Origin of the sequence: Brenneria goodwinii, from assembly GCF_002291445.1 — a bacterium.
Lineage (GTDB): Bacteria > Pseudomonadota > Gammaproteobacteria > Enterobacterales > Enterobacteriaceae > Brenneria > Brenneria goodwinii.
Map to the genome: position 1 here is coordinate 691,930 of NZ_CP014137.1, position 115,343 is coordinate 807,272.

The 115,343-nt window shown below is 53.2% G+C and carries 102 protein-coding genes (2 of these 102 only partly in view); 66 read left to right on the top strand and 36 right to left on the bottom strand.

Features of this window, described 5'->3' with window-relative positions:
* The 7 genes from cvpA to hisP form a co-directional block, all read left to right on the top strand.
* Positions 1 to 259, top strand: the 3' portion of a protein-coding gene (gene cvpA / locus ACN28R_RS03115; RefSeq protein WP_048638078.1) for a colicin V production protein. It extends 233 nt beyond the left edge of the window; only the last 259 of its 492 coding nucleotides appear in the window; the start codon falls outside the window, past its left edge; its stop codon occupies positions 257 to 259.
* A gap of 30 nt (positions 260 to 289) precedes the next feature.
* A complete protein-coding gene (gene purF / locus ACN28R_RS03120; RefSeq protein ID WP_048638079.1) occupies positions 290 to 1,807 on the top strand; it encodes an amidophosphoribosyltransferase in 1,518 nt (505 codons plus the stop codon).
* 201 nt (positions 1,808 to 2,008) lie between these two features.
* Positions 2,009 to 2,578, top strand: coding sequence for a UbiX family flavin prenyltransferase (locus ACN28R_RS03125; protein WP_048638080.1), 570 nt, complete (start codon positions 2,009 to 2,011; stop codon positions 2,576 to 2,578).
* Positions 2,579 to 2,999: 421 nt separating this feature from the next.
* The gene (gene hisJ, locus ACN28R_RS03130) at positions 3,000 to 3,779 is read left to right on the top strand and encodes a histidine ABC transporter substrate-binding protein HisJ (RefSeq protein ID WP_048638081.1); all 780 of its coding nucleotides are present in this window, start codon (positions 3,000 to 3,002) and stop codon (positions 3,777 to 3,779) included.
* Positions 3,780 to 3,962: 183 nt separating this feature from the next.
* Positions 3,963 to 4,652 carry a histidine ABC transporter permease HisQ gene (hisQ, locus tag ACN28R_RS03135; protein ID WP_048638082.1) on the top strand — a complete coding sequence of 230 codons (690 nt, stop codon included), beginning with the start codon at positions 3,963 to 3,965 and terminating at the stop codon, positions 4,650 to 4,652.
* Complete coding sequence (locus ACN28R_RS03140; protein WP_048638083.1) at positions 4,645 to 5,361, top strand: ABC transporter permease; 717 nt, start codon at positions 4,645 to 4,647, stop codon at positions 5,359 to 5,361. Before hisQ ends, ACN28R_RS03140 begins: the two co-directional genes overlap by 8 nt.
* A gap of 15 nt (positions 5,362 to 5,376) precedes the next feature.
* On the top strand, positions 5,377 to 6,150 hold the full coding sequence (hisP, locus tag ACN28R_RS03145; RefSeq protein WP_048638084.1) for a histidine ABC transporter ATP-binding protein HisP: 774 nt from the start codon (positions 5,377 to 5,379) through the stop codon (positions 6,148 to 6,150).
* A gap of 149 nt (positions 6,151 to 6,299) precedes the next feature.
* Here hisP and ACN28R_RS03150 read toward each other — a convergent pair whose 3' ends face one another.
* Positions 6,300 to 7,205: a TIGR01777 family oxidoreductase gene (locus ACN28R_RS03150; RefSeq protein ID WP_095833558.1), complete on the bottom strand. Its 906-nt coding sequence runs from the start codon at positions 7,203 to 7,205 to the stop codon at positions 6,300 to 6,302.
* Between the two features lie 143 nt (positions 7,206 to 7,348).
* Positions 7,349 to 7,750: a dihydroneopterin triphosphate 2'-epimerase gene (gene folX, locus ACN28R_RS03155; RefSeq protein WP_095833559.1), complete on the bottom strand. Its 402-nt coding sequence runs from the start codon at positions 7,748 to 7,750 to the stop codon at positions 7,349 to 7,351.
* A 439-nt stretch (positions 7,751 to 8,189) separates the two neighbouring features.
* Between folX and eat the strand changes: the two genes are divergently transcribed.
* The 5 genes from eat (at position 8,190) to yfcD (ending at position 13,292) form a co-directional block, all read left to right on the top strand.
* Positions 8,190 to 9,575, top strand: a complete 1,386-nt coding sequence (gene eat / locus ACN28R_RS03160) for an ethanolamine permease (RefSeq protein WP_095833560.1) — start codon at positions 8,190 to 8,192, stop codon at positions 9,573 to 9,575.
* A gap of 175 nt (positions 9,576 to 9,750) precedes the next feature.
* Entirely contained in the window at positions 9,751 to 11,142 is a 1,392-nt protein-coding gene (locus ACN28R_RS03165; protein WP_095833561.1) for an ethanolamine ammonia-lyase subunit EutB, read from the top strand.
* Positions 11,139 to 11,936: an ethanolamine ammonia-lyase subunit EutC gene (eutC, locus tag ACN28R_RS03170; RefSeq protein ID WP_048638089.1), complete on the top strand. Its 798-nt coding sequence runs from the start codon at positions 11,139 to 11,141 to the stop codon at positions 11,934 to 11,936. The genes ACN28R_RS03165 and eutC overlap by 4 nt, the downstream gene beginning before the upstream one ends.
* 122 nt (positions 11,937 to 12,058) lie before the next feature.
* Entirely contained in the window at positions 12,059 to 12,610 is a 552-nt protein-coding gene (gene yfcE / locus ACN28R_RS03175) for a phosphodiesterase (protein ID WP_048638090.1), read from the top strand.
* A gap of 76 nt (positions 12,611 to 12,686) precedes the next feature.
* Entirely contained in the window at positions 12,687 to 13,292 is a 606-nt protein-coding gene (gene yfcD / locus ACN28R_RS03180) for an NUDIX hydrolase YfcD (RefSeq protein ID WP_048638091.1), read from the top strand.
* Positions 13,293 to 13,468: 176 nt separating this feature from the next.
* On the opposite strand, the gene ACN28R_RS03185 is transcribed toward yfcD, so the two are convergent.
* Genes ACN28R_RS03185 through ACN28R_RS03195 form a run of 3 tightly spaced genes read right to left on the bottom strand, consistent with a single transcriptional unit; the run spans position 13,469 to position 15,491 of the window.
* Entirely contained in the window at positions 13,469 to 14,725 is a 1,257-nt protein-coding gene (locus tag ACN28R_RS03185; protein WP_048638092.1) for a PTS ascorbate transporter subunit IIC, read from the bottom strand.
* A 12-nt stretch (positions 14,726 to 14,737) separates the two neighbouring features.
* A complete protein-coding gene (locus tag ACN28R_RS03190) occupies positions 14,738 to 15,025 on the bottom strand; it encodes a PTS sugar transporter subunit IIB (protein ID WP_048638093.1) in 288 nt (95 codons plus the stop codon).
* A gap of 22 nt (positions 15,026 to 15,047) precedes the next feature.
* Complete coding sequence (locus ACN28R_RS03195) at positions 15,048 to 15,491, bottom strand: PTS sugar transporter subunit IIA (RefSeq protein ID WP_048638094.1); 444 nt, start codon at positions 15,489 to 15,491, stop codon at positions 15,048 to 15,050.
* Positions 15,492 to 15,732: 241 nt separating this feature from the next.
* Between ACN28R_RS03195 and ACN28R_RS03200 the strand changes: the two genes are divergently transcribed.
* Complete coding sequence (locus ACN28R_RS03200; protein ID WP_048638095.1) at positions 15,733 to 16,755, top strand: LacI family DNA-binding transcriptional regulator; 1,023 nt, start codon at positions 15,733 to 15,735, stop codon at positions 16,753 to 16,755.
* Positions 16,756 to 16,907: 152 nt separating this feature from the next.
* On the opposite strand, the gene pta is transcribed toward ACN28R_RS03200, so the two are convergent.
* Entirely contained in the window at positions 16,908 to 19,049 is a 2,142-nt protein-coding gene (pta, locus tag ACN28R_RS03205; protein ID WP_095833562.1) for a phosphate acetyltransferase, read from the bottom strand.
* A 77-nt stretch (positions 19,050 to 19,126) separates the two neighbouring features.
* Positions 19,127 to 20,329, bottom strand: coding sequence for an acetate kinase (gene ackA, locus ACN28R_RS03210; protein WP_048638097.1), 1,203 nt, complete (start codon positions 20,327 to 20,329; stop codon positions 19,127 to 19,129).
* 428 nt (positions 20,330 to 20,757) lie between these two features.
* On the opposite strand from ackA, the gene yfbV reads away from it, so the two are divergent.
* The 4 genes from yfbV to ACN28R_RS03230 all read left to right on the top strand — a co-directional run bounded on the left by yfbV (position 20,758) and on the right by ACN28R_RS03230 (position 24,566).
* Positions 20,758 to 21,213, top strand: a complete 456-nt coding sequence (gene yfbV / locus ACN28R_RS03215) for a terminus macrodomain insulation protein YfbV (protein ID WP_048638098.1) — start codon at positions 20,758 to 20,760, stop codon at positions 21,211 to 21,213.
* Positions 21,214 to 21,372: 159 nt separating this feature from the next.
* Complete coding sequence (locus ACN28R_RS03220; RefSeq protein WP_095833563.1) at positions 21,373 to 21,867, top strand: YfbU family protein; 495 nt, start codon at positions 21,373 to 21,375, stop codon at positions 21,865 to 21,867.
* A gap of 21 nt (positions 21,868 to 21,888) precedes the next feature.
* Positions 21,889 to 22,554: a sugar phosphatase gene (locus ACN28R_RS03225; protein ID WP_095833564.1), complete on the top strand. Its 666-nt coding sequence runs from the start codon at positions 21,889 to 21,891 to the stop codon at positions 22,552 to 22,554.
* 179 nt (positions 22,555 to 22,733) lie between these two features.
* The gene (locus tag ACN28R_RS03230) at positions 22,734 to 24,566 is read left to right on the top strand and encodes an SLC13 family permease (protein WP_095833565.1); all 1,833 of its coding nucleotides are present in this window, start codon (positions 22,734 to 22,736) and stop codon (positions 24,564 to 24,566) included.
* A gap of 30 nt (positions 24,567 to 24,596) precedes the next feature.
* Here the strand turns inward: ACN28R_RS03230 and yfbR are convergent, their stop codons facing one another.
* A complete protein-coding gene (gene yfbR, locus ACN28R_RS03235; protein WP_048638102.1) occupies positions 24,597 to 25,196 on the bottom strand; it encodes a 5'-deoxynucleotidase in 600 nt (199 codons plus the stop codon).
* A gap of 110 nt (positions 25,197 to 25,306) precedes the next feature.
* Positions 25,307 to 26,521: a pyridoxal phosphate-dependent aminotransferase gene (locus ACN28R_RS03240; RefSeq protein ID WP_048638103.1), complete on the bottom strand. Its 1,215-nt coding sequence runs from the start codon at positions 26,519 to 26,521 to the stop codon at positions 25,307 to 25,309.
* A 495-nt stretch (positions 26,522 to 27,016) separates the two neighbouring features.
* Between ACN28R_RS03240 and lrhA the strand changes: the two genes are divergently transcribed.
* From lrhA to elaB, 15 genes are all read left to right on the top strand, one after another.
* The gene (gene lrhA, locus ACN28R_RS03245) at positions 27,017 to 27,928 is read left to right on the top strand and encodes a transcriptional regulator LrhA (protein WP_048639855.1); all 912 of its coding nucleotides are present in this window, start codon (positions 27,017 to 27,019) and stop codon (positions 27,926 to 27,928) included.
* A 671-nt stretch (positions 27,929 to 28,599) separates the two neighbouring features.
* On the top strand, positions 28,600 to 29,040 hold the full coding sequence (locus ACN28R_RS03250) for an NADH-quinone oxidoreductase subunit A (RefSeq protein ID WP_048638104.1): 441 nt from the start codon (positions 28,600 to 28,602) through the stop codon (positions 29,038 to 29,040).
* Positions 29,041 to 29,056: 16 nt separating this feature from the next.
* Positions 29,057 to 29,731, top strand: a complete 675-nt coding sequence (locus tag ACN28R_RS03255; RefSeq protein ID WP_048638105.1) for a NuoB/complex I 20 kDa subunit family protein — start codon at positions 29,057 to 29,059, stop codon at positions 29,729 to 29,731.
* A gap of 98 nt (positions 29,732 to 29,829) precedes the next feature.
* Positions 29,830 to 31,629 carry an NADH-quinone oxidoreductase subunit C/D gene (gene nuoC / locus ACN28R_RS03260; RefSeq protein ID WP_048638106.1) on the top strand — a complete coding sequence of 600 codons (1,800 nt, stop codon included), beginning with the start codon at positions 29,830 to 29,832 and terminating at the stop codon, positions 31,627 to 31,629.
* 2 nt (positions 31,630 to 31,631) lie between these two features.
* On the top strand, positions 31,632 to 32,180 hold the full coding sequence (gene nuoE, locus ACN28R_RS03265) for an NADH-quinone oxidoreductase subunit NuoE (protein WP_048638107.1): 549 nt from the start codon (positions 31,632 to 31,634) through the stop codon (positions 32,178 to 32,180).
* Positions 32,177 to 33,526, top strand: a complete 1,350-nt coding sequence (gene nuoF / locus ACN28R_RS03270; RefSeq protein ID WP_048638108.1) for an NADH-quinone oxidoreductase subunit NuoF — start codon at positions 32,177 to 32,179, stop codon at positions 33,524 to 33,526. The genes nuoE and nuoF overlap by 4 nt, the downstream gene beginning before the upstream one ends.
* A 127-nt stretch (positions 33,527 to 33,653) precedes the next feature.
* A complete protein-coding gene (gene nuoG, locus ACN28R_RS03275) occupies positions 33,654 to 36,380 on the top strand; it encodes an NADH-quinone oxidoreductase subunit NuoG (RefSeq protein WP_095835712.1) in 2,727 nt (908 codons plus the stop codon).
* Positions 36,377 to 37,354, top strand: a complete 978-nt coding sequence (gene nuoH, locus ACN28R_RS03280) for an NADH-quinone oxidoreductase subunit NuoH (protein WP_095833566.1) — start codon at positions 36,377 to 36,379, stop codon at positions 37,352 to 37,354. Before nuoG ends, nuoH begins: the two co-directional genes overlap by 4 nt.
* A gap of 14 nt (positions 37,355 to 37,368) precedes the next feature.
* Positions 37,369 to 37,911 (top strand): NADH-quinone oxidoreductase subunit NuoI, encoded by a 543-nt coding sequence (gene nuoI / locus ACN28R_RS03285; RefSeq protein ID WP_095833567.1) that lies wholly within the window; start codon positions 37,369 to 37,371, stop codon positions 37,909 to 37,911.
* Positions 37,912 to 37,920: 9 nt separating this feature from the next.
* The gene (gene nuoJ / locus ACN28R_RS03290) at positions 37,921 to 38,481 is read left to right on the top strand and encodes an NADH-quinone oxidoreductase subunit J (protein ID WP_095833568.1); all 561 of its coding nucleotides are present in this window, start codon (positions 37,921 to 37,923) and stop codon (positions 38,479 to 38,481) included.
* Complete coding sequence (gene nuoK, locus ACN28R_RS03295; protein ID WP_048638113.1) at positions 38,478 to 38,780, top strand: NADH-quinone oxidoreductase subunit NuoK; 303 nt, start codon at positions 38,478 to 38,480, stop codon at positions 38,778 to 38,780. Before nuoJ ends, nuoK begins: the two co-directional genes overlap by 4 nt.
* Entirely contained in the window at positions 38,777 to 40,624 is a 1,848-nt protein-coding gene (gene nuoL, locus ACN28R_RS03300; protein WP_095833569.1) for an NADH-quinone oxidoreductase subunit L, read from the top strand. The genes nuoK and nuoL overlap by 4 nt, the downstream gene beginning before the upstream one ends.
* A gap of 98 nt (positions 40,625 to 40,722) precedes the next feature.
* Positions 40,723 to 42,258 (top strand): NADH-quinone oxidoreductase subunit M, encoded by a 1,536-nt coding sequence (gene nuoM, locus ACN28R_RS03305; RefSeq protein WP_048638115.1) that lies wholly within the window; start codon positions 40,723 to 40,725, stop codon positions 42,256 to 42,258.
* A 6-nt stretch (positions 42,259 to 42,264) separates the two neighbouring features.
* Positions 42,265 to 43,725, top strand: coding sequence for an NADH-quinone oxidoreductase subunit NuoN (gene nuoN, locus ACN28R_RS03310; RefSeq protein WP_095833570.1), 1,461 nt, complete (start codon positions 42,265 to 42,267; stop codon positions 43,723 to 43,725).
* A 213-nt stretch (positions 43,726 to 43,938) separates the two neighbouring features.
* The gene (gene elaB, locus ACN28R_RS03315; protein WP_048638117.1) at positions 43,939 to 44,250 is read left to right on the top strand and encodes a stress response protein ElaB; all 312 of its coding nucleotides are present in this window, start codon (positions 43,939 to 43,941) and stop codon (positions 44,248 to 44,250) included.
* Positions 44,251 to 44,389: 139 nt separating this feature from the next.
* Here elaB and ACN28R_RS03320 read toward each other — a convergent pair whose 3' ends face one another.
* Together ACN28R_RS03320 and ACN28R_RS03325 are read right to left on the bottom strand one after the other, a co-directional pair.
* Positions 44,390 to 44,920 (bottom strand): GNAT family N-acetyltransferase, encoded by a 531-nt coding sequence (locus ACN28R_RS03320; RefSeq protein ID WP_095833571.1) that lies wholly within the window; start codon positions 44,918 to 44,920, stop codon positions 44,390 to 44,392.
* A 48-nt stretch (positions 44,921 to 44,968) separates the two neighbouring features.
* Positions 44,969 to 45,856, bottom strand: coding sequence for a PhzF family phenazine biosynthesis protein (locus tag ACN28R_RS03325; RefSeq protein WP_095833572.1), 888 nt, complete (start codon positions 45,854 to 45,856; stop codon positions 44,969 to 44,971).
* A gap of 354 nt (positions 45,857 to 46,210) precedes the next feature.
* Between ACN28R_RS03325 and ACN28R_RS03330 the strand changes: the two genes are divergently transcribed.
* From ACN28R_RS03330 to ACN28R_RS03405, 16 genes are all read left to right on the top strand, one after another.
* Positions 46,211 to 47,803 (top strand): ABC-F family ATPase, encoded by a 1,593-nt coding sequence (locus ACN28R_RS03330; RefSeq protein ID WP_072065854.1) that lies wholly within the window; start codon positions 46,211 to 46,213, stop codon positions 47,801 to 47,803.
* A gap of 616 nt (positions 47,804 to 48,419) precedes the next feature.
* A complete protein-coding gene (hybO, locus tag ACN28R_RS03335; protein WP_072065855.1) occupies positions 48,420 to 49,568 on the top strand; it encodes a hydrogenase 2 small subunit in 1,149 nt (382 codons plus the stop codon).
* 3 nt (positions 49,569 to 49,571) lie between these two features.
* Positions 49,572 to 50,606, top strand: a complete 1,035-nt coding sequence (gene hybA, locus ACN28R_RS03340) for a hydrogenase 2 operon protein HybA (protein ID WP_048638120.1) — start codon at positions 49,572 to 49,574, stop codon at positions 50,604 to 50,606.
* Complete coding sequence (hybB, locus tag ACN28R_RS03345) at positions 50,593 to 51,792, top strand: Ni/Fe-hydrogenase cytochrome b subunit (RefSeq protein WP_048638121.1); 1,200 nt, start codon at positions 50,593 to 50,595, stop codon at positions 51,790 to 51,792. The genes hybA and hybB overlap by 14 nt, the downstream gene beginning before the upstream one ends.
* Positions 51,770 to 53,476, top strand: coding sequence for a hydrogenase 2 large subunit (gene hybC / locus ACN28R_RS03350; RefSeq protein ID WP_048638122.1), 1,707 nt, complete (start codon positions 51,770 to 51,772; stop codon positions 53,474 to 53,476). The genes hybB and hybC overlap by 23 nt, the downstream gene beginning before the upstream one ends.
* Positions 53,476 to 53,976, top strand: a complete 501-nt coding sequence (locus ACN28R_RS03355; protein ID WP_048638123.1) for a HyaD/HybD family hydrogenase maturation endopeptidase — start codon at positions 53,476 to 53,478, stop codon at positions 53,974 to 53,976. The genes hybC and ACN28R_RS03355 overlap by 1 nt, the downstream gene beginning before the upstream one ends.
* 28 nt (positions 53,977 to 54,004) lie before the next feature.
* On the top strand, positions 54,005 to 54,517 hold the full coding sequence (gene hybE / locus ACN28R_RS03360) for a hydrogenase-2 assembly chaperone (protein ID WP_095835713.1): 513 nt from the start codon (positions 54,005 to 54,007) through the stop codon (positions 54,515 to 54,517).
* Complete coding sequence (gene hypA / locus ACN28R_RS03365) at positions 54,510 to 54,851, top strand: hydrogenase maturation nickel metallochaperone HypA (RefSeq protein WP_095833573.1); 342 nt, start codon at positions 54,510 to 54,512, stop codon at positions 54,849 to 54,851. Before hybE ends, hypA begins: the two co-directional genes overlap by 8 nt.
* A 39-nt stretch (positions 54,852 to 54,890) precedes the next feature.
* Positions 54,891 to 55,952, top strand: a complete 1,062-nt coding sequence (gene hypB / locus ACN28R_RS03370) for a hydrogenase nickel incorporation protein HypB (protein ID WP_095833574.1) — start codon at positions 54,891 to 54,893, stop codon at positions 55,950 to 55,952.
* Complete coding sequence (gene hybG / locus ACN28R_RS03375; protein ID WP_095833575.1) at positions 55,943 to 56,230, top strand: hydrogenase maturation factor HybG; 288 nt, start codon at positions 55,943 to 55,945, stop codon at positions 56,228 to 56,230. The genes hypB and hybG overlap by 10 nt, the downstream gene beginning before the upstream one ends.
* Positions 56,217 to 57,332 carry a hydrogenase formation protein HypD gene (hypD, locus tag ACN28R_RS03380; protein ID WP_048638127.1) on the top strand — a complete coding sequence of 372 codons (1,116 nt, stop codon included), beginning with the start codon at positions 56,217 to 56,219 and terminating at the stop codon, positions 57,330 to 57,332. Before hybG ends, hypD begins: the two co-directional genes overlap by 14 nt.
* A 42-nt stretch (positions 57,333 to 57,374) precedes the next feature.
* Positions 57,375 to 58,391, top strand: a complete 1,017-nt coding sequence (hypE, locus tag ACN28R_RS03385; protein WP_269467070.1) for a hydrogenase expression/formation protein HypE — start codon at positions 57,375 to 57,377, stop codon at positions 58,389 to 58,391.
* A 175-nt stretch (positions 58,392 to 58,566) separates the two neighbouring features.
* A complete protein-coding gene (gene hypF, locus ACN28R_RS03390; RefSeq protein WP_095835714.1) occupies positions 58,567 to 60,888 on the top strand; it encodes a carbamoyltransferase HypF in 2,322 nt (773 codons plus the stop codon).
* A gap of 379 nt (positions 60,889 to 61,267) precedes the next feature.
* Positions 61,268 to 62,581 carry a heme anaerobic degradation radical SAM methyltransferase ChuW/HutW gene (hutW, locus tag ACN28R_RS03395; RefSeq protein ID WP_095833578.1) on the top strand — a complete coding sequence of 438 codons (1,314 nt, stop codon included), beginning with the start codon at positions 61,268 to 61,270 and terminating at the stop codon, positions 62,579 to 62,581.
* 14 nt (positions 62,582 to 62,595) lie between these two features.
* The gene (gene hutX / locus ACN28R_RS03400) at positions 62,596 to 63,090 is read left to right on the top strand and encodes a heme utilization cystosolic carrier protein HutX (protein ID WP_095833579.1); all 495 of its coding nucleotides are present in this window, start codon (positions 62,596 to 62,598) and stop codon (positions 63,088 to 63,090) included.
* Positions 63,087 to 63,716, top strand: a complete 630-nt coding sequence (locus tag ACN28R_RS03405; protein ID WP_095833580.1) for an NAD(P)H-binding protein — start codon at positions 63,087 to 63,089, stop codon at positions 63,714 to 63,716. Before hutX ends, ACN28R_RS03405 begins: the two co-directional genes overlap by 4 nt.
* Positions 63,717 to 64,030: 314 nt before the next feature.
* On the opposite strand, the gene ACN28R_RS03410 is transcribed toward ACN28R_RS03405, so the two are convergent.
* Positions 64,031 to 64,456, bottom strand: coding sequence for a DUF2778 domain-containing protein (locus tag ACN28R_RS03410; protein ID WP_236840177.1), 426 nt, complete (start codon positions 64,454 to 64,456; stop codon positions 64,031 to 64,033).
* Positions 64,457 to 64,500: 44 nt separating this feature from the next.
* Positions 64,501 to 64,980 carry an Hcp family type VI secretion system effector gene (locus ACN28R_RS03415; protein ID WP_048638141.1) on the bottom strand — a complete coding sequence of 160 codons (480 nt, stop codon included), beginning with the start codon at positions 64,978 to 64,980 and terminating at the stop codon, positions 64,501 to 64,503.
* A gap of 304 nt (positions 64,981 to 65,284) precedes the next feature.
* On the opposite strand from ACN28R_RS03415, the gene ACN28R_RS03420 reads away from it, so the two are divergent.
* The 5 genes from ACN28R_RS03420 to fdhE all read left to right on the top strand — a co-directional run bounded on the left by ACN28R_RS03420 (position 65,285) and on the right by fdhE (position 72,069).
* Positions 65,285 to 66,010 (top strand): glutamine amidotransferase, encoded by a 726-nt coding sequence (locus ACN28R_RS03420; protein ID WP_095833582.1) that lies wholly within the window; start codon positions 65,285 to 65,287, stop codon positions 66,008 to 66,010.
* A 533-nt stretch (positions 66,011 to 66,543) separates the two neighbouring features.
* The gene (gene fdnG, locus ACN28R_RS03425; RefSeq protein ID WP_072065857.1) at positions 66,544 to 69,591 is read left to right on the top strand and encodes a formate dehydrogenase-N subunit alpha; all 3,048 of its coding nucleotides are present in this window, start codon (positions 66,544 to 66,546) and stop codon (positions 69,589 to 69,591) included.
* 12 nt (positions 69,592 to 69,603) lie between these two features.
* A complete protein-coding gene (fdxH, locus tag ACN28R_RS03430; protein WP_095833584.1) occupies positions 69,604 to 70,521 on the top strand; it encodes a formate dehydrogenase subunit beta in 918 nt (305 codons plus the stop codon).
* On the top strand, positions 70,508 to 71,143 hold the full coding sequence (gene fdoI / locus ACN28R_RS03435; RefSeq protein ID WP_048638145.1) for a formate dehydrogenase cytochrome b556 subunit: 636 nt from the start codon (positions 70,508 to 70,510) through the stop codon (positions 71,141 to 71,143). The genes fdxH and fdoI overlap by 14 nt, the downstream gene beginning before the upstream one ends.
* Complete coding sequence (gene fdhE, locus ACN28R_RS03440; protein ID WP_095833585.1) at positions 71,143 to 72,069, top strand: formate dehydrogenase accessory protein FdhE; 927 nt, start codon at positions 71,143 to 71,145, stop codon at positions 72,067 to 72,069. Before fdoI ends, fdhE begins: the two co-directional genes overlap by 1 nt.
* Before the next feature lie 552 nt (positions 72,070 to 72,621).
* Here the strand turns inward: fdhE and ACN28R_RS03445 are convergent.
* Together ACN28R_RS03445 and ACN28R_RS03450 are read right to left on the bottom strand one after the other, a co-directional pair.
* The gene (locus tag ACN28R_RS03445) at positions 72,622 to 73,809 is read right to left on the bottom strand and encodes a multidrug effflux MFS transporter (RefSeq protein WP_095833587.1); all 1,188 of its coding nucleotides are present in this window, start codon (positions 73,807 to 73,809) and stop codon (positions 72,622 to 72,624) included.
* Positions 73,802 to 74,407 carry a TetR/AcrR family transcriptional regulator gene (locus ACN28R_RS03450; protein WP_095833588.1) on the bottom strand — a complete coding sequence of 202 codons (606 nt, stop codon included), beginning with the start codon at positions 74,405 to 74,407 and terminating at the stop codon, positions 73,802 to 73,804. The genes ACN28R_RS03445 and ACN28R_RS03450 overlap by 8 nt, the downstream gene beginning before the upstream one ends.
* 125 nt (positions 74,408 to 74,532) lie before the next feature.
* On the opposite strand from ACN28R_RS03450, the gene ACN28R_RS03455 reads away from it, so the two are divergent.
* Genes ACN28R_RS03455 through ACN28R_RS03465 form a run of 3 tightly spaced genes read left to right on the top strand, consistent with a single transcriptional unit; the run spans position 74,533 to position 80,248 of the window.
* Positions 74,533 to 75,684 carry an efflux RND transporter periplasmic adaptor subunit gene (locus tag ACN28R_RS03455; protein WP_095833589.1) on the top strand — a complete coding sequence of 384 codons (1,152 nt, stop codon included), beginning with the start codon at positions 74,533 to 74,535 and terminating at the stop codon, positions 75,682 to 75,684.
* Positions 75,684 to 78,836, top strand: a complete 3,153-nt coding sequence (locus ACN28R_RS03460) for an efflux RND transporter permease subunit (protein ID WP_095833590.1) — start codon at positions 75,684 to 75,686, stop codon at positions 78,834 to 78,836. Before ACN28R_RS03455 ends, ACN28R_RS03460 begins: the two co-directional genes overlap by 1 nt.
* Positions 78,836 to 80,248: an efflux transporter outer membrane subunit gene (locus ACN28R_RS03465; RefSeq protein ID WP_048638151.1), complete on the top strand. Its 1,413-nt coding sequence runs from the start codon at positions 78,836 to 78,838 to the stop codon at positions 80,246 to 80,248. The genes ACN28R_RS03460 and ACN28R_RS03465 overlap by 1 nt, the downstream gene beginning before the upstream one ends.
* Positions 80,249 to 80,323: 75 nt before the next feature.
* Here ACN28R_RS03465 and ACN28R_RS03470 read toward each other — a convergent pair whose 3' ends face one another.
* From ACN28R_RS03470 to ACN28R_RS03495, 6 genes are all read right to left on the bottom strand, one after another.
* Positions 80,324 to 80,656 (bottom strand): DUF202 domain-containing protein, encoded by a 333-nt coding sequence (locus ACN28R_RS03470; protein WP_375153879.1) that lies wholly within the window; start codon positions 80,654 to 80,656, stop codon positions 80,324 to 80,326.
* Positions 80,649 to 81,017, bottom strand: coding sequence for a YidH family protein (locus ACN28R_RS03475; protein WP_095833591.1), 369 nt, complete (start codon positions 81,015 to 81,017; stop codon positions 80,649 to 80,651). Before ACN28R_RS03475 ends, ACN28R_RS03470 begins: the two co-directional genes overlap by 8 nt.
* A gap of 49 nt (positions 81,018 to 81,066) precedes the next feature.
* Entirely contained in the window at positions 81,067 to 81,702 is a 636-nt protein-coding gene (gene grxB, locus ACN28R_RS03480) for a glutaredoxin 2 (protein ID WP_048638154.1), read from the bottom strand.
* 244 nt (positions 81,703 to 81,946) lie between these two features.
* Positions 81,947 to 83,623, bottom strand: a complete 1,677-nt coding sequence (locus ACN28R_RS03485) for a methyl-accepting chemotaxis protein (protein WP_095833592.1) — start codon at positions 83,621 to 83,623, stop codon at positions 81,947 to 81,949.
* Between the two features lie 350 nt (positions 83,624 to 83,973).
* Positions 83,974 to 85,923 (bottom strand): methyl-accepting chemotaxis protein, encoded by a 1,950-nt coding sequence (locus ACN28R_RS03490; RefSeq protein WP_095833593.1) that lies wholly within the window; start codon positions 85,921 to 85,923, stop codon positions 83,974 to 83,976.
* A gap of 253 nt (positions 85,924 to 86,176) precedes the next feature.
* On the bottom strand, positions 86,177 to 87,103 hold the full coding sequence (locus ACN28R_RS03495; RefSeq protein ID WP_095833594.1) for a carbon-nitrogen hydrolase family protein: 927 nt from the start codon (positions 87,101 to 87,103) through the stop codon (positions 86,177 to 86,179).
* Between the two features lie 81 nt (positions 87,104 to 87,184).
* Between ACN28R_RS03495 and ACN28R_RS03500 the strand changes: the two genes are divergently transcribed.
* Positions 87,185 to 88,096: a LysR family transcriptional regulator gene (locus ACN28R_RS03500; RefSeq protein WP_095833595.1), complete on the top strand. Its 912-nt coding sequence runs from the start codon at positions 87,185 to 87,187 to the stop codon at positions 88,094 to 88,096.
* A gap of 309 nt (positions 88,097 to 88,405) precedes the next feature.
* On the opposite strand, the gene ACN28R_RS03505 is transcribed toward ACN28R_RS03500, so the two are convergent.
* The 4 genes from ACN28R_RS03505 to ACN28R_RS03520 all read right to left on the bottom strand — a co-directional run bounded on the left by ACN28R_RS03505 (position 88,406) and on the right by ACN28R_RS03520 (position 92,737).
* The gene (locus ACN28R_RS03505; protein WP_048638159.1) at positions 88,406 to 88,870 is read right to left on the bottom strand and encodes a YehS family protein; all 465 of its coding nucleotides are present in this window, start codon (positions 88,868 to 88,870) and stop codon (positions 88,406 to 88,408) included.
* Between the two features lie 318 nt (positions 88,871 to 89,188).
* Positions 89,189 to 89,926, bottom strand: coding sequence for a MerR family transcriptional regulator (locus tag ACN28R_RS03510; RefSeq protein ID WP_048638160.1), 738 nt, complete (start codon positions 89,924 to 89,926; stop codon positions 89,189 to 89,191).
* Between the two features lie 236 nt (positions 89,927 to 90,162).
* Positions 90,163 to 91,323 carry a trans-sulfuration enzyme family protein gene (locus tag ACN28R_RS03515; RefSeq protein ID WP_095833596.1) on the bottom strand — a complete coding sequence of 387 codons (1,161 nt, stop codon included), beginning with the start codon at positions 91,321 to 91,323 and terminating at the stop codon, positions 90,163 to 90,165.
* Positions 91,324 to 91,369: 46 nt separating this feature from the next.
* Positions 91,370 to 92,737 carry a pyridoxal-phosphate dependent enzyme gene (locus ACN28R_RS03520; protein WP_095833597.1) on the bottom strand — a complete coding sequence of 456 codons (1,368 nt, stop codon included), beginning with the start codon at positions 92,735 to 92,737 and terminating at the stop codon, positions 91,370 to 91,372.
* A gap of 510 nt (positions 92,738 to 93,247) precedes the next feature.
* Here ACN28R_RS03520 and ACN28R_RS03525 point away from each other — a divergent pair.
* From ACN28R_RS03525 to ACN28R_RS03540, 4 genes are read left to right on the top strand one after another with little or no spacing between them, the layout of a single operon-like run.
* Positions 93,248 to 94,279: an isopenicillin N synthase family dioxygenase gene (locus ACN28R_RS03525; protein WP_095833598.1), complete on the top strand. Its 1,032-nt coding sequence runs from the start codon at positions 93,248 to 93,250 to the stop codon at positions 94,277 to 94,279.
* 17 nt (positions 94,280 to 94,296) lie between these two features.
* On the top strand, positions 94,297 to 95,106 hold the full coding sequence (locus ACN28R_RS03530; protein WP_095833599.1) for a MetQ/NlpA family ABC transporter substrate-binding protein: 810 nt from the start codon (positions 94,297 to 94,299) through the stop codon (positions 95,104 to 95,106).
* Positions 95,106 to 95,897, top strand: coding sequence for a methionine ABC transporter ATP-binding protein (locus tag ACN28R_RS03535; protein WP_095833600.1), 792 nt, complete (start codon positions 95,106 to 95,108; stop codon positions 95,895 to 95,897). Before ACN28R_RS03530 ends, ACN28R_RS03535 begins: the two co-directional genes overlap by 1 nt.
* Complete coding sequence (locus tag ACN28R_RS03540) at positions 95,882 to 96,553, top strand: methionine ABC transporter permease (protein WP_048638165.1); 672 nt, start codon at positions 95,882 to 95,884, stop codon at positions 96,551 to 96,553. The genes ACN28R_RS03535 and ACN28R_RS03540 overlap by 16 nt, the downstream gene beginning before the upstream one ends.
* Positions 96,554 to 96,739: 186 nt before the next feature.
* Here ACN28R_RS03540 and ACN28R_RS03545 read toward each other — a convergent pair whose 3' ends face one another.
* The gene (locus ACN28R_RS03545) at positions 96,740 to 97,645 is read right to left on the bottom strand and encodes a BrxR family helix-turn-helix transcriptional regulator (RefSeq protein WP_095833601.1); all 906 of its coding nucleotides are present in this window, start codon (positions 97,643 to 97,645) and stop codon (positions 96,740 to 96,742) included.
* A gap of 222 nt (positions 97,646 to 97,867) precedes the next feature.
* On the opposite strand from ACN28R_RS03545, the gene pgaA reads away from it, so the two are divergent.
* The 4 genes from pgaA to pgaD are packed head-to-tail and all read left to right on the top strand — an operon-like array spanning position 97,868 to position 104,113.
* The gene (gene pgaA / locus ACN28R_RS03550) at positions 97,868 to 100,318 is read left to right on the top strand and encodes a poly-beta-1,6 N-acetyl-D-glucosamine export porin PgaA (RefSeq protein ID WP_095833602.1); all 2,451 of its coding nucleotides are present in this window, start codon (positions 97,868 to 97,870) and stop codon (positions 100,316 to 100,318) included.
* 10 nt (positions 100,319 to 100,328) lie between these two features.
* A complete protein-coding gene (gene pgaB / locus ACN28R_RS03555; protein ID WP_095833603.1) occupies positions 100,329 to 102,344 on the top strand; it encodes a poly-beta-1,6-N-acetyl-D-glucosamine N-deacetylase PgaB in 2,016 nt (671 codons plus the stop codon).
* Positions 102,341 to 103,669 (top strand): poly-beta-1,6-N-acetyl-D-glucosamine synthase, encoded by a 1,329-nt coding sequence (gene pgaC / locus ACN28R_RS03560; protein WP_048638168.1) that lies wholly within the window; start codon positions 102,341 to 102,343, stop codon positions 103,667 to 103,669. The genes pgaB and pgaC overlap by 4 nt, the downstream gene beginning before the upstream one ends.
* A gap of 3 nt (positions 103,670 to 103,672) precedes the next feature.
* Positions 103,673 to 104,113 carry a poly-beta-1,6-N-acetyl-D-glucosamine biosynthesis protein PgaD gene (gene pgaD, locus ACN28R_RS03565; RefSeq protein ID WP_048638169.1) on the top strand — a complete coding sequence of 147 codons (441 nt, stop codon included), beginning with the start codon at positions 103,673 to 103,675 and terminating at the stop codon, positions 104,111 to 104,113.
* 127 nt (positions 104,114 to 104,240) lie between these two features.
* On the opposite strand, the gene ACN28R_RS03570 is transcribed toward pgaD, so the two are convergent.
* From ACN28R_RS03570 to yfiR, 3 genes are read right to left on the bottom strand one after another with little or no spacing between them, the layout of a single operon-like run.
* Positions 104,241 to 104,726, bottom strand: coding sequence for an OmpA family protein (locus ACN28R_RS03570; RefSeq protein ID WP_048638170.1), 486 nt, complete (start codon positions 104,724 to 104,726; stop codon positions 104,241 to 104,243).
* Between the two features lie 18 nt (positions 104,727 to 104,744).
* On the bottom strand, positions 104,745 to 105,974 hold the full coding sequence (dgcN, locus tag ACN28R_RS03575; RefSeq protein WP_072065858.1) for a diguanylate cyclase DgcN/YfiN: 1,230 nt from the start codon (positions 105,972 to 105,974) through the stop codon (positions 104,745 to 104,747).
* On the bottom strand, positions 105,967 to 106,518 hold the full coding sequence (gene yfiR / locus ACN28R_RS03580; RefSeq protein WP_053085532.1) for a regulatory sequestration protein YfiR: 552 nt from the start codon (positions 106,516 to 106,518) through the stop codon (positions 105,967 to 105,969). Before yfiR ends, dgcN begins: the two co-directional genes overlap by 8 nt.
* A gap of 229 nt (positions 106,519 to 106,747) precedes the next feature.
* Here yfiR and ACN28R_RS03585 point away from each other — a divergent pair, with 229 nt between their 5' ends.
* The gene (locus tag ACN28R_RS03585) at positions 106,748 to 107,530 is read left to right on the top strand and encodes a hypothetical protein (protein WP_222103764.1); all 783 of its coding nucleotides are present in this window, start codon (positions 106,748 to 106,750) and stop codon (positions 107,528 to 107,530) included.
* 173 nt (positions 107,531 to 107,703) lie between these two features.
* Here ACN28R_RS03585 and ACN28R_RS03590 read toward each other — a convergent pair whose 3' ends face one another.
* The 7 genes from ACN28R_RS03590 to ACN28R_RS03620 all read right to left on the bottom strand — a co-directional run.
* On the bottom strand, positions 107,704 to 108,135 hold the full coding sequence (locus ACN28R_RS03590) for a PTS mannitol transporter subunit IIA (RefSeq protein WP_048638173.1): 432 nt from the start codon (positions 108,133 to 108,135) through the stop codon (positions 107,704 to 107,706).
* A gap of 55 nt (positions 108,136 to 108,190) precedes the next feature.
* Positions 108,191 to 109,588 carry a sugar porter family MFS transporter gene (locus tag ACN28R_RS03595; RefSeq protein WP_095833605.1) on the bottom strand — a complete coding sequence of 466 codons (1,398 nt, stop codon included), beginning with the start codon at positions 109,586 to 109,588 and terminating at the stop codon, positions 108,191 to 108,193.
* A 231-nt stretch (positions 109,589 to 109,819) separates the two neighbouring features.
* Positions 109,820 to 110,941, bottom strand: a complete 1,122-nt coding sequence (locus ACN28R_RS03600) for a Gfo/Idh/MocA family protein (RefSeq protein ID WP_048638174.1) — start codon at positions 110,939 to 110,941, stop codon at positions 109,820 to 109,822.
* Between the two features lie 105 nt (positions 110,942 to 111,046).
* On the bottom strand, positions 111,047 to 111,943 hold the full coding sequence (iolE, locus tag ACN28R_RS03605) for a myo-inosose-2 dehydratase (RefSeq protein WP_048638175.1): 897 nt from the start codon (positions 111,941 to 111,943) through the stop codon (positions 111,047 to 111,049).
* Complete coding sequence (locus ACN28R_RS03610; protein ID WP_048638176.1) at positions 111,936 to 112,205, bottom strand: hypothetical protein; 270 nt, start codon at positions 112,203 to 112,205, stop codon at positions 111,936 to 111,938. The genes iolE and ACN28R_RS03610 overlap by 8 nt, the downstream gene beginning before the upstream one ends.
* Before the next feature lie 813 nt (positions 112,206 to 113,018).
* Positions 113,019 to 114,959 (bottom strand): 3D-(3,5/4)-trihydroxycyclohexane-1,2-dione acylhydrolase (decyclizing), encoded by a 1,941-nt coding sequence (gene iolD / locus ACN28R_RS03615; RefSeq protein ID WP_095833606.1) that lies wholly within the window; start codon positions 114,957 to 114,959, stop codon positions 113,019 to 113,021.
* Positions 114,960 to 115,153: 194 nt separating this feature from the next.
* On the bottom strand, positions 115,154 to 115,343 hold the 3' portion of the coding sequence (locus ACN28R_RS03620) for a hypothetical protein (protein WP_145957956.1). It continues 287 nt past the right edge of the window; only the last 190 of its 477 coding nucleotides appear in the window; its start codon lies off the right edge, out of view; its stop codon occupies positions 115,154 to 115,156.

Sequence of the window (115,343 nt, forward strand, 5' to 3'; positions counted from 1 at the left end):
TATCGTCAACTATGTGATCGGTTCATTAGTTGAACGCACCGGGCTTTCAGGCACCGACCGCGTATTAGGCGTTTGTTTCGGTGCGCTGCGCGGTGTGCTGATTGTTTCTGCACTGCTATTCTTTCTGGATACCTTCACCGGTTTTTCACAGAGTGCTGACTGGAAGCAGTCCCAGTTAATACCGCAGTTCAGTTACATTATCAGGTGGTTTTTTGACTACCTGCAAAGCACGTCAAGTTTCTTGCCGCAGCATCTATAGCTGCGGTAGCGCTGATGAGGAAAAGACACCATGTGCGGTATTGTCGGTATCGCCGGTTTTACACCGGTCAACCAGTCGATTTATGACGCGTTAACGGTGTTGCAACACCGTGGGCAGGATGCCGCAGGCATCATCACCATTGATGCCTTAAACTGTTTTCGCCTGCGCAAGGCCAACGGCCTGGTGAAAGATGTGTTTGAAGCACGGCACATGCAACGTTTACAAGGCAACATGGGCATTGGCCATGTGCGTTATCCCACTGCGGGCAGTTCCAGCGCTTCGGAAGCGCAGCCTTTCTATGTTAACTCACCGTTCGGCATCACGCTGGCGCATAACGGTAACCTGACCAACGCGCACGAACTGCGTAAAAAGCTGTTCGAGCAAGAGCGTCGTCATGTTAATACCACGTCGGATTCTGAAATTTTATTGAATATTTTCGCCAGAGAACTGGATCGTTTTCAGCACTATCCGCTGGAAGCCGATAACATTTTTGCGGCGGTTGCTGCGACACACCAGCAAATTCGCGGGGCTTATGCCTGTGTCAGTATGATTATCGGTCACGGGATGGTGGCTTTCCGCGATCCGAACGGTATTCGTCCTCTGGTTATCGGTAAACGCGATCTGGAAGATGGCCGCAGCGAATATATGGTGGCGTCGGAAAGCGTCGCGCTGGATACGCTGGGCTTTGAATTCCTGCGTGATGTGGCGCCGGGAGAAGCGATTTACATCACTGAGAAAGGGCAATTGTTCACCTGTCAGTGTGCCGAGAATCCGAAAAGCAATCCGTGCCTGTTCGAATATGTTTACTTCGCGCGCCCGGACTCTTTCATCGATAAAATTTCGGTGTACAGCGCACGCGTGCGGATGGGGCAGAAATTGGGTGAGAAGATCGCCCGCCAGTGGGAAGATCTCGACATTGATGTGGTGATCCCCATTCCTGAAACGTCCTGTGATATCGCGCTGGAAATCGCGCGCATTATTAACAGGCCATATCGCCAGGGCTTTGTGAAGAACCGCTACGTAGGCCGTACCTTTATCATGCCGGGCCAGCAGGCTCGCCGCAAATCGGTACGCCGCAAGCTGAATGCTAACCGCGCCGAGTTCCGAGATAAAAACGTTCTGCTGGTCGATGACTCCATCGTCCGCGGTACGACCTCAGAGCAGATTGTGGAGATGGCGCGCGAAGCGGGAGCCAAGCGTGTCTATCTGGCCTCGGCCGCGCCGGAAATCCGCTTCCCCAACGTTTATGGCATTGATATGCCAAGCGCCAATGAACTGATTGCCCACGGCCGCGAAGTGGAAGAGATCCGGCAGCTTATTGGCGCAGACGCGCTAATCTTCCAGGATCTTGACGATCTGATCGCCGCCGCGCGTGAAGATAACCCGGATATCACTCAGTTTGAATGTTCGGTATTCAACGGGGTGTATGTGACCAAAGACGTCGACCAGAGCTATCTGGACTATCTGGAAGTCCTGCGTAATGACGATGCGAAAGCGTTGCGTAGCCAGAGCGAAGTGGAAGATCTGGAGTTGCACAACGAAGGTTAAGTCAAAGCCTTTTCGCGGTGTCACTAAAAGGGGAGTGCGCTTGGGCGCGCTCCCCTTTCTGTCATTGAGTCATCTTCACGAAGGCGGGACTCTGCTTTTTGTGATGATGCTATATCATTGGGTAGATTCCTGCTTTCGCAGAAATGACGAATGTCGATATGATGAAAGGGACTTACACATTGTCGGCCGGAGGCAGTATTGATGAAGCGACTTATTATAGGTATTTCCGGCGCCAGCGGGGTGATTTATGGCGTTCGCCTGCTGCAGGTTCTACAGGCGGTTGACGGTATAGAAGCGCACTTGATTATGAGTCAGGCGGCCCGGCAGACGCTGTCTTTGGAAACGGATTTCAGCCTGCGCGATGTCCAGGCGCTGGCCGATGTGGTGCATGATACGCGTGATATTGCCGCCAGTATCTCTTCCGGTTCATTTAAAACCGCCGGCATGGTGATTCTGCCCTGCTCAATAAAAACCCTGTCGGCGATTGCCCACAGCTACAGCGACAACCTGCTGGCGCGCGCCGCCGATGTCGTGCTGAAAGAGCGCAGGCGACTGGTGCTCTGTGTGCGTGAAACGCCGCTGCATCTGGGGCATCTGCGAATAATGACCGCGGCTGCGGAGCTAGGCGCGATTATCATGCCGCCAGTGCCCGCTTTTTATCATCGCCCGCAAAGTGTGCAGGATATCGTCGATCAGACGGTGAACCGGGTTCTCGATCAGTTTGATATTACGCTGTCGGAAGATCTTTTCACTCGCTGGCAAGGCGCGTGAACGTTGCATGTTTTTTGCGCATTAGTTTTTAGCGCGCCAAGCTGTCAGATGCATCGCCCCATTTTGGGGCTTTTTTATGGTGATGCACTACATTGTTGCGTCGTCGCCCCTTTATGGTGCTAATGAGATCCGTGCTTATTATTTTATGGCTTGTCTTTTTCTATTGAGAATCGGTTCCTGCCATTCCTTATGAGAAGTTAAGTCTAAAAATTATTGTTAATCATTGGATTAGGTGATTTTTAGCGTTATCCCCATTATGCCATTTTGTTAATGCGAATTTCTTATTATGGCATGAAAACTGCAGGGCTCCTGAGTGGAAGAGCAGAGTAATTAATCACGTTAGCTGTTTTTAAAGCAATAAATCATCCAGATGTCGACAAATAATTTTTGACCTTCAATCACTCATTGGAAAGGTAGCAATATGAAAAAACTGATAAAAGTTTTGCCGCTGGCATTAATTTTGGCCGCAGGAAGCGCGATGGCTGACATTCCCAAGAACCTTAAATTGGGTACCGATCCCACTTACGCGCCGTTTGAATCTAAAAATGCCAGTGGTGAATTGATTGGGTTTGATATCGATCTGGCGAAAGAACTGTGCAAACGTATCGAGACTCACTGCACTTTTGTCGAAAGTGACTTTGATGCGTTAATCCCGTCCCTGAAGGCTAAAAAAATCGATGCCATTATCTCTTCGCTCTCCATCACGGAAAAGCGTCAGCAGGAGATCGCCTTTACCGACAAACTTTACGCCGCTAATGCGCGACTGATCGCCAAAAAAGGCAGCAGCATCCAACCGACGCTGGAATCTCTGGCCGGTAAACGCGTCGGCGTATTGCAGGGCACCACCCAGGAGTCCTACGCCAATGCGAACTGGCAGCCGAAAGGGGTGGATATCGTCGCTTATCAAAACCAGGATCTGGTCTATGACGATTTGACCGCTGGCCGTATCGACGCGGCGTTCCAGGATGAAGTGGCGGCTAGCGAAGGCTTTTTGAAGTTGAATGTGGGCAAAGATTATGAATTCGCCGGGCCGGCGGTGAAAGACGACAAATATTTTGGCGTCGGTACCGGTATAGGGTTACGCAAAGAAGACTCAGAATTGAAAGCCGCGCTGGATAAGGCATTTGCAGAAATGCGCGCAGATGGCACCTACGATACTTTTGCGAAGAAATATTTCGATTTTGACGTCTACGGCGGTTAATTAAATAGTTAAGGTTGGCAATGGGGTGTCGCTGCTGCTTTCATCCCGTTTCCTTGCTTTTGTCCCGGCGTTCAAAGATAGCGAAAATGTTTTTGAACGCTGCTTGCGGCAACACATGGAAGATACGGTCAAAGAATCATATTTCGTTATCAACCCCTGGTTTACCTTAAACGGAAATAAGCAATGTTCTACGGCTATTCCCAATTAATTCTCGATGGTGCGGCAATGACGCTGAAGCTGGCGGTGAGTTCACTGTTGCTGGCGCTAGTCATTGGTCTGATTGGGGCTAGCGCGAAGCTCTCCCCCAATCGCCTGTTATCCGGCTGTTTCTCCTGCTATACCACGCTGATTCGCGGCGTTCCTGATTTGGTGCTGATGCTGCTGATTTTTTATGGTTTGCAGATAACGCTGAATAGCGTAACGGAGATGCTGAATTTCAGACAGATTGATATCGATCCGCTTACGGCAGGCGTGATTACTCTGGGTTTTATCTATGGCGCCTATTTTACCGAAACGTTTCGCGGCGCCTATCTGGCCGTGTCGCGCGGTCAAATTGAGGCGGCCGTCGCATTTGGTTTTTCGCCAATGAAAGTCTTCCGCCGGATCCTGTTTCCCTCAATGATGCGCTTTGCCTTACCCGGCATTGGCAATAACTGGCAGGTGATTTTAAAAGCGACGGCTCTGGTGTCGTTACTTGGCCTGAATGATGTGATTAAGGCAACGCAGCTTGCCGGTAAAGGCGCGCATGAGCCATTTTATTTCGCGCTGGTCGCCGGGGGCATGTATTTGATTTTTACCACCCTCTCCAATGGGGTTCTGTGGTGGCTGGAAAAACACTATTCGCAGGGAGTCAGAAAGGTAAGTTATGAGTGAGATCCTGCAACAATATTGGCAGCCCCTGCTGTGGAGCGATGGTTATCGCATGACCGGTCTGGCTATGACGATGTGGCTGCTGATTTCCTCCGTGGTGATTGGCGGCGCGCTGGCGATACCGTTGGCGGTTGCCAGAGTCTCGCCGCGACGCCGGTTTAGTTTGCCGGTTTGGGTATTTACCTATGTTTTTCGCGGTACGCCGCTTTATGTTCAGCTATTGGTTTTTTATTCCGGGGTTTACAGTTTGGAAATCGTACGGGGAACCGATCTGTTGAATGCTTTTTTTCGCAGCGGTTTGAATTGCGCCGTTCTGGCGTTGGCGTTGAATACCTGCGCTTACACCACGGAAATTTTTGCCGGTGCGATCCGCTCCATTCCCTATGGCGAAATTGAAGCTGCACGGGCTTACGGTTTTTCGCGTTTTAAGCAGTATCGCTGCATTATTTTGCCGGGCGCGTTGCGTATTGCGTTGCCGGCCTATAGCAATGAGGTGATCCTGATGCTGCATTCGACCGCGCTGGCGTTTACCGTTACCGTGCCGGATATTCTGAAAATTGCCCGTGATATTAATGCCGCAACCTATCAACCGTTTTATGCGTTTGGCATTGCCGCCGTGATCTATCTGGTGATTTCTTTTGCGTTAATCGGCCTGTTCAAAAAAGCAGAACAGCGTTGGTTGCGTCATCTATCTCCCCGTTCATCCCACTAAACGCAGGAATAAAACATGTCGAATAATAAGCTGATGGTGACAGAACTGCGTAAGCGTTATGGACAGCTTGAGGTATTGAAAGGCATTTCGTTGCAGGCGAAAGCCGGGGATGTGATTTCGATTATCGGTTCATCCGGTTCAGGCAAGAGCACGTTGCTGCGCTGTATTAATTTCCTGGAAAAGCCCTGTGAGGGGGCGATTTATGTCAACGATCAGGAAATCCGCATGGTGCGCGATAATGACGGCCAGTTGAAGGTTTTTGATAAAAAGCAGCTTCAAATGTTGCGCACCCGGCTGACGATGGTATTTCAGCATTTCAATCTGTGGAGCTTCATGACCGCGCTGGAAAACGTGATGGAAGCGCCGGTTCAGGTGTTGGGGCTGAGTAAGGCGGAGGCGCGTGAGCGGGCGATTTTTTATCTGAATAAAGTCGGCATCACGGGTGACGCGCAGGATAAATATCCGGCTAACCTTTCAGGCGGACAGCAGCAGCGTGTGTCGATTGCCCGCGCCCTGGCCATGGAGCCGGAAGTGCTGCTGTTTGATGAACCCACGTCCGCGCTGGATCCTGAATTGGTGGGCGAGGTGCTGCGGATCATGCAGCAACTGGCTGAAGAGGGGAAAACGATGGTGGTGGTGACGCATGAAATGGAATTTGCGCGCCATGTTTCCAGCCATGTGATCTTTCTTCATCAGGGCGTAATTGAAGAAGAAGGACCGCCGAGCGCGCTGTTCGGTAGCCCTAAGAGCCCCCGCTTACAGCAGTTTCTTTCGGGTTCCCTGAAGTGAATGCCTCAGGCTGACATCCCCTCTTTCCCTGCGCCATCCCCGCGCCGGCGGGGATTTGCTTTCAAGTAGCGGATTGATAGCAGGAACGACGGTTGGGATTCGGTATTACCAAGGCGACTTGGTCACAACCGTCTGAGGTTGATATTATGTCAGCCCGGTTTTTTTGTTACCTCTTCCAGGGCTTCTTTCAGTTCAAAGTAACGAAAACCGAAGCCAGCCGACTCCAGCCGCGCCGGGATCGCTCGCTGCCCGCCGAGCACCAGCGTGGCAGCCTCTCCCATCAGCAATTTTATGGCAAATCCCGGCGCACGGAGGAAACCTGGTCGATGCAGCACCTCCGCCAGCAAGGCGGAAAATTGCTCGTTACGCACCGGGTAAGGGGAAACCATGTTAAATGGTCCGCTGAGCACGTCGCTATCCAGCAGATAAATAATACCGTTCACCATATCGTCGATATGAATCCACGGCATGTACTGTTTGCCCGAGCCCAACGGGCCGCCGAGGCCCAAACGAAACAGAGGCAGCATTTTTGCCAGCGCGCCTCCCTGGGCGGAAAGCACGACGCCGGTACGTAACAGACAGACGCGGGTTTTGTCGCTTTCGGCGGACTGCGCTAGCGCTTCCCAACGAGCACAAAGATGATGCGTGAAGTCATTGGCGGGCGTTTCCTCTTCCGTCACCAGCGCGGCGCCCTGATCGCCGTAATACCCGACGGCGGAACCAGAAATGAAAACGGACGGCGGTTCGCTGCTGTCTTTAATCAGTCTGGCGAGTCGTTCGGTAATATCCCAGCGGCTCTGGCTCAGGCGCTGTTTCTGCTTTGGCGTCCAGCGCTTGTCGGCGATTGGCTCGCCAGCCAGGTTAATCACGCCATCGAAGGCGTTCAGTGAGGTTTTGTCGTCCAGAGTGGACCAATATTCCACCCGATCGCCGAATATCGACCGGGCGCGTTCAGGATTGCGGGTCACGACGGTAATAGAATGAGAAAGTAACAGTAATCGTTGAATCAAATGGCGTCCGATAAGGCCGGTGCCGCCGGTAATTAATAATTGCATGTCTGGCCTCGCTTATCCCTGTCATCTTTCAAGCCGCAGGTGTTGACTGCCTGCTCCTTGAAATTTATTGGGTGTATGCTTTTTATTCTTTAAGTCAGTGGCGTTTAGCTGCATTTTTAAAGTGCTTGGGCAATCTGCGTATTTTATGGTGCTCCGGCTTCCGACAGACCGGGCCTTGCCTGGTAATAGCGCATGGTCATAGAGACGGAATCGGCATAACGCAGCGCAAATAATTTATCCACTTCAACTTCAGCATAGGTGATCCAGTCATGATTGCTGGCGATATCAAGCACATCCTGTGTTAATTTTTCCAGCAGAGCAAAATGGTTCTCCTCAACATGGCGAATAATGTTCTTGGTGATAGTGCGGTAATTCACGGCGTCATTGATATTTTCGCTGCTGCGTGATTTTTCCGCCGGGTAATGGATCTCGGCATTGATGACGATATCCTGCTTGTTGTTGATCTCTTCGTCTTTGATTCCAACGAAGGTGCGTAATCGCAGATTTTTTATTCGAATAATGGCATCAGTATTACGGTGTGACATTTATCGCCCCTTTCTTGTTGTGACGTTACGGTGTTATCGATGTTGCCTGCGCCCTGATATGGGATTTATTACGCGCTTTTTATTATCACACCACCGGCGATTTTCGGTATCGCAGGCAGCGTATTCTTTGCTTTTGTCCGGCCATCGTCTGGCTGAGGATTGGGATTCATTGGGTATAACCCTCTTTTGTTGTCCGTGACAAGATCCGAATCCGCTATCGACTATTGCTGGATTCAGCGCCGCATCGCCCTAAAAAAGTGCATGCCCTTAAATTACGCGCCGAATGCATCATCGTGGATCGTGGCGCATTAACGCGGTGCGTTGAAGGCGATAAACCATTTTCCGGAACCGCCTCTTGCTGGTATCCGCTTTTCTTCGGCATCTGGTACGCTCTTTGCAATATCCCTGCATATTTTATTGCAATCAGGGGATGGCTATTATGGAAAACAATAAGGCAGAGCCAGGATTAAAACGTACGTTAGGCAGTTTTCATCTATGGGGTATTGCCGTTGGATTAGTGATTTCGGGGGAATATTTTGGTTGGAGTTATGGCTGGGCGCAGGCCGGTACGCTGGGGTTTCTGATTACCGCGCTGGCGATTGCCGCCATGTATTGCGCTTTTATCTTCAGTTTTACCGAGTTGACCACATCAATACCCCATGCCGGTGGGCCATTTGCCTACGCTTACCGCGCTTTTGGCCCAACCGGGGGTTTTGTCGCCGGGTTTGCGACGCTGATTGAATTTGTCTTCGCGCCGCCGGCTATTTCGATGGCTATTGGCGCCTATCTGAACGTGCAGTTTCCGTCGTTGGATCCTAAGTGGGTCGCCGTCAGCGCCTACCTGATTTTTATGGGACTCAATATTCTTGGCGTTGGCATCGCCGCCACATTTGAATTGATGGTGACGCTGCTGGCGATTTTTGAATTGTTGGTGTTTATGGGCGTGGTGGCGCCTGGTTTTGAATGGAGCAATTTTACCAATCTGGGCTGGGCGGGTTCTGATGCGTTCAGTTCGGTGGCGATCTCCGGTATTTTCGCCGCCATCCCGTTCGCTATCTGGTTCTTTCTGGCGATTGAAGGGGCGGCGATGGCCGCAGAAGAGGCGAAAGATCCCCGCCGCACCATTCCTCGCGCCTTTATCTGCGGTATTCTGACGCTTACCCTTTTGGCTGTTGGCGTCATGCTGTTTGCCGGCGGAGTGGGAGACTGGCGTCAACTGTCGAATATCAACGATCCGCTCCCTCAGGCAATGAAACTGATTGTTGGCCATAACAGTGGTTGGTTGCATATGCTGGTATGGTTGGGTCTGTTCGGTCTGATCGCGTCGTTTCACGGTATTATCATGGGATATTCCCGTCAAATCTTCGCACTGGCGCGTGCCGGGTATTTGCCTAAACCTCTGGCGCGTATCCACACGCGTTTCCGTACTCCCCACCGGGCGATTCTGGCGGGGGGGATTGTGGGTATCGCCGCGATCTTCTCGGATTCGCTGGTGACGATCGGCGGACAGCCATTAACCGCCAATATTGTGACCATGTCGGTGTTCGGCGCGATCGTGATGTATATCATCTCAATGGCTTCGCTCTTCAAACTGCGTCGCAGCGAACCTACGCTGAGTCGTCCGTTTCGCGCGCCCTGGTATCCGTTCGCTCCGGCTTTTGCGCTGGTCATGGCGGTAATCTGTCTGGCTGCTATGGTTTATTACAATACCTTATTGGCAACGATTTTTGCCGCCATGATGTTGATCGGCTATGGCTGGTTCCGTCTGACCAGCGGATCGCGTGATTCAGCGGAGTTTGATCCGCAACTGACCGTGTCCAAATAAAAGTTGGTGGCGACTTTCACCGTGATATTGAACTCTCTGGGGCTGCCACGGGATGCGGCGCCCCTGGCAGGCGCCTCATTTTTCCCGCTCAGCCGATATCGATAAGCATTAAATACTGAATAAGCGCGGCCCGTTATTCCTATAGCGGGCTGTTGCCAATAGAACGAGGCAAAGCATGTATCAGACTACGCTGAGTCACCGCAGTTATCGTTTTAATGATTTGCGTGAGCTGATGGCAAAGGCATCGCCGGCGCGCTCCGGCGATGTTCTGGCCGGCGTGGCGGCCGAAAGCGCGGAAGAGCGCATGGCTGCCCGTATGGCGCTGGCTGACCTGCCGCTGGATATCTTTTTGCAGCAGGCATTAATTCCATATGAACAGGATGAGGTCACGCGGCTGATTATCGACAGCCATGACCGGGAGGCGTTCAGCCTGATTTCCCACCTGACGGTGGGAGACTTCCGCAACTGGTTGCTGAGTGAAAGCACCGACAGCGCGTTACTGGCCCGGGCTGCGCCGGGCATCACGCCGGAAATGGCGGCGGCCGTCAGTAAAATCATGCGCAATCAGGATCTGATCCTGGCGGCGAAAAAATGCCGGGTAATCACAAAGTTTCGTAATACCATTGGGCTGCCCGGTCACATTAGCGTGCGGCTGCAGCCTAATCATCCTACCGACGATCTGAGGGGGATCGCCGCCAGCATGCTGGACGGATTGCTGTACGGCAGCGGCGATGCGGTGGTCGGCATTAACCCCGCCAGCGACAGTCTGCCGCTGCTGGAGAAGCTGAACTACATGTTGGACGATGTGATCGGCCGTTTTGAAATCCCAACCCAGTCTTGCGTACTGACGCACGTCACTAATACTTTGCAACTGATGGAACGCGGCGCGCCCGTTGATCTGGTGTTCCAGTCGATTGCGGGAACCGAAGCGACCAATGCCAGCTTTGGTTTTAATCTGGCTACGCTGGAAGAAGCGCACCAGGCGGCTTTAAGCCAGAAGCGCGGTACGCTGGGTAACAACGTGATGTATTTTGAAACCGGGCAGGGCAGCAGCCTATCCGCCAATGCGCATCACGGCGTCGATCAGCAAACCTGCGAAGCCCGTGCTTACGCAGTGGCCCGACGCTTCTCTCCGCTGCTGGTGAATACGGTGGTGGGCTTTATCGGTCCTGAATATCTGTATGACGGCAAGCAGATTATCCGCGCCGGTCTGGAAGACCATTTCTGCGGCAAGCTGCTGGGCGTCCCGCTGGGGTGCGACGTGTGTTACACCAACCATGCCGAAGCCGATCAGGACGATATGGATACGCTGCTAACGCTGCTGGCCAATGCCGGATTGACCTTTCTCATGGGGGTTCCCGGGGCCGATGATATCATGCTCAACTATCAGAGCACGTCTTTCCATGATGCGCTTTATATTCGTGAATTGCTGGGGCTGAAACATGCGCCGGAATTCGGCGCCTGGCTGGAGCGGATGCGGATCATCGATACACAGGGCCGGTTGTGCGACGCCAGCAGTCAGCATCCGTTGTTACAGCATCAACCCTATCTGGAGAAGAGCGTATGAGTAAGGTGATCCACGCTAATCCTTGGGAAACATTGCGCGAGTACACCAACGCGCGCATTGCTTTGGGGCGCACGGGCGCCAGCATGCCGACCAGTGAACTGTTGAAGTTCGGCATGGCGCATGCGCAGGCGCGTGACGCCGTTCACCAGGCGTTTGACAGTGAAACGCTGGCCAGCCAGTTGGAGCAAGAGGGGTTGAAAACCCTTACGGTACATAGCGCAGCGGAAAACCGGCAGCAATATCTGTGTCGGCCGGATTTAGGCCGCCGCCTTTCTGCTTCAAGCCGCGAGTTGTTGTTGTCGATGTCCGGCAAACCCGCTGATTTGCTGCTGGTGGTGGGGGATGGCTTATCTTCCAAAGCGGTGCATCGGCAGGCCGTACCGTTGATTAAAGCCTTGCGGCCTTATATTTCCCAATTAGGGCTTTCGTTGGCGCCGATTGTTCTGGCGCATCAGTCCCGAGTGGCGCTGGGGGATGATATCGGCGAGTGTTTACAGGCGAAAGCGGTCGCCATTCTGATTGGCGAGCGTCCCGGGCTTTCTTCACCGGATAGCCTCAGCGTTTATATGACCTGGGGGCCGAATACCCGACGGCTGGAGTCGGAACGCAACTGTATTTCCAATATCCGTCCCGAAGGATTGGATTATCCCCTGGCGGCGTTTAAGCTGGCCTGGCTGCTGGAACAGAGTTTCCAGCGTCGGTTATCGGGGGTTCAGCTAAAAGATGAGAGTGATAATCCGGCACTGCATGGGCGGGTTGCGCCGCCATCTTCCTGGTTACTGGCGCGCCAATGATAATGTCTGGTTGCGGGGGCTGTGGCGGCATTGCGATTTATCCTGAATTGGCAGTAAGACCCGCCCCGCAACTTTGTTAAACTATACCTGAATTGCAACTTCAAGTAAGAAGGGTATACACGATGAAATTGATGTTTGCATCAGACATACATGGATCTTTAACCGCCACGGATCGGGTACTGGATATTTTTGCGCAAAGCGGCGCCGAGTGGCTGATTCTTCTGGGCGATTTCCTTAATCACGGTCCCCGGAATCCGTTGCCTGAAGGCTATCAGCCCGCGGATGTCGCCACCCGGCTGAATGCCTATGCTTCACGCATCATTGCGGTACGGGGAAACTGCGATAGTGAGGTGGATCAGATGCTGCTTGATTTTCCGGTGACGGCTCCTTGGCAACATGTGCTATTGCCGCAAAATCGCCTTTTCCTGACGCATGGACACCTCTATCATCCTGACAATCTGCCGCCGTTAAATGAAGATGATGTGCTGGTTTATGGTCATACACATATTCCGGTGGCGGAAAAACGGGGGAGTTTATACTGCTTTAATCCCGGCTCGGTCAGTCTTCCCAAAGGCGGCTATCCTGCCAGTTACGGGATGCTGGAGCGGGGCGTTTTGCAGGTTCTTCCGCTGCTTGGTGGAGAGCCTATTGCGCAGGTGACCATTAGGCATTAATTTAGCGGACAGTCAAAATCAGTTATTTAAAACAGGTGCGCGTAGCAACGCGCCCATACTTAAAGGGTTTCAGAGGATGGCGGAACAAAGTCAGTCAGCAGGCACAGAGTGGGTTGATATTGTCGATGAAAACAATGAGGTCATCGCCCAATCAAGTCGTCAGCAGATGCGTGCTCAGTGTCTGCGCCATCGGGCTACCTATATCGTCGTGCATGATGGTATGGGGAAAATCCTGGTTCAGCGCAGGACTGAAATCAAAGACTTCTATCCGGGATGGCTGGATGCGACGGCCGGCGGCGTCGTACAAAGCGGTGAGAACATGCTTGAGTCCGCCCGCCGTGAGGCGGAGGAAGAGCTGGGTATCGCCGGCGTGCCGTTTGCAGAACATGGTTTATTTTATTTTGAAGCGGATAACTGCCGGGTGTGGGGCGCGTTATTCAGTTGCGTGACCCACGGGCCGTTTGCTCTGCAGGAGTCAGAAATTGATGAAGTCAGCTGGCTGTCTCCAGAGGAGATCACCGCGCGGTGCGATGAATTTACGCCTGATTCACTCAAGGCATTATCGCTGTGGTTAACGCGTTACAACGACCAAAACTACGGTAAGCCGTTGGGGCCGCGTGAAAGTGATATCGACGGTCAGAGTCGTTCTGAAAATGACGGTTTCATTGAACTGGAAAAGTAAGGTTTTCTATTAGCTTGATGACGGTTAGCCGCTAACCAACCTCGCGCCAGTCATTATTCCCGAGAGTATGGGATTATCCTGACAACGAACGTGTTGAGTTTAAATCAGCCCCTGCTTTAGTGAAAAAGCAGGGGCTGATTGTTAAGACAAAGACTGATATACATTAGCCCTAGAGGTTAACGGACAATAATACCCAGCAGAATGCCCAGCGCACCGAAGTCCGCATCACTGAATGTGGTGTTGGCAAAACCGATTTCGCCCAGCACTGGCAGCAGGAACACCGGCAGAAAGGTGATTAGCAGACCCTGAGCAAAAGCGCCCAGAATCGCCCCGCGCCGACCACCGGTCGCATTACCAAATACGCCTGCGGCGGCGCCAACGAAAAAGTGCGGAACGACACCGGGAATAATCACCGTCATATTGAGCAGATACAGCGCGAACATACCGAGAATACCCGCGGCAAAGCTGCTGAGAAAACCGACCAATACCGCGTTTGGCGCATAGGGAAACACGATCGGGCAATCAAGCGCCGGTTTGGCATTGGGCACCAGTTTGTCAGAGATGCCTTTGAAAGCCGGAACGATTTCGGCAATCACCATTCGTACACCCTGTAAAATGATGTAGACGCCAGCAGCAAAGGTAATCGACTGGATAATCGAAAACATCAGCCAGTTCTTGCCGCCACTAATGCTCTTGACGAATTCCGGTCCGGCGAACAGACAGGTAATAATGAAGATAATGCTCATGGTGAACGCGATCGCGACCGGCGTATCCCGCAGAAACAGCAGGCTTTTCGGTACATTCATATCTTCAGTTGAATGCGCTTTGTTGCCAAACCGGCTGCCGATGAAGCCAGCCAGTACGTACGATAATGTTGAAAAATGGCCGATCGCCACTTCGTCGGAACCGGTGACTTTTTTCATGTACGGGTGAGCAATCGCCGGGAAAAAAACCATCGCCGTGCCAGTGACCAGTGAACCAATGGCAATCAGCGCCACGCCGGAGATGCCTGCGGTAGCCAGAATAACCGCCACCATCATCGACATGAATAGCGTGTGATGTCCGGTAAGGAAGATGAACTTCCAAGGAGTGAAACGGGCGATCAGAATGTTAATTACCATGGCGAAGAACATGATCATCGCCATCTCTCTACCAAAACTTTTCTGCGCTACCGAAACAATCGCCTCATTGTTTGGCACGACGCCCTGAATACCAAACGCGTGCTGAAAGATATTGGCAAAATCGCCCAACGAGGCGACAACCAGACCTGCGCCCGCGCCGAGTATGATAAAACCCATGATGGTTTTGACCGTGCCTTTAATGCATTCGGTAACGGGTTTTTTCTGGGCGACAAGACCAATCAATGCAATCAGACCGACCAGAATCGACGGTTCGGACAGCACGTCACTCATCAAAAAATGAAAGAAATCCATACTGACCTCCGGTTACAGGGCGCCTAGTTCGGTAAGCGCAATGGACAAACGTTCTTTCATGGCGTTTTTGTCGATCATATTATCGAGTGAGACGATTTTTCCGTTAACGGACTGCGCGATTAACTGTTCGGCGATATCTTTGGTGCCAACAAAGATGTCGCTTTGCGTACCTTTGGCCGATCCTAGATCCACGTGATCAACTTCGGCATTGACGCCCAGATCCCGGATGATGGTTTTAATGCTCATTTCCATCATCAGGCTGGTACCTAAACCGTTACCGCAAACGACTGTAATTTTCATTTATTTACTCCGGGGCAGGTAATTAATAGCGCTCAATAATCGCAATAACATCTTGCGGGGTGCTGGCTTGCATGATGGCGGCGATATCATCGCTGTTGTCAAATAACGCCGCCAGTTGTGAAATGGTATCGATATGGCTGTTACTATCGGAAGCGGCTAGCACTACCAGCAGCTTAACGGGGTCGTTTTCTCCGGCCGAAAAATTAACGCCGTTGCGGATCACCGTCAGGCTCAGTGCCAGGCGATTCACGCCTTCTTCCGGGCGGGCATGCGGCATGGCGATGCCGGGACCGATGACATAATACGGACCAATCGCCTGATGTGAGCGGTAAATGGCTTGCAGATAACGGGGCTCGATGGCGTGGTTGTCGATGAGTGGCTGACAGGAAACCGCTACTGCGCTTCGCCAGTCGTCTACGCTGTCAATCAGTTGGATAACATCTGGCGTTAACAGATTTTTTAACATTTATTTTTCTCTCGCGTTACGTTATGTCGCAGAGCGTAGTCGCTTTATAGGGCGATTAATGTGAGATGCCTCTCACTTGGTAGCGCTAACTGATAGCGCTACCAAGAATTGTGATAGCGCTATCATTACGAATGCGATGATTTTTGATGATGTATCTATGCGGTGGTTACAATAGGAATAATATGTCATTCAAACACTGAGGGTGTGGCGGGGAACTATGTCGGAAACAGGGAATACCAGAATGGAAAAATTGCGTAAACGCCGCACGACCGGACGGGTTACCCTTCAGGATGTGGCGAATTACGTCGGTGTTGGCATGATGACCGTTTCGCGTGCGCTGAGAACGCCAGAACAGGTATCGGATAAGCTGCGTGAAAAAATAGAGCAGGCGGTGGAATCGTTGGGGTACATTCCAAACCGTGCGGCGGGGGCGTTGGCTTCCGGGCACAGTAATACCGTCGCTGTGCTGATCCCTTCTCTGACCAATCAGGCCGGTTCGTTGTTTATGCAATCATTGCAACTGGCGCTCAATCGCAATAATTACCAACTGCTGTTGGGTTGTCATGATTATAACCAGCAGAAAGAAGCCAGTATTCTCGGCACTTTACTACAGAATAACCCCGATGCGCTGGTCGTATTTAGATCGCAGCTTGCCGACAGCACCTGGCAGTTCATTGAACGGGCTTCCGTACCAACCCTGAATATTGTCGGAGCCGGCAACCCCAATGCCAGACTGACCCTCAGCGTCGATTTTTCTGCCGCTGCGGAAGAGCTAACCCGGCATTTACTGGCGCGGGGGTATAAGAATATTGGCTACGTCTGTGCGCATATGGATAATCGCCTGCAAAAACAGCAGTTGAACGGCTGGCATAAAGCCATGCTGCAAGGCTATCAGAATGCCGATCTGGTCGTGGCGACGCCTGACGCATCTAGCATGCAGTTTGGCCGCCATGCCCTGATGGAACTGCTGCTCAGACAGCCGGAGCTGGATGCGCTGGTCTGCAGCCATGAAGATATTGCGCTCGGGCTGTTGTTCGAGTGTCAGCGCCGGTTGATCAAGGTGCCTGGAAATCTGGCGATAGCCTGTCTGGACGGTAGCGAGAACAGCGATCAAACCTATCCGGTATTGACTTCAGTGAGGGTAGATTATGCAAAAATGGGGCGTGAAACGGGCAAGCTACTGATATCTATGCTTAAGAAAGGAGTGGAAGAACCAATCAGTCTTCCTTTCAGCTATCGGTTTGAACCGGGAGGAAGCAGTTAACGACCGTATAAACATGAATTGCTGACCGCGCTGACAGAAGGGTAAATATGCACAAAATATTCCCTGGTATTTGCCAATAAGCGGAATGATTGGGTCTGCGCAGGCATAAAAAAATCCCCGCTTGCGCGGGGATCGGTATAGCAGACGGAGAATTAAAGCTGAGTTGCCTGAATCGCCGTCAGTGCGACGGTGTAAACGATATCGTCTACCAACGCCCCACGGGACAGGTCGTTTACCGGTTTACGCATACCCTGCAGCATCGGCCCGATGGAGATCAGGTCGGCTGAACGCTGTACCGCTTTATAGGTGGTGTTACCGGTGTTCAGATCGGGGAAGATGAACACGGTGGCTTTACCCGCAACCGGAGAATTCGGCGCTTTGGATTTCGCCACGTCGGCCATAATGGCGGCGTCATACTGCAGCGGGCCGTCGATAACCAGATCAGGGCGTTTTTCCTGAGCCAGACGGGTTGCTTCACGCACTTTTTCTACATCGCTGCCGGCGCCGGAGTTGCCGGTAGAGTAAGAGATCATGGCAACGCGCGGGTCAATGCCGAAAGCGGTTGCAGAATCTGCGGACTGAATCGCGATTTCGGCCAACTGTTCTGCTGTTGGATCCGGGTTGATGGCGCAGTCGCCATAAACCAGAACTTGTTCAGGCAGCAGCATGAAGAAGACGGAAGATACCAGCGAACTGCCCGGCGCCGTTTTGATCAACTGCAGCGGCGGACGAATGGTATTGGCTGTGGTGTGTACCGCACCGGAAACCAGTCCGTCAACTTCGCTTTGTTCCAGCATCAGCGTTCCCAGAACCACGTTATCTTCCAACTGTTCGCGGGCAACCACTTCGGTCATGCCTTTGCTCTTGCGTAGTTCAACCAGACGCGGAACATAACGTTCGCGAACGGCTTCCGGATCGACGATCTCAATACCTTTGCCCAGTTCTACGCCCTGAGCGGCCGCAACGCGCTGAATTTCTTCCGGATCGCCCAGCAACACGCAGTGAGCGATACCGCGTTCGGCACAGATAGACGCTGCTTTAACGGTACGCGGCTCGTCGCCTTCCGGCAGAACGATACGCTTGCCGGCTTTACGCGCCAGCTCGGTTAATTGATAACGGAATGCCGGCGGAGACAGGCGGCGGGAACCTTCAGATTCGGCGCTCAGTGAATCAATCCAGTCAGTGTCGATGTGGCGAGCAATGTATTCCTGTACTTTTTCCACGCGCTGGTGGTCATTGGCCGGCACTTCAAGATTAAAGCTTTGCAGGCTTAGAGAGGTCTGCCAGGTGTTGGTTTTAACCATAAAGACCGGCAGGCCGGTCTGGAAGGCGCGTTCACACAGTTTGCTGATGCTGGGGTCCATTTCATAACCGCCGGTCAGCAGAACCGCGCCGATTTCAACACCGTTCATGGCGGCCAGACAAGCGGCAACCAGCACGTCGGGACGATCGGCAGAAGTGACCAGCAGCGAACCCGGGCGGAAGTGCTCCAACATATGGGGGATGCTGCGTGCGCAGAAGGTCACGGATTTGATGCGGCGAGTCTGAATGTCACCTTCATTGACGATTTTGGCATTCAGGTGATTTGACATATCAATTGCGCGGGTGGCGATCAGATCGAAGTTCCACGGAATTGCGCCCAGCACCGGCAGCGGGCTGTTGGCGAACAACTGACGCGGATCGACGTTGGTAACGTTGGCTTTTTTGGAATCATCAAAGATTTCAGACAAGTCGGGGCGAGTACGGCCCAACTCATCCACCGGCGCGTTCAGTTTGTTGATGATTACGCCGGTGATGTTTTTATTCTTGCTGCCGCCGAAGCTGGAACGGGCCAGTTCGATACGTTCTTTTAATTGAGCCGGCGAATCGTTGCCCAGCGCGATGACAAAGACGATTTCTGCATTCAGGGTTTTGGCAATTTCATAGTTCAGCGCATTGGCGAACTGGTGTTTGCGCGTTGGAACCAAACCTTCAACCAGAACCACTTCCGCATCTTTGGTATTTTCATGATAGCGGGCAATGATTTCTTCCATCAGCACGTCTTGCTGATTGGAGCTCAGCAGGGATTCGACGTGGTTCATCTGCAACGGTTCAGCCGCATTGATGGTGGATGAGTTGGCACGGATAATGGTGGTGGTCTGATCCGGCGCCTGGTCGCCAGCGCGAGGCTGGGCGATCGGCTTGAACACACTCAGACGTACACCTTTTTGCTCCATGGAACGAATGACACCCAGGCTGACGCTAGTCAGGCCGACGCTGGTGCCAGTTGGAATTAACATGATTGTTCGGGACACGGCTAAACCTCTTTGCGGTTGCTCGTTAGTCAAAAGCAACTCCGTCAGCCTGGGCTGACGGAGTTGAGATTCAAATTTTACGCTGTCAGACGGAGGGCGTCTTGAGCGATAACCAATTCTTCATTGGTTGGAATAACCAGCGCTGGGCGGCTGCCGTCTTTGGAGATATTACCGCCGTTGCCAAAACGGGCTGCCAGGTTACGTTCGTGATCGACTTCAAAGCCCAACAGACCCAGTTTGTTCAGCGTCAGTTCACGTACCATGGCGGCGTTTTCACCAATACCGCCGGTGAAGACAACAGCATCCAAACGGCCTTCCATCAGCGCGCAGTATGCGCCGATGTATTTAGCCAAGCGATGGCAATATACGTCCATTGCGCGTTTAGCGTCTTCTTTGGACATATAGTTTTCTTCAACGTAGCGGCAATCGCTGGTGACTTCGGTCAGACCTAACAGGCCGGATTCTTTGGTCAGCAGTTTGTTGATTTGCTCTACGCTCATGCCCAGTGAATCATGCAGGTGGAAAACGATCGCTGGGTCGATATCGCCACTACGGGTACCCATCACCAGACCTTCCAGCGGGGTAAGACCCATAGACGTATCAACACATTTACCGTTACGTACCGCGGTAACGGAACCGCCATTACCTAGGTGACAGGTAATGACGTTCAGTTCTTCTACCGGTTTGTTCAGCGCTTCAGCCGCACGTTGAGTCACAAAGTAGTGGCTGGTGCCGTGTGCGCCGTAACGGCGGATATGGTGGTCTTTATACAGTTTGTACGGCAGTGCATAAAGATAGGATTCTTCCGGCATTGTCTGATGGAAGGCGGTATCGAATACGGCCACATTTTTATCAGTCAATTTGGGGAACGACTTCAGTGCTTCTGCGATGCCGATCAGGTGGGCCGGGTTATGCAGTGGTGCAAAAGGTATGGCTTCCTTGATACCTTGCAAGACACTATCATTAATGATCGCGGACTGAGTGAATTTTTCACCGCCGTGAACAATACGATGGCCAATGGCAACCAGTTGCTCGGACAGTTCTGGTTTTTGAGAAAGAATGGTATTAACGATGAAGTTCAGCGCCTCGCTGTGAGCAGCGCCAGCACCCAGTGCGGCTTCTTGTTTACCCCCATCCATTTTCCATTTGATACGGGCTTCAGGAAGGTGGAAACACTCGGCCAGACCAGACAGGTATTCCTCCCCGTTAATCGCATCGATGATGGCAAACTTCAGAGATGAACTACCACAGTTAAGAACCAGTACTAACTTACTCGACATGGAAGTACCTACTTGTTATATATGGTTAAAAAAATGCCAAACGGATCCTAGCGTATCTTATCTTTCGGCTGGCATTTATGATTAAAATCACACCCTGGTGTGATACACCTGATATGACGGTGAAAAAAGCGCCAATATTACCGAGTATGTTATACCTTATTTACAGTATAATAACACGGTGAAGGCCTTATGAAGTCCGCAGTCAAGGGCGTGTTGAATCATACCGCCGATGGCTGTTTACGATGTTTTTAGCAGGAAGGGTATCCCGTGCGTATAGCCATGCTGCATCAGTAAATAAGACGGCTAAAAGGCCGGACTAGAATACCGATAGCGTACGGCAAACACAAAATATATTTTGATATTATCAAATTGAGTTGTTGATTTGTGAAAAGAATTTTATTTTTTATCTGTAAAGTTGAGGTGTGACTATGGCAACGAAGCCTAGCGGTCGAATCAGTTGGCTACAGTTACTCCAACGCGGGCAGCGTTATATGAAAACCTGGCCTGCGGATAAACGTTTGGCTCCGGTGTTCCCTGAGAATCGGGTGGCGCGCGCCACTCAGTTCGCCATTCGGTTTATGCCGCCGCTGGCGGTGTTTACCCTGACGTGGCAAATCGCGCTCGGGGGCCAGATTGGCCCGGCCGTCGCAACCGCGCTTTTTGCCTGTAGCCTGCCAATGCAAGGGTTGTGGTGGTTAGGGCGCCGTTCCGTTACTCCGTTGCCGCCCACATTATTGCAGTGGTTTCACGATATTCGCCATAAGCTGCTTGAGTCGGGCCTGGCGCTTGCTCCGCTGGAAGAAGCACCGACCTACCAGGCGCTGGCGGATGTATTGAAACGCGCTTTTAAACAACTCGATAAAACATTTCTAGACGATCTGTGATCTTCGTCAGACGGATGATGATGAGCGGAATGCTATTTTTTCCTTCCTACTGTTTCAAATCAAAAAATCGGGTGCTACGGCTATCTCGGTGCGATGCAGTGTGCGATTCTTTTTTCAAAATAATTGTTGATATGCCGGAATGAGGTTCAGGAGAGCACGATGGAAATGACGAATGCCCAGAGATTGATCCTTTCAAATCAATATAAAATGATGACGATGCTTGATCCGGAGAATGCTGAACGCTATCGCCGGCTGCAAACCATCATTGAGCGCGGCTATGGTTTACAGATGCGAGAGTTGGATCGTGAGTTTGGCGATTTGAGTGAAGACGTCTGCCGTATGATTATCAACATTATGGAAATGCATCATGCATTGCAGGTGTCCTGGGGGAATCTGAAAGATAAACAAGGGATTGAGGAACGACGTCTGACCTTTTTAGGCTTTGATGCCGCGACGGAAGCCCGTTATCTCGGTTTTGTCCGCTTTATGGTGCATGTGGAAGGGCGCTATCCGCATTTCGATTCCGGCACACATGGTTTTAATGCGCAGACTAAAATGTGGGATAAATATGCCAGAATGCTGGCTGTCTGGCAGTCTTGCCCACGCCAATATCACTTGAGTGCGGTTGAGATTGCACAAATCATTAACGCCTGATTGATTGCAAAGGGGTCTTTTGTGGAGTGTAAAGGTTTTCTGTTCGATTTGGATGGTACGCTGGTTGATTCACTGCCGGCCGTGGAACGATCCTGGACTCTCTGGGCGAAAGAGCATGGTATCGAGCCACAAGAAGTTTGCGACTTCATTCATGGCAAACAGGCGATAACGTCTCTGCGCCATTTCCTCAAAGGCGAGAGCGAGGAAACCATCCAGCGGGAGTTTGCCGCGCTGGAGAAAATTGAAGCGACAGATACGCAAGGTATTGTTGCCATGCCCGGCGCTAAAGCCCTGCTGGCGAGGCTGGATGAGTTGGGTATTCCCTGGGCGATCGTTACCTCGGGTTCGGTGCCTATTGCCTCGACCCGTCATAAAGCGGGTGAGTTGCCTGTGCCAAAAGCCTTTATCACCGCTGAGCAGGTATCTCGGGGTAAACCGAATCCGGACGCCTACTTATTAGGCGCACAGCGGTTGGGCCTGAAACCAGAGGATTGCGTTGTCGTTGAAGATGCTCCCGCCGGCGTATTATCCGGGCTGGCGGCGGGGTGCAAGGTTATTGCGGTCAACGCGCCGGCGGATACGCCAAAGCTGGATCAGGTCGATCTGGTTTTGGATTCGTTAGAGCAATTGCGGTTAGAAGCCTGCTCCGATGGCGTTCGCATCGCTCTTAATCGTAATGACCGCTAACTTACTGATAAAAGCGCGACTAAATATGATCAAACCTCGCGTCTGCGAGGTTTTTTTATGGCAGACTATTTTGGTCCGCCACTTTTCTTATTAACGTTGGGCGGCATTAGAAAATGCGGCGGCACTTTTCATAGGCACACATTCCTATCAATGAATATCTTTCCATCAGGGGTACCGTTTTGAATAGCGAACTTCTCTGGGTTCTATCCCTGTTGCTGATCGCCATTGTGTTGTTTACCACCAATAAATTACGCATGGATGTTGTTGCGCTGTTGGTCATTATTGCCTTTGTTCTGAGCGGAACATTGACGCTATCCGAGGCATTGGTAGGTTTTAGCGATCCCAACGTTATTCTGATTGCCGCCTTGTTTGTGATAGGAGAAGGCCTGGTTCGTACCGGCGTGGCTTATCAGGTTGGCGACTGGCTGGTACGCGCCGCCGGTAAGAGTGAGCTAAAAATGTTGGTGCTGCTGATGGTCACGGTTACGCTGCTAGGCGCATTTATGAGCTCGACCGGTGTGGTGGCGATCTTTATTCCCGTGGTGCTTAGCGTTTCGGCCCGCATGAAGACATCCCCGGCGCGGTTGCTGATGCCGCTGAGCTTTGCCGGGCTGATCAGCGGGATGATGACGTTGGTGGCCACCCCGCCCAACATGGTGGTAAACAGCGAGCTGATGCGGGAAGGTATCGCCGGGTTCGGATTCTTCAGTGTGACGCCAATCGGCATCGTGGTGCTGTTGATCGGTGTCGCATACATGACGGTAGCTCGATATTTGCTCAGTGATGCCACGACGGAAGCGACAAAAGATATCTGGAAAAGAAAAACGTTCCGCGATCTGATCCGCGATTACAAACTAACGGGCAGGGCGCGGCGTTTGGCGATCCGTCCGGGTTCTCCTTTTATTGGCCACCGGCTTGACGATCTGCGGTTACGTCAACGTTACGGCGCGAATATCGTCGGCATTGAACGTTGGCGTAAATTTCGGCGCGTCATGGTCAGCGTGGCGGGGAATACCGAACTGCGGCTGAATGATGTGTTGCTGATTGATATGTCCACCTCCGACGTCGATTTGCGTGAATTCTGCACGTCGCAGCGGCTGGAGCCGATGGTGCTGCGCGGCGAGTATTTCTCCGAACAGTCGCGCGATGTGGGGATGGCGGAAGTCTCTTTAATCCCCGATTCTGAGCTGTTAGGTAAAACCCTTTACGAGGTTGGCTTTCGCAGCCGCTACGGTTTGAGCGTGGTAGGGATCCGCCGCAATGGTGAAGCCATGGACGGGATCCTGGCTGACGAACAGCTTCAGTTGGGCGATATTTTGCTGGTCATCGGTGACTGGCGCATGATCCGTCAATTGCATATGCAGAAAAATGACTTTCTGCTGCTTAATCTGCCTGCGGAAGTGGATGACGTGGCGCCGGCCATCAGTCAGGCGCCGCATGCGTTATTCTGTCTGGCTTTGATGGTCGCCATGATGTTGACGGACGAAATTCCTAACGCCATCGCGGCGCTGATCGCATGCTTATTAATGGGGAAATTCCGCTGCATCGATATGGAAAGCGCCTACCGCTCGATTCACTGGCCCAGCATCATCCTGATTGTGGGAATGATGCCCTTCGCACTGGCGTTGCAGCAAACGGGCGGCGTCTCGCTGATTGTGCGTGGACTGATGGATGTCGCCGGGGACTCAGGGCCTCATGTGATGTTGGTGTGCTTGTTTATCCTGTGTGCCGTTATCGGCCTGTTTATTTCCAATACTGCGACTGCCGTGTTAATGGCGCCCATTGCCATCGCCGCGGCGAATCAGATGGACGTTTCTCCTTATCCTTTTGCCATGATCATTGCGATTGCGGCTTCCGCTGCATTTATGACCCCGGTTTCCTCACCGGTGAATACGCTGGTGCTGGCGCCGGGGGGGTATAAGTTCGGTGATTTTTTACGTATCGGCGTACCATTCACCGTGCTGGTTATGTTCGTCAGCGTAATGATGGTTCCGTGGCTTTACCCTTTCTGAGAAGCAGGTATCTATCGGCGTTGATACTGATTACAGCGGTGAGTCCTGGCTTATTTCGTCCAGCGATAAACTGAAACTGGGGATGAACACCGTCATAAAGTAGTCCATCTCCGGGCTTTGGCGCTGTTGTAATGTTTTTTCCAGCCGGGCTTTGGCCAGCGTAAATTCCGTGTTGCCCGCTGACAGCTCTTCCAGACATTTCAAATAGGCGCACAGCGCATCGGCTTGCTTAACGATGGCCCGTTCATCTTCGCTCATATGCTGTTCGTCCAGCAATGATTGATAGTCCTGCCGTAGCTCCGCCGGCAGCATATCGATCAGTTTCTGTCGGGCAATCTTTTCGATCTTCTTATATTCGTGGGCGATCTGCGCATTGTAATATTTGATGGGCGTTGGCATATCGCCTGTCAGCACCTCGCTGGCATCGTGATACATCGCCAGTAAAGCGATACGTTCGGCATTGAGGTTGCCATTGAATTTACGGTTTTTTATCACTGCCAGCGCGTGGGCGACAAAGGCAACCTGCAGGCTGTGCTCTGATACATTTTCCGTGCGGACGTTACGCATCAGCGGCCAACGGCTGATGAGTTTCAGACGGGATAAATGGGCAAAAAAGTGACTCTGATTCATAACTATCTCTCAGACAACAGCACAATGGGGATCTATTGTGGGCACTTGGCGGGGATTATGCAAACCCGCAGCGTCGGCGTAATAATCGCTACCGACGCCGGGGAAACGCGTTATTGGCGGTAGTGCTCCAGGAAGCGGCCCAGTTTTTGCACCGCCAGATCAAGTTCGTCAACACGGGGCAGGGTGACGATGCGGACATGGTCCGGATAAGGCCAGTTAAATGCCGTTCCCTGAACCAACAGGACTTTTTCCTGCAAAAGAAGATCCAACACTAACTTCTGATCGTCATGAATATTAAAATGCTTGGCATCGATGCGCGGAAACATATAAAGCGCGCCTTGCGGTTTAACGCAGGATACGCCGGGGATCTGGTTAATTAACTCCCAGGCCCGGTTACGTTGTTCATATAACCGTCCGCCCGGTTGAATGAATTCGCTGATGCTCTGATAACCGCCAATGGCGGTCTGAATGGCATGCTGCATCGGCACGTTGGCGCACAGGCGCATGGATGCCAGCATTTCCAACCCTTCGATATATCCTTTGGCGTGTTTTTTCGGACCGTTCAGCACCATCCATCCCTGACGGAAACCCGCCACACGATAGGTTTTTGATAAACCGTTAAACGTGACGGTCAATAAATCCGGCGCCAGTGCGGCAATCGAATGGTGCTGGGCATCGTCGTACAGAATTTTGTCATAGATTTCATCGGCGAAGATAATCAGATTATGTTCGCGGGCGATCGCCACGATTTCCATCAGCAGCTCTTTGCTATATACCGCCCCCGTAGGATTGTTGGGATTGATAATGACAATGCCGCGAGTGTGTGGCGTGATTTTTTTACGGATGTCATCCAGATCGGGAAACCAGTCAGATGCTTCGTCACAGAGATAATGTACGGCGTTACCGTTGGATAACGATACCGCAGCGGTCCACAGGGGATAGTCTGGCGCCGGAACCAGCATCTCGTCATCCGCATTCAGCAATGCCTGCATGGATTGCACTATTAGTTCAGAGACCCCGTTGCCGATATAGACATCCTCGACCGTCATATCACGCATATCTCTGGCCTGATAGTGCTGTACGATGGCTTTACGCGCGGAGTAAAGACCTTTGGAATCACAGTAACCCTGCGCCGTCGGTAGGTTGCGGATAACATCAACCAGAATTTCATCGGGAGCGTCAAAACCGAAAGGTGCTGGATTGCCAATGTTCAGCTTAAGGACTTTATTGCCTTCTTCTTCAAGACGTTTGGCTTCCTTGAGAACCGGACCACGGATGTCATAGCAAACGTTCTCCAGCTTCTTGGATTTTTCAATCGGGGACATATATATCACAAACCTTTTGCAGGAAAAGCGTATTCCCATGTGGAATAGCATAACCTGCTCAATGTACTCCTCCCGTAGTACCTTTTGAAGAATGATTATCGCTTTTCCTGCAAATTATTTTGCTTATACACTATATGGTTGTGTACTAGTCCATGGGTGCGATACTGTAGGGAGGTGATTGTTTTTTGTCGAAAGAGAAGGGTTGCGTGATGAAAATATCACGCCTGATTATTTAAAAAATGGTGATCATTTATTTTACTGAATGAAAAAAGAAAAGTGATTTTATCAGATTGAGAATTTAAGGAGGTGAAGCATTTAATACAATGACAGCTCATCAATTGAAAAGGCGATTGTGGTAACGAAATATAAGTATTTTTTTGCCCTTATGGTGCGTCTGCGATAGTGTCTTTAAAGTGTATGGGTTGTTACCATTACATGTAATAAAACACCAGGAATGTTTTTGTTAAAAATTAAAATAGATAAGTGATGAATCGTATGACCAACGCAAATCGACCAGTAATTAATCTCGATCTTGATCTATTGAGAACGTTTGTCGCTGTTGCAGATTTGAACACTTTTGCAGCCGCTGCTGTTGCTGTACGTCGTACCCAATCGGCTGTCAGTCAACAAATGCAACGTTTAGAGCAACTCATTGGAAAGGAGCTGTTTGCCCGTCACGGGCGCAACAAGCTGTTGACCGAACATGGTATCCAGTTTCTTGGATATGCGAGAAAAATATTACAGTTTAATGACGAAGCATGTACTTCATTAATGTTCAGTGATATTCAGGGCGCGCTTACCATCGGCGCTTCTGATGATACTGTTGATGCCATTCTTCCTTATATTTTACACCGGGTAACATCTGTTTTTCCTAAATTATCAATAGACATTAACGTGAAGCGAAGCGCGGAAATGTTGGAGATGCTACATCAAGGGAAAATTGATCTGGTGATCACCACGATGAACAGTAAGGTATATCCCCATGTTTTATTACGGACCTCTCCAACGCTATGGTATTGCGCTGCTGATTATCAATTCAGACCAGAGGATCCGGTTTCGCTTGTTGTAATGGATGACCCTAGCCCTTTTCGAACATCGGCGCTGGAGTCTCTGGATGCGATGGGGATCCCCTGGCGAATTGCCTACGTGGCGTCAACGTTATCAGCCGTCCGTGCCGCTGTTAAGGCGGGCCTGGGCGTGACGGTTCGTTCGGCCGAGATGATGAGCCCGGGCTTAAGAGTGCTGGGTGAGGAGGATGGCTTTCCCAGACTGCCGGACACTCACTATTACCTGTGTAAGAATCCGCATCATGAAAATGAGCTGTCAACGGCGATTTTTGATGTGATTGGTTCCGGCAGTAAATATCGTGAGCCGGTAATCGATGCCCCATTGAAGGATATTATATAGAAGGACGTTATATAATGGTGTAACGGTCAGACATTGTTCGGGGCGAAAGGACTCGCCCGAATAATGGCCGTGGCGCACTAATGGCATTGTCGTCGATAAAACGCCTCCAGATAACCCATCTACACCTTCTCTCCCATCACGCCTATCCGTAGAAGAGTGAGGAATGTCACATACCTAGCGCATCATTATTTATAAAACGCCGGTTCTTTTTTTTAAACCATTGTTGCAAAAAAAATTACTGCCGCATGTTTTTTCTACCTTCAATTTTTTTACTAACTAAATTCCCAAAAATGTGTTCTGAGTCAAAAAATGCCCCTAATAACACTATGGGCGAACAGGAATCCATTTTGAAAATGGTATAGTGGTGGGGTGAAGCTGAGTTGAAGATGATTCCAATTTGTTAACGAACAACAAACATTGACTCGATTTAGCTGAAAACGAGAATGTGAGTGTTAACAAAACTGTGTGCATGTAAACTGATATACTGTTACCTTTAGTAAGGTTGAAAAAAGGTTACAGAATTAGGGGTTCGACCATATCAAATGCCTGTTGACCTGACACGTTTCCGTGCGTTTTGTGTGGTCTTTTATCCTTCCTTTTAATCGATGTGGTGCTTAGCTGCCGAAAAAGAGCAGATGTTACTGGCCACTTTTGATGAGTAAGCAACGAGTATGTCAACAACTACAGAAGTCCTCGCCCATCATTGGGCATTTGCGCTATTCCTGATTATTGCCGTGGGCCTGTGCGGCTTCATGCTGACAGGCGGTTTTTTACTTGGCGGCAGAGCAAGGGCCAGGGCCAAAAACGTACCTTATGAATCAGGGATTGATGCGGTAGGCTCAGCGCGTATGCGCCTGTCCGCCAAATTTTATCTGGTCGCCATGTTTTTCGTTATCTTCGATGTTGAAGCCTTATATCTCTATGCCTGGGCCGTCTCTATTAGAGAAAGCGGCTGGATTGGCTTTATCGAAGCAACCATTTTCATTTTGGTGTTGCTGGCTGGTTTGATCTACCTGGTTCGGATTGGGGCGCTGGATTGGATCCCCGCGCGTTCCAAGAGACAGGTCGTTAAATCAGACATCATAAACATTACCAACAATCATCAGCAGTAACAGCGAGGCATTTAAGATGGACTATACGCTCACCCGCATAGAGCCGGACGGTGAGAATGACCGTTATCCCCTGCAACGGCAGGAGATCGTTTCCGACCCTCTGGAGCAACATGTTCACCGCAGTGTCTATATGGGCAAGCTGGAGCATGCTCTTCATGATACGGTGAACTGGGGTCGTAAAAACTCTCTTTGGCCTTATAACTTCGGCCTTTCCTGTTGCTATGTTGAAATGGTGACATCGTTTACCGCTGTACATGACGTTGCCCGTTTCGGTTCTGAAGTATTGCGCGCGTCGCCGCGTCAGGCCGACTTTATGGTCGTGGCGGGAACCTGCTTCACCAAAATGGCGCCGGTTATCCAACGTTTGTACGAGCAGATGCTCGAGCCCAAGTGGGTTATCTCCATGGGCGCCTGTGCGAACTCCGGCGGTATGTACGATATCTATTCTGTTGTACAGGGCGTCGATAAATTCCTGCCTGTTGACGTTTATATCCCTGGTTGTCCGCCGCGTCCCGAAGCCTATATACAAGCGCTGTTGCTGCTGAAAGAATCAATTGGTAAAGAGCGTCGCCCTCTGTCATGGGTTGTAGGGGAACAAGGCGTTTATCGTGCCAATATGCAGTCTGAAAAAGAACGTAAACGCGGTGAGCGTATCGCAGTGACCAACCTGCGTTCGCCCGACGAGATTTGACCTGTAAATGATGAATATGCCGGTCGCGTAATATCACGATAATAGTGTGCGGCCACAATCAGATACAGAAATAGCACATTTAATGTGGTGACATATTTATGACAGATTTAACGACGCACGATATCGCTATGCCCGCCTGGCAAACTCGCGATCACCTTGATGATCCGGTTATTAGCGAACTGTGCAACCGTTTTGGGCCAGAAGCATTTACTGTACAGGCAACGCGCACGGGCCTTCCCGTCGTGTGGGTTAAACGTGAGCAATTACTGGAAGTCGTCTCCTTCCTGAAAAAACAGCCGAAACCGTATGTGATGCTGTTTGACTTGCATGGTGTGGACGAGCGCTTGCGTACGCATCGTGAAGGTTTGCCTGCCGCGGATTTCTCCGTTTTTTACCACCTGATTTCCATTGAACGCAACCGCGACATCATGTTGAAAGTGGCGCTGGTCGAAGGTGATATGCACCTGCCGACCATGACCGGCCTGTTCCCTAATGCCAACTGGTATGAGAGGGAAACCTGGGAAATGTTCGGCATGACGTTTGACGGACATCCCCATTTAACGCGCATCATGATGCCGCATACCTGGGAAGGTCACCCGTTACGTAAAGACTATCCGGCTCGCGCCACCGAATTCGATCCTTTCGTGCTGACCAAGCAGAAAGAAGATTTGGAAATGGAGTCGCTGACCTTTAAACCCGAAGCCTGGGGCATGAAGCGCGGCACCGAAAATGAAGACTTCATGTTCCTTAACATGGGGCCGAACCACCCATCATCGCACGGCGCTTTTCGTCTGATTTTGCAGTTGGATGGTGAAGAGATCCTCGACTGCGTTCCGGATGTGGGCTACCACCATCGCGGCGCGGAAAAAATGGGCGAACGCCAGTCTTGGCACAGCTATATCCCTTATACCGACCGTATCGAGTATCTGGGCGGCTGCGTCAATGAGATGCCGTATGTGCTGGCCGTCGAGAAATTGGCGGGCATAGAGGTGCCGGAACGCGTCAAAACGATTCGCGTCATGCTGTCCGAGCTATTTCGCATCAACAGCCACCTGCTTTATATCAGTACGTTTATTCAGGACGTCGGCGCCATGACGCCGGTGTTCTTCGCCTTCACCGATCGCCAGAAAATTTACGATTTGGTTGAAGCCATTACCGGGTTCCGTATGCATCCGGCGTGGTTCCGTATTGGTGGGGTGGCGCACGATCTGCCGCGCGGTTGGGAACGTCTGCTGCGTGAGTTCCTCGATTGGATGCCGTCACGTCTGGATACCTATGTTAAAGCCGCCTTGCAGAACACTATCCTGAAAGGCCGTACGCAGGGGGTTGCCGCCTACAACGCGAAAGAAGCGCTGGAGTGGGGGGTAACGGGTGCGGGTTTGCGTGCTACCGGTATTGATTTCGACATACGTAAACGTCGTCCGTATTCCGGCTACGAAAACTTTGACTTTGAAGTGCCGGTTGGCGACGGCATCAGCGACTGTTACAGCCGCGTAATGTTGAAGGTTGAAGAACTGCGTCAGAGTCTGCGTATTCTGGAGCAGTGCTTGAAGAACATGCCGGAAGGACCGTTTAAAGCCGATCATCCGTTGACTACGCCGCCGCCAAAAGAGCGTACCCTACAGCATATCGATACCCTGATTAACCACTTCCTCCAGGTTTCCTGGGGGCCGGTAATGCCCGCCAACGAATCATTCCAGATGATTGAAGCCACCAAGGGTATCAACAGTTATTACCTGACCAGCGATGGCGGCACCATGAGCTACCGTACCCGTATTCGCACGCCGAGTTATGCACATTTGCAGCAGATTCCGTCAGTCATCCGCGGATGTCTGGTATCCGATCTGATCGTGTACCTCGGCAGTATTGATTTTGTCATGTCTGATGTGGACCGCTAATTATGCACGATCATAACAATACTCCCGATCATATCGACGCCCTGGGGCAACCAGCCGCCGATTCACTGACGAAAGAAGAGGCTTTTGTGCTGAGCGACGCAGAGCGTGACGCGATTGAGCAGGAAAAACACCACTATGAAGATGCTCGCGCCGCGTCGATTGAAGCACTGAAAATCGTGCAGAAGCAGCGCGGCTGGGTACCCGATGGCGCCATCAAAGCCATCGCCGATGTGTTGGGTATTCCAGACAGCGATGTAGAGGGCGTGGCGACATTTTACAGCCAGATTTTCCGCCAGCCGGTGGGGCGTCATATTGTTCGCTATTGCGATAGCGTAGTTTGTCATATCAATGGCTACGAAGGCGTTAAGTCGGCTTTGGAAAGAAAACTCAGCATTAAGCCAGGGCAGACGACGTTCGATGGTCGTTTCACCCTGCTGCCGACCTGCTGTCTGGGTAACTGTGACAAAGGTCCGTCAATGATGATTGACGACGATACCTACACCCATGTGGCGCCTGAAGATATCGAATCGTTATTGGAGCAGTACCAATGAGTAAAAACATTGTTCTGACTGCCGAGCAGCATCCTCTGACCTGGCGTTTACGTGATGACAAACAACCGGTCTGGCTGGATGAGTATCGCAGTAAAAACGGCTATGCCGGTGCGAAAAAAGCATTAAGCGGCATGGCGCAGGATGAGGTGGTTTCTCTGGTGAAGGACTCCGGCCTGAAAGGGCGCGGCGGCGCCGGCTTTTCGACCGGGCTGAAATGGAGCCTGATGCCGAAAGACGAAAGCATGAACATCCGTTATCTGCTGTGTAACGCAGATGAAATGGAGCCAGGAACCTATAAAGACCGCCTTTTGATGGAAGAGCTTCCGCACTTGCTGGTGGAAGGCATGTTGATCAGCGCGTTTGCCCTGAAAGCCTACCGTGGCTATATCTTCCTGCGTGGTGAATATATTGAGGCGGCGGTGAATCTGCGCCGCGCCATTGAAGAAGCTAAACAGGCCGGTCTTCTGGGCAAAAACATTCTCGGCAGCGGGTTTGATTTCGAACTGTTCGTTCATACGGGGGCCGGCCGTTATATCTGCGGTGAAGAAACCGCGTTGATTAACTCGCTGGAAGGGCGTCGCGCCAATCCTCGTTCCAAACCGCCGTTTCCGGCATCCGCCGGGGCATGGGGCAAGCCGACCTGCGTCAATAACGTGGAAACGCTGTGTAACGTTCCGGCCATTATTGAGTACGGCGCGGAGTGGTATCAGGGGCTGTCCGCCGGTAAGAGTAAAGATGCCGGCACCAAGTTGATGGGCTTTTCCGGTCGGGTTAAAAATCCGGGCCTGTGGGAATTGCCGTTCGGTACGACCGCGCGGGAGATCCTGGAGGACTACGCCGGTGGTATGCGTGACGGACTGAAACTGAAAGCCTGGCAGCCGGGCGGCGCCGGTACCGACTTCCTGACGAGCGATCATCTCGATTTGCCGATGGACTTTGAGAACATCGGTAAAGCAGGCAGCCGTTTAGGTACCGCACTGGCGATGGCCGTCGACCATGAAATCAATATGGTTTCCTTAACCCGCAATCTGGAAGAGTTCTTTGCCCGTGAATCCTGCGGCTGGTGTACGCCTTGTCGCGATGGCCTGCCGTGGAGCGTAAAACTGCTGCGGGCATTGGAGCGTGGGGAAGGGCAGCCTGGAGATATCGAAACGCTGGAGCAGCTTTGCCGCTTCCTGGGGCCAGGTAAAACCTTCTGTGCCCATGCGCCGGGCGCGGTGGAGCCATTGCAAAGCGCCATCAAATATTTCCGGAATGAGTTTGAAGCGGGTATTTCTACACAATATCTGGGTAACACTAAAGCGATTGGCGGCATTCAGCCTAACTTGTTGAAAGAGCGCTGGTAATCAATCGCCTGATGAGCTCGAGATGCAGTAAATGTATCCGCCGGGCGGCACCAACAAGCCGCCCTCATAAACAGAATTTTTGATTAGCGCCTGTGGCGACACGGGCCATTATGGAAGCATGCTGACTATGGCTACTATTCATGTAGACGGCAAAGAGTATGAAGTAAACGGAGCGGACAACCTTCTTGAGGCTTGCCTGTCTTTGGGACTTGATATTCCTTACTTTTGCTGGCACCCGGCGCTGGGAAGCGTTGGATCTTGCCGCCTGTGCGCGGTAACGCAATACCAGAACGCGGAGGATACCCGCGGTCGGCTGGTGATGTCCTGTATGACACCGGCTACCGAGGGAACGTTCATTGCGATTGAAGACGAGGAAGCGAAGTTATTCCGTAAAACGATAGTCGAGTTTCTGATGACCAACCACCCGCACGACTGTCCGGTGTGTGAGGAGGGGGGGAACTGTCATCTGCAGGATATGACGGTAATGACAGGACAAAATTTCCGTCGCTATCGTTTTACCAAGCGCACCCACCGCAATCAGGATCTCGGCCCCTTCATTTCTCACGAAATGAACCGTTGCATCGCCTGCTATCGCTGCGTTCGCTACTACAAAGATTATGCGGATGGCACCGACCTTGGCGTTTATGGCGCGCATGATAACGTCTACTTCGGCCGCCTGGAAGATGGCGCGTTGGAAAGCGAATTCTCCGGTAACCTGGTTGAAGTTTGCCCTACCGGCGTATTCACCGACAAGACGCACTCCGAACGCTACAACCGTAAGTGGGATATGCAGTTTGCCCCAAGCGTTTGCCAGCAGTGCAGCGTTGGCTGTAACACCAGCCCGGGTGAACGTTATGGTGAGCTGCGCCGAATTGAAAACCGCTTCAACGGCAGCATAAACCACTACTTCTTATGCGATCGCGGTCGTTTTGGCTATGGTTACGTCAATCTGAAAGATCGCCCTAAACATCCGCTTCAGCGTCGAGGCGATGACTGGGTTGCGCTGACTGCCGAACAGGCGGTGGAAGGGGCGGCCTATGTGCTGCGTCAGGCCAAGAAAACTATCGGGATAGGTTCACCGCGTGCCAGTATTGAAAGCAACTTTGCTTTACGTGAACTGGTCGGGGCGGAAAACTTTTATACCGGTATCGCCCACGAGGAACAAAAACGTCTGCAGCTGATTCTGAAAGTCTTGCAAGAAGGCGGTGTACGCACTCCGGCCTTGCGTGAGATCGAAAGTTATGACGCCGTTCTGGTGCTGGGTGAAGATCTGACTCAGACGGGAGCCCGTATCGCATTAGCGGTTCGCCAGGCCGTGAAGGGTAAAGCGCGTGAAATGGCCGCGGCTCAGAAAGTGGCTGACTGGCAGATCGCGGCCATCATGAATATCGGACAGCATGCCAAACATCCGCTATTTGTCACTAACGTGGATAATACCCGTCTGGATGATATTGCCGCCTGGAATTACCGTGCGCCGGTCGCCGATCAGGCCCGGTTGGGATTTGCCATTGCCCATGCGTTGGATGACAACGCGCCGGCGGTGACGGATCTGGCTGACGGACTCGACCAGAAAGTGGATATCATCGTTCAGGCGTTGGCCGGCGCGAAAAAACCACTGATTGTTTCCGGCACCAACGCCGGCAGCGAAGACATTATCGCTGCGGCGGCCAACGTGGCGAAAGCGCTTAAGTCTCGAGGCTCCGATGTCGGCATCACCTTCGTTGCTTCCGCGGCAAACAGTCTTGGCCTGTCGATGATGGGCGGCGGCTCATTGAATGATGCGCTGGCGCAACTGGAAAACGGCGAGGCTGACAGCGTTGTGGTGTTGGAGAACGATCTCTATCGCCATGCGCCTGCCGCGCGTATTGATGCGGCGTTGGCGAAAGCCGGCAACGTGGTTGTGCTGGATCATCAGCGTACCCGCATCACGGATAAGGCCAACATCATTCTGTCAGCGGCAAGTTTTGCAGAAAGCGACGGTACGTTAGTCAATCAGGAAGGCCGCGCCCAGCGCTTCTTCCAGGTGTATGATCCGGCTTATTACGACAACAGTGTCGTGATGTTGGAAAGCTGGCGCTGGCTGCATTCGCTGTCTACCACCTATAACAGCCGTAAAATCGACTGGACGCAGCTCGATCATGTCATTGACGCCTGTATTGATGCCATGCCGCAACTGGCGGCGATTAAACAGGCTGCGCCTGATGCATCGTTCAGAATTCGCGGGCAGAAGCTGGCTCGTTCTCCGAACCGCTCCAGTGGGCGTACCGCAATGCGCGCCAACATCAGCGTGCATGAACCGCGTCAGCCACAGGATAAAGACACCATGTTCGCCTTCTCTATGGAAGGGAATAACAGTCCGTTAGCCGATCGCCAGCAAATTCCTTTTGCCTGGGCGCCAGGATGGAACTCACCGCAGGCCTGGAACAAGTTCCAGGATGAAGTCGGCGGCCATATCCGCCATGGCGATCCGGGCGTACGGATGATTGAAGCGGGTGAAAGTTCGTTGGGATATTTCGACACCATCCCGGCGGCGTTTGTCGCCCAATCGGGAAGCTGGCGTGTGGCGCCGTATTATCACCTGTTCGGCAGTGATGAGATGTCACAGCGCTCAGCGGTGATTCAAAGCCGTATGCCGGAGCCTTATGTCATGGTTAATCCGGCGGATGCGGCGGCGCTGGGGGTTAACCCCGGAACGCTGGTTGAACTGCGCTGTGATGGTCAGACGTTACGCCTGCCGCTGCGGTTAAGTGATGGGTTGAGTCAGGGACAGGTTGGTTTACCGCTGGGGCTGCCGGGTATTGCGCCGGTGCTGGCGGGCGCAACCGTTGAGAGTCTGCAGGAGGCTGCACAATGAGTTGGTTAACACCGGATCTCCTGGAAATATTGAGTTCTGTTGGAAAAGCGGTCGTTATCCTGCTGGTCGTGGTGACCTGCGGGGCATTCATGAGTATGGGCGAACGTAAGCTTTTGGGTCTGTTCCAGGGGCGCTACGGGCCGAACCGGGTGGGTTGGGGCGGTTCGCTGCAGCTTGTCTCCGACATGATCAAAATGTTCTTCAAAGAAGACTGGGTGCCAAGGTTTACCGACAAGGTTATCTTTACTTTGGCGCCGATGATCGCGTTTACCTCATTATTGCTCTCCTTCGCCATTGTGCCGGTCAGCCCGACCTGGGGCGTGTCGGATCTGAACATCGGAATCCTGTTCTTCCTGATGATGGCGGGGCTGGCGGTTTACGCCGTGCTGTTTGCCGGTTGGTCGAGCAACAACAAATACTCATTGCTGGGGGCGGTGCGTGCTTCCGCCCAGACGCTGAGTTATGAAGTGTTCCTCGGGCTGTCGCTGATGGGGGTGGTCGCTCAAGCCGGTTCTTTCAATATGAGCGATATTGTTGAATCGCAAGCGCATTTATGGAACGTCATTCCACAGTTCTTTGGCTTTCTTACTTTCGCCATTGCGGGGGTGGCCGTATGTCACCGGCATCCGTTTGACCAGCCTGAAGCAGAGCAGGAACTGGCGGATGGCTACCATATTGAATATTCCGGTATGAAATTCGGGCTGTTCTTCGTGGGTGAATATATCGGTATCGTCACGGTTTCCGCACTTATCGTCACCCTATTCTTCGGAGGCTGGCATGGCCCGTTCCTGCCGCCATTTGTCTGGTTTGCGCTGAAAACGGCTTTCTTCATGATGATGTTTATTCTGATTCGCGCCGCGCTGCCCCGTCCGCGTTATGACCAGGTGATGGCTTTCGGTTGGAAAGTCTGTCTGCCGATAACGTTATTGAACCTGCTGGCGACAGCCGCGGTCATTTTGTACAACGCTCAATAAGGGGTGAGTGGACCATGACATTAAAAGATTTAGTGATTGGTTTCGGCACCCAGGTACGCAGTATCTGTATGGTGGGATCGAACGCTTTCAGAAAGCGCGAAACCAGAATGTATCCAGAAGAACCAGTGAATCCGCCGCCGCGTTACCGTGGTCGTATCGTGCTGACGCGAGACCCGGATGGCGCTGAGCGTTGTGTGGCCTGTAACCTGTGTGCGGTAGCTTGTCCGGTCGGCTGCATCTCCTTGCAGAAAGCGGAAACCAAAGACGGCCGGTGGTATCCCGAATTTTTCCGTATCAACTTCTCGCGTTGCATTTTCTGCGGCTTTTGTGAAGAGGCTTGCCCAACCACAGCGATTCAATTGACGCCGGATTTTGAGATGGGGGATTACAAACGCCAGGATCTGGTTTACGAAAAAGAAGATTTGCTGATATCGGGGCCGGGTAAATATCCGGAATATAACTTCTACCGGATGGCCGGCATGGCGATCGATGGGAAAGATAAAGGCGAAGCTGAAAACGAAGCTAAACCTATCGATGTTAAAGGCCTATTGCCCTAAGGAGCTAGCATGGAATTCGCTTTTTATATTGCGGGCCTGATTGCAGTAGTGGCGACGTTGCGCGTCATCACTCATACCAATCCCGTGCATGCGCTGTTGTATCTGATCGTTTCTCTTATCGCCGTCGCGTGCGTCTTTTTCTCGCTGGGCGCTTACTTCGCGGGGGCGCTGGAGATCATCGTTTACGCGGGCGCCATCATGGTGCTGTTCGTGTTTGTGGTGATGATGCTCAACCTTGGCAATACCGTGGTCGAGCAGGAACGCGCATGGCTTAAACCCAGCGTATGGATCGGCCCTGCATTATTGTCGCTGGTTTTGCTGGTGGTGATAGTGAAGGGCATCTTCAGCCTGGATGACCAGGGCATTACCGGAGACATGGTGGACGCCAAGTCGGTGGGTATTACCTTATTCGGCCCTTATGTTCTCGCTGTTGAGTTGGCTTCAATGCTGCTGTTGGCAGGGCTGGTGGTTGCGTTCCACGTTGGTCGTGAAGACAAACGGGGCGAGGTCATCGGCAAAGAAACCGCGAACCAGAATGTTGATAATAAAATAACAGGGGAACGCGCATGATTCCGTTACAACATGGTTTGATTTTGGCCGCCATCTTGTTCGTTTTAGGGCTGACTGGGTTGGTTATCCGTCGTAACTTGCTGTTTATGCTGATAAGCCTTGAAATAATGATCAACGCCGCGGCGTTGGCGTTCGTGGTTGCAGGCAGTTACTGGCATCAGGCGGATGGACAGGTGATGTATATTCTGGCGATTACCCTGGCAGCGTCTGAAGCCAGCATCGGGTTGGCGCTGTTGCTGCAACTGTACCGCCGCCGCCAGAATCTGAATATTGATACAGTCAGTGAGATGCGCGGATGAACTTACTCTATTTAACAATACTATTCCCGCTGCTTGGGTTCCTGCTGTTGGCGTTTTCCCGCGGTCGCTGGTCGGAGAATGTCTCTGCGACGGTTGGCGTCGGTTCCGTCGGGCTGGCGGCGTTGACGGCCGCCTGGGTAGTGGTCGATTTTCTTGGTCAGCAACATACGGGCGTGAGCGTATTTGATCAGCATTTATGGACATGGATGGCGATTGGCAACTTTGATATCGGCGTTACGCTGACGCTTGACGGTCTGTCGGTCACGATGCTGTCCGTTGTGACCGGCGTCGGTTTCTTCATCCACCTGTATGCATCCTGGTACATGCGCGGTGAAGAGGGATACTCGCGTTTCTTTGCCTATACCAACCTGTTTATCGCCAGCATGCTGGTGCTCGTTCTGGCTGATAACCTGTTGCTGATGTATCTCGGATGGGAAGGGGTGGGGCTGTGCAGCTATCTGCTGATCGGTTTCTACTACACCAATCCGAAAAATGGCGCGGCGGCGATGAAAGCCTTTGTGGTTACCCGCGTCGGGGATGTCTTTCTGGCGTTTGCGCTGTTCATTCTTTACCGGGAACTGGGTACGCTCAACTTCCGCGAACTGATGGTGCTGGCGCCGCAACAGCTGGCGGAGGGCTCCCCGGCGATTACCTGGGCGACCCTGATGCTGCTGGGCGGCGCGGTTGGTAAGTCCGCTCAGTTGCCGTTGCAAACCTGGCTGGCGGATGCGATGGCGGGGCCGACGCCGGTGTCTGCGTTGATCCACGCGGCGACGATGGTTACCGCCGGTGTGTACCTGATCGCCCGTACCCACGGCCTGTTCCTCATGGCGCCGGACATTTTACATCTGGTCGGTATTATCGGTGCGGTAACGCTGGTATTGGCAGGGTTTGCCGCACTGGTGCAGACGGACATTAAACGTGTGCTTGCCTACTCCACGATGAGTCAGATTGGTTATATGTTTCTGGCTTTGGGGGTTCAGGCATGGGACGCGGCGATTTTCCATCTGATGACTCACGCGTTTTTTAAAGCGTTGCTGTTCCTCTCTTCCGGTTCGGTCATCCTGGCCTGTCACCACGAGCAGAACATTTTCAAAATGGGCGGTCTGCGTAAGACCATCCCGCTGGTGTATGTCTGCTTCCTGGTCGGCGGCGCGGCATTAGCCGCGTTGCCGATGGTTACCGCCGGGTTCTTTAGTAAAGACGAAATTCTGGCGGGCGCCTGGGCTAACGGTCACGTCAATTTGATGGTGGCGGGGCTGGTGGGCGCCTTTATGACTTCGCTGTACACGTTCCGGATGATCTTCATCGTTTTCCACGGTGAGGCGAAAACCAAAGCGCATAAGGTCGAAGGGATTTCCCATCATTTACCGCTGATCGTGTTAATGGTGCTGTCCACCTTTATCGGCGCGCTGATTGTGCCGCCGTTGCAGGGGGTATTGCCGGCAACCACCGAGCTTGAACACGGACAGATGATGACGTTGGAAATCACTTCCGGCGTGGTCGCCATTGCTGGGATCTTACTGGCCGCCGCGCTGTGGTTGGGCAAGCGCCAACTGGTGAGTGGTATTGCGCAAAGCGCGCCCGGACGTTTCTTCTCAACCTGGTGGTTCCATGCATGGGGCTTCGACTGGCTGTACGACAAAGTTTTTGTCAGACCTTATCTGGCCATTGCGAAGCTGCTGCGACGTGATCCGCTGGACGCATTGATGAACATTCCGGCTTTCCTTACCCGTTGGGGAAATAGAGGATTGACCGTGAGCGAAAATGGTCAAGTGCGCTGGTACGTTGCCTCCATGGGATTGGGCGCTGTCGTTGTGCTGGCGCTGCTATTGCTGGTTTAAGACGGTACCCGGGAACGTATGAAGGGTAGGGCATTCCTGATGAGAGTGCCCGCCACGGCAAGTTTTCAGATTTCTTTAATTTAGGGACACAAAGCGCCATGCTACTACCTTGGCTAATTCTTATCCCCTTTATCGGCGGTCTGCTGTGTTGGCAGTCTGAGCGTTTGGGTACGAAAGTACCGCGCTGGATCGCGTTGATTGCGATGGGGCTGACTTTGGTGCTATCTCTGCAGCTGTGGCTGCAAGGTGGCTATTCTTTGGCAACGCCCGGCGGACTGCCGCAATGGCAGGCTGAGTTCAATGTTCCGTGGATCCCCCGCTTTGGCATTGATTTCCATCTCGCGCTGGATGGGCTGTCGGTGCTGATGGTGGTGTTGACCGCATTGCTGGGCGTATTGGCAATACTTTGCTCATGGAATGAAGAGCACCATAACCAGGGGCTTTTCCACCTTGGGGTGTTGTGGACGCTGGTCGGGGTTATCGGCGTGTTCGTCGCCGTCGACCTGTTCCTGTTCTTCTTCTTCTGGGAAATGATGCTGGTGCCGATGTATTTCCTCATCGCCATATGGGGACACAAGGGTTCTGATGACAAAACCCGGACCGCGGCGGCCACCAAGTTTATCATTTATACCCAGACCAGCGGGCTGGTGATGCTGATCGCCATTCTGGCTCTGGTGTTCGTACACCACGATGCTACCGGCGTCTGGACCTTCAATTATGAAGCGTTGCTGAAAACCGAGATGTCATATGGCATTGAATACCTGCTGATGCTGGGATTCTTTGTCGCATTTGCGGTGAAAATGCCGCTGGTGCCGGTGCATGGCTGGTCGCCGGATGCGCATAGCCAGTCTCCGACCGCTGGTTCCGTCGATCTGGCGGGGCTGTTAATGAAAACGGCGGCTTACGGTTTACTGCGCTTCAGCCTGCCGCTGTTTCCTAACGCCTCCCACGAGTTTGCGCCTATCGCCATGTGGCTGGGGGTAATCAGCGTATTCTACGGCGCCTGGATGGCATTTAATCAGACTGATATCAAGCGTCTGGTCGCCTATACCTCCGTCTCCCATATGGGATTCGTGATGATTGCCATCTACTCCGGCAACCAACAGGCTTTTCAGGGCGCGGTTATCCTGATGATTGCTCACGGTCTGTCGGCCGCAGGGCTTTTCATTCTGTGCGGTCAGCTATACGAGCGTTTGCATACCTGGGATATGCGCCAGATGGGCGGGCTGTGGGCCCGTCTCAGATATCTGCCGGCGTTGTCTCTGTTCTTTGCCGTCGCCACATTAGGTATGCCGGGAACCGGTAACTTCGTCGGGGAATTTAATATTCTGATCGGCAGTTATCAGGTTGTTCCGTTGATTACGGTGATCTCCACATTCGGTCTGGTATTTGCGTCGGTTTATTCGCTGATGCTGATGCAACGCGCTTATTATGGTGCCCCAAAATCAGAACAACCGCTGCTGGGTATGACGGTGCGTGAATTGTCTGTCGTTATGCCTCTGGTGGTATTGCTGGTGTTGTTAGGGGTTTTCCCGCAACCGATTCTGGATACCTCCAGTGCGGCGATGTCAAATATCCAGCAATGGTTTATGTCGTCTACTCCAGATTCAATACTTTCAACAACAAGGCCGTAATTCGCCATGACAATAACTCCTCAACAACTAATCGCGCTATCGCCGCTGTTGATCGTCGGATTGACGGTAGTGGTTGTGATGCTGTGCATTGCGTGGCGACGCAACCATTTTGTCAACGCAACCTTGACGGTTATCGGCCTGGGCATCGCGCTGCTGTCACTTTACTTTGTAGGCCAGGCAGGGCCGACCGATGTTACTCCGCTGTTGCGGGTTGATGGTTTTTCCATGTTTTATACCGCACTGGTGTTGCTGGCTAGTCTAGCGACCAGCACGTTTGCTTATTCATGGCTGGAAGGCTATTCGGACAACCGTGATGAGTTCTATCTGCTGGTGCTGATCGCCGCGCTAGGCGGGGTCGTACTGGCAAGTGCGAACCACCTTGCGTCCCTGTTCGTTGGTATTGAACTGATTTCGCTGCCGTTATTCGGACTCGTCAGCTATGCCTTCCGCCAGGAGCGTTCGCTGGAGGCCGGTATCAAATACATGTTGCTATCGGCTGCGTCGTCGTCTTTCCTGCTGTTCGGCATGGCGCTGATCTATGCGGATTCGGGCAATCTGACGTTTGCCAGCTTGGGACAAAGCCTGAGCGATCTTCACATTCATGAACCGCTGTTGCTGGCGGGCTTGGGGATGATGATTGTCGGCGTGGGCTTTAAGCTATCGCTGTTTCCCTTTCAGCTATGGACGCCGGATGTGTATCAAGGGGCGCCGGCGCCGGTTTCGACCTTCCTGGCAACCGCCAGCAAAATCGCCATTTTCGGCGCGGTGATGCGTCTGTTCCTTTACGCGCCGATGGTGGACAGCGACTCGGTCAGATTAGCGCTTGGTGTGATTGCTTTCGCTTCCATCGTGTTTGGTAACGTGATGGCGGTTTCGCAGCGCAGCATCAAACGTTTACTGGGCTACTCCTCCATTGCGCATATGGGGTATCTGCTGGTTGCCTTGATTGCGGTGCAAAGTCATCAATTGGCGCTGGAAACGGTTGGCGTCTATCTGGTGGGCTATCTGTTCGCCAGCCTCGGCGCTTTTGGCGTCGTCAGTTTGATGTCTAGCCCATGCAGTGGTCCGGAAGCTGACTCAATGCTCTCATATCGCGGTCTGTTCTGGCATAAACCGGTATTGTCTGCGGTAATGACGGTGATGATGTTGTCACTGGCCGGTATTCCGATGACGCTGGGCTTCTTCGGTAAGTTTTATGTCTTGGCCGTGAGCGTTAACGCGGATTTGTGGTGGTTGGCCGGCGCGGTCGTACTGGGCAGCGCGATTGGTCTCTACTATTATCTGCGGATGATGGCCAGCCTGTATTCGGATGCGCCACAGACGTTAAATCGAGATGACGTGCCGGGAAACTGGGCAATGACGGCGGGTGGCGCTGTGGTCGTGATTTCAGCAATAGCGGTGTTGATTCTGGGTTTTTACCCACAACCGCTGATTTCTCTGGTACAGCTGGCCCAGCCCATCATGTAGCAGCAAGCAAAACTGCCTGATGTGAAAACCGCCGTGGGTGATGCCGACGGCGGTTTTTTTATGCATTGTTAATCCATCGCCCGGAAGTATTTGCGCTGGTTTCTGTGAATATTTGCCGCTTTAGGAATGATCCGGTCGCCAATGGTCAGACAAGCATGAAAAATTGTCTATAGTTAACTGGACAATGATTTTTCATAAGGAAAGGAGCATTTTATGGCAGCAGAAAAAAAACAACCTGATGATATTCGCATTGACGACGACCTGAAGCTATTGTCAGACACGTTGGATGAATTACTGCGTTACTCGGGCGATCAGGCCGACAAAGCGTATCTTGAGCTCAAGAAAAATGCGGAGAAAGCATTGCTTGAAGTCAAGGCGAGAGTCGGCGCAACGGATAGCTACTATGCGCGGGCTAAACAGGTCGCTGATAAAGCGGATATCTACGTCCACGACAAACCCTGGCATGGTATCGGCATTGGCGCAACCGTCGGGCTGGTGCTTGGGTTGCTATTAGCCAAACGGTAGATTAACCCTTTCAATCTGCAGATGTGTGCAGTACAGCGCATTCGATGCGCTGGTGGTTAATCTAACGGAATGACGGCGACTCGCTCAGTAAGAGGATAACGTGAACGAGTCAGGAAACGCTCTGATAAATGCACTGTGATCAGACTTGATAATGATAAACATTCTGGTCAATGCGGCGATCGCCAAGTTTCTCCCCGCCTTTTTTCTGCCCATAGAAACGAAAGCCAAGTCGCTGCGCCAGTGCATTGCTGCGAGGGTTCTCCACCGATGCTTTAATGATGCATCTTCGCACCCGCCCGGCGTTCATGTAGGCATCGATCATGGTGCGAACCGATAACGAAACAATCCCTTTTCCCTCAAAGTTTTCGGCAATCCAGTAGCCAATCTCGCCTTCCCGATCTTGAATCGTGTTGAACGAGACGATACCGGCGATGACATCGTCCCAGCGAATGATATATACCGCAGCGATGCCGGCGGCAAACTCATGCCGGTTGGTTTTGATGGTGTTCAGCGAATCATCTATGTGCGTTACCGAGTCCGGCCAGGGCAATGTGCGGCGCAGACGGGGTTTTTCCTGTTGCACCAGCGCAAAAATTTCTGCCGCGTCGGACTCTTGCTGGATGCTCAAACGCAGATGCGGATGATGATGTAATTCATAAAGTGTTTCCATGACTGCGCCTTCTCCTTAATTAGAACGGCTATCCTGTAGCAATAATGGTTATACCGAAATCGTACCATCAATAATCGTCACGCTATGTCCGCCGACCCAAGGCTCATCATTCAGATAAATAACCGATATTCTGCCGTCACACTGGCGTTTGATGCCTTGGCGAACACGGTAACCCAATCGAGGCGCAGTATTATCGGGGGCGGGATGATCCTGTTGGCGCAGAAGACAAGCCAGACAGGCATTGGCGCTGCCGGTTACCGGATCTTCCTTCATTTGTCCCAGCTCCGTATAAAACGTACGAACTTCGTAGTCCGCGTCGTCAGCGTTATCGTACGGCCCATAAATGGCAATACCGTGAGACTGACAGATTTCCTGCAGGTCAGCCAGCGATTGCTCGTCGGGGGCGATGCGTAAACAGGTGTCGGCGCTATCCACGCGGATAATCGACCAGCTTATTCCCATATGCACGGTTGCGGGCGGGTAGTCCTTATTGATTTTGCTGCTGCCGAGCGTGCGCTCCAGCAAAGGATAAAGTTCGGTATCAAACGGAACGATAGTCACTTCAGGCACGTGGAAAGCCAGTAAGCCTTCGTCATCAATATTGATAGGCACCAGGCCAACGCCGCACTGCTGGATGATTTGTCCCTGAGATTTTGTTTGTAAACCAGACTCCAGCAGGGCATGCGCCGTGCCCAGAGTCGGATGCCCGGCGAACGGCAGCTCTAACTCTGGCGTAAAGATTCGTACGCCATAGTCGGCCAGCGGATTGGTCGGCGGCACGACAAAGGTTGTTTCCGACAGATTGGTCCAGCGGGCGATATTCTGCATTTGCTCATCAGATAATCCGTCCGCATCCAATATGACTGCCAGCGGATTTCCCTTGAGCGGCTGTTGGGTGAATACATCGATCTGTTTAAAGCGACGCGCTATTGTCATAAACAATCCTTCCTGTCATACCCGTCATCTTTCAAGTTAGGTGTATTGGCCGCTTCTTGAAATCCATCGGCGTATCAATAAGTAAAATCGTTGATTAATTATGACTGCAAATCAGTTGCTTGTCTTTAGGATGCTTTGGGAATTCGTCTACCAGCGCAACCCGTTCAGATGTGTGGAAGCGATGAAGGATCGGCTTTGAATGCCGCGCATTGCGGCATAAGGATTGTGCAGGTGATGGATTTTACTATGTTTATTAGCCGGCGATGGTTAAATGTTATGCAAAACTAACCGCGATTGTGAGGCGTGCTTGTGGCATAATGTGCGACATATCACATTTTGACTTGAGTAAATGCTGTGCTAAGTACCAACAATATCACCATGCAGTTTGGCAGTAAGCCATTGTTTGAAAACATCTCCGTTAAATTCGGCAGCGCTAACCGTTACGGTTTGATCGGTGCCAATGGCTGCGGTAAATCCACGTTCATGAAAATTCTTGGCGGCGATTTGGCGCCGAGTGCCGGTAATGTTTTCCTCGATCCTAATGAACGCCTGGGGAAATTGCGCCAGGATCAGTTCGCTTTTGAACAGCATAGCGTGCTGGATACCGTGATCATGGGTCACGCCGAGCTATGGGCGGTGAAGGAAGAGCGCGATCGTATTTACGCACTGGCCGAGATGAGCGAAGCCGATGGCTATAAAGTTGCCGATCTGGAAGTACAGTACGGTGAGATGGATGGTTACAGCGCGGAAGCCCGCGCTGGTGAACTGCTGCTGGGGGTCGGTATTCCGGTGGAGCAGCATTACGGTCCGATGAGCGAAGTCGCGCCGGGCTGGAAACTCCGTGTGCTGTTGGCGCAGGCGCTGTTTTCCGATCCGGATATTCTGCTGCTTGATGAACCGACCAACAACCTGGATATTGACACCATCCGCTGGCTGGAGCAGGTGCTGAACGAACGTAACAGCACCATGATCATTATTTCCCATGACCGCCACTTTCTGAATATGGTGTGTACGCATATGGCGGATCTGGACTACGGCGAACTCCGTATTTACCCCGGCAATTATGATGAATACATGACGGCGGCGACGCAGGCGCGTGAACGCCTGCTGGCGGATAACGCCAAGAAAAAAGCGCAGATTTCCGAATTGCAGTCTTTCGTCAGCCGCTTTAGCGCTAATGCTTCCAAATCCAAGCAGGCGACTTCCCGCGCCCGTCAGATTGATAAAATTCAACTGGAAGAGGTGAAGGCTTCCAGTCGTCAGAATCCGTTTATTCGTTTTGAACAGGACAAGAAACTGTTCCGTAACGCGCTGGAGGTAGAGGCGCTGGCGAAAGGGTTTGATAATGGTCCATTGTTCAGCAAACTGAATCTGATGGTGGAAGTGGGGGAAAAGGTCGCTATTTTGGGGACCAACGGTATCGGTAAATCGACGCTGCTGAAAACGTTGGTAGGCGATCTCCAGCCGGATAGTGGCACGGTCAAGTGGTCGGAAAACGCCAAAATCGGCTATTACGCCCAGGATCATGAGTATGAGTTTGATGACGCGCTGACCGTGTTTGACTGGATGAGCCAGTGGAAGCAGGAGAAAGATGACGAGCAGGCGGTGCGCAGCGTGCTGGGCCGTCTGCTGTTCAGTCAGGATGATATCAAGAAGAAAGTGAAGGTCTTATCCGGCGGCGAGAAAGGCCGTATGCTGTTTGGCAAGTTGATGATGCAGCGTCCCAACATCCTGGTTATGGATGAGCCAACCAACCACCTGGATATGGAATCCATTGAGTCGCTGAATATGGCGCTGGAAATGTATGAAGGCACGCTGCTGTTTGTCTCTCACGACCGTGAGTTTGTCAGTTCTCTGGCAACCCGTATTTTGGAAATGACGCCGAATAAGGTTATCGATTTCACCGGGAACTATGAAGATTATCTGCGTAGTCAAGGTATTCAATAACATACTTATTAGCGTTATCCTCCGTTTTACTTAAGGCGGCATGGTTGATATCCTCGCCGCCTTTTTTATTAACATTATGTGTATTCAGTTATATTCTTTAGGAAGATGAAAATATTCACGCAATATTTATTGCGCCGCCTTCGTAAGCATCTTTCTGGTATCGACGTTTCAACCGAGAATTATTTCTGTGTATTTTTTAAACTAAAAAACTTAAAGTAAGTAAAATTATTTATCATTTCGGCGTGCGATAAATCAGACATTCATCGCCCGAACGATAAATAAATAAAAATAATTAGTTTCAACAAAAAACTATCTTCTTGTCAGTGGTTTGTCTAATGTTTTTTGATCGACTCCCGCCCGTGATTAATCGATTTAGCTAACTAAAAATAAATGTTCGGATAATTTTTTTACGTTATTGAGATTATTTCTCATCTGAAACAAAGAACGGTTATTTTAAATAGAAGCTATGAGTATGCAGTCACAGTTATAAAAGAAATAAGGTTCCTATTGTCCTGGCGATTGATGAAGATCAAGTCTGTTAAATAAATTTCCTCATTACCATACCCACACACATATCGTGTGTTACTCCGTTTAGGTTACAGGAGAATAATAAAAAATGAGTGGGGAAAATTTAATGCTTTCCCATCATGGCGTTAATCGCCGTGATTTTATGAAGTTATGTGCAGCACTGGCGGCATCAATGGGGCTGGCGGATTCCGCTGTAGCGGAAATTGCCGAGTCAATGACTTCCACGCAGCGTCCGCCGGTTATTTGGATCGGGGCGCAGGAATGTACCGGGTGTACGGAATCCCTATTGCGGGCAACGCATCCGACTATTGAGAATCTGTTATTAAACACCATCTCGCTGGAATATCACGAAGTGCTCTCTGCCGCTTTCGGAGAGCAGGCGGAAGAAAATAAACATCGTGCAGTCGAGCAATACAAAGGGAAATATGTCCTGGTTGTTGATGGTTCGATACCCATCAAAGATGGCGGTATCTATTGCATGGTGGCGGGTAAACCGATAGTCGAGCATATCCGTGAAACGGCGGAACATGCGGCGGCTATCATCGCCATCGGTTCCTGTTCGGCCTGGGGCGGGGTTCCGGCATCGGGTAGTAACCCGACCGGCGCGGTCAGTTTGCAGGAGGTATTGCCGGGTAAAACGGTAATTAATATTCCCGGCTGTCCGCCGAATCCGCATAACTTCCTGGCAACCGTTGCCCACATCATCACTTATCAACGTCCGCCGGCGCTGGATAGCGAAGGCAGGCCGACATTCGCTTACGGTCGACTGATTCACGAAAACTGCGAACGTCGCCCGCATTTCGACGCCGGACGTTTCGCCAAAGAGTTCGGTGATGAAGGTCATCGCCAGGGATGGTGCCTCTATCACCTGGGCTGTAAAGGGCCGGAAACCTACGGTAACTGTCCGACGCTGGAGTTTTGCGATGTGGGCGGCGGCATCTGGCCGGTTGGTATCGGGCATCCATGCTATGGCTGTAACGAGAAAGGCATTGGCTTTACTAAAGGTATTTTCCAACTTGCCAATGTGGAAAACCCAACGCCGCGGGTGGAAAAACCGGATGTACATAGCCCGGAAGGCGGGCATATCTCGGCCACAGCGACAGGGTTAATCGGCGGTGTGCTCGGCGTTATCGGCGGCGTGAGTCTGATGGCCGTGCGCGAGTTGGGGCGGCAGCAAAAGCAATCCCAGAAAAACCAGAGTCAGCAGGACGCTGGAAACGGACCCCGGGAGGGTTAAGCCGTGAACAGACGCAATTTTTTCAAGCTGGCTTCCGCCGGTGCGTTGCTGGCCGGTACACCTCTGGCGGGATATGCCGCAGCAACCAATAAACCGCCGATTCCCGGCTCGTTGGGGATGCTTTACGACTCCACGCTGTGCGTTGGCTGTCAGGCCTGCGTCAGCGAGTGTCAGCAACTCAATAAACTGTCCTATAACCCGGACAGCAAGATCTATGCGGGCGGCGACGCCACCTGGTCAAACAACGATAAACTCAGTCCTTACACCAATAATATCATCCAGGTGTGGAGTTCAGGCGACGGGAAAAACAAGGATCAGGTAGACAACGGTTACGCCTACATCAAAAAGCAGTGCATGCACTGCGTTGATCCTAACTGCGTATCGGTTTGTCCGGTGTCCGCGCTGAAGAAAAATCCCACAACCGGAATTATCCACTACAACGCCGATGTGTGTACCGGCTGCCGTTACTGCATGGTCGCCTGTCCGTTCAACATTCCCAAATACGATTACGAGGATCCGTTCGGCAAGCTGCATAAATGCGAGTTGTGCAACCAGGCGGGTCTGGAACGATTGGATAAAGGCGGCCTGCCGGGATGTGTCGAGGTCTGTCCTACCGGCGCGGTTATTTTCGGCACCCGTGAAGAGCTGCTGGCTGAAGCGAAACATCGTCTGACCTTGTCGGCGGGCGATGAGTATCGCTACCCACGTCAGACGCTGGCAAAAAAAGATACCTATCTGCACACCGTACCGAAATACGACCGCTATGTTTATGGCGAAAAGGAGGCGGGCGGAACTCAGGTGCTGGTTCTGGCCGGCGTACCGTATCAGAATCTTGATCTGCCGGAACTGGCCGAGCTGTCTACCGGCGCACGTTCTGAACATATTCAGCACACCCTGTACAAGGGCATGATATTGCCGCTGGCGGTATTGGCGGGCCTATCCGTGCTGGTGCATCGCAACACCCGTGCAGACCGGCGGGATCATGACGATCGGCCGCATGCTGATAAGAAACAGGAGAACGATCATGACGGCGCATAAAGCGAGTCCATTAGGCGGGCGTCTGGTCAGTTGGCCGGTGATGTTGCTGGCGCCGTTTGTCATTCTGTGCGCGTTGCTGATTGTCAAACGCCTGGTGTTCGGTCTTGGTTCGGTCGCCGCGCTAAACGGCGGTTATCCCTGGGGGATCTGGATCGCGTTCGATCTGCTGGTGGGAACCGGTTTTGCCTGTGGCGGCTGGGCGCTGGCCTGGGCCGTCTATGTGTTTAACCGCGGCGAATACCATCCACTGGTTCGGCCGGCGCTATTGGCCAGCCTGTTCGGCTACTCGCTGGGCGGGTTGTCGATCACCATTGACGTCGGGCGTTACTGGAACATTCCGTACTTTTTTATTCCCGGCCATTTCAATACCTCATCCGTGCTGTTTGAAACCGCCGTCTGTATGACGATCTATATCGGGGTGATGGCGTTGGAGTTCGCGCCGGTGATATGTGAACGCATGGGCTGGAAGGTATCGCTCAAGAGACTGAATAAAGTGATGTTCTTTATTATCGCGCTGGGTGCTTTACTGCCGACCATGCACCAGTCATCAATGGGTTCGCTGATGATTTCCGCCGGATATAAAGTGCATCCGCTGTGGCAGAGTTATGAACTGCTGCCGCTGCTGTCGTTGCTGACGGCATTCATCATGGGCTTCTCGATCGTAATGTTTGAAGGCTCGTTGGTGCAGGCCGGGCTGAAAGGGCGCGGGCCGAATGAAACGCATCTGTTCGCCCGTTTGACGCAAATAGTTCAGGTTCTGCTGCTGCTGTTTGTGGTGCTGCGTTTCGGCGAGGTTATCTGGCACGACAAAACGGGTTATCTGTTCAACGGCGATCGTTTCGCGCTGACTTTCTGGTGTGAAGCCGCATTGATGATGTTCCCGCTGATCATGTTCCGCTTCAAACGCTGCCGCAATGATTCACGCCTGCTGTTTGTGGGCGCGCTGAGCATGCTGTTCGGAGCCGCGGTATGGCGGCTGAGCTATTCCCTGCTGGCTTTCAACCCTGGTGGCGGTTATCACTATTTCCCCGCTGCATGGGAAGTGCTGATCTCCATTGGTTTTGTCGCGATTGAAGTCTGCGCATACATCTTGTTAATCCGGCTGCTGCCGGTACTTCCCGCGCTGGAAGGCGTTCATAAGAATTATCAGGCCGAGGTAAAGCATGAGCCAACGCATCACCATTGATCCTATTACCCGCATTGAGGGACACCTGCGCATTGATTGCGAAATTGAACAGGGGAAAGTCACAAAAGCCTGGTCGTCCGGCACCATGTGGCGTGGTATGGAAGAGATTGTCACCGGTCAGGATCCACGCGATGCCTGGATGATTGTGCAGCGTATCTGTGGCGTATGTACCACGGTGCATGCCATTGCGTCCGTGCGTGCGGTTGAGAATGCGCTGCAGCTGAATGTGCCGGTTAATGCGCAATATATCCGCAACCTGATTCTGGCGGCGCACAGCATTCACGACCACATTGTTCACTTTTATCAGCTTTCCGCGCTGGACTGGGTTGACGTTACGTCGGCCCTGGAGGCCGATCCGCAAAAAGCCGAAGCGTTGCTGAAAGGGCTGTCCGACTGGCCGCTGAACAACGCCTCGGAGTTCACCAAAGTCCAGCAGAAACTGAAAGATCTGGTGGCCAGCGGGCAACTGGGGATTTTCGCCAACGGCTATTGGGGGCACCCGGCCATGGCGCTGCCGCCGGAAGTCAACCTGATTGCGGTGGCCCACTATCTGCAGGCGCTGGAGTGTCAGCGCGACGCCAACCGTATCGTGGCGATCCTCGGCGGTAAAACTCCGCATATCCAGAACCTGGCCGTCGGCGGCGTCGCCAACCCGATTAATCTGGATGCGCCCAGCGTACTGAACCTTGAACGATTGATGTATGTAAAATCGTTTATCGATCGCTTAAGCGATTTTATCGAACAGGTCTACAAGGTGGACTGCGCGGTGATTGCCGCGCACTATCCTGAATGGCTGAGTCTGGGCAAAGGCGCCGACAACTATCTCAGCGTGCCCGAACTGCCAACCGATAATCAAAACGGCAGCTTCCTGCTGGCCGGCGGCTATCTGGAAAACGGCGATTTCGCCCAATATCGACCCATCACCAGCCACAGCGACAAGTTCCTGATTGATGGCATTAAAGAAAGCGGCAAGCATGCCTGGTATCAGGACGATGAGCCGCTGGCTCCGTGGGAAGGTCTGACGCGTCCCAACTATACCGGCTGGCAGGAAGACGGCAAATATTCCTGGGTTAAAGCGCCGACGTTCTACGGCAAGACCGTTGAAGTGGGGCCGCTGGCATGGATGCTGTGCAGCCTGGCCGCCAAACATCAGGACACCGAAACGCATTACGCTCAGGTTGCCGCAGCGTACCAGACATTAACCGGCCAGACGCTGGGCGTCGAACACCTGCACTCCACATTAGGCCGGATTATCGGCCGGACGGTGCATTGCTGTGTGCTGAAAGATACGCTGGCGCAGCAATGGCAGGCGCTGGTGACCAATATCGGCAACGGCGACCACCAGACCTTTATCAAACCCGATCTGTCGCCGGACACCGAATTCCGCGGCGTGGGCTTTGGCGAAATGCCGCGCGGTATGCTGTCGCACTGGATCGTGTTTAAAAACGGCAAAATTACCAACTATCAGGCGGTGGTGCCCTCAACCTGGACATCCGGCCCGCGTAACTTCGACGGGCAGCCCGGTCCTTACGAGCAGTCGCTGGTCGGCACGCCGATCGCCGATCCGCATAAACCGCTGGAAGTGGTGCGCACCATTCACTCTTTTGATCCGTGCATGTCTTGCGCGGTGCATATTGTGGACACGGTAAGCGGTAATGAAGTGACCCGGGTCAAGGTGCTGTAATGAACATACTGGTGCTGGGGATCGGGAATCTATTGTTAAGCGATGAGGCCGTCGGCGTACGCATCATCGAAGCATTAGAGCGGCGCTACCGGTTTTCGCCGGAAATCGACATCGTTGATGGCGGTACGTCGGGCATGGAGCTTATGGAGGCGATGGCCGACCGCGATCACCTGATCGTGGCCGATGCGGTGCTGACCGGGCAGGCGCCGGGGACGGTGTCGGTCCTGCGTGATAACGAGGTGCCCGCGCTATTCACGCGCAAGATCTCCCCGCACCAGTTAGGGTTGTCGGATGTGCTGATGGCGCTACGGCTAACGGATGAATTTCCGCGTCAGTTGACGCTGGTCGGCGTCGAACCTGAATCGCTGGATGTGCATATCGGTCTGACGGAAACCGTCAGTCAGGCGATAGCGCCGGCTTTAGGGCAGATCATTACGGCGCTGCGGCAAAGCGGGATCACGGTCAGCGAACGTGAACAATGTGAGGTCGCTAGTGAATAAGCAATCCGAAGTCGGTTATTTAGACGTGATGTCGAGCGATCGCAAAGAATCTTCACTTATTTTCCGTCATGATGATGATGAACACCCGGCGGTCTGGCTGGAGGCGATGTTCTCTGACATCGCGCGTGAAAAGATGCAGATGCTGCCTTTTTACCGTGAGGGCATTCCCGTCAAGGCCTGTGGGTTTACCCTGTTCGAGCAACAGTGGGTAGGGTGTCTGCTGACCCCCTGGATGATGAGTCTGTTGGTGCTGCCGGGGCCACGGCAGCTCTGGCCGGTCAGGAAGCTGGCCGATCGTCTGGCGCTGTCGCTTCCCTGCGGTAACGTGACCTTTATCGTGGGTGAAATGGCGGACAAACAGTATCTGTCCTGTTCATTGATGTCGCCGATTGATAGCCATATAAGTGGCGAACAGGCCATTTTACTGGCGGAGCAGAGTGCGAAAATGGCGCTGTCGTTGCCGGTTGTTGATCGCGATGCGCCGCAGAACGAGAGTCGTCGCACGCTGTTCAGCCGCAAGCGGAGTGAACGCCATGCATGAAATTTCCATGTGCTATAACGCACTGGAGCTGATCGAACAGCAGGCCCGTCAGCATCATGCCCGGCGGGTGACCGATGTCTGGCTGGAAATCGGCGCGCTTTCCTGTATTGAACAGAGCGCGTTGCGTTTTTGTTTTGAATCTGTCTGCCGGCAGACTGTCGCCGAAGGGTGCCGACTGCACGTTGCGGTTCGACCGGCCAAAGCATGGTGCTGGGAATGCAGCGCCGTGGTGGAAATTGTTGAACATGGCGCCGGCTGTCCGCAGTGCGGCAGCTATAATTTGCGGGTGGATGACGGAGACAGCATGCAGATCAAACAGCTGGCGATTGAGTAATCGAATTTAAGCCCTTAAAGATAGCGGGAGGAGATCCCTATGTGTACCACATGCGGCTGCGGTGAAGGGGAACGTAAAATAGAAGGTGATGAACCCCTTCAGTCGCACCACCATCATGACCATGACCATGACCATGACCATACTCATCATGCTCACGACCATAGCCATCACCAGCAGCACCAAGCCCATGAGCATAGCCACGACGCTGGCGAGGCGCGTTATGTGATTGTGCATCACCACCATCACTATCATCATCAGGGCGACGTGCATAACCATTTCTATGCCGGCGCGGCGCAGGAAGCGATGGAGTCCTCTGCCGGACATCATCATCACGATCGCCATCATGCGGCGCATTCTGCGGCAGAGCCGGCGTTTCAGCCGGAGGTCAATGAACAGGATCTGCATTACGGACAGGGCGCGGCGGGAACCCATGCGCCGGGCGTCGGCCAGCAGCGTCTGCTACAGATTGAAATGGACGTGCTGAGTAAAAATAACCATCTGGCGGAGCATAATCGGGAACATTTTAACGCCCAGAATATTCTGGCGCTGAACCTGGTTTCCAGCCCCGGTTCGGGTAAAACCACCTTGTTAACCGCGACGCTGAATCATATCAGCCAGCGGATCCCCTGTGCGGTCATTGAAGGCGATCAACAAACCACCAACGACGCCGAACGTATTCGGGCGACGGGCGTGGCCGCCATCCAGGTGAATACCGGCAAAGGATGTCACCTGGATGCACAGATGGTGCACGATGCCGCGCACCGTCTGCAACTGCCTGACAATTGTCTGCTGTTTATTGAAAACGTGGGAAATCTGGTGTGTCCGGCCGGCTTCGATCTGGGCGAACGCGCCAAGGTCGCGGTGCTTTCGGTGACGGAGGGTGAGGATAAACCATTAAAATATCCGCATATGTTTGCCGCGGCTTCGTTGATGATCATTAATAAAATCGATCTATTGCCTTATCTGGATTTCAATCTGGAAACCTGCGTGGCGAATGCGCGGCGCGTTAATCCGGACATTCAGGTTATTGCGCTGTCCGCCAGCCATGGCGACGGTATGGACGAATGGATCGGTTGGCTGGAGGCACAGCTATGTGCTTAGGCATTCCGGGGAAGGTGGTTTCCGTCGGTGAGGATATTCACCAACCCGCGTATGTCGACGTTTGCGGCGTACAGCGTTCGGTGAGTATCGCGCTGGTTTGCGAAGGCTCGCCCGCCGACCTGGTGGGGCAGTGGGTGCTGGTGCATGTCGGTTTTGCCATGAGCCTTCTGGATGAACAGGAAGCGCGGGATACGCTGGAGGCGTTGCAGTCTATGCGGGCCGTTGGATTGGAACTGGATGAAATGCGACAGACCGGAGCCGACCATGCAATACGTTGATGAATTCCGCGATCCTGAACTGGCAAAAGCGTTATTGCGTCATATTCAGACCCTGGTGGCGGACATGCCGCAACTACGTGAGCGTCCGCTGCAGCTGATGGAAGTCTGCGGCGGACACACGCACGCCATCTTTAAATTCGGATTGGATCGTCTGTTACCGCCGGAGATTGAATTTATCCATGGTCCGGGCTGCCCGGTTTGCGTATTGCCGATGGGGCGCATTGACGCCTGTCTGGAAATCGCGTCGCATCCCGACGTGATCTTTTGCACCTTCGGCGATGCCATGCGCGTGCCGGGGCGTAATGGTTCGTTGCAGGATGCCCGGCGTCATGGCGCCGATGTCCGTATTGTTTACTCTCCGCTGGATGCGTTGGATCTGGCGGAAAAAAATCCGCACCGGCAGGTGGTCTTTTTCGGGCTGGGATTTGAAACCACCATGCCGAGCACCGCGCTGACGCTGCAACAGGCCAAACGTCGTCATATCACTAACTTCACGCTGTTTTGCCAGCACATCACCATCATTCCAACCCTGCGCAGTTTGCTGCAGCAGCCCGATCTGCATATTGATGGTTTCCTGGCGCCGGGGCATGTCAGCATGGTCATCGGCGCGCATCCGTATCAACCGTTGTGCGATCGCTTCCATAAACCCTTTGTGGTCACCGGTTTTGAGCCGCTGGATATTTTACAAGCGCTGTTGATGCTGGTTGCCCAGATCCACGATGCGCGTTGCGAGGTGGAAAATCAGTACCGGCGTATTGTGCCGGACAGCGGCAACCTGCTGGCGCAGCAGGCGATGGACGACGTATTTGAAACCAAATCCAGCAGTGAGTGGCGCGGTTTGGGCGAGATAGCCGACTCCGGTATGCAACTGCGGGCGGCGTATGCCGATTTTGATGCGGAACGCCGTTTCCATCCACAGCAGCAGCGCAGTTCCGATGAACCGGAGTCGCGCTGCGGCGACGTGTTGACCGGGCGTTGCAAACCCGCGGATTGTCCGCTGTTTGCCAAACGCTGTACGCCGCAAAATGCGATTGGGGCGCTGATGGTGTCTTCCGAAGGGGCGTGCGCGGCTTATTATCAGTATCGGCGGGAGTGTGCCTAAATGCCTCATTCAATACAGCCAAATGCGGTTTCTTTAAAAGAAATACAGCTAAAAGAGATTACGCTGGCGCATGGCAGCGGCGGCCGTGCGATGCAGCAACTGATTGAACAACTGTTTTTACAGGCGTTTGACAACCCACTGTTGGGGCAGCGGGAAGATCAGGCCAGATTACCCCTTGCCGCGTTGGCGCAGCAGGGCGATCGCCTGGCGTTTACCACGGACAGCTACGTTATCGATCCTCTATTTTTCCCCGGAGGCGATATCGGTAAATTGGCGGTATGCGGTACGGCAAACGACATCGCGGTCAGCGGCGCCGCGCCGCAGTATCTCTCTTGCGGTTTTATCATTGAAGAGGGGTTCGCCGGCGCCGATCTGCTGCGTATCGTGGCATCGATGGCGCAAACCGCATGGGATGCCGGGATCCAGATCGTCACCGGCGACACCAAAGTGGTGCCGCGCGGCGCGGCCGACAAGCTCTTTATCAACACCGCCGGGATTGGCGTGATCCCGACGGAAGTCCACTGGGGAACGGCAGAGATCCGGCCGGGCGATAAGATTATCGTCAGCGGTACGCTGGGCGATCATGGGGCGACCATTCTTAACCTGCGCGAGCAACTGGGGCTGGAAGCGACGCTCGCCAGCGACTGCGCGGTATTGGCGCCGTTAATTGCTCCCCTGCGTGAAATTGACGGCGTTCGGGCATTGCGTGACGCCACGCGCGGCGGGGTAACGGCGATCCTGCATGAGTATGCGCAGGCCAGCGGCTGCGGTATGGAAATCAACGAAAGCGACTTGCCGCTGAAACAAGCGGTGCGCGGCATTTGTGAAATACTGGGGTTGGAAGCGCTCAACTTCGCCAACGAGGGCAAGCTGGTGCTGGTGGTGGCCGCCGAAGCGGAAAGCGCGGCGTTGGCCGCTTTGCGATCGCATCCGTTAGGCCGGGATGCGGCAACCATTGGCGTAGTGACGGAAAAACCGCAGGTCCGCCTGTGCGGCGTGTTTGGCGCATCCCGCCTGTTGGATTTACCGCATAATGAGCCGATGCCGAGGATTTGCTGAGCTACACCGATACGTCATTCCCGCGTAGGCGGGAATGACGTGAGTGGCCGTGAAGAATCCCAGTGTGTGCTGGGTACGGGATAAAAATACCTTTCTCTTCGCGCACGAAGCTCGAAATAGCACTGAACTTACAGAGAAACCAGTCTAAACAGGCAAGGATATCTTCCTCGTGAGCGTGAACCATAACGGCGTTCAGATCCGCATAAAAGGCAAAGTGCAGGGGGTGGGGTTCCGGCCTTATGTCTGGCAACTGGCCCATAAGCTGGAATTGTACGGTAACGTCAGCAATGACGGTGCCGGCGTGCTGATTCATCTCTACCAGTCGGAAAATATTGAACGCTTTATTGCTGAACTGCCCGCCCTATGCCCGCCGCTGGCGCATATTGACAGCATTGTCCGCCAGCCGTGGCAGTGGACATCCGCACCGTCCTCATTTGTTATCGAACACAGCGGCGCGGGGCAGATGGATACGCAGGTGGTGCCGGATGCCGCAACCTGTGATGAGTGTCTGCATGAACTGAACGATCCGGCTAATCGCCGCTATCGCTACCCGTTTATCAACTGCACCCACTGCGGCCCCCGCTTTACCATTATTCGCCAGATGCCCTATGACCGTCCGTTTACCTCGATGGCGGTTTTTCCTTTGTGTCCGCAGTGTCTGGCGGAGTATCAGCATCCCGCCGATCGCCGCTTCCATGCTCAGCCCAACGCCTGCCCGCAGTGTGGTCCGCAGGTCTGGCTGGAGGATGCGGCCGCCGGCCGGCAGGTTGAAGGCGATGAGGCCATTCATCAGGCCGCCCGTGCATTGCTGGCCGGGAAAATCGTAGCCATTAAAGGGATTGGCGGCTTTCATCTGGCGTGTGACGCCACCGATACACAGGCAGTCCAGCGCCTGCGTCAGCGCAAGCATCGTCCCGGCAAGCCGCTGGCGGTAATGCTGCCGGATGCCGGATGGCTTGAGCGCTGTACTGGCGCCGCGGATCTTCCCGCCGCGTTGCGATTATTGAAAAGTACGGCGGCGCCGATTGTGCTGCTGCCGCAGCGTCAGGATGGTCCGCTATCGGAGGCGCTCGCCCCCGGCCTGTCTGAAATCGGGCTGATGCTGCCCGCCAATCCACTGCAACATTTGTTGCTGGCAGACGTGGCGCGTCCGCTGGTGATGACCTCGGGTAATGCCAGCGGCAAACCGCCGGCGTTGACCAACTTACAGGCAACGGAGCAACTTGGCGGTATTGCCGATCTGTGGTTGATGCACAATCGGGAAATCGTGCAACGCGCCGATGACTCGCTGGTCAGGCTGCGCGAATGCGGTTTATTTAAAAACCGGGCGGAGATGCTGCGACGCGCCCGCGGCTATGTGCCGGACGCGTTGCCGCTGCCGCCGGGATTTGTCAAACAGCCGGCGCTACTGGCGCTCGGTGCGGATCTGAAGAACGCTTTTTGTCTGCTGCGTGATGAGCATGCCATTGTCAGTCAGCACCTTGGCGATCTGGCGGATAGCGATATCGAACAGCAATACCGCCAGGTCATTGCATTGTTTGAGGATATTTACCGTTTTGCCCCCAGTGCGATCGTGGTCGATGCGCACCCCGGCTATATCAGCCATCGTTTGGGGAAACATCTGGCTGAACAGCGGCAGATCCCCTGTATCGACGTCTTGCACCATCACGCCCATATCGTCTCTTGTCTGGCGGAGCATCAGCGGCCGCGTGACGCCGGGCCGGTGATCGGGCTGGCGCTGGACGGTATCGGGTTTGGCGCCGAGGGGCAGTGGTGGGGCGGGGAGTGTTTGCTGGCGGACTATCACCAATGTCGCCATCTTGGCGGATTGCCTGCCGTCGCCTTACCCGGCGGCGATCTGGCGGCGCGCCAGCCGTGGCGCAACCTGCTGGCGCAGTGGCTACGTTTTGTCCCCGATTGGGCGTCATTACCGGAGGCGACAGCCATCCCGGCGGATTCATCTCAGTTACTCAGTAAAGCGATTGAACGAGGTATTAATGTGCCGCTGGCGTCCTCCGTCGGTCGCTTGTTCGATGCGGTCGCGGCGGCGGCCGGCTTCCCCGCTGCCGCGCAAAGCTGGGAAGGGGAGGCGGCCTGCTGGTTGGAATCGCTGGCTTGGCGCAGCCGACTGTTGGCGCATCAGCCATCCAGTCAGCCGCCGGTGACGCTGCCGCTACTGGCCGATGGCCGGTTGGATCTGGCGACTTTCTGGCGGCAGTGGTTGAACTACCGGGCAACGCCGCCGGAGAAAGCCTATGCGTTCCACGATGCGCTGGCGCAGGGCTTTGCCGATCTGGCGCGATGTGCGGCGCAGCGCTATGGCATCAATACGATTGTGCTGTCCGGCGGCGTGATGCATAACCGTCTGCTCACCGATCTGCTGCACCAAAAACTGCAGGAATTCACGCTACTGCAATCGCAAAGGCTACCCGCCGGCGACGGCGGACTGGCGTTGGGACAGGCGCTGATTGCGGCGGAACGTTTGTCATTAATTTAATGAAGAATAATTAATTATTCACCGGTTGAACGTAGCACTTATTTGCTTTTAATTAATTGTTTATCAATGGTATTTTTTACCATCGTTACTTTTTACCTGTCGCGTCTATTTTCTGAAAATGAATAAACTTTAATGATGCGCCTTTTAGTATCATTTTGATAACACATCGATATTCCTTTATTTTCAATGCATTGAAAATAAAAGAAAAATTCGATTATCCTCCCAATGCTTATTTCTTTTATGGTTAATGATTTGGTTAATAAAGCGCGTTTTTGCGGCAATAACCGAATAAGCGTCCCATTCATGCATTCATCCGTATTGATAAATAAAAATTATTATCATCTAATTTATAATAATGCTTTTGACGGGATAGATATGAATGAACATAGACTTGACGCCCTATTATGCTCAACCAGGTGAACAGCCGTTTGGCGCACGGCGTATGGCAATGCCCTGGCGCAATCATGTGCCGCTGTCGCCTGAACAGATCCCTGCCGGCTGGCAGGCGTTGACGCAACAAACATTGCCTGCGCGCAAGCGTCTGCTGTATCTGCATATCCCTTTCTGCGCGACGCATTGCACCTTCTGCGGCTTTTATCAGAATAAATTGCGCGACGACAGTACGGCGATCTATACCCGTTATCTGCTGCAGGAACTGGCGATGGAGGCGGCCAGTCCGCTGCATCAGTCGGCGCCGATACACGCCGTCTACTTTGGCGGCGGTACGCCAACGGCGATGGCGGCCAAAGAGCTTGCCCTGATTATCAGGACGATTCGCGATTCACTGCCGTTAGCGCCAGACTGTGAAATTACGGTTGAAGGCCGCGCGCTGGATTTCGATGATGAGCGCATCGATGCCTGGCTGGATGCGGGCGCGAACCGCTTTTCCATCGGCATTCAGACCTTTGACAGCCGTATTCGTCAACGGATGGCGCGCACCTCGGATAAACAGCAGTCGATCCGTTTTCTTGAGCGTTTGTGTCAACGCGATCGGGCGGCGGTGGTTTGCGATCTGATGTTCGGCCTGCCGGGGCAAACGCCGGAAACCTGGCGGGAGGATCTGAATATTGTCAGTAATTTGCCGCTGGATGGGGTCGATCTCTACGCCCTGAATTTATTACCCACCACGCCGCTGGCGAAGGCCGCCGAGAATCAGCGCGTTGTTTTGCCTGATGTGACCGCGCGCCGCGATTTTTACCTCAGCGGCGCGTCATTTCTGGCGGATGCCGGCTGGCATCAGCTAAGCAATAGCCACTGGGCCAGAACCACCCGTGAACGCAACCTGTATAATCTGCTGATAAAACAGGGCGCCGACTGTCTGGCGATGGGCAGCGGAGCGGGCGGTAACCTTAACGGTCAGGCCTATATGATGGAACGCAGTCTGGAGCGCTATTACCAGATGCTGGATCAGGGGCAAAAACCGATCATGATGATGACGCCGGCCAGTCCGACCGGATCCTGGCAGCATCAGCTTCAGGCCGGGATCGAAGTTGGTCGGGTCAAACTGCCGCAACTGACCCGCCACGCCGATGCGCTTCAGCCATTGCTGAGCCAGTGGCATCAGGCCGGGCTAACCTGTGATGACTCGACCTGCCTGCGTTTAACCAACGATGGCCGTTTTTGGGCTAATAACCTGATGCAGGCATTACAACAAATTATTCCTCAGCTTAATGCCGAAGAACACGCTCACTAACCGGAGACTTAACCATGACATTGAATGAATTATTGGCAACCGGGCCGGATGGCACGCTGGAAGAGATCGCCAGTCAGTATGATACCTCACTGCTTAATGTGGTTAAGGCACTGCCGGAGGCGCAGCGGACGTTGGTTTCTGGCGAGCGGTTTGATCAGGTGTGGGACGCGATTACCGGCTGGGGCGAAGTGACGTTGATCAGCCACACGGCCGACGCCATTCTGGAATTTAAAAGCGAGCTGCCAAGCGGCGCCCATCGCCATGGCTATTTTAATCTGCGCGGCAAGAATGGGTTAAGCGGGCATATCCGCGCGACAAACTGTCGGCAGATTGCGTTTATTGAGCGTAAGTTCATGGGAATGGACACAGCATCTGTGGTGTTTTTTAATGCCGGCGGAGATGCTATGTTTAAAATCTTTCTCGGACGGGATAGCCATCGCCAATTGCTAACGACACAGGTTGATGCGTTCCATACGTTAGCGGTTGAGTTACAGGCGGAGCAGGTATGACGTGGCTACTCTTTGGCGCAGGTCAGGGCGTTGGCGGCTGTTTGTTACAGCGCGCCATTGAATGTGAGCAACCGGTGGTGGTGGTGCTGCGCGATGCCGAACAAACTGAGCGTTGGCGCGCGCAGGGCGTTAGCGTGGTGCAGGGCGACGCCTGCGATGCGGATATCGTCGCGAAGGCTTGCCGGTTGTCAGGCAAGGATGCGATCGTGGTGTCCACTATGGGCGGCGGCGACGTGAACTACCTGGGGCACCGGGTGGTAATTGACGGCGCCGAGCAGGCGGGCATAAAGCGTATGCTGCTGGTGACGTCCATGGGCTGCGGCGAACAATGGCCGCTGCTGTCGCCGCGCGCCAAGGCCGCCTTTGGCCTGGCGGTACGGGAGAAGTCGCTGGCGGAAAGCTGGTTGCAGACCAGCACCCTGGATTATTGCATCGTCCGGCCGGGCGGATTGCTGGACGTTGTCGCCACGCATAACGCGCGGCTGACGCAGGGGGATGCCGTGTTAGGGTTGGTCTCCCGCCAGGATGTGGCGCTGACCGTCGATCGTCTTTTACAACAGCCGGTATTCGGCAATCAAATCTACAGTCTGATCGATCCCGATCTCGAACTGCCGCTGATGCCATAGCGTAGCCCTTGATATGATTTTCCTTCAGCGTGCTGATGGCGGCTCGCTATTCTCCTTATTGGCATTTTTAGATTTGTTGGCAGAATAAACGGTAGCAAAGTAGGCTATTACGGCGCAGGGAATTATAAATATAAAAAAGTAGATGTTGGAAACGATATCCGCGACATCTTCCTGTGTTCTGGCATGTTTTGTGATATAGTTATTAATCATTTCATCAATATGGTCGGTCCATAGTTGGATTCTGAGAAAATAAAATATATTGGATATAACAATAGTTAGTATCAACCATACAATAAAGAACTTAATCCATTTTTTCATATTACAGAGAGCATCCCATAAGTTTCGATGTTAGAACCATGATATAAAGACTTACCGTGTGAAAGTAGTAAACTTCTTAACATCATAAAATGCGTGTTATTGGGAAGCGTAATACAACCAAAGGAACGTCCTCGTACGGTGACCTGTGGATGTAAGCGAAAATTTCCACGCTCAACACCATTACACCAAGTGTAATCATCTATACTATTATCTATTCGGTACAGGGCAAACCATAGAAACTTCAATTTGGCTGCACCGTATACAATAGATCGCGGCCCGCCCCATGGACGATCGACAATCAGATAGTCACCAGGAGGTAATGCGCCGATATCTTTCATGCAAGAGTAGTTTCTTTTATTGATATACGGGCCATCACCGGAAAAGGCCTGGAATCGATAAGCGCCACAAACCAGTTCGGACATCGGTTTACTATTGAGAGTAAATGTGAAATTCAACATATATGTTATTACTCATTCCATGAATCAGAAAAAATTATATTTCCATCGCAATGTTTCCAGGTGATTTTTTCATACCTCAACTCTATGGTTTCAATATGATTCTGGTGATGCAGCGCGGGATCTTTACAATTGTGCATTCCTGGAGAGATAGAAACAATTTTAACGTTTTCTAATAACATGTTGAAGTATTCGGTTTCATGTCCGGCGCGATTGATTTGATACCATTTTATCTCGGCAGATTGCAACGTGCATCCTGTCGCCACGAATTTATAAAGGAATGGTGATGAACGTTCAAACTCCTTTTCAATAAACATCGGAGAGTGGATGCGTGTAGATGTTAGTTTTCCTGTATTTCCATCGACGGGGATACGGAGATTATGGCCGAAACTTAAAACTTCAATACTGCCTTCACGGCCCAGAACTTCGACAGCGCCTTTGATTGCTGCGCCGCTATTATCTTTTAACCATAAATATGCGGGGACTGCCATTTTATATCTTCCTGATATTAGACACTTAATGATTTTATTATCTATTTAATGGCGAAAGCAAGCTAATAAATAAAATTAATGAAAGATTTTTTGGTAGGGATTTATTTATTATGCATCCATTTAAAAATAACCTCTAATTTAATTAAGAATATTGATAACTATTTAATTCTAAAAAAATAATAAGTGAAATCATTGATATGTGTATTAATTTGAATTAATAATAACAAAGACAAACAGGTTTCTCTTGGGTATTTAAGCCTGGTTTTTTTGTTAATCACTCATCGGTGTGGGGTAGAGCAAGAGCATGAGTACAAAGGTATTACTGGTTATTCAGATGGGTGAACCGCCGGAAGATATTGCTTCTCAGGTTGGGCCGCAGGGGAAATGGTTTGCGGATACGCTGCCGGATGGAACGCATGAACTGCGGGTGATTCGGCCGGATCTCGGACAGCCGCTGCCGCCGTTCGATCAACTGTCGGCGGTGATTATTTCCGGCTCCTGGTCGATGGTGACCGATAGGCTGGACTGGAGCGAGTATACCGCCGGCTGGCTGCGTGAAGCGTTTTACGCCGATGTGCCGATGCTGGGAGTTTGTTACGGACACCAGCTACTTTCTCATGCCTTGGGCGGTACGGTGGGCGATAATCCCAACGGCGCCGAAATGGGGCTGCAAACGGTAACATTGAATCGCGAAGCGGAAAACATCGGTTGGCTGCAACAGCATCCGGAACAATTTCAGGCTTATCTTAGTCACCGCCAGTCGGTGCTGGTTCCGCCGGCGGGCGCACAGGTGTTGGCCAGTTCGCAGATTGACCGCTGCCAGATCATTCGCTACAGCGACAATGTGTTAAGCGTACAGTTTCATCCGGAATTTAATGCGAACATCATGTCGGCCTGTTTACGGCGCAATGAAGCGCGGATGCGGCAGTTAGGGTTTGATGTCGATCGGATGATGGCGCAACTCACGGAAGAACCACGCTGGGCCAGAAAAATTCTGCTGGATTTTATTCAGCAATACGCCACCCGGTAGACTGAGTGAGCTGACGAAGCGGCGGCCGCGCTGATTTGCATGGTTAGCGTTATTAATAGCAACAGCAGCTTTATCATTGATCATTCCCGACTGATATTTTTTTCCTTAAAGAAAACCCGCCGCATAGAGTCGCAAAGCGCGCCGCTATTCAATATGGATAATCCGTATCTGTTTATTCTTTCTCCGTTTCATACCTTGGTTAATAGCCGAATCGTTTTATTTATTTAATGAAGAAAAATAAAGAAAGGCGTTCAACCGTTATATAAAAAATAACATAGCGACAATGCGTTAAGAGGAAAATGAGAATAAATATCATTCTTGAATTGTTGCTTTTTTGGCTATTAAGTGAGCGGTTTTATCTTTTTTTGTGATTCAAATGTTATTAATAAGATAAATATTTGAGGTTTTAATTTTTCTTCGCATAATACATTATTATTAATGTGGTTTTACGTTAGCCAATATTCCTTTCTATAAAAAAGACAGAAAAGTTTCACCACGATTTTATGTGAGCAATGTGGTGCGAGGAGTTATCCATGCAGGTCAGCAGACGACAATTTTTTAGAATTTGCGCGGGGGGGATGGCCGGCACCACGGTCACCGCCCTGGGTTTTTCCCCGACGGCCGCGCTGGCGGAAACCCGACAATATAAGCTATTGCGAGCGAAAGAAACGCGTAATAACTGCACCTACTGTTCCGTCGGGTGCGGAATTTTAATGTATAGCCTGGGCGACGGCGCCAAAAACGCCAAGCCGTCGATATTCCATATCGAAGGGGATCCGGACCATCCGGTAAGCCGCGGCTCGCTGTGTCCGAAAGGCGCCGGATTGATTGATTATATCCATAGCGATCAGCGCCTTAAATATCCTGAATATCGGGCGCCGGGTTCGGATAAATGGCAACGTATCAGTTGGTCGGAAGCGTTCGATCGCATTGCGCGCTTAATGAAGACCGACCGGGACGCCAATTTCGTTGAAAAGAACAGCGCGGGCGTAACGGTTAACCGCTGGCTGACGACAGGGATGCTCTGTTCGTCGGCGGCCAGTAATGAAACCGGGATGTTGGATCAGCGTTTTACCCGTGCGTTGGGTATGCTGGGAATCGATACCCAGGCGCGGTTGTGCCATGCCCCCAGCGTATCGGCGCTGGCGCCGACATTTGGCCGCGGGGCGATGACCAATAACTGGGTCGATATTAAAAACGCCAATGTGGTGATCGTTATGGGGGGAAACCCTGCTGAGGCGCACCCCGTCGGTTTTAAATGGGTGATTGAAGCCAAAATCAAAAATGGCGCCAAGCTGATCGTGGTCGATCCGCGTTTCAATCGTACCGCGTCGGTTGCCGATCTTTACGCGCCTATCCGGGCGGGATCGGATATCGCATTTCTGCTGGGAGTGATCCAGTATCTGCTCAGCAACAACAAAGTGCAGATGGAATATGTCATGTCCTATACCAATGCCAGCCTATTGGTACGGGAGGACTACACCTTTGAGGACGGTATTTTCAGCGGCTATGATCCCCAGGGGCGTAAATATGAGCGCGCCTCGTGGCAGTATGATCTGGACGAAAATGGTTTCGCCAAACGCGACGTCACGCTGAGCCACCCCAGGTGCGTCTGGAATCAGCTGAAGCAGCACGTCAGCCGCTATACGCCGGATGTGGTCGCCAGCATCTGCGGCACGCCGAAGGAAGACTTTCTGACCATCTGCGACATTCTGGCATCGACCTGCGTGCCGGACAGAACCGCCACGTTCCTGTATGCGCTCGGTTGGACGCAACATACCACCGGCTCCCAGATGATCCGCGCCGCGGGGATGATTCAGCTTCTGCTGGGCAATATCGGCATGGTGGGCGGCGGCGTCAACGCCCTGCGCGGGCACTCCAATATTCAGGGCTATACCGATCTCGGGCTGCTCTCTTTACGGTTGCCGGGCTATATGGATTTACCGTCGGAAAAACAGACCACGCTGCAAGACTATTTAAGCCAGATTACGCCGAAAGCCCTGCTTCCCGATCAGGTGAACTACTGGAAGAACACGCCCAAATTCTTTATCAGCATGATGAAGAGCTTTTACGGCGATAAGGCGCAGAAAGAAAACGACTGGGGATTCGACTGGCTGCCCAAATGGGATCAAAGCTATGACGCGCTGCACTACACGCAGATGATGATTGAAGGCAAGGTTAACGGTTATATCGCCCAGGGTTTTAACCCGATAGCCGCATTTGCCGATTCCAATAAAGCCCGTGATGCGCTGAAAAAACTGAAGTTTTTGGTCATCATCGATCCGCTGGCGACGGAAACCTCCAATTTCTGGCAAAACCACGGTGAACTTAACGAAGTGGACAGCGCCAGTATTCAAACGGAAGTCTTCCGTCTGCCGTCCAGCTGTTTTGCCGAAGAAAATGGCTCGATTGTCAACTCCGGCCGCTGGCTGCAATGGCACTTTAAAGGCGCGGAGCCACCGGCGGAAGCCCTGCACGACGGTATCATTCTGGCCGGGATTTTCCTGCGCCTGCGGGAAATGTACGCCAAAGAAGGGGGCGCCAACCCAGAACCGGTGCTCAATATGGCGTGGAATTACCTTAATCCTGAAGATCCGTCGCCTGAAGAAGTGGCGAGAGAAGGCAATGGCTACGCGCTGGCGGATATTTACGACGACCAGGGCGCGCTGGTGCTGAAGAAAGGGCAACTGCTGTCCGACTTTTCGCAATTGCGTGATGACGGCACCACCGCCAGCTTCTGCTGGGTGTATACCGGCTGCTGGACCGAGCAGGGCAACCAGATGGCGCGGCGCGACAACGCCGATCCGTCCGGTTTGGGCAGTACCCTGGGATGGGCCTGGGCCTGGCCGCAAAACCGCCGCATTCTTTACAACCGCGCCTCTGCCGATGAGCAGGGCAACCCCTGGGATCCCAAACGGGAAATTCTCCGCTGGGACGGACAGCGCTGGCAGGGTATCGATGTTCCCGATTACGGCAATGCCGCGCCGGGCAGCGGCGTCGGGCCTTTCATTTTGCAGGCGGAAGGTATGGGGCGTCTGTTCGCTATCGATAAGTTGACCGACGGCCCGTTCCCGGAACACTACGAACCCGTCGAATCGCCGCTGGCGAAAAGTCCGCTGCATGAAAATACGCGCTTTAATCCGGCCGCCCGCCTGTATGACGCCGATCGGCAACGCATGGGCGCGGCGTCTGAGTTTCCCTACGTGGCGACCACCTATTCGATTACCGAACTGTTTCGCCACTGGACGAAACATGCGCGGCTGAATGCGATTGCGCAGCCGGAGCAGTTTGTCGAAATCGGCGAGTCGCTGGCCGAGCAGAAAGGCATCCGCGCCGGCGACATGGTAAAGCTCAGCAGCAAACGCGGCTATATCAAGGCCAAAGCCGTCGTCACCAAACGTATCCGCACGCTGACGATCGAAGGCCAGCCGGTGGAAACCATCGGCGTACCCTGTCATTGGGGGTTTGAAGGCACCACGCAGAAAGGATTTCTGGCTAACATCCTGACGCCCCATGTCGGTGATGCCAATACCCAAACGCCGGAATACAAGGCGTTCCTGGTGAATGTAGAAAAGGCGTAGCGGAGAAAGATTATGGCCATGCAATCACAAGATGTTATCCGTCGTTCCGCCACCAACTCGCTGACGCCGCCGCCGCAGGCCCGCGATCACCAGCAGGAAGTCGCCAAGCTGATCGACGTTACCACCTGTATCGGCTGTAAAGCCTGTCAGGTCGCCTGTTCGGAGTGGAACGATATTCGCGATGAGGTGGGGCATAACGTCGGCGTGTACGATAACCCGACGGATTTAACCGCCAAATCCTGGACGGTCATGCGTTTTTCCGAAGTGGAAGAGCAGGGCAAACTGGAGTGGCTGATCCGCAAGGACGGCTGTATGCACTGCGCCGATCCGGGCTGTCTGAAAGCCTGCCCGTCGGAGGGCGCCATCATTCAGTACGCCAACGGCATCGTCGATTTTCAGTCCGAACACTGTATTGGCTGCGGCTACTGCATTGCGGGCTGCCCGTTTGACGTGCCGCGCATGAATAAACAGGACAATCGCGTCTACAAATGCACGCTGTGCGTGGACCGCGTCGTGGTAGGACAGGAGCCGGCCTGCGTTAAAACCTGTCCGACCGGGGCGATTCATTTCGGCACCAAAGAGGCGATGAAAGATCTGGCGGCGGAGCGCGTTACCGAGCTTAACGGCCGTGGCTATGATAACGCCGGGTTGTACGATCCGGCGGGCGTCGGCGGCACGCACGTCATGTATGTCTTACATCATGCGGATAAGCCCCAGCTTTATCACGGTCTGCCGGATAACCCCACCATCAGTCCGACGGTGGCTTTCTGGAAAGGCATCTGGAAACCGCTGGCGGCCATCGGTTTTGCCGCGACATTCGCCGCCAGCGTATTCCACTATGTCGGCGTAGGCCCGAATCGTGTCGAAGAAGACGACGAAGAGGAGGCGGATAAAGCGCATCATGAGGATAAGCAACATGAAAAAGAGTAATCGGATTCAGCGCTATAGCGCGCCGGAGCGCATTAATCACTGGATTGTGGCTTTCTGTTTCGTATTTGCCGCCATCAGTGGATTAGGCTTTTTCTTTCCATCGCTCAACTGGATGATGAATATTCTGGGAACGCCGCAGCTGGCGCGGATCCTGCATCCGTTTGTCGGCGTAGTGATGTTTGTGGCCTTTTTGCTGATGTTTTTCCGCTACTGGAAACACAATCTGATTAACCGCGATGATATCGAATGGGCTAAAAATATTCATAAAATCGCCAGAAATGAGGAAGTCGGCGACACAGGCAGGTATAATTTCGGTCAGAAGTGCGTATTCTGGTTAGCGATTATCAGCCTCGTATTATTACTGGCGAGCGGAGTGGTTATGTGGCGGCCTTATTTTGCCGATGCCTTCCCCATTCCCGTTATCCGCCTGGCTTTATTGGTTCATTCGCTGGCGGCGATTGGGCTTATCCTCGTTATCATGGTGCATGTCTATGCGGCATTGTGGGTGAAAGGAACGATTACCGCCATGGTGGAAGGTTGGGTGTCAACCGCCTGGGCGAAGAAACATCATCCGCGCTGGTATCGTGAGCTACAACGTAAACAACAGGAAAAACAACCCTGATGAGTATCCGTATTGTTCCTCAGGAACAGTTAGAAAAGAATGAACAATCGGCATCGGTGGGGCATATCCCACCGTTGCTTTTTGCTAACTTAAAAAGTTTGTACAGCAGCCGCGCCGAGCGTCTGCGTCAGTTGGCGCAGGATCATCCGTTGGGTGACTACCTGACGTTTGCCGCTACCGTGGTGGAAGCGCAGCAGAAAGTGCTGCACGATCATCCGTTGCAGATGGACCTGTCCGAGGTATTAAAGCAGGCGGGCAATCGTCCTCCGCTGGATATTGCGGTATTTCCCCGGGATACCCACTGGCACACCTTGCTGCGCGCACTGATCGAAGAACTTAAACCGGAAGCGGACGGGCAGGTGTTGGCGACGCTGGAAAATCTGGAAAAGTCGTCGGCGCAAGAGCTGGAAACCATGGCGACCGCGCTGTTTAACCATGAGTTCAGCGCCGAAATTAACGATAAGGCTCCGTTTATCTGGGCCGCGCTGTCGTTATTCTGGGCGCAGATGGCCAGCCAGATCCCCGGTAAGGCGCGGGCGGAACCCGGCGAACACCGCCAGTTTTGCCCGGTGTGCGGCAGTATGCCGGTCTCCGGCGTAGTCCAGCTCGGCGCCAGCAGCGGGCTGCGCTACCTGCACTGCAACCTGTGTGAAAGCGAGTGGCATATGGTGCGGGTGAAATGCAGCAACTGTGAGGAATCGGGCGATCTAAACTACTGGTCGCTGGACAGCGAAAATGCGGCCATTAAAGCGGAAAGCTGCGGCAACTGCGGCACCTATTTGAAAATCCTGTACCAGGAAAAAGATCACCGGGTTGAGGCGGTAGCCGACGATCTGGCGTCGCTGGTGCTGGACGTGAAAATGGAGGAAGAGGGCTTTTCCCGCAGCAGCATCAACCCGTTCCTGTTCCCGGAAAGCGCGGCCTGATTGCGAACTGGCGGCAGCTATCAAGGGGAAGCCGTTTTATAAACCTTGATGACAACGTTCGGCACGTTGCCATTAATAACCCCCACCCAGCCTCCCCCTTGTCAGCTGTCTCTTAGTCACATTTTATGCGGACTTGGAGATAGTTTCGTGCGCCACAATGCCGCTATTTTCATTCTGCCTCGCAGCACGCGCCCGACATAGGGGGCTCAGACGCCAGCCCCCTATGAACCCCGGCTTGCGGCTAAATTATGTCGCTGCGCGATGCCTTCGTCGATATCAGGCTTAACGGACCGCTTGCGACACGGAATACTCGTCTCATCCCTGAGACTCGCCCTAATGGGCCAGCGCAAGCGCTGTTCAAAAACGCTCCCGGCGTTTTTGTCCGACGTGGCGCAAGCTTTCGCCGCGTCCGTGCGGCTCATCCTAAGCCTGCTATCTCCTCAGCATAATTTCTTATGCCGGATAACGGCAAACCCCGTCATAGCTTCTACATTTGTGTATAAGAGACAGCCTGTGAAGGGGAGGGCGGGGTGGGTCTATGCCGCAAACCTGTTACTTCGTCCGGCTCACCAGCAGCACAAACGAACCGATGGCCAACGCATAACAGATGGCGATCACCAGCGCCATGGACAGTGCGGAAGTACCGAACAGACCGGTTAGCGGCACGCTGACGGCGCCCAGGGTAAACATGCTGACGCCGAGTAATGCCGAGGCGCTGCCCGCATTATCTCCCTGACTCTGCATGGCCAACGCCGAGGCGCTGGGGCCGACGATACCGATAATAATGATGGTAAAGAACAGCGGGATCAGCAGCCATATCAGCGACGCCTGCAAGCCGGCCGCCAGCAGTAATAGCAGCGCCGATATGCCGGCGATAAGCAGCCCGGCCTTAAGCATCGGCATTTCCCCCACATGACCGCTCAGCCAGGCGGCGATCTGCGCGGAAAAGATCAGTCCCACGCCGTTGATGGCAAAGCACATGCTGAACGCTTGCGGGCTAAGGTGATAGATTTCCTGCAAAACGAACGGGGATGCGCCGATATAGGCAAACATGCCGGCGCCCGCGAAGCCCTGGGCCAGACAAAGTCCCATAAACTGGCGCTGCTTCAGCAGGCCGCCTACCGATAAAATCAGCGTTCCCACGCCGCCGGCCGCCCGTCGTTGCGGCGGGAGGGTTTCGGGCAGGCGCAGGGCGGAAAGCAGCAGTAACAGAACGGCGATTACCGCCAACGCAATGAAGATACCCCGCCAATCCATGAGGGTCAGCATCGCGCCGCCCATCACGGGAGCGACGATCGGCGCCAGGCCGTTGATCAACATCAGTAAAGCGAAAAAGCGGGTGAGATCGTGGCCGGAATAGAGATCGCGTGCGATCGCCCGGGATAGTACGGCGCCGCCGGCGCCGGCCAGACCTTGAAGAATCCGCGCCGCGACCAGATGGTTGATGTCTTGCGCCAACGCGCACCAAACCGAAGCCGCCAGTAAGATAAACAGGGAAAACAACAACGGCCAGCGGCGCCCCAGCTTGTCGCTCAGCGGACCAAAAATCAGTTGGCCAATGCCCAGCCCTAGCAGACCGGCGGTCAGGCTTAACTGCGCCGCGGCGGTGGTGGTTGATAATTCCGTGGCCAATTCCGGCAGCGCGGGGAGATAGAGATCGGTACACAGGGGACCCAGCGTGGCTAGGAGTCCCAGTATCAGTGCATAACCTAAACGAGATGGTTGCATAGCGTTATTCATGGGTTGTGGTTTCAGAAAATATGTGATGGAAAATATGCTGATAAAGCTGGTTTAGCACATCAGGCGAGGCTTTCTGACTGGTCAGCGAGCGAAACGCCGTGCCTTCATTCAAAACCGCCATCAGCTCAACGAGAGCGGCGACTTGCGGCGCGCTTAACAGGGGATATTGTTGCTGTAACATTGTGGCGGCCTGCTGGAAGAGCTTGTTGTCGGCTTCCTGTAGGAGCGCCGCGACGCGAGGATTTCGGGTTGCTTCGGCCGTGACTTCCAGCATCAGCGCATGATCGTCTTCGCGGGTTTTTTCATCACCCACCAATCTGCGTTCCGCCAGTATTTTCGCCATTTTCACCGGATGATCGGTAGTTAATTTGATAAGTTGTAGTCGGTTGTTGACGATTTGGCTGACAATTTCTTCAATAACGGCATCTTTATTGGCGAAATAACGGTATATCTGCCCTACGCTGAGCCGGGCGTGCGACGCGATTTGCGCCATACCGGCGCCATGAAATCCTGAACGGCGAAAACAAAAGCGCGCCGCCGAAATGATCTGGTCGCGCCGTGCGTTTATTCGTGCCGATTTAGTGATGGTTTGCTGCACGTTTCCTCCTTTAACTTTAAGACGCTCACCTTAACAAAAACCTTACTCAATCTTGTCGGAAGAGTTTATCTAACTTCCTTAATATTGAGAATGAACGTTCATTCTCAATTATAGGGCATGATTTCATGCAAGGTAAACGCTTTATTTTCTTATTGGTCTTCTTACTGTCTGGTTGTGAGCGGGCATCGGAACCCGCTCAGGTAAAACCTGTCGTTGAGGTCACGGTACAAACGCTGCAGCCGCAGTCCGTGACGCTTGACAGCGAACTGAACGGCAGAACAACCGCCGCCATGGTGTCCGATGTCCGGCCGCAGGTGGACGGCATTATTCAGAAACGCTTGTTTACCGAAGGCAGCGACGTAAAAGCCGGTCAGGTCTTGTACCAGATCGATCCGACCAGTTATCAGGCCGCCTACGATGAGGCCGCCGCGGCGTTGAAAAACGCGCAGGCCAGCGTACGGGCGGCGAAACTGAAAGCCGAACGCTATGCCCGTCTGGTGAAAGTCGAGGGGGTGTCACAGCAGGATGCGGACGATGCGCAAACCAGCTATGAAGAGTATCTGGCGACGGTAGCGGAAAAACAGGCTGCGCTGAAGACTGCGCAAATCAATCTGGCCTATACGCAGATCAAAGCGCCGATCTCCGGTCGTATCGGCATCTCTTCCGTTACGCCGGGGGCGCTGGTAACCGCCAGCCAAACCACCGCGTTGGCGACGATCCGCCAGCTCGATCCGATGTATGTCGATCTTACCCAGTCCAGCCGCGAGCTTCTTGAGCTACGGCGTTTGCAGAAAAGCGCGCAGTCAACGGTGTCGTTGACGCTGGAAAACGGTGAAACCTACGCCTCGCCAGGCAAGTTGCAACTGTCCGAAGTCTCCGTGGATGAGTCGACCGGTTCGGTGACTTTACGCGCCGTCTTTCCTAATGCCGAACATATCTTGCTGCCTGGCATGTATGTCCGGGCCGCGGTGGAGAACGGCACCGACCCGGCGGCGATTCTGGCGCCGCAGCAGGGCATTACCCGCGATGCGCGCGGCAATGCCACCGCGCTGGTGGTTAACGACCAGCAACAGGTGGAGCAGCGTCAGGTGGTGACCGCGCGGGCGATCGGCAACCGTTGGCTGGTTTCCTCAGGGTTAAATGCGGGCGATCGGCTGATTATCGAGGGCACGAATAAAGTGAGCGTCGGCGATACGGTAAAAGCAATGGAAACGACCGCTGCCACGGCCGGGGCGAATAGCCAACAGGCAACGGATAACGCAGAGGTGGCAGAGTAATGTTTTCTCGTTTCTTTATTTATCGGCCGGTGTTCGCCTGGGTGATCTCGATTGCGATCATGCTGGCGGGCGCGCTGGCGATCCAGTCGCTTTCCATTGCGCAATATCCGGACGTGGCGCCGCCTTCGGTGTCAATCACCGCAACCTATACCGGCGCGTCGGCGGAATCGCTGGAAAATAGCGTCACCCAAATCATAGAGCAACAGCTTACCGGGCTGGACGGGTTGTTGTATTTCTCCTCGACCAGCAGTTCCAGCGGGCAGGCGAAAATCACCGTCACCTTTAAACAGGGGACCGACGCCGATACCGCCCAGGTGCAGGTGCAAAATAAGGTGCAGCAGGCGTTGAGCCGTTTGCCGACGGAAGTGCAGTCTCAGGGGGTAACGGTAACCAAGTCGCAAACCAGCTTCCTGCTGATTATATCGTTGTACGACACGACCGATAAATCCGATGGTTCGGACATCGCCGACTACATGGTCAGCAACCTGCAGGATCCGCTGGCCCGCGTGGATGGCGTGGGCGATGTGAAAGTTTTCGGCTCGCAGTATGCGATGCGCATCTGGATGAATCCTACCCGTATGGCGGCCTATGACCTGATACCGTCTGATATTACCTCGGCGATTGAAGCGCAAAATACGCAGGTATCCGCCGGTAAGATCGGCGCGCGGCCTTCCCGCAGCGATCAGCAGCTCACGGCCACGGTGATGGCGCAGTCCAAGCTGAAAACGCCTGAGCAGTTCAAAAACATTATTGTGAAAAGCAAAGCAGATGGTTCGGTTGTTCGGCTTGGCGATGTCGCGCGGGTGGAACTGGGCGACGAGAGTTACGATGCGGTCACCCGCCTGAACGGCCATCCGGCGGCTGGGATTGCCGTGATGCTGGCGCCGGGGGCCAATGCGTTGGCGACCGCGGAACGGGTAAAAGCCACCGTCGCCGAGTATGAAAGCACCATGCCTGAGGGGTATCGCGTCGCGTACCCGAAAGACAGTACGGACTTCATCAAAATCTCCGTAGAGGAAGTGGTTAAAACGTTGTTTGAAGCCATCCTGCTGGTGGTGGCTGTCATGTTCCTGTTCCTGCAGAATCTGCGGGCGACGCTGATCCCGACCATCGCCGTACCGGTCGTGCTGCTGGGAACCTTTGGCGTACTGTCGCTGTTTGGTTATTCCATCAACACTCTTACGCTATTTGGCATGGTGCTGGCGATCGGGCTGTTGGTGGATGATGCGATCGTGGTGGTGGAAAACGTCGAGCGCGTGATGCGGGATGAAGGTCTCCCGCCGAAGGCCGCCACTGAAAAAACGATGCGGGAGATTTCCGGCGCGTTGGTCGGGGTGGCGCTGGTGCTGAGCGCGGTCTTCCTGCCGATGGCCTTTTTTGGCGGTTCGACCGGGGTGATTTATCGCCAGTTCTCAATCACTATCGTTTCTTCCATGCTGTTGTCGGTTCTGATTGCGTTGACGTTGACGCCCGCGCTGTGCGCCTCGTTGCTGAAACCAACCCAACATCGCGTTGCGAAAAAAGGCTTTTTTGCCGGCTTTAACCTGCGCTATCAATCCATGCAGGATCGTTATTCCGGCAAGGTTGCTCATGTATTGCACTCTCCGACGCGCTACATCATCCTTTATGGCCTGCTGATTGTCGGCATGGCTTTGCTGTTTACCCGTCTGCCGTCGGGGTTCTTGCCGACGGAAGATCAGGGCAGCGTGATGGTGCAGTTCACCTTACCCCCAGGCGCCACCGAAGCGCGGACCAGCCAGGTGGGTAAAGCGATTGAGCACTATTTTCTGACCGACGAGAAAGACAATACCGAAGCTATTTTCATTATTTCCGGATTTAACTTCAGCGGTAGCGGACAAAACGCCGGTATGGCGTTCGTCGCGCTGAAAAACTGGGCTCAGCGCCCAGGGACGGAAAACAGCGCGGATGCGATTTCGAAGCGGGCAACCAAAGCGCTTTCCTCACTGCGAGATGCGCAGGTGTTTACCCTGACGCCGCCGTCGGTGGACGGATTGGGCCAGTCCAGCGGGTTTACCTTTGAGCTGCAGGCGACGGGCACCACCGAACGCGACAAACTGCTGCAGCTGCGCGACGAACTACTGGCGTCGGCCAACAAAAACGACAAACTGTCGGCCGTGCGCGCCAACGATTTGGCGCAGATGCCTCAGCTACAGGTGGATATTGATAATGACAAAGCCAGTGCGCTGGGGCTGTCGATGAGCGATGTCACCACTACGCTGAGCAGCGCCTGGGGCGGCTCCTATGTGAATGACTTTATCGATCGCGGACGGGTTAAGAAGGTCTATATCCAGGGCGATGAAGATTCACGCAGCAAACCGGAGGATCTGAATAAGTGGTTCGTGCGCGGCACCAACAGCGATGGCGATAGCGTGATGACGCCGTTCTCCGCCTTCGCCACCACGCGCTGGGTCTACGGGCCGGAAAGTCTGTCGCGTTATAACGGCCAGGCATCCTATGAAATTCAGGGTTCCGGCGCTTCCGGCGTCAGTTCCGGCGTCGCCATGGATGAAATGCAGGCGCTGGCGAAATCGCTGCCCAAAGGCACCACCTATTCCTGGAGCGGGCTGTCCTATCAGGAACGGCTGGCCAGCGGACAGGCGCTTTCGCTGTATGCGATCTCGATTCTGGTGGTGTTTCTGTGTCTGGCGGCGCTGTATGAAAGCTGGAGCATTCCATTTTCGGTCATGCTGGTGATCCCGCTGGGGGTGGTCGGCGCGGTATTGGCCGCCACGCTGCGCGGACTGGAAAATGACGTCTATTTCCAGGTGGCGCTGCTCACCACCATTGGGCTGTCGGCGAAAAACGCCATCCTGATTGTAGAGTTTGCCGAAGCCGCCTATCAGCGCGGGGCCACGCTGTTCGCCGCCGCGCTGGAAGGCGCCGTCACACGCCTGAGACCGGTGCTGATGACCTCTCTGGCCTTTATCGTCGGGGTATTCCCGCTGGCGATTTCCACCGGCGCGGGCGCCAACAGCCGTATTTCCATCGGTAGCGGCATCGTGGGCGGTACGTTGACGGCGACCGTGTTGGCGGTTTTTCTGGTACCGATGTTCTTTGTTCTGGTGAGACGCATGTTTCCCTCGCGTGCCGACAAAGCTTTACCTGGCGTTGATTCATCGAGGAAAGAATAATGCGTAATCGTCAATTTATCATCGTCCTGTTCCCCCTGCTGCTGGGGGGATGCGTCTCCTTGGATCCTGACTATCAGCGCCCTGATGCGCCGGTGCCGTCGGCCTGGCCACAGAGCGGCGCGGTAAAGGGCACGGCGTCGGACGCCACGAAAATCCCCTGGCGTTCGGCCATGGTCGATCCGAAATTACAGCAGGTTATCGATCTGGCGCTCAGCGATAACCGTGATTTGCGCAAAGCGTTGGCCGATATTGAAGCGGCGCGCGCGCAGTACGGCGTCCAGCGCGCCGATCTCTTTCCAACTGTGAGCGCCGGCGTTGACGGCTCGCGGGGCCGATCGTTGACCAGTAGTTCATCGTCGAATAGCAATGCGACGACCATCAGCCAGAGCTACAGCGCCAACCTGGGCGTCAGCGCCTTCGAGCTGGATTTGTTCGGTAAAACGCGCAGCCTGACGGAAGCGGCGTTAGAGACTTATCTGTCGACGGAAGCGGCGGCGAAAACCACCCAACTGACGCTGATTGCCGATACCGCCACTGCCTATATCACGCTGGCGACGGCGCGCAGCAACCTGCAACTGTCGCAGCAGACCATGCAAAGCGCGCTGCACTCGCTGGAGGTGACGCGCAACCGGCAGCGCAATGGCGTCGCTTCCGGCGTCGATGTCGCGGAAGCTGAAACCGTCTATCAGCAGGCGCGCGCCGATGTCGCCAACTATACGACGGTGGTGGCGCAGAGTAAAAATGCGCTCGACCTGCTGGCGGGGCGGCCGGTGGAAGAGTCGCTGCTGCCTGCCGGTTTGGATGACCTGACGCTGGCGATCGCGCCGGTCTCCGCCGGGATCGCTTCCTCCGTGTTATTGCAGCGCCCGGATGTGCTGGAGGCGGAGCATACGTTGAAATCGGCCAATGCCAATATCGGCGCGGCGCGGGCTGCGTTCTTCCCCAGCCTGTCATTGACCGCCAGCGGCGGGGTTAGCAGCAGCGCGCTCTCCTCGCTGTTCAGCCACGGCGCCGGCGTCTGGTCGTTGGCGCCCAGCGTGAGTCTGCCGATCTTTGACGGCGGCGCGAACCGCGCCTCGCTGAAGTATGCCGAAGCGCAGAAAAAGGGCTATATCGCCAGCTATGAAAAAGCTATCCAGACCGCGTTCCAGGAGGTGGCGGATGCGTTGGCGCGCAAGGCCACCATTGATGAGCAGTTGGCGGCGCAGCGGGATTACACCGCGGCGGCGCAACGTAGCTATCAGCTGGCGGATAAGCGCTACCGGGAAGGCGTTGATACCTATCTGAACGCGCTGGATGCGCAACGGACGCTTTACAGCGCCCGGCAGACGCTTATCAGCATTGAGCAGACCCGCCTGGACAATCTGGTGACCCTCTATAACGTTCTGGGAGGCGGCGCGGCGGCGCAGTAAATAGAACCTATTCATTAGGTTACGGGATAGCGGCTGATTATGACGCTATCCCGTTTTTTTTCGCGGGAAATGGGGCTAAACGAAAAGTTCGTGGTACAGCAGAACCAGTGCGGCGATAACGATGGTTACCGAGGTGAGGGCGATCGCGCCGTGGCTGATGTGTGACAGTATCTGGTGCCGGGCGGCGTTAAAGCGATAACGCATAACGGCGAAAGCGGCCATCATGCCGGCGACGCACAGCAGCAGGATACCGCAGGCGAACACCATGCGATCGTCGTCCGCTATGCCCACGCGAAAAAACAGCAGGCTGTTGATCAGCATCACAAACATGGTGCGCGACCAGGCCATACCGGTGCGCTGTGGTTGTAAACCGGGATCGCGCGTCGTTTCCACCGATGAATTAATCAAAAATAATGATTGCCGCCAGTGCGGCCGCAATCATAGTGATAAACAGCGTGACGGTCAGCAATAGCGGGGTATAAGGCATATCGCTTTCCTGACGCATGGCTTTTTCATTGCTGACCCAACGGCGATACGCCAGCGCGCCCAGCAGGGCGGCGCAGACAATCAGCAGCAGCGCCAGCCCTTGACGCACCATCGGCGAGGCGAGATGAACGGTGAATTGATCCACCGCCACCGCACCCGCCAGAAACGCCAGCGAGGTTCTGATCCAGGCGAGAAACGTACGCTCATTAGCCAGTGAAAATCGATAGTCAGGCGTTTTCCCCTGATGCCACCACGGTGTTTTTTCCTGCTTGGATGTCGTCATATTTATCGTCTGGGTATAGGTGGAACACTGTTTGATTCGTTCAACGGCCTTATATGGCCTGATGGGTCAGCAGGTCGACTTTGCTGGCGTCGGCAACGCGTTTGAGGTAACGGCTGACATTCGGTCCGAAGCTAATGTTTTTCACAATGGTCAACGAACGCAGAACCGGGAACAGAATAAAATCGGTGGTGGAGATATCCTGTTCATTTGCCAGCAGGGGTTCGAGTTCGGCCAACTTCTGCTGAGCCTCGGCAACCAGCGTCGGCGTTTTTGCGATCAGCGCCGCCAGATCGCCGAACGCTTTTTCTTCCCGCAGACGGTAGGCTTCACGCGCTTCCGGGGTGGACAGCTCTTTGAACTCCGCTTTGGTAAAGCGCGGCACCGCCAGATTGAATACCACGTCAGACGCCGCTTTACACCAGGCTTCAATGGCGGCCGCGACCGGCTTGTCGGCGATTAACGGTGCTTTGGTATTGTCGACATAATGCACGATATCCATACTTTCCGGCATGAAACTGCCATCCTCTTTCTGCAGGATAGGCACGACTTTGCGTCCGACCATCCGGGTAGGGGTTTCAACGTCGCCTTCCATAATAACGGACAGCTCAAAGGGAATCGCCTTCAGACCGAAAATCATTCTGGCTCTGACGCAGAACGGGCAGTGTTCATAGATGAAGAGTTTCATTTTTTGCACCTTAGTGATAGGAAAACAGCAGCATACAATCTTTATCCGATATAGCCGGTATTTTGCAAGTCGTCGTGTCGGTTTGCATCTATTGGGTATAGTCGGTCAGCCAGAATAATACCTGAAATAAAAAATGATCATGCGCCGGATCCGCTACCGATTTGTGACACCTTTTTACAGCACAACGCAGACCCGCGTTCGCCTCTATTTCGGGGTGGGGTTAGTCGCTTGCGCTCGAAATGCGTTAAAACGTTTCCCAATTATGGTCACCGTGCTTCGAAGCGCGGGCCGCCTTATCGACAAGTAACGTCTGCGATGGTGACGCCGCAGCGGGATGGGAAGGCCGCGGTGCGCTCACGGCGCCGTTTCCAGGTAACTGGAAGACGGCGACGGACTCCGTTAACTGGCGCGCCTGTTCTTCCAGCGACGCGGCGGCCGCCGCGGATTCCTGTACCAGGGCGGCGTTTTGCTGCGTGACGCTATCCATCTCGGTGACGGCCTGGGCCACTTGACCAATGCCGCGGCTCTGTTCTTCGGACGCCGAGGCGATTTCGCCCATCAGATTGGTTACGTGCGTGACCGACTGAACGATGCCGGTCATGGTCTCCCCGGCCAATGCCACCTGCCGGGAACCGTTATTAATCCGTTCTACGGATTCGGCGATCAGTGCGCCGATCTCTTTCGCCGCCTGAGCGCTACGCTGCGCCAGATTACGGACTTCCCCCGCGACCACCGCGAATCCACGCCCCTGTTCGCCTGCGCGCGCCGCTTCAACCGCCGCATTCAGCGCCAGAATATTGGTTTGAAAGGCGATGCCGTTAATCACGCTGGTAATGTCGGCTATTTTTTGCGAACTGGCGGTGATATCGCTCATGGTGACGACGACGTCATCGACCAGATGACCGCCTTTGTTCGCCAGCGAAGACGCCTCCTGCGCCAGCTTGTTGGCTTGCGTAACGTTGTCGGTATTCAGTTTTACCGTGGCGCCCAGCTGTTCCATACTGGCGGCGGTTTCCTCCAGCGCCGAGGCTTGCTGTTCGGTGCGGGATGAGAGGTCGCTATTGCCGGCGCTGATTTCGCCGGAGCCTTGATAAATCGACGTCGCGCTATCGCGAATAATCGTGACGGTGCGGATCAGACTTTCCTGCATATCGCGCAAATAGGGGATGAGTTGACCAATATTGTTGCGGCCAAAATCGGTGATGGCGTGGTGCAGCTGTCCTGACGACAGCGTTTGGAACTGCCTCTTTATTTGCTCCAGCGGCGCCAGCAGACAAGACACCAGGTAGCGATCGGTCAGGAACAGTATCAGCAATCCTAAAATCAGGGCGGCGATCAGCACGCGCTGACAGACTTTGACCAACTGATGGATTTGCCGGCTGTTCGTTTCGTCGTTAGCCAGCAGGCGTTCGGCATAGTCTTCTGTCGCTTTGCCGAATGCAATGCTGATCGGCGGGAGGGTGGTTCTTACCGCATACCGGTATTGTTCCACATCCTCCTGTTCAAGCAGCGCCGCCATATTGCGCATTTCACGGATAATGCTGGTCCAATGTTGAACGATGTCATTAACCAATTCCGGTGACACGCCGACCTGAGGCTGGGACTGAAAAAGCGTCAGATCATTTTGACTGATGTCGATGACATCCATGGCGGTCTTTAACATATTTCGCGCATTTTCTTTATCGCCGCTTTGATACAGATCGGCAACCATAAATAATCGAACCGCGGTACGAAAATAAGACTCTACCCCATGGCTCATAATACTGGTGTTTTTCTTCTGCAACTGACTGGTTTCCAGCAACTGGCTGACCTGACCAAGGGAGGATATCGCCATCCAGGAAACGCCGCCCCAGAGTAATAAGAAAAGGGCAAGGATAGTCAACAAGACTTTACGGATAGTTATATTTCTTAGCAATCGCATAAATGCATCCTGATTTGTTATGGTTGAATATCTATTTTTTCATTTAATTTCAACATGCTATGAAAGTGACTTTTGATATTTTGAGGCGGAGATAAATATTCTGGTGTCTCACGGAAGTTATCGGCACCAGAATTGATTTATTTCCTTAATTAGACGGAAATTTTTTAAAATAATGATCGCGTGAAGGTATTTGGAAAATATATTTAATGTGCGTTCTTAATTGGCACGCTTGTTGAATTTTATTCAATCGTTATATTGGCGGGTTTTACTCGCTTAATACTTCTAGTTGCAGAGCCGACGCTGGTGTCTGTGGTTGCGCATCGCCACAGACGCCGGCTCGATATTCTGTTTTAAGATGATGTCAGCCGTTGCAGCGTCGTCAATTGATCGACGGCATCGTGCATAGCGTCCATTCCCTTGGCGGCTTCTTTCAGGTGGCCCATATTAGTGGTTACGTTACGGCGCTCCTGGCTGGTTTCGGTGCTCATGGCCGCAATCTGATCGGCGGCGGTGATGCTTTTCGAGGCCATCTCCTGCGTGGTGCCGACCGTTTCGGCGGCAACGTGACGGATGCGCTCGATAGTGTCCACCGCCGAGCGGATATTTTGTCTGGTGGCGTCGGCCTGCTCCTTTGACGAGCGGGCCAGACGGCGAACTTCATCGGCGACAACCGCAAAGCCGCGGCCCGCTTCTCCGGCTCGCGCGGCCTCTACGGCGGCGTTAAGCGCCAGCAGGTTGGTTTGATCGGCAATGGCGCTGATGCCGACGGTAATCTGCGTGATGCCGAGGGAAATCTGTTCCAACTGGTTGAGTTCCTGCTCCAGATTATTTTGCGCGGTTCGCGTTTGCATTGCCGCCTCGCTGATGGCGCGAATGCTGGATTCCGCGATATCCAGCGTTTCCGTCTGGCGCGACGTGGCGTGCTCCAACTGCGGCAGCGTCGTCAACAGCGGATTGATCTCTTCCTGATAGGCGACCACCCGTTTGATAACGCCGGACTGGATACTGTGCATGGCTTCCCAACGGCGCAGCGCCCGCTGGGCATAGTGACCGGCGTATGCCGCGTAGTCGATGGGAAAGTGCGTCATGGCTTTGACATCGTGATCGAAAAACGCCAGCGCCGACAGCGTTTGGTTGATGGGAACGCCGAAAATTTCGCCAAAGCTGGAAAAACCGGCGGCCGGCACCTTATCAAAGAAACAGGCCTGATCCAGACTGGCGGCATTATTCATCCTGCGCAGCACGCAGTCGTTCAACAGCAGCCCCGCGGGTTTTCCTTTATCGGCAAGGAACTGCTGCCAGTCACGCCGGGTGGACGCCACAAAATCCGTTGCTTGCAGCAGATACAGGCGGTCGCCGAATTCCAGATCGCAGAAGAAAGCGATGCGGTCGGCCTGAATGGCGGCGATCGAGCGAATGAAATACTCATTGTCGACCTTCACCCCAAAGGTTTTCCCTTCCAGCTGTTTGCCGATTTGTTCCGGTTTGCAGCGCAGGTAATCCGATAGCGCGTGGATGATTGATTGAGGCCGCCCGCTGGCATCGAATACGGATTTGACGGTGCGGGCCACCGGATCGGCTTCGGCGATCAGCCAGCTTTGCGTCGTGGGTTCGAAGTTCTGGCTCTTGAACGGCGCAAAGGATTTTCCTTCCGCCATTTGGCAAAACACCAGCACCGCCTTGCCTTGTAATATGCCGTTGTCGTTGCCGATATAGGTGGCGCTGAAATCGAGATTGCCGCCGGCCGAACCGCCGATCGCCATGCAGGGAAAGCTGCCGCTGGCATACCATGCCTGCATCAGAAAGCCTTCGGAGGCCGAGAGTCCGTCGCAGTAGATCATGGCGAAAGTGCGATCGGCGGACAGCGCCATACCGACGTTGAGCCGTTCCAACTCCTGACGAATTGCCGCGATTCTCTGGCCGGCAGTGGCTTTTCCCTGAATATGCAGATCGATGACATGCACTTCATGCTGCGCGATCAGCGTTTGCGGCAGCCATAACCAACTTCCCTGTGTCCCGCTCATGTCACAATAGGTCGATATGCCGGGGCGGGCGCACAGCGCGCCGGTCGAGGAGAGGGCGAGTACCGTGAGATTGGCGTTCGCAAGCTGCTGCCAGGCGTTATTGACGCGGGAGAAATCGGCATCGGGGGGAACGAAGGTAAACAGCAGACCGGCTTTGTCGGCAATGCCAAGGCTGTTTAGCGAGGTGGGTAAGGTTTCACAGTTATAGACGCCGCTAACGGGCGATTTGGCGCCAAAAATAGTTGCTCCTGCACGGAAAGACGACAGTATTCCCATAGTAGTTCCCTCTCTTCAATTGAATCATGGAATAAAACGAATCATTGAATAGAAAGAGTCTAGCCTGCGGCGTATTTTCTGAATGCGCTACGGGTCACGTTTATCCGCGGCATGAATAGGCGGGAAGGCCGGGCGCGAGCTAAGCGGTAGCATGAAAATGGCGGTATCGCCGCGTATGCAGCTGTCTCTGAGTCGGCATCAATAACGGTGACCCAGAGATAGCCTTATGGGAGTAGGAAGGCGGTTTTAGCGGTTAGTCGCGAATGAATTTCACGCCGGGCTTTGCGCGTTCGTCCACGTTTAACTCAAATACATCCGGGCGGGCATAGTGACCAACTACATCAAAATCGTAGCGGGCGCGTTTAAGCTCTTCGGTATCGATTTCCGCGCTGAGCAGCCCGGACTCGTTTTTGAGCGGTCCGGCCAGAATATCGCCCAGCGGGCCGACGATCACGCTGCCGCCCTGAATCAACGGCCGGTTTTCGTCCCAGCCCGGTACGCTGATCCCCAGCTCTTTGGGCGAGGGTTGCACCTGACAAGCGCTGACCACGAAACAGCGGCCTTCATGCGCGATGTGCCTCATGGAGCACAGCCACATATCGCGTTCGTCGACCGTCGGCGCACACCAGATTTCCACGCCTTTGGCATACATGGCGGTACGCAGCAAAGGCATGTGGTTTTCCCAGCAGATGGCCGAGCCGATGCGTCCGGCTTCCGTCTCAACCACCGGCAGGGTGGAACCATCGCCCTGGCCCCAGATCAGCCGCTCGGTGCCGGTTGGCATCAATTTGCGGTGCTTCGCCGCCAGCCCCTGCGTGGGTTCAAAAAACAGCGATGAGCAATATAACGAACTGCCGGATCGTTCGATGACGCCGACAACCAACGATGCGCCGGTGCGGGCGGATAACCCGGCCAGCGCCTCGGTTTCCGCGCCGGGCACCGCAATGGCATTATCGAAATAGCGCGCGAACGCTTCCCGCCCTTCAGGTAATCGGTAACCGAGATGCGTGCCGAATATTTCGCCTTTGGGATAACCGCCGAGTACCGCTTCGGGTAAAACGACCAGCTTTGCTCCGCTGGCGGCGATGGCTTTTTCATAAGAAAGAATGAGTTTCAACGTATCGGCTTTACCGCCGGGCAACGCGCCGATTTGCAATGCGGCAACAATGGATTTGGCCATGTCAAAAACCTCTGAAGGGACGGATAAATGATGATATAGAATGCACTGTTACCAATGAAGAGTGAATGATTGCTAATCGATATGAATGATATGAATATCGCCAAGGCTGACCTGAATCTGTTAAAAGTGTTTGAAGCGCTGTATGAAGAGGGAAGCGCCAGCCGGGCGGCCATCCGTCTGCAGGTGACCCAGTCGGCGGTCAGCGCGTCGCTTTCCCGGTTACGCGAGCTCTACGGCGAGCAATTGTTTCAGCGCACCGAGCACGGTTTGGCGCCGACGCCGTTGGCCAGCCAGCTCAAGCCGGTCGTCACGGAAGCATTAAACCGATTCCGGCAAAGCCTGACGATGGTTTCTCCCCACTCTGACAGCTATGAAGGGCGGTCGGTGATCATCGGGCTTTCCGACGATTTTGAAATCGCCATTGGTTCCCGGCTGATCGGGATAATGGCTGAACGGGCGCCCAAACTCAGGTTGATTTTTCGTCAGACGCATAGCCAGATAGTGTCATCCGCGCTGATGGAGCGCACCATCGATATTGCCGTCACCTCCGGGGGCTTTTCCAGCCGCGCATTGAGTCACGAATGGATTGGGGAGGGGGAGTACGCCTGCCTGGTCGATCCTGACTTCCATCGCGCGGATGAGGTGATGGATCTGGATCGTTTTGTGGCAAGCGAGCATATCCTGATCTCATCGGGCGGTTTTATCGGCATTGTGGATGAGGCACTGGCGGCGGCCGGACTGAAGCGCAATATTGCGGCGTCGACCACCCATTTCGCTGCGTTGCCGTACCTGCTGAAAGGCTGTTCCGCCATCGCCACCATACCGGCGCACGCGGCGCGGGCGATTGTGCAAATCAGCGGGCTGCGCATGTTGCCTTGTCCGGTCAGTTTGCGCCGTTATCCCATTGAGGTCGGCTGGCGAACCACCGGCTCATTCGACAAAATCGAACTCAAGCTCAAAGGGGCGATTGAGGCGTGTTTCAAACAACCGTAGCCCGCAATACCGGACTTAGCCTGTTGATAAAATTAGAAATATCGCCATTAATGACCTCCACCCTGTCACCCCTTGCCAGGGGGAGGAGCCTGACAGACTCCCCTGTGTCGGGCGTGTGCGACGAGGTTGCATGAAAATGGCGGTATGGTGGCGCACGAAACTGTCTCTGAGTCCGCATAAAAATGTGACTAAGAAAAAGCCCTTGTTAGGGAGGCGCTGAACAGACTCCCTCCCCTGCGAAGGGGAGGGTTGGGGTGGGGTTAGAGCCGTCAAACTCGGCCCGCTGAGCCGGGCTCTGGTCGTCTGCGATCAGCCTTTGCGTAAACGAACCGCTAAGCCTTTTAGAAAATAGCGCAGCACCTGATCGCCGCATTCACGGTAGTTTTTATGGTCCGGCGCACGCAGCATGGCGGTCAGTTCCGGCTGCGACAGGCGGAAATTCTGCGCTTGCAGTATCTCCTGAATATCGGTGGTTTTCAGCGCAAACGCCACGCGCAGCTTCTTGAGAATAATGTTGTTGGTGATCCGGCGTTCTATTTTGGGGGCCGGGCGGCTGTCGTCTTTACCGCGCTTGTGAATAATCAGGCCGTCAAGAAACGCGCCCATCAGGATATCCGGGCAAAGCTGGTAGCCTTCTTCCTCTTCTTTCTTGACGAACCCCGCCATTTGCTGCGGCGTGACGCTGGTGTCCATTAGCGCCAAAATATCAATCAATTGCTCATTATTCAGGTTCAGCATGTAGCGCACGCTGCGCAATACATCATTATTTATCATTACCGGATTATTCCCGCCGTCTTATTCATGGCGGCTAGTATAAAGCGTTCCACGCGCAAACGCAGTAAGGGATGCCCCTGTAGTATCGCCGAATCGGGACAACTGTTGAACTGGCTGAGCGAACTGCGGACGCTGGAAAATAGATAGAGTGGTCATGGTTTTTACCTCAGGTCGTCGTCAATAACACCGTTATCCTTTATCTTTGTGAGGATAAAAAACAAGACGCTTTATTTATATCTTATTCCCGTATTTTCCGAGAAAAAAAGTCGGCAAAGCAAGTCATCAGGTAAAGAATAACCCGCCGCTGGCGGGGAGGGCTCATGGAGTAACGACGACGACCTGTAATCCGCCGGCCTGCCATGCGTCGAGCCGATGCCGCTGAGCCTGAGTCAGCGGGCTCGCGGTGACCAGCACCCAGAGTTTGTCGGCCTGAACTTCCGGCATGATGTCATCAAGCGAGGCGCCCAGCACATCGAAACGAAATGCGGCGGTGGACCGCTTCAGCGCTTCCAGCCACACTTCCGTGTGATCGCGTAAGTGCCAGCCGGCCAGAAAGGCGTCCTGTCCGCGGCGCCGGCGATTGCCTTGCAGACAAAACGCGCTGTATCCCATGATTTGACCGTCAAGGATTTCGCGCAGCGTGCGGACGGCGGCATGATTACTGCTCAGCCGCATCCGCAGCGGGCGTAATACGTTATCCACCAGCGCGGCGCGCGGATATTCGCGCCCCGTTTCGTAAATAAGATTGCGCAACGCGGACAGTTGGCCTTGCTGCAAATGCGCCAACATTTTTTCCTGTAGCTGGCGCCAGTTGTCCCCTGGCGTGTCGGTGTGGGCGCTGCCTGCCAGCAGTTGTTTGACCTGACCGATCGACACGCCCTTTTTCAGCCACACGAGGATCCGCTGGACCTGTTTCAGATCTTCATCATTATATAGCCGGTGGCCTCCCGGCGTGCGCTGCGGTTGCAACAGACCGTAACGGCGTTGCCAGGCGCGCAATGTGGCCGGCGTAATGCCGCATTGTTCAACGAATTCGCTGATGGTATAGATGGCCATAGATGCTTCACTAGACGATTTTTATGTATCGGTACTCTGAAAGTAACGTAGGGCTTAAAGTTGTACAAATGATTTATTTTGTACACTTTTGTGGGATTAGGCGAAAACTACCCCTGTGCGGCGTTTAAGCGCCCGGCGTCGGGCGCGTGCGATAACGCGGCATAAAAACGGTGGTAGTGCGGCTTTTTGCCTCGGCGTAACACGATTACCGGAAGATCATGGACGATGGCCGACGGTCAGCGGGTGTTTTCCTGGGTGTTCAGCGCCTGTTGTAGATCGTCTATCAGATCCTGCGGGTTTTCGATGCCGACGGACAGGCGTAACAGCTGAGGGGTAATGCCCTTTTGCAGCCGTATTTGCAACGGCACCGAGGCATGCGTCATGGCAAACGGCTGGCTAATCAGGCTTTCGACGCCCCCCAGACTTTCCGCCAGCGTGAACAGCAGGGTTTTCTGGATCACCGCGCGGGCATAGCCCTCGTCGCCCTGCAGGCGCACCGATATCATACCGCCCGCGGCGGACATCTGCCGCTGCGCCAACGCGTGCTGAGGGTGGCTGGACAGCCCCGGATAATAGACCTGCGCCACCTGCGGCTGCTGTTCCAGCCAGCGGGCGAGGGTCAGCGCGCTGGCGCTGTGCCGCTCAATACGCAACGCCAGCGTACGTATGCCGCGTAAGGTAAGAAAACTGCTGAACGGATCGAGGATCCCCCCCACGGCGTTTTGCAGATAGGCCAGCTGTGACGCCAGTTCGCGATCGCGGCCGACCACCGCAAGACCGGCAATCACGTCGGAATGGCCGTTCAGGTATTTGGTGGCGGAGTGCACCACGATATCGAATCCCAGCGCCAGCGGACGCTGCAGCGCGGGTGAGGCGAAGGTGTTATCCGCTACGCTGATAAGGCCATGCCGGCGGGCAATATCGGAAATCGCCGCCAGGTCCGCCAATTTCAGCAGCGGATTGGTCGGGGTTTCCACCCAAATCATACGGGTCTGCGGGGTAATGGCCTGTTCCAGCGCCCGCGTATCGGCCGGGTCAACATAGGTGACCTGTAGTCCGGCGGAGCGTTTACGCACGTTTTCCAGCAACCGCCAGGTGCCGCCGTAAAGATCGTCCACCGCCACGATATGGCTGCCGTGATCGAGCAACTCAAGGATCGTCGCACTGGCCGCCAGACCGGAGGCAAAGGCAAATCCCTGTATTCCGCCTTCCAACTGCGCAATGGCGGCCTCCAGCGCGCTACGGGTTGGGTTGCCGCTGCGGGAATATTCGTAGCCGGTATGCTCTCCCGGCGCATATTGCGCAAAAGTCGAGGTGGCGTAAATGGCCGGCATCACCGCGCCGGTGCTGTCCGGCGTGTAACCGGCGTGAACGGTTTGGGTATCAAAACGGCTCATAGCGTATTCCTTGTGAGTCAGAAACTTGTGGGTCGGAAAAACAGGTTTAGCGCAGCGCCTGACGCCAGTGGTTCAGGACATCGGTGCGGGTGATCAGGCCAAGAAAGCGTTCGTCGTCCAGAATGATGGCGACATGTCCGCGATCGAAAGTGGCGAGCAACTCATCGTGCGAGGCTCCTTTATCCAGAGTATTGACCCGATCGGACATAGCGTCACGGGCGGTAAGCGAGAAATGTTGCGCATTTTTTTTCAGGCTGTTGAGCAGATCCCATTCATCAATAATGCCCACCACGCGATCGTTTTCCAGCACCGGCAACTGTGAAATGTCGTACAGGCGCATACGGGCATGCACCACCGCCAGCGTATCATCGGGCGCAACCGACACCGTGGCGCCTTCATCGTGCCGATAGGTGATCAGATCGCGCAGATCGCCGTGCGGCGGGCGTTTAATCAACCCTTGTTCCACCATCCAGTAGTCGTTGAACATTTTGGAGAGATATTTATTGCCGCTGTCGCAGACCAGCGTGACCACCCGCTTGGCTTCGGTCTGCGCCCGGCAATAGCGCAGCGCGGCGGCCAGTAGCGTGCCGCTGGAGGAGCCCGCCAGCACGCCTTCTTTACGCAGCAGTTGCCGCGCCGCGCTAAAGGATTCGGCGTCGCTGATGGCATAAGCCTGTTTTACCCGGCTGAAATCGGCCAGTTCGGGAATAAAGTCTTCGCCGATCCCTTCCACTCGCCAGCTTCCGGCCTCTCCCACCGTACCCTGTTTTAGATAGTCGGTGAGGATAGAGCCTTGCGGATCGGCAAGTACGAATTCGGTATCGGGCGATACCTGCGAAAAATAACGGCTGAGGCCGCCCAGCGTGCCGCCGGAGCCGACGCCCACCACAATGGCGTCAATCTGTTGCTCCAACTGCCGCCACAGTTCCGGGCCGGTGGTGCGATAGTGCGCGTCCGGGTTGGCGGGATTGTTGAATTGATCGATGTAATAGGCGCCGGGAATCTCTTCCGTCAGCCGGCGGGCATAATCCTGATAATAATCCGGATGCCCTTTGGCGACGTCGGAGCGCGTCAGCAGCACTTCCGTCCCCAATGCCCGCAGATGGAAAATCTTCTCCCGGCTCATTTTGTCCGGCACCACCAGCACCAGCCGGTAGCCTTTCAGCGCCGCCACCAGCGCCAGTCCCAATCCCGTATTGCCGGCGGTGGCTTCAACGATGGTGCCTCCCGGTTTAAGCCGGCCTTGCTGCTCCGCATGTTCAATCATCGACAAGGCGACCCGATCTTTAATCGAGCCGCCGGGGTTTTGGTTTTCCAGCTTGATGAAAAGCCGGCACGGGCCGGTGTCGAAATGCGTTAGTTCAAGTAATGGCGTATGACCAATAAAATCAAGCACCGAAGTAGAGATTGCCATGTTTTTCCGCCTTGAAATAAATCACCAGACACCATATTAGATCTGCGGAAAAACCGGACGAACGAAATAAATCACCAATCAATATGCATATATGTAATATAAAATCCTGTTTGGCCGTATGGATGTACGGGGGTTCAGCGGTTTAGACGCATATACTTCCGGCGCAAATGCTATGCCGATACGCGCAATTCCAGCCTTGCGCTTCATGAAGATTCGCTATTTTGGTCAACACAAAGGCATATCCACTATTTGAATGAGCTTTTTCACTATTGGTATTTTACCTGGTTGCGTAAATCAGGATTAATACATCAATCAGGTTTAATACATTAGAGAGCGAATAGGGAAGGAGACATATTGCCTTATTTCGCTGATATCAATGACGCCGAATGTCGCAAGCGGCGAATATCGAATATATAAGAAGAGAGGATTAAATAATGTCCCATTATCGTTGTTGTAGCGATTCCACATTTTATTTAAGCGATTTTTATTGGCTACTGACCGGAGTCTGCTATGAGCAATATTACATCCCTGCCGATACTCGACCTGTCGCAGCTTGACGCAACGCCTGAACATCGGGCCGCTTTTCTGGCGAAACTGAATCGAGCCGCCCGTGACGTCGGCTTTTTCTATCTGGTTCATCATGGCGTCAGCGACGCGCTGCAACAGCAGGTGCAGCAAACGGCGAGAGCGTTCTTTGCGTTGCCGGACGCGGAAAGACAGCGTGTCGCCATGATTCACTCCCCCCATTTTCGCGGCTATAACCGGGCCGGTTCTGAACTAACACGCAGTCAGCCGGACTGGCGCGAGCAGTTTGATATCGGGGCTGAACGTCCTGCGTTGCGACTGTCGGCAAACGATCCCGGCTGGCTGCGGCTACAGGGGCCGAATCTCTGGCCTGCGGCGCTGCCCGAGTTGAAAACCACGCTGTTGCAATGGCAACAGGAGATGACCGGGATGTCGCTGCGCCTGCTGCGGGCGTTCGCCGAAGCGCTGGAGTTGCCCGCCAACGCCTTTGATGCGCTGTATGGCGAGAAACCTAACGAGCATATCAAGTTGATTCGTTATCCCGGTCAACCGGGCGGCGGCAGCCAGCAGGGCGTCGGCGCGCATAAGGATTCTGGTTTTCTCAGCTTTTTATTACAGGACAACCAGCAGGGGCTTCAGGTGGAAATCGAACCCGGACGCTGGATCGACGCGCTGCCGCTGGCGGGATCTTTTGTGGTTAATATCGGCGAACTGCTGGAATTGGCGACCAATGGTTATCTGCGGGCGACGGTTCATCGGGTCGTTTCGCCGCCGGCCGGTAAGGAACGCCTGTCCATCGCCTTTTTCCTCGGCGCGCAGTTGGACAGCGTCGTACCGATCTATCAATTACCCGACCATCTTGCCGTGAACGCGCTGGGGCCGACCAGCGATCCCCTGAACCCCCTGCTGCGCGACGTGGGCTGGAACTATCTCAAGGGCCGTTTACGTTCTCATCCTGATGTCGCCAGCCGTTATTACGGTGATGTCTTACAAACCAAAGAAAGCATAACCATCTAAAAATAAGGAAGCTGCGTATGAAAAAGCATGTCATTTTCTCTTTGGCAGGGGTGGCGTTATCCGTAAGTATGGCATTTTCGGCTCAGGCGGCGGACGCGCTGCGGGTGGCGGCAGATCCGGTGCCGCATGCCGAGATTCTGGCGCAGGTGAAAAAAATCGATCCGTCTCTGGATCTGAACGTGGTGGAGCTGACCAGCGGCGTTAACGCCAACGAATTGCTGGCGCATGGCGACGTGGACGCGAACTATTTCCAGCATGTGCCTTACCTGCGCGATCAGGAAAAAGCCCTGGGTAAAGAGTTTGTCGTCGCCGCAACGGTACACATCGAACCGCTGGGCATTTACTCCAGAAAACATAAAGCGCTGAACGATGTGCCGGACAATGCCACCGTGGCGGTGCCGAATAACGTCACCAACCTCAGCCGCGCGCTCTATCTGTTGCAAAGTCACGGGCTGATAAAGCTGAAGAGCGGCTATGACGATCCGGCAAAAGATCAGGCGACGCCGAAAGATATCGCTGAAAATCCCAAGCATCTGCAAATCAAGGAAATCGAAGCGGCGCAAATTCCCCGCTCGCTGGATGACGTCGATCTGGCGGTGATAAACGGCAACTATGCGTTGGAGGCCGGGCTGGTGCCGGCGAAAGACTCGCTCGGTCTGGAAAGCGCCAATAATAATCCCTATGCCAATATTCTGGTGACCACGCCGGCGCTGAAAGACGATCCGCGCATCAAACAGTTAGCCAAGGATCTGGAATCCAGCCAGATAGCGGACTTTATCAATAGCCGTTACAACGGATCGGTTATTCCGGTAGCAGGGCAAAAATAATGATCGTCATTGAACAGCTTGGGAAGTCTTACTCCGATAACGTCCGACCCGCGCTGGATAACGTATCGTTGACCATTCCCGATGGTTCAATCTACGGCATTCTGGGGCGAAGCGGCGCAGGGAAGAGTACCTTAATCCGCTGTCTCAATCTGCTGGAACGGCCCACATCGGGCCGTATTCTGATGGACGGGCGGGACATTACCACGCTGTCGCCGCAGGAACTGCGCCTGCATCGCCAACGCACCGGGATGATCTTTCAGCATTTTAATCTGCTGCATGCCCGCAACGTACAGGATAACGTGGCGGTGCCGTTGGAAATTGCCGGCGTAGCCAGAAAGGAACGGGCGGCCAGGGTGAAAGAGCTATTGGAGCTGGTGGGGTTAAGCGACAAGGCGCGGGCTTTTCCGTCACAGCTTTCCGGCGGACAAAAACAGCGTGTCGGGATTGCGCGGGCGCTGGCCGCACGGCCGCACTATCTGCTGTGCGATGAGGCCACCAGCGCGCTCGATCCGGAAACGACGGAATCGGTGCTGGCGTTGCTGGCGGATATCAACCGTCAGTTAGGGTTGACTATCGTCCTTATCACCCATGAGCTGGCGGTGGTCAAGGCCATCTGCGACAACGCCGCCTTACTGGAAGCGGGGCAGGTGGTGGAAAGCGGTTCGTTGCGCGCGCTGCTCTCCGATCCCGATTCACGCTTGCGTAAGGCGTTACTGCCGGATTATGCGGCTGAACGGGCATTTTTACAGCGCCATGGCGTGGAGGATATCCGCTTATGCAAAGTCGCCTGAGTTGGGAGGATTTCTTCCCGCTGATGCTGAACGCTACGCTGGAAACGCTCTATATGGTGGGGCTGGCGGCGCTGTTCACGGTGTTGATCGGTTTACCGACGGGGGTTGTGCTGTTTATCAGCCGTCACGACGGCATATTGCCGCTGCCGTGGATAAACCGCGTGCTGGGCGGCATTATCAACGTTGGCCGTTCGTTGCCGTTTGTGGTGTTGCTGATTGCGCTGATCCCGTTTACGCGGCTGATCGTCGGAACCACGTTGGGCAGCACGGCGGCGGTGGTGCCCATTACGATTGGCGCGTTTCCCTTCTTTTCCCGGGTGGTGGAAAATGCGCTGGACGAGGTCGATCGCGGACGGGTTGAGGCTATTCTGTCCATGGGGGGCACCGCCTGGCATGTGGTCAGCAAGGTGCTGCTGCCGGAAGCGCTGCCGGCCATCCTCGCCGGTATTACCCTGACGGTGGTGATGCTGATCGGCTTTTCGTCCATGGCCGGGGTGATCGGCGGCGGCGGGTTGGGGGATCTGGCGATCCGCTATGGTTACCAGCGTTTTAACGACCAGGTGATGGCCGGTACGGTCATTGTGCTGATTGCGTTGGTCCAGTTGGTGCAGTCGTTTGGCGATCGCATCGTACGCTCTCTGGCCTATCGGCGTTAGTTCAGCGCGTCGTTATCCGCCGGCGGCGGCGACTCGGCCCTATCGCATTTCACGTCCCAAGGCGCGACGCCGCCGCGTTCAAAACCGCGCCGGGCCGGGTTTGCCCCCGTCGTCTGGTTATCCTGACCCGCAGGGGCGGCGGCAATCGCCGCTGTTATCGCGCTTGCGAACTCGCGGCGCTAGACATCAGATCCTTTTGGGCAACGCATCAATGTAGGGCTGAATTTCCTCTCTGTTCTTCAACACAATTTTCGTGCCGGCCGGTTCGGCGGACGCTTTTACCGGCAGGCCCAGGCGCTTCAGCGTGTGATACAGGAAAGCCTGCCGGCAGCTTAGCGCGACCTCGCCGTCTTGCATGCCGTAGTCCAACTCCAGAACGCGCCGGTAGGTAGGGGAAATATCCGGATGCGGGGCTAAAACCAGCGTCAGGATGGTATTCCACTGTTTATCGGCGGCGGGATCTATCTGAGACGGCTCAACGCTGTCAATACGTAAAATGCGCGTAAGCACGAAGTCGCAGAATTGCTGCTGGGTGTGGCAGAAAGCGCGTACATGCCAGCGGCAGCCATCATATCCCAGGGCATGAGGGGAGAGTAACCTCGGCGATTCGTCCAGGGAGGCGGTCGACTGATAGCTGGCCTTAATCGCCATCTTCTGCCTAATCGCTTTTACGATGGTTTCGACCGTCTGCTCGTTGAGTGCGCGTGATGGATAATGCGCCCAGTCAATTTCGGGCGCTGAGCCAATAAAACTGGCGTCAGGCTCCAATATGCCCGTTTCGGTGGCCAATAACTCTTCCAGATAACGCTGTGCCGAACTTTGCGGATAGATCGGGGAAAAATTCGGTGCCGCGGTATAGGTTTTGGCGCTGCGATCGTAAACCAGATTATCAGGCGCGATTTCCATGTATTTGGAAATGTCGAGTGACGCTTGTGGAATCGATAGGCCGAAAAAAGCGGTCAGGTCCGTTCGGTTGATGTTTCCTTCCCAACGAAGCCGAAAGTCAATGAACTGGAGGCGACGCTCCAGGCCCCAGCTCCGTCCTTTAGGGGCACGCTCTGGATTGGTTTTAGAACTTTTAGGTATATGCATATAAATAATAGATGGATCTAATTACTAGACGGATATAAAAAGTAGTCGTATGATAATTATACGCTAAAACTACTTTTCAGTCCATGAGAGGTACTTAGACGCCAGAGTCTGCCATCTCTTCGCGAGCAACGCGACATTATTCTCATTGGGTTCGGTGATCGATCGCTGAGCTATTGCCATAGATAAATTTTATTAATCCTATGAATATTGGGAGCTGTTGTGATGCCCCTATTTAATGCACGGCTGCATCATTTTTATCTTCAGTGGAATAAATGGTTAATAAGTTTTGTTTCTTTAGGTTGTCTAGGATATGCGCACGCGTCCGTATCGGATTATGACGCGTTAATCATTCAGGCCCGCCAGGGAAATACCGCCGCAGCGACGGCGTGGCTTGATTGGCAATCACGCCAGCGTTTGTTGACGGTAAATGAAGTCGCCGACTGGCTGCAAATCAACGGTTGGGCAGGGAATGATAATGAAGTTATCAGACTGTGGCAGCGCTACCGCCACGTAATGGTATTGCCCGATCGCGCCATCACCGCGGCGGCTAAATCCTATCGTAATCTCGGTCAATGGCCGCAATCCCTTGCGTTATGGCGCATGGCTTTGCAACGTTCGCCAAATAATGACGATGCGCTGAGCGGCCTGATTATGACGCTCTCAGATGCCGGGCGGCACGGAGAAGCGCTGCATCTGGCGTCAACGCGCGTCCAGCGCGCGCCTAGCGCGGCGCACTGGGGAGAATTGGCGTGGGTGCAGAACGCGGCGGGGCTCCATGAAGATGCCCTGGCCTCAATCTCCCAGGCGATTCAGCGCTCGCCTCAAAATCCCCAACTGTTGCGCGACTACAGCGCCGTTCTGGCCAACAATCGCGTCAGCAGGCCGGCGCTGACGATCGGCCGGCAGGGGGAATTGCCTCCCGCGGCGCTGCGTCAGCGCCAGTCTGACGCCGCCGCCGAATTGGTGCGCATGGCCTTCCTTCCCAGCGTTACCGAACGTGAGCGCTTTGCCGTGGCGGATCGCGCGCTGGCAAGCTATGAAACTTTACTGACACGCTGGCGCGCAGATCCTGAGGCGCAGGATGACTATCGCCGCGCCCGTATCGATCGGCTGGGGGCGTTGCTGGCGCGCTACCGCATGGATGAGGTGGTAGCGGAATATGAAGACTTACGCCGCGCAGGCGATATTCCCGCCTATGCCCGGCTTTGGGCCGCTTCCGCCTACCTTTATCTGCGGCACCCTGATAAAGCGGAACAGCTCTATCTTGCGGTGCAGCGCGATGCGCCGCAGGAAATGCGGCAGCCAGAGGAGCATAGCAATCTTTTCTATAGCATGGCGGAAAACGGACAGATCGCCCAGGCGCAGCGGCAGGCGAATCAACTTAGCCGCAACGCTCCCTACTATCGTCATCTCTATGGATCGCCGGTGCCGGTGCCGAATGATGAATGGCTGGCGGCTCAGCAGCTACTGACTCAATCCATGTTGTTACGCGACGCGCTTGCGCAGGCGCAGCGCAATATTGAACGGCTGGCCAGTACCGCGCCGGGCAATCAGGGGCTGCGCATTGATTTAGCGGATATTTACCTGATGCGGGGATGGCCGCACCGGGCGGAAATGGAATTGAAACTGGCTGAAGGGCTGGGGCCTCGCAATATACGGCTGGAGACGCGACAAGGGCTGGTCGCGCTGGATTTGCAAGAGTGGCGTCAGGCCGATCTGCTCGCCGATGACGTGATGGCCCGCTCCCCGGAGGATAGCAGCGTACAGCGCTTTGAACGTTTGCGCCGGGTGCATCACATGGCTGAATTACGCATCAACGCCAGCCGGGGCATAAAATCCGACAGCCCTGTCGCCGGCGCGCATGACACCAATATCGATACCGTGCTCTACAGTCCGCCGCTCGCCGACAACTGGCGGCTGTTCTCCGGGTTCGCCTTTAATCAGGGAGAGTTTGAAGAGGGGCGGGGAATTAACCGTCATGTGCGCGGCGGCGTGGAGTTCACTAACCGGGTCAATTGGCTGGAAGCGGCAATGTCGGGGCAGAACTATGGCCGCGGGCAAAAAATAGGCGCCCGCCTTTCCGGCTGGCATGACGTTAGCGACAGTTGGCGCATCGGCGCAAGCGCGGAGCGGTTGATGGCGCGTACCCCGTTACGGGCGTTGACCAACGGCGTAACGGCAAACGGCGCAGAGGCCTATCTCCGCTGGCGGCCGAGCGAAAGTCGGGAATGGCGATTGGCCCTCGCGCCGGGATGGTTTTCCGATGGCAACCGGCGCTTCGAATATCGCCTTGAGGCGAAAGAAAGACTTTATAGCTCATCTTTTCTGACCTTGGATTTCACCCCGTCGCTGAGCGGCAGTCACAACCGCCGGTCTGATGTCGCTTACTACAGCCCGCGCAATGATGCGGCGCTGCTGCCCGCGCTGACGCTCGACCATTTGCTGTATCGCCATTATCAGACGGAATGGCATCAGGAAGTGGTCGCCGGAGCGGGCAGTTACTGGCAAAAGGGCGAATCGCACGGCGCTATCACCACACTCGGATACGGTCAACGCGTGCTGTGGAACGACGTACTCGAAGCCAGAGTGATGGTGAATTGGGACAAACGTCCTTATGACGGTGTGCGCGAACAGAATTTATCGCTGTCTTTCGATCTTAATTACCGCTTTTGAAGGGCTGATGATGTTTTTGATACCTTTGCGTTGCTTATTGATTCTTGCCGCGATGTTGGTTATCACCGCCTGCTCACGGACCGATCGCCCGCCATTTACCGCCCCGGCGGAGCGCCCGCTGGCGGCTAACGAGCAGGAATGGCCGGCCAATCACTACGTTGTGCTGGCTTATCATGATGTTGAAGATGATGGCGCGGATCAACAGTTTATGTCGGTGCGGACCAGCGCACTCAATGAACAGTTCGTCTGGCTGCGGGAAAACGGTTACCAGCCGGTATCGGTGGACGATATTCTCCGCGCGCGGTCAGGCGGCAAGCCATTGCCCGCGAAAGCGGTATTGCTCACTTTTGATGACGGTTACAGCAGCTTTTACCGCCGGGTGTACCCCCTGCTGAAGGCTTACCGGTGGCCGGCCGTACTGGCGCCGGTGGGTGCGTGGTTAGATACGCCGGAAGGCCAGGCGGTGGACTTCGGCGGGCAACCGACGCCGCGCGATCGATTCCTTTTCTGGCTTCAGGTACGTGAAATGTCGCAATCCGGGCTGGTGGAGATCGGCGCGCACACCTACGCGCAGCATAAGGGACACGTGGCGAATCCGCAGGCGAATATGGAGCCGTATGCGGTGAGTCGTGGCTATGACCCGCACGCGCGGCGGTATGAAAGCGTAGCCGACTATCGCCGGCGAATTAACGACGATGTGGCGCTTATCACGCAGCGAATTAGCGACGCGACAGGCAAGGCACCCCGTGTCTGGGTCTGGCCCTATGGCGCAGCGGGGGGCGAGGCGCTGAAAATCGTCAGGCAGCATGGTTATCAGATGGCGTTGACGCTTGAGAAAGGGCTGGCGTCGACCGATGAGCCGTATAACGTTCCGCGTATTCTTGTCGCCAACAACCCGGAGCTCAGGCAGTTTGCGCAGATGGTGGTTGATGTCCGGCAGCAGGAAAGCATGCGGGTAGCGCATATCGATCTGGACTATGTTTACGATCCCGATCCGGTACAGCAGGCGAGCAATCTGGATCAACTGGTGCAGCGGGTCGCCGATCTCGGCATCAATACGGTTTTCTTGCAGGCGTTCGCCGATCCGCAGGGCGACGGCAATATACGCTCCCTCTATTTCCCCAACCGCTGGTTACCCGTCAGAGCCGACCTGTTTAACCATGTCGCCTGGCAGCTCATCACGCGCGCCCATGTGGAGGTCTATGCCTGGATGCCGGTGTTGGCTTTTGACGTTGACGATCAAAAGGCGGCGCGAGTTGAAAAAATCGATCTTGCCAGCGGTCAACGCCATATAGACGCGCAGCAATACAAACGCCTGTCGCCCTGGAATAGCGAGAACCGGCGGCGCATCATTGAAATTTATGAAGATCTTGCCTCTCATGCGTTGTTTGACGGCATTCTGTTCCATGACGATGCCGTGCTCGCCGATGATGAAGATGCCAGTGCTGATGCGCTTCGCGCCTATCAGGCGGCGGGGTTTCCAGAGACTATCGCCGCCATTCGCCAGGATCCGCAGCTTTTCTCCCGCTGGACTCGTTTTAAAAGTCAGACGTTGGTTGAATTCACCCAGACGCTGGCGGCGCACGTACGCGATATCCGCGGACCGCAGATAAAAACGGCCCGCAATATTTTCGCTCTGCCGATCCTGGAACCGGAAAGCGAAGCGTGGTTCGCGCAGAATCTGGATGATTTTCTCGCCGCCTATGACTGGACCGCGCCAATGGCCATGCCGCTGATGGAGAATGTACCGTTAAATGAGAGCAACGCCTGGTTGGAAAAACTGGTGCGCACTGTCGGTCAGCGACCGGGCGCGCTAAGCAAAACGGTATTTGAGCTTCAGGCCAGGGATTGGCGTACACCGGAAGAACGCTGGCTGAGCGCTGAGCAACTGACCGAGTGGATGAAGACGTTGCAGATTAATGGAGCACAGAGTTATGGCTATTACCCAGATAATTTCTTGACGGACCAGCCCGAGCTGAACGTTATTCGTCCCGAATTTTCATCAAGATGGTATCCGCTGCCATGATAGATCGTATTGTCGCCTTCTTCATATTGTGCCTGGTGCTGAGCATTCCACTCGGAATTGCCGTCGTCTTCACCGGTGAAATAATGCTGTACTTCATTTTCCTCTGGCCGCTGTTTATGTCGGGACTCTGGATGTCCGGCGGTCTTTATTTCTGGTTTCACTACGAACGCCACTGGCGGTGGGGTGAAGACGTGCCTCCGCCGGCGTTGCAGGGGGAGCCGCTGGTGTCCATTTTGATCCCTTGCTACAACGAAGGGCCCAACGTGCGCGAAACCATAGAGGCGGCGCTATCCCAGCGCTATCAGAACATTGAGGTCATCGCCATCAATGACGGTTCTAAAGATGATTCGGCTGAAGCGCTTAATCAACTTGCGGGCGAATATGACAAGCTGCGGGTTATTCATCTGGCAAGTAATCAGGGTAAAGCCGTGGCGTTGCAGACAGGCGCCGCGGCGGCAAAGAGCGACCTGCTGGTGTGTATTGATGGTGATGCGTTGCTTGATCGTGATGCGGTGGCTTATCTGGTCGCGCCTTTGCTTGATAATCCCCGAGTGGGGGCGGTGACCGGCAACCCTCGTATTCGCACGCGTTCTACGTTAATCGGCCGTGTGCAGGTTGGTGAGTTTTCCTCGATCATCGGCCTGATTAAGCGCACTCAGCGTGTTTACGGCATGATTTTCACCGTTTCGGGCGTGGTTGCGGCATTTCGCCGCCGGGCTTTGGCTGATGTCGGCTACTGGAGTCCGGATATGATCACCGAAGATATCGACATCAGTTGGAAATTGCAGCTACGCCACTGGTCAGTATTTTTTGAGCCAAGGGCGCTTTGCTGGATCCTAATGCCGGAAACGCTAAGGGGACTGTGGAAACAACGGCTGCGCTGGGCGCAGGGCGGCGCGGAAGTGTTTTTGAAGAATCTGCGCAATCTATGGTCCTGGCGTTATCGCCGTATCTGGCCGCTGTTCTTTGAATACAGCATTTCGACGATCTGGGCCTTTACCTATGCCATTAGCATCATTCTTTTCTTCCTCGGCCAGGTAATTGATATTAATGAAAATATCAGGGTGCAGAATTTGTTTCCGCCGGCTTTTACCGGCATGGTGCTGGCCGTAACCTGTTTATTGCAATTTTCGATCAGCTTGCTGATTGACCGGCGTTACGAGAAAAACCTGGGGAAATCGCTCTTCTGGGTAATCTGGTATCCGATGGTTTATTGGATGCTAAGTCTATTTACCAGTCTGGTTAGCTTTCCGAAGGTCATGCTGAAAGCGCGGCGTCAGCGTGCCCGCTGGGAAAGTCCCGATCGCGGTATTGAAAAGGGGTAATCGATGAACTCTCCGTTGATTTTTACCGAGCCTCGCCCGGCGGCGCGTTTGCTCGATGTGTTGATGACATTATGCGGCTGGTGCGGGTTTATTTGGTTAATGATCGTGGGGTTACTGGAAACATTGCAACACTCTCCCTGGGCCGGACCTCGTCCCGTCCCGTCAGAGCTAAATACGGTTTCTTTGTATCTCGCTATTGGCATTTTCAATGCATTGCTGCTAATCGGCTGGGCGAAATACAATCAGTTTCGATTTCGTATTGAACGCCGTAAACGTTCTGGCGATTTAAATTCGGAAGAGGTGGCGCAGAGTTTTTCTATTCAGAAAAACCAGATTGATACGCTTAATCATAACCGCGTGCAGCACGTCTGGCATGATGAAAACGGGCGCGTGGTCCGCATTGAGGCGATAAACGTAAATTGTGGTTCATCATGCGGTATATGATACCGATGCCGGCCGTCATAAAATATAACCGCTTTGGTTATCCCATTGCGGTTATATTATTGCCTTTTATCTATAAACATGGCGCTATTATGATAAATAAAATAGAAAGGTTCGGATTCGTATTTTATTAAGGCGTGGTGATAATAATCGAAACCCTGCGGTTTTCTGCCCGACCCTGCGCGGTATTATTGCTGGCGACGGGATATTTTTCACCTAATCCCTGGGTGGTTAGATTGCCGCGAGGTATATTGCCGCTTTCAGCGTAGAAATCGGCAACGGCATTTGCACGTTTAAGAGACAATAACTGATTATAGTGGCTATCGCCATAGTTGTCCGTATGCCCATCCATTCTTGCGTGGAGTAATCCTACCGAAGATAAGGCCAACGCGGTTTTTTTAATCGCTTCTTTACTTTGGGATGTCAGCGTTGATTTGTTATTTTCAAATAATACTTTTTCGGATAGGCCTAACGTCCAGCCTTCCGGCGTATTTTTAAATCCTTGAGATTGCAATGCGGAAATTTGCGCGGGGGTAAATATTTGATGTGGAGACTGACACCCTACAAGTACGAACATTGTTAGCATAGCCAAGCTCGCTATAAAACCCGATCTCATAAAATCCCCTGTTTGTAATTAAATATTGTGATGATTCTGTTTTTCCAGATACATATTTTTATCTGCTTCTTCCATTAAAGATTTTAATGTCGAATTATTATCGGCAATTGCTACGCCGATACTAAGTGTCATAATAATCGTAATTCCGTTGGATAAACAGATTGGTTCGCTCATTTTTCTATGAATTTTTCTTATGACGTCGTCAATATAGTTTATCTCTTTCTTTTCAGAGAGCAGGAACAGCGCGAACTCGTCGCCGCCCAGGCGTGAAGGGAGCGATGCTTTACCCGCGCAATCCAATAAACGATTGGCAATAGTAATTAATACCTCATCGCCTGCGGCATGTCCGTAGGTATCGTTAATCTCCTTGAAACGGTTGCCATCAATGAAAAGCAGTGCGATCTGAGATTTACCTTTTTTATCTTTGAGCAGATTTTCCAGCGTGCTGCAAAATGCGGCTCTGTTGGCTAATCCTGTTAGCGAGTCGCGCCGTGAGCGCTTTAGCAAAGAATCATTCTCTTTCAATATCTGATTCTGCCAATGCTCAATTTCATCAATTAAGCTATTAAAATCTTTGCTTAAGGTGTCGATTTCCACAATTTTCCCCGCCGGCGCCCGTCGAGTGAAATTACGGTTTTCTCTGATATCATGCACCACGTCGGTGATGTTTTGCAGGTCGATAATCAGCCCGTTATGCAAACGTCGAGAGATAAAAATCGACAGCACAGAGGATAAGATGACGCACAGAGTCAGCGTGATGAGTGAGAAATAAACAAATTGTTTAACCGTGGCATCCGCGCCGGATATCTCAATGTTACCGACTAATTCTCCCCGATGATAAATAGGCTGAATAATCGAGTGCGGGAAAAGCCAGCGGATGATCAGTTTATCCGTATTATCCATAGATAGGCTATCGGTAGCCCGCCATTCCGTCAATTTTCTCCCTTGAGCATTCGTCACGATAGCAGAGCTAAATTGATCCTTCTGACCCAGGTTGTTCAATATTTCTTTGGCGGCGACGCCGTCCTGAAATACCACCGCGGCTTCTATACTTTGACTTAACGTATAGGCCAGCAATTGCAGATTCTTTTCAGCATATTGCTTGAATGAAATCATTGAAGCGGCGGTAATCAGCATCCACGATACCGTCATCGTGATAATGAGACTCACCGTGCTAATACGCCTCAGGGCAGACCTGAAGGTTATTTTTCTTTCCATATAGGAAGCAAAAAATCCTTTCTTATTCATGATGTTCATTCTGTGGGCGTGCAAGAATTAAAACTTCAGGGCTAACCCTGATGCCGGTTCGGGATAAAGAGTCTGAATTTACGGAAAAGCTGACTTTTTTATTGGCGAATATCAGACAAAATGCGCTGCCGGCGATACACTCCGGATTTTGTTCGGCAATCGTTAATAACGGATGAGCGGGACGTTGATTCGCTATTGTTAACTGCTCTGAAATCGATTCTTTGCCAAAATATACGGCATCGCAACGTGATGAAGAATAATCATTAATATTCTTCAACAGTAGGGAATTAAAAATCGTTTTCTTCTGAGTCGTAGCCGATGAGGTGAGTGCAGACGCAAAATAGGCGGATGAAAATACGCAAAGCGTAGGGGGTTTATTCGGAATGGGCCAGTATGAATAACTGATAATTCCTGCCACGGTTTGATAAACCCTGTCAGCCGGTACCTGCGATATCTCGTATTGGATACTAGACGGTTCGGTTTTGGCTGAAACCACAGCAGCAAACAGTAAACACAGGGTGAATACAGGCCACTTTTTCACCATATTTTAATCCAGTCATGTTAAAAAAAGCATTAATTCGAATAAGCTACAATATATTTAATCTTCACTGTTCTATCCAGCGGTTTTTGGGAAGCGGCAACCGACGGTAGAGGTTAAATGACCGTTGGCGTTGACTTTCGCATTTACATATCCGGTCTTCCTGTTACAGTCAAAAAAACGCTAACCGACGTCGAGGTTGAGCTTTCCATCAATACCAAAGGAGATGTCTTTTTTGGACCTATTAGCGATTAAATTGGCTGTAACGCCGGTTCTGATGCTTGTCGTTTCTTTAGCGGTAAGAAAGTGGGGCGGATTTGTTGGAGGGCTGCTCTCCGGTATGCCGCTGACCTCCGGCCCGGTCGCCCTGTTTCTGGCTATTGAGCAGGGACCGCAATTCGCGGCTAAGGCTGCTTCCGGCGCGCTGTCAGGACTGGCCGCGGTATTGCTTACCTACCTTTTCTACCTGGTCGTCGCCGGTTCTCTTTCTGTCTCGGCGTCTTGTGTCGGCGCACTGGTTTTTTTTGGCGTTATCTCTTTGCTGCTATCGGTTTCCGGTTCCCCGGTAGGCGCGATCATTATTAGTCTAGTGGCGATCGCGGTCATCATCCGGTTAACCAACCGGGGAGAGCAAGAGATAAGAAAATCAGCAGTACCGTTTTGGGATATTCCTTTACGCATGCTGACGTCAACAGCACTGCTGTTCGCTATTACCGGTTCGGCACATATAATCGGTCCTCATATCAGTGGCATTCTTTCACCCTTTCCCGTTATCGCTTGGCCGTTAACGGTATTTGCGCATCTCCAGGGGGGGCGAAGTGAAATGGCGGCGGTAGTGCGTGGCAACGCGGTAAGCGCAATAGGCGTTATTATCTTTTATGTGACGATTAGGGAACTGATCCTCCAGTCTGGATTGTTGACGACGTTTGTCGTTGCTTTCACCGCTTCAGTATTAACGACGACCTTGCTGGCTGAAGTCATGCGACGCTCAGCTCAACGAGAGCGGCTTGTTAAATAGCGTTACCGGGGTAGTCGCTAGAAGAAATCTCAATAACATCGAGCCGCCGGTTAAAGTCGAGCCCCGTCTACTACCGCAAGTACGACGGGGTGTGTTCGAGAGTGACGCTCATAAGACTACGTTGTTTGATGCTTATAACGCGCTTAATTGAGAGACTATCTGTGATAGTGAAACTACCCTCGGTTAAGAATGCGCAGAAAATCCTGTTTATTCGAAATAAGCGAGAGTGCGTTGGCAATGATTTCATCACTAAAAATCGTTGCGACCTGTTTTAGTACATCAATATGCTGTTTCTCTTTAGCGATAACGCCGATGGTAATAAACATCACATTGCTTCTATCCCAAATAACGCCATCGGGAAACTGATAAATTTCAATGCCTTTTTTAACAATGATATTGGTGGCTGATTTCGGTAGATGGGGAAGGGTAATGCCGTTTCCCAGGAACGTAGATACCTGCTGCTCCCTTTCATTGAGAAAGGCAATGCAATCCTGGCTGACATATCCTTTTTCTTTGAAAGCGTTACCTACCATTGATAGAACTTCAGCTTTGTTTTTTGCCTGGCAGCCTAAGTGAAGGTTGTCGAGTGTAATATTATCTATCATGCTCTGTCTCCTTTGCGATATAGTCTATTTTTCTTTCGAATAAAACACCTCTTTACTATGCACCCGCAGACAGCTCTTCCTCTAACTGCTCTAATGATTTATTAGACGTTTCTGGTAAGGCAAATACTACAAATATAATAACCAGATAGTTTATAACCGCAAGAATCAGGAATACCGGACCCAAGCCAAGTTCTGCCTGAAGCACCGGGAATAAATAGCTGACGATGGCGTTCATGATCCACATAAAGAATACCGAAATACCCATGGATAATCCGCGGATTTTTAACGGGAAAAGTTCAGCTAATACTACCCAGGTCAGGAACCCCATGGTGCCTTGCATTACGCCGACAAATAATGCGCCGAGCAGCCAGATAGCCGTGGCTTTTACATCGCCAACCAGATAATAGTCAGCCGCCGCGATGATCAAATGTAATGTCGCCATGAGGGCAAAACCGGAAATAATCAGTGTCTTGCGTTTGAATCGGTCAACCAGAAACATAACTCCGAATATCATGCCGCCGACAGAAAAAACACCGTTTAACACATTACATATCAATGATATTCTTTCTGAAAATCCAGCGGTACGGAGTATTTCCGTGCCGTAATACATAATAACATTCACGCCGGTTGTTTGCTGTATCGCTGCCCAGACGATACCGACCAGCAGTAATTTGAAAATCCAGGGGGTATTGAGAATGATTGACAACGCACCTTTCGCATGCAGCTTATTTTCTGCTTCGATATTAATTAACGTCACGATGTCATCAAATTCTTTAACCGCCCTTTCTGCCGGCCGAATTTGTTTTAAAATGCTTAATGCTTCTTCTTGACGATTTTTGCTAATCAACCATCGGGGGCTTTCTGGCGAACGCCACATGCCGAAAAGCAAACCCATGGCCGGTATCGCCTGAATAATTAACATATACCGCCAGACATCGGGGAGGTGTCCCCAAAAGAAACCAATAAAGGCGTTAATCGCAAACGCGGATAATTGGCCGATGACAATTGCCACTTCATTTAGCCCAGTGAGTTTACCTCGCATTTCGGTGGGGGCCACTTCAGATATAAACGCGGGCGCGGTAACGGATGCCCCCCCCACGGCATAACCAAGTAAAAACCTGGCCACCAATAGGCAGGTAATATTGGGTGATAATGCAGACAGCATAGCGCCAAAGAAGAAAACGAATGATAAATATAATAAATATTTTCGCCGACCAAAATAGTCGGCCAGTCTGCCGCCACAGACGCTGCCAATCGCGGCGCCGATTAACAGCACGCTCATGACCAGGCCTTCGGTTGTCGGTGTTAAAGCCATATTTTCTTTTAAGGAAGGGAAGGCGCCGTTAATAACGCCCGTATCATAACCAAATAGCAAACCGCCGAACGTTGCGACCAATGTTATTTGGTGTAGTCGTTTTCTTTGTTGTATATTGAGATTCATTATTAGCGACATGTTTTTACCTTTTTATTCAGTTAACCAGGTTATGCCAAAAACCCATTAAAATACTTATGGCACTGGCTTTGAAACCTTTGGAATCAAAGATGATGAGGCTTTTGACACTGTGAGTTATTATTTGCCTAATATTTTTTATATAAGGCAAATAAATTTGATAAAAAGTTTTATATTAATCTGATTACTAACTAAGGTTTTATGGCTGCGCTATCCTCTTTTTATTGTCTTGTGTTAAATCTTAATCCATCGGCGTTCATGCGCTGAATGGGCAATAGCCTCCAACACTTGAGAAACCCGTAAACCTTCTTCAAAATCGGGCCACATTTTATCGTCGGCGGCAATACCGTTAATCAAATCTCTTATTTCGATAGTTTTTTGATCGTTGAAGCCAAATCCATGACCGGCAGAGACACAGAAAGGGGCGTAATCAGGATGAGAAGGTCCGACTAAAATAGTTTTGAAACCCTGTCTTTCCACCGGATCGTCATGGCGATAGAGTTTTAATTCGGCCATTCTTTCCTGGGTATAGGTGATTGAACCCTTAGTTCCGGTTACCACATAAGTTAACCCCATTTTGCTGCCGCTGGCGATGCGCGAGGTTTCGATAACCCCCATGACGCCGGATTCAAAACGGACTAACGCACTCGCCTGATCTTCATTTTCCACCTTGACGCGTTTGGCGGGATCGAGCGGATCCGGACGTTCTGCAATCACGGTCGCCATATCGCCGGCAACTTCGCTGATATTGCCGACAAGATAATGGGCCATATTAACGATATGCGCGGCAAGATCCCCCAATGCGCCTAAGCCAGCCAATGCTTTCTTGCAATGCCAGTCAATGGGAGACAGGGGATTGGCTAAATAATCTTCGTTATGGGTGCCGTAAAAATGCACTATCTCGCCAATTTCGCCATTTTCAATAATTTGCTTGGCTAACTGCGCCGCCGGGTTTTTCATATAATTAAAACCCACCAGCGTTTTGACGTTAGCTTTTTTGGCGGCCGCCACCATTTCACTGGCGTCGGCGACCGTCAGCGCCAACGGTTTTTCGCTATAGACATGTTTGCCGTGCTTGATGGCTTCAAGCGCGACTTCTTTATGGAGAAAATTGGGAACACAAATATCGACGACGTCGATTTGCGGATCGCTGACCAACTGACGCCAGTCCGCCGTATAACGATTAAAACCAAACTCTTTGGCTTTTTTCTCTGCTAGATCATCGTTTATTTCCGCCAGCATTTCTTTCACTATTTTCCCTTTTAACGGAAAAACAGTGGGGGCCTGCGCATAGGCGATTGCATGACAACGCCCGATATAACCCGTACCGACTAACCCAATTTTGATTTCTTTCATTAGTGACTCTCTATCTTATTGTTACTTTACCCGCGAAATAGATCGCTGCCGGCGGCTAACCGCCGCAAGGTAAAAACAAGCCTTGCGGCGACGTAATACAGGTTATTAAATGCCAGCGACCTCGCGAATGTAGCGCCTGGCTTTAACGGCATATTCAAAAGGATTCGCTTTAGCGGGATCTTGTTCCGCCTCCACTACGATCCATCCTTCATAACCAAAATCTTCCAGCAGCTTGAAGACCGGCTTGAAATCAATCACTCCGTCGCCCGGTACGGTAAAGGTTCCCTTTTTTACGCCATCGAGGAAACTCAGTTTATGGGCGCGAACTTCGGCCACGATCTTGTCCCGTACATCTTTCAGATGAACGTGGTTGATGCGCGGCAGGTGTTTTTCCAGGATTTGCAGCATCGCGTCCTGCGAGCCTTCCGAGTAGTAGGCATGGCCGGTGTCATAAAGCAGATAAACATCGTCATCCACCAGATCCATGAAACGATCGATTTCCTGGGCAGTTTGTATGCCGGTGCCCATATGGTGATGCAAACCGACGGTCATCCCTTTTTCAGCGGCGAGATCCGCCAACGTGTTATAGCCGTCGGCTACCAGCCGCCACTCTTTATCGGTAAAGATAGGCCGCTCTTCCAGTACCGGCTTCGGCGTACCCTGGGTACTGCGCGACTGCTCGGAACAGCCAATGACTTTTGCCCCCATGGCATGAAGAAAATCCCGGTGAATGATAAATTCGTCAATGGTTTTGGCTTGTTGTCCGTCGGCAAAAAAGGTGCTGAACCAGGCATTGCAGATTTGAATGCCGCGTATATCCAGCATTGGTTTGAGAACCTTGGGGTCTCGTGGATATTTACTGCCCACTTCGCTGCCGGTAAAACCGGCCAGCGCCATTTCGCTAACCGTTTGCTGGAATGTATTTTCCTTTCCTAAATCGGGCATGTCGTCATTGGTCCAGCCGATAGGAGCAATGGCGAGTTTGACTTTGTTTTTATCCATGATAAAGACACCTTGAATAGAACGATAAGAGAAAAAAATATTCTGCGCGCCTGCTGATTGCGCGTAACAAAAGGGCATTGTGACTTAACGTTGGTGGAAAACCGAAAACGGAGGTAACGAAATACTCAACCAACCCAGGATTTTTTTGCGGCGCGGTGCGGACGTTCTCGACCGCGGTTGCCCTTGGTAATACCTGGCAATAGCGTTGGATATGTTCCTGGCCAATGACTTCGCTACCGATCACTCCTAATTTCAGCGTCATGTTCATCCTCCTGTAAGACGTTATATTCAGAGTCTGGTGCGTGAACCGGCGTAGCCCGATGACCATACTGCCATACTGGAAAACGGTATCGTGGCACATATCGATTTGGAGTATCCGTCGTTCTGTATAAGAATATATCTTTCATAAGAAATTAATGCAGAAAAAATATTCCGTTTTGAGAGAGGGATCATATATTGCCGGGGATTTTTGCATCCTGCTCTGGCGCGCCTGCGTTCTCCTTCGCAGCGCTCGGCAAATGGTTTTATATAATATGTTGTTTTTTAATCATATTTTGTTTTTTTATTTACCAGAATCTTATCTATTTTATTCAGATGCACATAAATAATCGTTAAAAAATGACCCAAAACAGTGATGAATAATCAGTGCGATACATCTTTTTATCATTTTTTTAAAAATTAAATTTTTCATTCAATGAATTGTAAAATATTTATTTTATTTATTCGTCGACCAAACCCATTATAAGAACGCTTTCCGTCGGGCTATCGCCTTATCGGCCGGTTTCCTCGTGTCGATTGAGCCGTGCCTAGCCTGAATAGCCGTAGCCTGCTAAACGCCGGGGTGAAAAAATTGAATTACGAAGAATTATGCCCATCCGATGCCCAAGACACCGTCGGGAAAGCTTAAGGGCCGCTCGAAAAAGCGTGGAAATATAAAGCGAAAATGCGGACGCGCCGTCAGTTGAACGACGAAAGCCAATTTCGTTGGAATAGCGGCTGTCGATCATAGGAATTGACTGCCATCAGCCGGCCCGCATCTCCGGCATAACCACCGGAGATGCGGGCCGGAGCAGGCTCAGTATTGACGGGCCTTGTCGATATTCTCTGCCAGAATCCGGGCCACGGTCTGTATATACGCGCTGTCGGATACCTGCGCGCCGCCAACCCGCCACCAACTGAAATAGCCGTGGATCATGGTCTTCGGCAGCACTTTGATATCGATCAGCGTCGAAACGGTCTGCCGCTTTGCGTCTTCCAACGCATGATATAACTCTTCCACCGTGGTGACCCGATAGCTTTTACAGCCGTAGCCTTCGGCTATCCTGCCGAAGTCCACCGGTACAAAAGCGCCGTCAAGCCGGGATGGCGATTTGTCACGGAAACGGAATTCGGTGAAAAAGCTGTGCATGCCGTGCCCCAACTGCAGGTTATTGATGCAACCGTTGGTCATATTGTCGAACAGCACCACATTGATTTTACAGCCTTCCTGAATGGAGGTAACCAGTTCGGAATGCGACATCATAAAGGCGCCATCGCCCACCAGGGCGTATACCTCCCGGTTTGGTTCGGCCATTTTTACGCCCAGCGCCGCGTTGACTTCGTATCCCATACAGGAGTAGCCGTATTCCACGTGATAGCTCTGGGGGGAGGTCGTACGCCAGATGCGCTGCAAATCTCCCGGCAGGCTGCCCGATGCGGCGACAATCACCGCGTCTTCCGGGATGGTTTCATTGACGATACCCAACACTCGGCTCTGGGTCAGCAGCGAACCGGTAATACGGTTGAATTCGGCAAAGATGGATTTATGGTCCAGGGCATCGTCGATTTCAGGCACAAAATCGTCGCCGGTATAATTAATGGCATAAACGCGTTCCCGCTCCGTTTGCAATTGGTTGCGCACCTCGGCCACGCGATCCCCCCAGTCCGCGCGCCAATCTTCCAACGCCAGATATTGATTGAGGGCGAGCAGCGCCTCGCGCGCATCCGCGGTGAGCTGGCAACCGTCGAGCTTGAAGGCGTCGAAACGATTGATATTCAGGTTCAGGAACGACACCGCCGGATTCTGGAAAATCCATTTGGAAGAGGTGGTGAAATCGGTATAGCGGGTGCCGACGCCAATAATTAAGTCGGCCTCTTTGGCCAGCAGATTGGCGGCCAGGCTTCCGGTTTCACCGATACCGCCGACATTCAGCGGGTGGTCGGAAATCAGCGTGCCTTTCCCGGCCTGGGTTTCGGCAAAGGGGATGTGGTAACGTTCGGCGAAATCCCGCAGCGCCTGTCCGGCGTCCGAGTATTGGACGCCGCCGCCGCAAATCAGCAACGGTTTGCTTTTACGCAACAGTAATTCCCGCGCCTCGTCCAGCATGTCTGCCGTGGGGAGCCGTCGCTCAATGCGGTGTACCCGTTTTTGGAAGAAGTAATCTGGGTAATCATAAGCCTCGCCCTGGACGTCCTGCGGCAGAGACAGCGTGACCGCGCCGGTTTCCGCCGGATCGGTCAATACGCGCAAGGCGCTGATGCAGGCGCTCATCAACTGTTCGGGGCGGGAAATCCGATCCCAATATTTGCTCACGGCGCGAAAAGCGTCGTTGGTGCTGATACTGAGATCGTGGGACTGTTCAATTTGCTGCAGCACCGGATCGGGCTGGCGGGTGGCGTAGACGTCGCCGGGCAGCAGTAGCAGGGGAATGCGGTTGGCGGTGGCGGTGGCCGCCGCCGTAATCATATTGGCGGCGCCGGGACCGACGGAAGAGGTGCAAGCGTATATCTGCCGGCGCAGAGACTGTTTGGCGTAGCCAATGGCCGCGTGGGCCATGCCCTGTTCGTTACGCCCCTGATGGATGTGAAGTTGTCCGCAATCCTGCTCCAACGCCTGCCCGAGCCCCAGAACATTGCCATGGCCGAAAATAGCAAAAATCCCTTTAATGAATTTCGTTTCGACGCCGTCAACCTCGATATATTGATTATCTAAGAAACGCACCAGCGCTTGTGCCACGGTTAATCTGATTTTGTTCATATTTTCCTTCCATTACCTCTGACCTGCGGGAGATCCCCCGGCCAGGATAACCGCCGCTCATAAAGGGATCCGCGAAAGATGTAGGGTTATGATGTTGTGATTAATCGGGTGATAAAGTCATGGTTGCTATTATAAGGATTCTATTGTTCAAAAAAATGTAAAATAAAATATAAATTTCATTTATGAGATAAGGGTCAAATATTGGAAATTTTGTTTTCCTTCCCCGTGGAAGGCCTGTGGGAAACGACGTTGCAGGCGTTTTTGTTAATATCATGAAAATTATATATTTTTTTGATCATGCCAGTCGCTTGTGTCAATGATTTTTGATTATTCCATGGGATAATCAGGGTTATCATACGGAGGTGCTCAACGAAAAATGGAATG

What these genes read in the sequence shown, in the direction of transcription:
- purF (WP_048638079.1), top strand. Translation starts at nt 290, where the DNA reads ATGTGCGGTATTGTCGGTATCGCCGGTTTTACACCGGTCAACCAGTCG.
- ACN28R_RS03125 (WP_048638080.1), top strand. Translation starts at nt 2,009, where the DNA reads ATGAAGCGACTTATTATAGGTATTTCCGGCGCCAGCGGGGTGATTTAT.
- hisJ (WP_048638081.1), top strand. Translation starts at nt 3,000, where the DNA reads ATGAAAAAACTGATAAAAGTTTTGCCGCTGGCATTAATTTTGGCCGCA.
- hisQ (WP_048638082.1), top strand. Translation starts at nt 3,963, where the DNA reads ATGTTCTACGGCTATTCCCAATTAATTCTCGATGGTGCGGCAATGACG.
- ACN28R_RS03140 (WP_048638083.1), top strand. Translation starts at nt 4,645, where the DNA reads ATGAGTGAGATCCTGCAACAATATTGGCAGCCCCTGCTGTGGAGCGAT.
- hisP (WP_048638084.1), top strand. Translation starts at nt 5,377, where the DNA reads ATGTCGAATAATAAGCTGATGGTGACAGAACTGCGTAAGCGTTATGGA.
- ACN28R_RS03150 (WP_095833558.1), bottom strand. Translation starts at nt 7,205, where the DNA reads ATGCAATTATTAATTACCGGCGGCACCGGCCTTATCGGACGCCATTTG.
- folX (WP_095833559.1), bottom strand. Translation starts at nt 7,750, where the DNA reads ATGTCACACCGTAATACTGATGCCATTATTCGAATAAAAAATCTGCGA.
- eat (WP_095833560.1), top strand. Translation starts at nt 8,190, where the DNA reads ATGGAAAACAATAAGGCAGAGCCAGGATTAAAACGTACGTTAGGCAGT.
- ACN28R_RS03165 (WP_095833561.1), top strand. Translation starts at nt 9,751, where the DNA reads ATGTATCAGACTACGCTGAGTCACCGCAGTTATCGTTTTAATGATTTG.
- eutC (WP_048638089.1), top strand. Translation starts at nt 11,139, where the DNA reads ATGAGTAAGGTGATCCACGCTAATCCTTGGGAAACATTGCGCGAGTAC.
- yfcE (WP_048638090.1), top strand. Translation starts at nt 12,059, where the DNA reads ATGAAATTGATGTTTGCATCAGACATACATGGATCTTTAACCGCCACG.
- yfcD (WP_048638091.1), top strand. Translation starts at nt 12,687, where the DNA reads ATGGCGGAACAAAGTCAGTCAGCAGGCACAGAGTGGGTTGATATTGTC.
- ACN28R_RS03185 (WP_048638092.1), bottom strand. Translation starts at nt 14,725, where the DNA reads ATGGATTTCTTTCATTTTTTGATGAGTGACGTGCTGTCCGAACCGTCG.
- ACN28R_RS03190 (WP_048638093.1), bottom strand. Translation starts at nt 15,025, where the DNA reads ATGAAAATTACAGTCGTTTGCGGTAACGGTTTAGGTACCAGCCTGATG.
- ACN28R_RS03195 (WP_048638094.1), bottom strand. Translation starts at nt 15,491, where the DNA reads ATGTTAAAAAATCTGTTAACGCCAGATGTTATCCAACTGATTGACAGC.
- ACN28R_RS03200 (WP_048638095.1), top strand. Translation starts at nt 15,733, where the DNA reads ATGGAAAAATTGCGTAAACGCCGCACGACCGGACGGGTTACCCTTCAG.
- ackA (WP_048638097.1), bottom strand. Translation starts at nt 20,329, where the DNA reads ATGTCGAGTAAGTTAGTACTGGTTCTTAACTGTGGTAGTTCATCTCTG.
- yfbV (WP_048638098.1), top strand. Translation starts at nt 20,758, where the DNA reads ATGGCAACGAAGCCTAGCGGTCGAATCAGTTGGCTACAGTTACTCCAA.
- ACN28R_RS03220 (WP_095833563.1), top strand. Translation starts at nt 21,373, where the DNA reads ATGGAAATGACGAATGCCCAGAGATTGATCCTTTCAAATCAATATAAA.
- yfbR (WP_048638102.1), bottom strand. Translation starts at nt 25,196, where the DNA reads ATGAATCAGAGTCACTTTTTTGCCCATTTATCCCGTCTGAAACTCATC.
- ACN28R_RS03240 (WP_048638103.1), bottom strand. Translation starts at nt 26,521, where the DNA reads ATGTCCCCGATTGAAAAATCCAAGAAGCTGGAGAACGTTTGCTATGAC.
- lrhA (WP_048639855.1), top strand. Translation starts at nt 27,017, where the DNA reads ATGACCAACGCAAATCGACCAGTAATTAATCTCGATCTTGATCTATTG.
- ACN28R_RS03250 (WP_048638104.1), top strand. Translation starts at nt 28,600, where the DNA reads ATGTCAACAACTACAGAAGTCCTCGCCCATCATTGGGCATTTGCGCTA.
- ACN28R_RS03255 (WP_048638105.1), top strand. Translation starts at nt 29,057, where the DNA reads ATGGACTATACGCTCACCCGCATAGAGCCGGACGGTGAGAATGACCGT.
- nuoC (WP_048638106.1), top strand. Translation starts at nt 29,830, where the DNA reads ATGACAGATTTAACGACGCACGATATCGCTATGCCCGCCTGGCAAACT.
- nuoE (WP_048638107.1), top strand. Translation starts at nt 31,632, where the DNA reads ATGCACGATCATAACAATACTCCCGATCATATCGACGCCCTGGGGCAA.
- nuoF (WP_048638108.1), top strand. Translation starts at nt 32,177, where the DNA reads ATGAGTAAAAACATTGTTCTGACTGCCGAGCAGCATCCTCTGACCTGG.
- nuoG (WP_095835712.1), top strand. Translation starts at nt 33,654, where the DNA reads ATGGCTACTATTCATGTAGACGGCAAAGAGTATGAAGTAAACGGAGCG.
- nuoH (WP_095833566.1), top strand. Translation starts at nt 36,377, where the DNA reads ATGAGTTGGTTAACACCGGATCTCCTGGAAATATTGAGTTCTGTTGGA.
- nuoI (WP_095833567.1), top strand. Translation starts at nt 37,369, where the DNA reads ATGACATTAAAAGATTTAGTGATTGGTTTCGGCACCCAGGTACGCAGT.
- nuoJ (WP_095833568.1), top strand. Translation starts at nt 37,921, where the DNA reads ATGGAATTCGCTTTTTATATTGCGGGCCTGATTGCAGTAGTGGCGACG.
- nuoK (WP_048638113.1), top strand. Translation starts at nt 38,478, where the DNA reads ATGATTCCGTTACAACATGGTTTGATTTTGGCCGCCATCTTGTTCGTT.
- nuoL (WP_095833569.1), top strand. Translation starts at nt 38,777, where the DNA reads ATGAACTTACTCTATTTAACAATACTATTCCCGCTGCTTGGGTTCCTG.
- nuoM (WP_048638115.1), top strand. Translation starts at nt 40,723, where the DNA reads ATGCTACTACCTTGGCTAATTCTTATCCCCTTTATCGGCGGTCTGCTG.
- nuoN (WP_095833570.1), top strand. Translation starts at nt 42,265, where the DNA reads ATGACAATAACTCCTCAACAACTAATCGCGCTATCGCCGCTGTTGATC.
- elaB (WP_048638117.1), top strand. Translation starts at nt 43,939, where the DNA reads ATGGCAGCAGAAAAAAAACAACCTGATGATATTCGCATTGACGACGAC.
- ACN28R_RS03320 (WP_095833571.1), bottom strand. Translation starts at nt 44,920, where the DNA reads ATGGAAACACTTTATGAATTACATCATCATCCGCATCTGCGTTTGAGC.
- ACN28R_RS03325 (WP_095833572.1), bottom strand. Translation starts at nt 45,856, where the DNA reads ATGACAATAGCGCGTCGCTTTAAACAGATCGATGTATTCACCCAACAG.
- hybO (WP_072065855.1), top strand. Translation starts at nt 48,420, where the DNA reads ATGAGTGGGGAAAATTTAATGCTTTCCCATCATGGCGTTAATCGCCGT.
- hybB (WP_048638121.1), top strand. Translation starts at nt 50,593, where the DNA reads ATGACGGCGCATAAAGCGAGTCCATTAGGCGGGCGTCTGGTCAGTTGG.
- hybC (WP_048638122.1), top strand. Translation starts at nt 51,770, where the DNA reads ATGAGCCAACGCATCACCATTGATCCTATTACCCGCATTGAGGGACAC.
- ACN28R_RS03355 (WP_048638123.1), top strand. Translation starts at nt 53,476, where the DNA reads ATGAACATACTGGTGCTGGGGATCGGGAATCTATTGTTAAGCGATGAG.
- hybE (WP_095835713.1), top strand. Translation starts at nt 54,005, where the DNA reads ATGTCGAGCGATCGCAAAGAATCTTCACTTATTTTCCGTCATGATGAT.
- hypA (WP_095833573.1), top strand. Translation starts at nt 54,510, where the DNA reads ATGCATGAAATTTCCATGTGCTATAACGCACTGGAGCTGATCGAACAG.
- hypB (WP_095833574.1), top strand. Translation starts at nt 54,891, where the DNA reads ATGTGTACCACATGCGGCTGCGGTGAAGGGGAACGTAAAATAGAAGGT.
- hybG (WP_095833575.1), top strand. Translation starts at nt 55,943, where the DNA reads ATGTGCTTAGGCATTCCGGGGAAGGTGGTTTCCGTCGGTGAGGATATT.
- hypD (WP_048638127.1), top strand. Translation starts at nt 56,217, where the DNA reads ATGCAATACGTTGATGAATTCCGCGATCCTGAACTGGCAAAAGCGTTA.
- hutW (WP_095833578.1), top strand. Translation starts at nt 61,268, where the DNA reads ATGAACATAGACTTGACGCCCTATTATGCTCAACCAGGTGAACAGCCG.
- hutX (WP_095833579.1), top strand. Translation starts at nt 62,596, where the DNA reads ATGACATTGAATGAATTATTGGCAACCGGGCCGGATGGCACGCTGGAA.
- ACN28R_RS03405 (WP_095833580.1), top strand. Translation starts at nt 63,087, where the DNA reads ATGACGTGGCTACTCTTTGGCGCAGGTCAGGGCGTTGGCGGCTGTTTG.
- ACN28R_RS03410 (WP_236840177.1), bottom strand. Translation starts at nt 64,456, where the DNA reads ATGTCCGAACTGGTTTGTGGCGCTTATCGATTCCAGGCCTTTTCCGGT.
- ACN28R_RS03415 (WP_048638141.1), bottom strand. Translation starts at nt 64,980, where the DNA reads ATGGCAGTCCCCGCATATTTATGGTTAAAAGATAATAGCGGCGCAGCA.
- ACN28R_RS03420 (WP_095833582.1), top strand. Translation starts at nt 65,285, where the DNA reads ATGAGTACAAAGGTATTACTGGTTATTCAGATGGGTGAACCGCCGGAA.
- fdnG (WP_072065857.1), top strand. Translation starts at nt 66,544, where the DNA reads ATGCAGGTCAGCAGACGACAATTTTTTAGAATTTGCGCGGGGGGGATG.
- fdxH (WP_095833584.1), top strand. Translation starts at nt 69,604, where the DNA reads ATGGCCATGCAATCACAAGATGTTATCCGTCGTTCCGCCACCAACTCG.
- fdoI (WP_048638145.1), top strand. Translation starts at nt 70,508, where the DNA reads ATGAAAAAGAGTAATCGGATTCAGCGCTATAGCGCGCCGGAGCGCATT.
- fdhE (WP_095833585.1), top strand. Translation starts at nt 71,143, where the DNA reads ATGAGTATCCGTATTGTTCCTCAGGAACAGTTAGAAAAGAATGAACAA.
- ACN28R_RS03445 (WP_095833587.1), bottom strand. Translation starts at nt 73,809, where the DNA reads ATGAATAACGCTATGCAACCATCTCGTTTAGGTTATGCACTGATACTG.
- ACN28R_RS03455 (WP_095833589.1), top strand. Translation starts at nt 74,533, where the DNA reads ATGCAAGGTAAACGCTTTATTTTCTTATTGGTCTTCTTACTGTCTGGT.
- ACN28R_RS03460 (WP_095833590.1), top strand. Translation starts at nt 75,684, where the DNA reads ATGTTTTCTCGTTTCTTTATTTATCGGCCGGTGTTCGCCTGGGTGATC.
- ACN28R_RS03465 (WP_048638151.1), top strand. Translation starts at nt 78,836, where the DNA reads ATGCGTAATCGTCAATTTATCATCGTCCTGTTCCCCCTGCTGCTGGGG.
- ACN28R_RS03475 (WP_095833591.1), bottom strand. Translation starts at nt 81,017, where the DNA reads ATGACGACATCCAAGCAGGAAAAAACACCGTGGTGGCATCAGGGGAAA.
- grxB (WP_048638154.1), bottom strand. Translation starts at nt 81,702, where the DNA reads ATGAAACTCTTCATCTATGAACACTGCCCGTTCTGCGTCAGAGCCAGA.
- ACN28R_RS03485 (WP_095833592.1), bottom strand. Translation starts at nt 83,623, where the DNA reads ATGCGATTGCTAAGAAATATAACTATCCGTAAAGTCTTGTTGACTATC.
- ACN28R_RS03490 (WP_095833593.1), bottom strand. Translation starts at nt 85,923, where the DNA reads ATGGGAATACTGTCGTCTTTCCGTGCAGGAGCAACTATTTTTGGCGCC.
- ACN28R_RS03495 (WP_095833594.1), bottom strand. Translation starts at nt 87,103, where the DNA reads ATGGCCAAATCCATTGTTGCCGCATTGCAAATCGGCGCGTTGCCCGGC.
- ACN28R_RS03500 (WP_095833595.1), top strand. Translation starts at nt 87,185, where the DNA reads ATGAATGATATGAATATCGCCAAGGCTGACCTGAATCTGTTAAAAGTG.
- ACN28R_RS03505 (WP_048638159.1), bottom strand. Translation starts at nt 88,870, where the DNA reads ATGATAAATAATGATGTATTGCGCAGCGTGCGCTACATGCTGAACCTG.
- ACN28R_RS03510 (WP_048638160.1), bottom strand. Translation starts at nt 89,926, where the DNA reads ATGGCCATCTATACCATCAGCGAATTCGTTGAACAATGCGGCATTACG.
- ACN28R_RS03515 (WP_095833596.1), bottom strand. Translation starts at nt 91,323, where the DNA reads ATGAGCCGTTTTGATACCCAAACCGTTCACGCCGGTTACACGCCGGAC.
- ACN28R_RS03520 (WP_095833597.1), bottom strand. Translation starts at nt 92,737, where the DNA reads ATGGCAATCTCTACTTCGGTGCTTGATTTTATTGGTCATACGCCATTA.
- ACN28R_RS03525 (WP_095833598.1), top strand. Translation starts at nt 93,248, where the DNA reads ATGAGCAATATTACATCCCTGCCGATACTCGACCTGTCGCAGCTTGAC.
- ACN28R_RS03530 (WP_095833599.1), top strand. Translation starts at nt 94,297, where the DNA reads ATGAAAAAGCATGTCATTTTCTCTTTGGCAGGGGTGGCGTTATCCGTA.
- ACN28R_RS03535 (WP_095833600.1), top strand. Translation starts at nt 95,106, where the DNA reads ATGATCGTCATTGAACAGCTTGGGAAGTCTTACTCCGATAACGTCCGA.
- ACN28R_RS03540 (WP_048638165.1), top strand. Translation starts at nt 95,882, where the DNA reads ATGCAAAGTCGCCTGAGTTGGGAGGATTTCTTCCCGCTGATGCTGAAC.
- ACN28R_RS03545 (WP_095833601.1), bottom strand. Translation starts at nt 97,645, where the DNA reads ATGCATATACCTAAAAGTTCTAAAACCAATCCAGAGCGTGCCCCTAAA.
- pgaA (WP_095833602.1), top strand. Translation starts at nt 97,868, where the DNA reads ATGCCCCTATTTAATGCACGGCTGCATCATTTTTATCTTCAGTGGAAT.
- pgaB (WP_095833603.1), top strand. Translation starts at nt 100,329, where the DNA reads ATGTTTTTGATACCTTTGCGTTGCTTATTGATTCTTGCCGCGATGTTG.
- pgaC (WP_048638168.1), top strand. Translation starts at nt 102,341, where the DNA reads ATGATAGATCGTATTGTCGCCTTCTTCATATTGTGCCTGGTGCTGAGC.
- pgaD (WP_048638169.1), top strand. Translation starts at nt 103,673, where the DNA reads ATGAACTCTCCGTTGATTTTTACCGAGCCTCGCCCGGCGGCGCGTTTG.
- ACN28R_RS03570 (WP_048638170.1), bottom strand. Translation starts at nt 104,726, where the DNA reads ATGAGATCGGGTTTTATAGCGAGCTTGGCTATGCTAACAATGTTCGTA.
- dgcN (WP_072065858.1), bottom strand. Translation starts at nt 105,974, where the DNA reads ATGAATAAGAAAGGATTTTTTGCTTCCTATATGGAAAGAAAAATAACC.
- yfiR (WP_053085532.1), bottom strand. Translation starts at nt 106,518, where the DNA reads ATGGTGAAAAAGTGGCCTGTATTCACCCTGTGTTTACTGTTTGCTGCT.
- ACN28R_RS03590 (WP_048638173.1), bottom strand. Translation starts at nt 108,135, where the DNA reads ATGATAGATAATATTACACTCGACAACCTTCACTTAGGCTGCCAGGCA.
- ACN28R_RS03595 (WP_095833605.1), bottom strand. Translation starts at nt 109,588, where the DNA reads ATGTCGCTAATAATGAATCTCAATATACAACAAAGAAAACGACTACAC.
- ACN28R_RS03600 (WP_048638174.1), bottom strand. Translation starts at nt 110,941, where the DNA reads ATGAAAGAAATCAAAATTGGGTTAGTCGGTACGGGTTATATCGGGCGT.
- iolE (WP_048638175.1), bottom strand. Translation starts at nt 111,943, where the DNA reads ATGGATAAAAACAAAGTCAAACTCGCCATTGCTCCTATCGGCTGGACC.
- ACN28R_RS03610 (WP_048638176.1), bottom strand. Translation starts at nt 112,205, where the DNA reads ATGACGCTGAAATTAGGAGTGATCGGTAGCGAAGTCATTGGCCAGGAA.
- iolD (WP_095833606.1), bottom strand. Translation starts at nt 114,959, where the DNA reads ATGAACAAAATCAGATTAACCGTGGCACAAGCGCTGGTGCGTTTCTTA.